This window comes from Ideonella sp., assembly GCF_036277275.1.
Taxonomy (GTDB): Bacteria; Pseudomonadota; Gammaproteobacteria; order Burkholderiales; family Burkholderiaceae_C; genus Ideonella.
On sequence record NZ_DASUNH010000125.1, the window covers coordinates 1 to 113,201 of the forward strand.

Consider the following 113,201-nt stretch of genomic DNA (forward strand, 5'->3'; position numbering starts at 1 on the left):
CCGCAGCAGCTTGACCTGCAGTTCCTGCGGCATCTCGGTGATCTCGTCCAGGAACAGCGTGCCGCCATTCGCGCGCTCGAAGAAGCCCAGATGCTGTCGGTCGGCGCCGGTGAAGCTGCCCTTCTCGTGGCCGAAGATCTCGCTCTCGATCAGGTTGGGCGAGATCGCGCCGCAGTTCACCGCCAGGAACGGCTGCTTGCGCCGCCGGCTGAGGTCATGCACGGTTTGCGCGACCACCTCCTTGCCGCTGCCGCTCTCGCCGGTGATGAATACCGTCACCGCGGTGCCGGCCACGCGCGAGATCTGCTCGTACACGCGCAGCATCGGCGGCGCCTGCCCCCACAAGTGGCCGAAGTGGCCCTTGCTGACCAGGCCGGCATTCATGCGCGCGACATCGGCCTTCAACGCGGCCGGCTTCATGAAGCGCGACAGCACGCCTTGCAGCTGGCGCATCACGATCGGCTTGACCAGGTAGTCGGCCGCACCGAGGCGCAGCGCCTCGATCGAGGTTTCGAGGCTCGCGTGGCCGGTGATCAGCACCAGCTCGGAGCTGGCGACGAGGTCGGGGTCGGAAAACAGGTCCAGGCCGCTGCCATCGGGCAGCTGCAGGTCCAGCAACACCAGATCGGGCGGCTGCAAGGCGATTTGCCGCCGCGCATCGCGCAGCGTGTGGGCCAGTGCGACGGAGAAGTTCTCGGTGGCAACGAGGTCGCGCAACGAGGTTGCGGAATCGACGTCGTCGTCAACAATGAGCACGTGGTTCAGAGCGGTCCTCCCGCGAAGCTGCAGTTCTGGCCGATTATGAAACCGGCGCGCGTCGCCAGATCATTCGATCGGCGTCGTCATGTTTGTATCGCCCTGTGTCAGCCACTGGGGAGGAACTATCCCTAATGGAACGAACCGGGGGGCGACGCGGCGTTTTTGTCAGGGCCGCGCCGCAGAGGCCGGCACGCCGTCTGGCGCCTTGGTGTCGGGCATCGTTATGGGTTTGGGCAGGTTGCGGTCGGGGTCGGACGGCCGCGGCACGTCCTTGGGCCGGGGGTCACAGCCGGCCAAGGGCACGACGGCGAGCAGGCAGGCCAGCAGCGCCAGCCACGCGCTGGCGGGCTGCGGAGGGGAGTGCTTGATCATCACCATGCTCCGTGAGGTGCCATTACGCGGCACAGCATCACGGGATGGCAAACCGCGTGCCTGCCCCGTCGCGTGGCGGGTCATCCAAACAGCGCCGTGAGTCGCTGAGGGTCCACCGGCTTCGTCAGGTGGTGGTTGAAGCCGGCCTGCAAAGCCAGGTGGCGATCGCTCTCCTGGCCCCAGCCGGTGATCGCGATCAGCACCGGCCGGTGGCCCCCCGGCAGGCCGCGGATGGCGCGCGCCAGTTCGTAGCCGTTGCGCCCGGGCATGCCGATGTCGAACAGGCACACATCGGGGTCGAAGCGCTGCCAGGTCGACAAGGCCTCGTTGCCGTCGAACGACAGGCGGGTCTCGTGGCCTTCGAGCTGCAACAGCGCGGCCAGGCTGTCGGCGGCATCGCGGTTGTCGTCGGCGATCAACACCTTGCGCGGCGCGGCTGCTGTCGACGCCGATGAACCGGCCGGCTGTCGAGCATCGGCCGCCGCATCGCCCGCCGGCAACCGCACGGTGAAGGTGCTGCCGGCACCTGGCCCGGCGCTGTGCACCGCGATGCTGCCGCCATGCAGCTCGACCAGGCCCTTGGACAGCGCGAGGCCGATGCCCAGCCCGGCGCTCGATCGCTCGCCGGTCGACTGCAGCTGCGAGAACATGCGGAACACCTCGGGCATCGAACCGGGCGCGATCCCGATGCCATCGTCGCTGACTTCGATCTGAATGTCGCCACCCTGCCGCTGTGCGGACAGCCGGATATGGCCGCCGCGGTCGGTGTACTTGGCGGCGTTCGTCAACAGGTTGGCCACCACCTGCGCCAGGCGCAGCGGGTCAGCCTCGAAATGCACCGGATCCGGCGGCAGCTCGATCACCAGTTGGTGGGCCATGCCGTCGATGGCCGGCCGCGCGGTCTCGACGGCACTCGCCACCACCGCCGACAGCTCGGTGCCTGTCTTGCGCAGCGGCAACACGCCGCGGGTGATACGCGAGACGTCCAGCAGATCGTCCAGCAGCAGCGCCATGTGCTGCACCTGGCGTTCGATGACCTCCTGGCTCCAGCGCTTCTGGGCATCGGTTGCGTTCGACGCTGTGGACAGCTGCGCCGCCTGGCGGATCGGCGCCAGCGGGTTGCGCAGCTCATGGGCCAGCGTGGCGAGAAACTCGTCCTTGCGCCGGTCGGCCTCACGCAGCAGTTGCTCGTTCTTCTTGCGGTCGGTGATGTCGTTGAACCAGACGGCCACCGACTCACGCATCGGCGAAGCAATGCAGTGCACCCAGCCTTCCCCGCCTCGCAACCGGGTGCGGGCTTCGAACTCGCGTGTCTGCCGGTCGCGCGCGACGGCCACGTACTGCTGAAAGGCATCGCTGTCGGCCCAGCTCTTCGGCAACACCTCCGCCAGCGGCCGGCCCAACAACTCGGTCGGCGTGCGTTGCAGCGACTGCGCGGCGGCACCGTTCATGTAGTTCCAGCTGAAGTCGACGATCTCGCCGGCTTCATTGCGCAGCGGCGTCAGCACGATGAAGGGCACCGCCGAGGTCTCGAGCACCGCGCGAAAGCGCCCTTGCGACTCCTCCAGCGCGGCTTGCGCGCGGGCCCGTTCGCTGAACACCGCCGCCTTGCGGGCGCAGATGTCGGCCAGCGCGCACTCGCGCTCGGTCGGCTCGCGCGGCTGGTCCAGGTAGACCGACAGCACGCCCAGCACGTTGCCCTGCAGACTCAGCAGCGGCGTGCTGTGGACCGCGCGGAAACCTTCTTGCCGCGCCATGTCGCGCAGGCCCGCGAACCGTTGGTCGACCTCGGTATCGGGCACCACCACACGCTCGCGCTGCGCGCCGACCACACCGCTCACGCCCTCGCCCAGCGCCACGCTGGCCAGGCGGGCCCGGGTCTCGGCGCTGAAGCCGATGCTCGCCTCCAGGCACAGGCGCCGGCCCTGCGGCTCGAGCAGGAACACCAAGCCACGGCCGCAGCCGTGGAAGCGCGCCAGCGTCACCAGCACCATCTGCAGTTGCTCGCGCAGCGTGCCGGCATCCGGCAGGTTGCTGCTCAGCTCGTGCAGCTGGTCCAGGTCGTCGACCTGCTGGCTCAGCTCGGCCTTCGCGCGGCTGAGTTGTGAATCGACCGCCTTGCGCTCCGTGATGTCGACACAAGCCCCGCGCAAGCGCACGGCACGGTCTTCGACCCAGGTCAGGTGCACGCGCAGCAACAACCACAGCGGCGAGCCGTCGGACTGGAGCACGCGAATCTCGCGCTCGTAGCCGCGCGAGCGTGCGCGGAACTTCTCGGTCAGGTAGCGTCGGCTCTCGGCCAGCAGCTCGGGGGGCGTGCGGGCCAGCCATTCAGGCAACGGCACGGCGCTGGACGACACCGGCAGGTTGACCAGCCGCGCCAGCGCAGGCGACACGTAGGCAGTCTCCGCGACAAGGTCGATGTCGAAGACGCCGATGCCGGTGCCCTGGATCGCCATGACGAGCCGCTCTTCGGCCGCCAACGCGCGCTCTCCGGTGCGGCGCATGATGGAGCCCAACTCGGCCAACAAGGCCCCAAGTGCGCAGAACAGCAGCAGCGACAGCCAATCCGCGGGGTCGTCGCTGGCCCCGTTCGGCCCCACCAGCGGCAACCACAACGCGGCGCTGGCAATGCCTGTACCCAGCGGCAACAGGCCAGGGCCGCGCCCGCCGATCGCCGCGGCCAGCGCGATTGCCGGCAGGAACACGATGAACGGTTCCCGGTGGCCAAGCCAGGGCCGCAGCACCCATTGCAGGCCGAACGCCAGCAACGTGATCAGCACGGCCAGCAGATAACCACGCAGCAAGGACAGCGAAGAACGGCGAGCAGGCATGGAAGGCGGGGCCCCGCGGTGGCGAGAAGCCTGCAAGCGTATCGCAGGCACGGGGCCCGCCGCAGGCTCAGCCCTTGCTCGCGCGCCCGGATGACGAAGAAGGCGCGGTGCGCCCGCTGCCGGGCGCGGGTTCAGGCGACGTCAGGCAGCGGCCAGTTCGGGTGCCGCATCGGCGGCCGGATCACCGCGCCGCGCCGCGGCCCAGCCGCGGGCCCACGGGCAACCGGCAGTCGCATGCGTTTCCGGGTCCTCCTGGCCCATGTCGCCCAAGGGGGGCGTGCCGCCGTAGAACCACAGTCGCACGCCTTCAAGATCGTTGTCGTCGCACATGCCGAGTCCCTCTCGTGATGTCGCGCAGCCCCCCGGCTACGCCCGGCTTCGCGATCGCGGGGCAAATTTCAGGCCCAGGGTCTTGGCAGCGACACCGAGCGACTGCCGACTGCCGGCGTAGTCGGCCCAGGGATCGACTTTCTCGACCGCCAAGTGATCACCCGCCGTCTGCACCGTCCAGTGCGCGCCACTGGTCAGCTCGGGAAGTTGCTCCCAGGCCACCGGAATCGAGACGCCCAGCCCTGGCCGCGCGCGCGCCGAAAAGGCAGCGACGGTGGTCGCTGCGCTGCCATTGCGGAGGTAGTCGATGAAGATCTTGCCGACACGATTGCGCGGGCCGCTCTTGGCAACAAAGCGCTGCGGCAGGGTCTTCGCGAGGTGGTCGACGACGGCTTTGGAGAACGCCCGCAACGAGTCGGCCGGCCAACGGCTGGCGATCGGCACCACCACGTGCAGCCCCTTGCCGCCGCTGGTCTTGAGCCAGGCCTGCAGGCCCAACTCCTGCAGCATCGAGCGTACGAGCCGCGCGCCCTCCTGCATCTGCGACCAGGCCGCGCCTTCGCCAGGATCCAGATCGAAGACGATGCGATCGGGCTTGTCGGCAGTCCTGAAGCGGGCATTGCCGGTATGGAACTCGATCACGTTGAGCTGCGCGGCGGCGAGCAACGCATCGGCGGAGCTGATCTTGAGCGGCGCCTCTTCGTCGTCCGCATGGGCATCGTGACGCTGGAAGAACAAGGGCCCGCGCACACCCTGCGGCCCCCGCACCTGGGCCACCGGGCGGCCTTGCAGGTGCGGCAGCATGAGTTCGGCAACGCTTTCGTAATAGCGCACCAAGTCCAGCTTGGTCAGGCCGGTGCTGGGGTCGATCACCCGGTCCGGGTGCGACACGCGCTGGCTGCCAACGCGCACGCTGGCTGGGTGCGCGTCGGGTGAAGCGACGGCTTGATGGTGATGGCTCATTCGGACCTCCTGCTCTTGGCCGCCGGGCGCGGCGTCGCGGTACGGGTGGGCGTGACCCGATGCCGGTCGATGACGAAGAAAAGCAGCGTTGCCGCGACCAGCGGCAGCAGGTAGAAGATGACCCGGTAGCCCAGCATCGCAGCCAGCAGGTCGGCCTGGTCGGCACGGTCTTTCAGCAAGGCCAGAAAGATGGCTTCGAGCACGCCCAAGCCGCCGGGCACGTGGGTGATGAGGCCGGCCACCGCCGACACCAGCAACGCGTTGAGCACGCTGGCGTAATCCACACGCTGTTCGAGCAGCGCCCAGCAGACGGCCGCGGTCAGGGTCCAGTGCAGCACCGACAAGCCCAACTGCGCCAGGGCCATCCGCGACGACGGCAAGGTCACCACATGCCGGCGCCAGCGCCACTGGTGGCCTTCGGCCCAGTGACAGGCCGCGGCATACCCCACGGCCAACAGCAGCAGGCACACGCCGAGCACCTGCAGCGCGACGTCGCCCAAGGCCCAGCCGGGCGGTAGCTCGGGGGGGCGCCACAGCAGCAGCAGCCCGGCCAGGCCCGCGTAGCCCAGCCAGTTGGTCAGCACGCTGGCGGCCAGGATGCGGGTGACCTCGTCCACCGTCATGCCCAGGCGGGTGTAGAGGCGGTAGCGCAAGGCGACCCCGCCGAGCAGGGTACCGAGGTTGAGCTTGAAGGCGAATGAGACAAAACCGACCGCCAGCACCCAGCGCGAAGGCACGGCGGCGCCGGCGCCGGCCACCTTGGGATCAGGCTCCCGCCCGAGCACGTCGTAGCTGGCATAGAGCAGGTGCCCGAGCACGGCGAAGACCACGCCCGCCAGCAGCGCCGTCAACGGCAGGCTGCGCAACGCCCCCATGGCGTTGGTCCAGTCCCAGTGGCGGCCGATCTCGACCAGCAGCACGGCCGTGACCAGCAGGCACAGCGTCCAGAACGCGCGCTGCGCCGCCGGCCACCAGGGCTTGGCTGTCAGGCCCGTGGGCGCCTCCGGCGGCGGCACGGGCGGAGGGCTCACGACCGCGTCAGCGCGCATGCGAGCTCCCGGTCGCATGTGCATGAGGGCGTGCAGGCGAGTGCGCATGAGGCTGCGCCAGCAATTCCAGCTTGGGCGCATGGGCCGGCAGATGCGAAGCCCAGACCGGGAAGCGGCGCAGGAAGTGGAAAACGACGAAGCCCCGCACCTGCGCCCACCAGACCCAGCCCTTGTGGGCAGGCACCTCGATCTGCTTGCAACTGCGCTCGATCAGATGCTCGAGCCGCGTGCGCAGGTGTTGTGCAAACGGCTTGTCGCGCAGCACGACGTTGGCCTCGAGGTTGAGCGACAGGCTCAGCGGGTCGAGGTTGCTGGAGCCGACCGTCGACCATTCGTCGTCGATCACCGCCACCTTGCCGTGCAGCGGCCGCTCGCAGTATTCGTAGATCTTCACGCCACCTCCGTGCAGGTAGTCGTACAACGTCGACGCCGCAGTGCGGGCGATCGGCACGTCCGGCTCGCCCTGCAGGACCAGCTTGACCTCGACCCCACGCCCGGCCGCGCGGCGCAACTCGCGCAGCAAGCGGTAGCCCGGGAAGAAGTAAGCGTTGGCGATCAGCACCTGCTTGCGCGCGCGGCGCACGGCAATGCAGTAGTAGCGCTCGATGTCGTTGCGGTGGTGCAGGTTGTCGCGTCTGACGAAAAGTGCGTCGGCGCTGCCGGCATTTACCGCGGCTCGCTCGGCGCTTTGCTGTGGGCCATGCGGATGCCAACGACCCCAGGCGGCGCGCAGGCCATGACCCGCGTTGATGACATCGCCCACCGGGTCGTGGATCGCCGTGCGCACGAAACGATGGATCTCGCCGACGATCGGCCCGACCAGCTCGACCGAGTAGTCTTGCTTGGCCTGCGGGCCGAAGTCGGCCAGGTGATCGGCCGAATAGTTGATACCTCCGACGAACGCGCGCTCGCCGTCGATCACCACGATCTTGCGGTGCATGCGGCGCAGCACGTTGAAGCGAAAGCCCAGCACGCGCACGGCGGGATCGAAGGTGCGCACACGCACGCCGACGGCGGTGAGGCTCTGGACGTAGGCCGGCGACAGGTCGGCCGAGCCGAAACCGTCGACCAGCACATCGACCTGCACACCACGGCGCGCGGCCGCCAGCAGGACCTCATGGAGCTCCTGGCCGACCTTGTCTTCGAAGACGATGAAGGTCTCGAGGATGACTTCGCGGCGCGCATGACGAATGGCGTCGAACACGGCCGGAAAGAAGGCTTCGCCGTTTTCCAGCAGGTCGACTCGGTTGCCGCTGAACCAACGAGTTTTCACAACATGATCTCCGCAGCCAAGGGGGCGTGGTCGGACAGGTGCGACCACGGAAAGCGTGGCAACGCAATCGGCCGGTGGGCACGGGCGCTGCGCACGTAGATGCGGTCCAGTGGCAGCAGCGGAAAGCGCGCCGGAAAGGTCCTCGCTGCGCGCCCGTGGGCCTGCACGAACACTTCCTGCAGACCGGCGCAACGGTCGAGTACGTGGTGCGCCTTGTTGCGCCAGTCATTGAAGTCGCCGGCCACCAACAACGGGGCCTCGTCCCGGATCTGCTCGGTGACGATGCCGCACAGCAACTCCAGCTGGTGGCGCCGGTGCGACTCGGCCAGCCCGAGGTGCACGCTGATCGCATGCACTTCGCCGCGATCTGGCAGCTCGAGCACGCAGTGCAGCAAGCCGCGCGCCTCGTGCTTGGGCAACGACACGTCATGGTTGATCTGGCGCAGGATCGGGTACTTGGACAGCACGGCGTTGCCGTGGTCGCCGCCTTGATACACGGCGTTGCGACCGTAGGCAAACTGGGGCCAGATCTCGTCGGCCAGGAATTCGTAGTGCGGCGCCTGCGGCCAGCTGGCGCCCACGGCCGCATGGTTGTACTCGCCCTGCACCTCCTGCAGGAACACCACGTCGGCATTGACCGCGCGCACCGCGTCCCGCAACTCGGGCAGCACGAAGCGGCGGTTGAGCAATGTGAAGCCCTTGTGCGTGTTGACCGTCAACACACGAAGCAAAAAGGGCTGTGGGAGCGTCGCCGAGGACATGCGACTTTTTTAGCCGCAGACCCTGGCTGCGCTTGTAGGAAAGCGCCCTCATGACATGCAGGCGCCGGCCGCGAAGGCCGGCGCCTGCGTGCACCAGCCTTCAGTGCGAGCGCGGCGGCGTCTCCGGATGAACGCCCCGGTCGGCAGCCGGCGGCACCACGGCGCCCCGGCGCGCACCGTGGATCATTTCCTTCAGCCAGGCCACCAGCACCTTGGTGTAGGCCCGCTGGTCGACCTCGTTGGTCAGGCCATGGTCGGCGCCATCGAGACAGCGGTAGGTCAGCGAGCGGGCATGGGTGGCCGCCTCACGGTAGCTGGTCAGCACGGTCTTCGGGATGATGTTGTCCTGCTCGGACTCGATCAGCATCACATCGCCCTCGAAGGCCTGAACGGCCTGCAACGCGCGGTTCTCGCTCGCCAGCACCAGGCGCTGGCGATATGTCCGCAAGTCCTGGTCCTTGTGCAGCTGCAGCTTCGGGCTCTCCCAGCCCGAATCGATGTAGAGCGCCGGTGCGCGCAAGGCCAGCCACTTGACCGGCCGCATCGAGCTCAGGATGGTCGCGAGATAGCCACCATAGCTGCTGCCCACCACCGCGATGGCAGCGGGATCGACATGGCGGCGCTTGACCAGGGTGTCGTAGGCGGTCAGCACGTCCTGCAGGTTGTTGGCACGTGAGACGGTTTCGAAGTGGCGTTTGGTCTGCGCGTGCCCGCGCAGGTCGAAGGTGAGGCAGACACAGCCCAATGCCGCCACGTCTCGCGCACGCGACAGGTACTGTGCCTGGCTGCCACCCCAGCCGTGCACGAACAACACGCCGGGAATCAGCGTGCCCGGCGTGACGAAAGTGCCGGCGATGTCGACCCCGTCGACAGCGATCTGTGTGGTTTCCTCAAGCGTCGACATCCGGCGTCACCTGTGCGTACTTGATCAATCGGCCCCCATGGTTGTCCGGCCCATCGTAGAGCAGCCAGGCGCCGCGCGGCAGGTTGAACTCGTCGGCATAGACCTCGCAGGTCGACGCTCGAATACGGCGCAACGAGGGATCGGCCGCGAAGGCATGCAGCGCGGCCGCTTCGGCACCGCTTGCACCGCCGATGCGCCACGACTGCTCGAGCACGCCGGACAACGCACGGCCCTGCCCGTCGACGCCTTGCGCGACGTCGTAGTTGCAGCGCGAAGCGAAAAAGCCCGGGAAGCAGGCGGATGCAGCGCGGTGGAAGGTCAGCGCCTGTTCGACCGCCGTGCGCACGTCTGGCGCGAGCGTCTGCTTCAGCAGCACCTCGAAGCCACCACGGCAGACGGTGAGTTGCGAGCCGCCGTAGACCTCGTGGTCACGGTGATTGCGCGTCAACGACTGCGTGCCAAAGTAGCTGGCCACGTGCGAGCCCACCGAGACCAGGCCGACACTGTGCGTGATCACCTGGCTGAGGTTGCGTTCGAGCACCAGCCCATGGCGGCTCAGGTTGTCCAGGCCGAACGCGGCCAGCCTCGCGTCGAGCTCGTCGAGGTTGTCGATCACCCATTGGCCCACGCCCCCCACGCCGGCGGGGTCCTTCAGGCGCACGCTGCCGTCCTCGAACAAGCACCGCGCCGCCAGGCGCGCATCGTCGGCGCTGAAGACCGAGTAGCCGGGCAAGACGGCGTCGCGCACCTGCTCGCCGTAGGCAGCCGACCAGCCGGGGACCGAGCAGGCGCCCGGCGCCACCAGCGGGTGCGAGATGACCTTGGTGGCGACGAAGGGTTGGGGCACCACGCCGCCGAAGAGTTGGTCCGGGCGGCTGATGCCCAGGCGCTGCGCTTCGACCAGTGACGGCAGCGTGTCGGTCGGCACCAGGTAGAGGCTGCCGGTCGGCGGATGGGCCAAGTCAAGCTCGCCAACGAATTCGTGGCCCAGCAGCAGGGCCAGCGACTCGGCGACCCGGCATTTAGAGCTGGCGTCGTGGTCCAGCGGACCGGTCTGGCCGTTGCTGCGGAAGAACGCGACCGCCGGCGCCGCGGACTTGACGGGGCGCGGGCGGTTTCGAGGCCTGCTGCGGGTGGCGGACGGCGTGCGCGGAGCGGCGAGGGCGGTGATCATGGTGTCTCCTTCGTGGTGGACAGGATGCAGGAACACGGGGTCAGGTCCCTCAGCGGACCATTCCGGCGACAGCAAACGGTCGGGGTTCGACCAGGGCTTTCGCCGCTTCAGGTATGGCCAGCACCGTCTTGGGCGCAGCGAACTCGATGGACAGGGCCTGCAGTCTTTCGATCAGCGACAGACAGATCTCTTGTTGCAGGTCCATGTAGTACTTGTAGTCGGCGCGCTGGACGATGTAGACGACTTCGTACTCCAGCGCCCCATCGCCAATGCGTTGCAGGTGAGCGCGATCGAACGTCACATCCTCGCGCGTTTCGATGACCTCACGCACGATGTCCGGTATTGCCCTCGCCTGCTCGGCGCTGGTCTCCAGCGAGACGGAGAACTTGAAGACGACGCGACGCCGCTCTTGCCGCTTGTAGTTGCTGACCGCGCTCTTGAGCAAGTCCGCGTTCGACATCACGATCTGCTCGCCGCCGTGGGCCCGGATGCGCGTTGTCTTCAGGCCCACCCGCTCGACGGTCCCGGACACACCGCCGACGGCGATCGCATCACCCACTTCGAAAGGCTTGTCGAGTGCGATCGCCAGCGAGGCGAACAGGTCGCCCAGGATGTTCTGCACCGCCAGCGCGACGGCAATGCCGCCGACGCCCAGGCTGGCCACCAGCGCGGTGATGTTCACGCCCAGGTTGGCCAGCACCGCGAGCACGACAGTCGTCCACAGCGCCGTTTGCAGGCCCCAACTGAGCAAGGTCGCACTGGCGCCCTCCTGCGACAGCTGGCCGTGACGCAACAGGTGCCGGTTCAGCAGCAGCCCCACGCCCCGGCTGACCCACAACGCGAGCTGCACCACCATGACCACGAACCAGAGTTGGCTCACCCGGCCTTGCCAGCGTGGCGACAGCTCGAGCATCTCGCAGAAGACCAGCACGGCCACCGCGAACAGCACCCACATGCGCGTCGCGGCCAGCACTTCGACGACAACGTCGTCGACACGGGTCGCGCTGCGCTCGGCCAGGCGCTTGAAGCGCTGCAGCACGATGCGCAGCGTGACGCGCAACAGCAGGTAGGCCACGATACCTGCGCCAGCGGCCATCAGCCAACGGTCGAGCGAGTTGCCGAGGAAATCGACGTCCGCCGCGGCAGACCACAGTTCGGCCGGCGTCATGGTGGCCCCCTTCGGCCGGCAGCCGGTTGCGTTCGGCTTGCGGCCAGACGTGCGAAGCGGTGATGAGGGGTGCTCATGCCGTCTCGGCAAGGCCCTGTGCGGCGCACTGGCGCGGCAGGATCGGCCAAAGATGTCGGGGTCCGCGCATGGCATCGCTCCAGGCTGTTGGATGTCAGACGCAGCGTAGGAACTGGTCGATGCCGTGGCTGTCGGCTGCCGTCGCGACGGCGTGTAGGAACTGTCCAGCAGATGGCCCGACACTGCACGCCCGTCTGCCCGACGGCAACCGCACACTGATATATAGTCCGGCCACTGACACGACGTGCGCGACGCGGCCATCAGGCCCGCCGACGCCCGCGTTGTTCTTCCAGAGGTCGAAACCGCGGTTTCGGCCTTTTTCGTTTCTGGCCCGCCGTAACCGCGCTGTACCTTCCCGCCTCCCCCAGATTTCGAAGCCGCCGACCGGTCTGCCAGCCTTTGGAGCCCGAAGCGTCGGCGTGGCTTCGCCATGGCTTTGCAACACTCGGTCACGGCCGCCAACCGGAACATTCCATGCGGCGAACATCCAGTTTCAGGCGTGAATCATTAGGGTGAAGCCTATATCGATCGTGATTAACTCCGCGCTATAGTCGTTGATCCTGTGGCCCTAGCGGCTGCCTGTTGATGACGAAAACAGCGCCTCACTTCGGCGACTGGAGGAAACGAGTGGACTACGCAGAAGCGCAGCGCAACCCCGGCAAACATTCTGTCGGGCTCGGCGTTGTCATCGTGCTGCACGTGCTACTGGGCTACGCGCTCGTCAGTGGCTTGGCACGCCGAGTGGTCGAGGTGGCGATGAAGCCCGTCGAGACCAAGATCATCGAGGAGATCAAGCCGCCGCCGCCGCCGCCGCCGGAAAATCTGCCTCCGCCGCCCAAGACCATGCCGCCTCCGCCGGTGTGGATGCCGCCGCCGGAGGTCCAGGTCCAGCAGCCGCAGATCCAGACGCCCGCGATCACCCCCACCACCACCGTCGCTCCGCCGCCGACCGCGCCCGCGCCCCCGGTGCCGATTGCGCCGGCTGCACCGCCCGCGCCGCCTCGTGTCGCCAGGGCTGCGCAGATCGACTTCTCCAACTGCGAGAAGCCCGAATACCCGGCTGCTGCTCGCCGCTCAGAGGCCACCGGTGTCACCCGCGTTCGTTTCAGCATCGACGAAACGGGCCACGTGGTGAAGGCAGAAGTCACTGGCTCGTCGGGCTCGTCCCGCGAACACCGACAACTCGACAAGGTCGCCGTCGAAGCGCTGAGCCAATGCCGCTTCAAGCCCGGCACCGACGAGAACGGCAAGCCCGTGGGCGCCTTCTCGAACGTCGAGTACGTCTGGAAGCTTGACTGATCCAGTCAAGCCTCTTCTCCCGAACTTTTCTTTTCACTAAGGCGCAGATCGTTGCACCAACGGCACGACGTTGCGCCACTGACCCCTTGCCCCCTGGAGGAAACATGTCCTTGATGAAAATCGTGCGCGCCCCCTTCCTGGCCGCCTGCATCGCCCTGTTGGGCGCCGTCGCGATCACCCCGGTTGACGCACTGGCTCAAGAAGCCGCTTCAGCCCCTGTCGCCGCCCCGGCCGACACCGCTGCCCCCGCCCCCACCGGCGTGGCCACGCCCGAACTGAAGAAGGAAACGATCGACAACCCCTACGGCCTGGAAGCGCTGTGGACGCAGGGTGACTTCGTGGCCCGCGGCACGCTGATCATCATGATCATCATGTCGATGGGCAGCTGGTACATCATCTTCACGAAGCTGTGGGAACAGTCCAAGCTGATGAAGAGCGCCAAGGCCGCAGCAGAAACCTTCTGGACCGCCGGTTCGGTCAAGAAGGGTGCCGAGACGCTGGACGAAGCCAGCGCCTTCCGCTACATGGCCGAGCAAGGCTTGAAGGCCGCCGACCACCATGAGGGCAGCCTGGTCGAGCAGATCGACCGCCACACCTGGATCGGCATGAGCGTTCAGCGCTCGGTCGACAACATCAACAGCCGCCTGCAAGACGGCCTGGCGTTCCTGGCCACCGTCGGTTCCACCTCGCCGTTCGTCGGCCTGTTCGGTACCGTCTGGGGCATCTACCACGCCCTGACGCAGATCGGCATCTCCGGCCAGGCTTCGATCGACAAGGTCGCCGGCCCGGTGGGTGAAGCGCTGATCATGACCGCCTTCGGCCTGGCCGTCGCGGTGCCCGCGGTGATGGGCTACAACTGGCTGATCCGCCGCAACAAGGGTGCGATGGAGCGTGTCCGCGCCTTCTCGGGCGACCTGCACAACGTGCTGCTGGCCGGCAAGCGCTGATGGGGGCCACGCCGTCCAGGGGGAAGCACCTTCCCCCTGGCGGCGGGCAGATCAACTGCCACCCCAGACTTGCGATAGAGCGAAGGATCTCGAGATGGCCATGACCGTAGGCGCTGCTGACGGCAGCGAAGAGGAGCAGATGAACTCCACCATCAACACCACGCCCCTTGTGGACGTGATGTTGGTGCTGCTGATCATCTTCATCATCACGATTCCCGTGGTGACGCAGTCGGTGCAACTGACGCTGCCCAAGGAAATCAACGTCCCGACCCAAACCAAGCCGGAGAACATCCTGCTGGCCGTGTCGAAGGACGGTGACGTCTACTGGAACACCAAGAAGATGCCCGACATGGAGGTCCTTGTCGAAGCGCTGAAAAAAGAGTCGATCAAGGAACCCCAGCCCGAAGTGCACATCCGAGGTGATGAGAACGTGCGCTATGAATCGGTGGGCCGCCTGATCGTCGCCGCTCAGCGCGCGGGTATCGCGAAGGTCGGGTTCATCACTGAACCACCGGCCAAGAACTGAAAGGAATCCCACCATGGCAATGAGCGTTGGCTCCGCCGGTGAAGACGACATGATGGTGGAGATGAACACCACGCCGTTGATCGACGTGATGTTGGTTCTGCTGATCATGTTCATCATCACCATCCCCGTGCAGACGCACGCGGTGAAGATGAACATGCCGGTCAACCAGCCCAGCACGCCCACCAAGCCGCCCGAGGTCGTCCGCATCGATGTCGACTTCGACGGCACGATCAACTGGAACGGTGAACAGGTTCCGAACCGCGCCGACTTGCAGGCCCGTCTGTACCGCACGGCTCAGATTCCCGATCAGCCCGAGGTGCACCTGAAGCCCAACAAGCTGGTCACCTACAAGTACGTGGCCATGGTGATGGCCGAAGCCCAGCGCCTGGGCGTCACCAAGATCGGTATCGTCGGCAACGAACAGTTCGCGAACTGAACGTCGCTCGATCATCCAGCCGGGGATCGGCCGTCAGCGGTTCGGTCCCCGTTTGCGTTTGAAGGCGACACCTTTTCACATCCGGACCCATGTCTATGAAATCCCTGCGTGCCCTGACCCTGGCCCTGATTGCCGCCGGCTGCGTGAGCGTGGCCCAAGCCCAGGCCGTTCGTCCTGAAGTGGGCAAGCCGCTTCAAGCGGCCGGCGAATTGTTGAAAGCCGGCAAGGCTCGCGAGGCCTTGGCCAAAGTTCGAGAAGCCGACGCCGTCGGCGGCAAGAATGCCCAGGAACAGCTGATGATCGATCGCATGCGCGGCGCTGCCGCGCAGCGTGCCGGCGACAACGGCACCGCCATCCAGGCGTTCGAATCGGTCTTCAACTCCGGCAAGCTCAGCGGCGGTGAACAGGCCCAGGTCGCCGAGACACTGGCCTTCGCCTACTCGCAGCAGCGCGACAACGCCAAGGCCACCCAGTGGGCCAACCGGGCCCAGCAGCTGGGGGCCAACAGCGCCCAGCTGAAGCAGCTGCAAAGCTACCTGCAGTCGCAAAGCGGCGACTACAACGCGATCGCCAAGGACTCCGCCGCAGCGGTCTCTGCCGCTGAACAGGCGGGCCGCCGCCCGGCCGAAGACGATCTGCTGCGCCTGGCCGACGCCTACCAGCGCACCAACGCCAACGCCGCGCAAAGTGCCACGCTGGAGAAGCTGGTCGCCTACTACCCGAAGAAGGACTACTGGAACGCGCTGCTCGGCCGCTTGCCCCGCAAGCCCGGCTTCGCCGACCGCTTCGCGCTCGACGTGCTGCGCCTGAAGCTGGCCACCGGCAACCTGACCAAGACCGAAGAGTTCATGGAGATGGCCCAGTTGTCGCTGCAAAGCGGCTATGCCGCCGAAGCCAAGGTCGTTGTCGACAAGGGCTTCGCGTCGGGCGCGCTCGGCACCGGCGCCGAAGCCGAGCGCCACAAGCGCCTGCGCGACCTCGCGATCAAGCAAGACGCCGAGATCCGCGCGAACCTCGAAAAGAGCATCGCAGCCGCCACCGCCGCCAAGGACGGCAACGACCTGGTCCAGGTGGGCACCGTGCTGACCAGCATGGGACAGGCCGAGCAAGGCGCATCGCTGATCCAGCAAGGCATCGCGAAGGATGCCCTGAAACGCCCCGAAGACGCCAAGCTGCGCCTGGGTCAGGCGCTGGCGCAGAACCCGAAGACCCGTGCGAAGGGCCAGCAAATGCTGCGCAGCGTGCAGGGCACCGACGGCGCCGCCGACCTCGGCCGCCTGTACGCGGTGTTGTTGGCACAGTAACGCCGCACCGTCGGCGGCGAGAATCAGCGATGAGCTCTCCCGCCGCCGATTTCCTTCAAGCGCTGGGTCATGGCGTCCATGCCATCGACACCGGCTTCCACAGGCCGCGCTTCGACGCGGCCTATTTGCTCGTCGATGAAGGTCGCGCCGCGTTCATCGACACCGGTACGCGGCACGCGCTGCCACGCCTGCTGGGCGCGCTGTCCTCGCTGGGCCTGCCGCTCGATGCCGTCGACTGGGTCATCCCGACCCACGTCCACCTCGACCATGCCGGCGGCGTCGGGCCGCTGATGCAGGCGCTGCCGCAAGCGCGCCTGCTGGTCCATCCGCGTGGTGCGCGCCACATGATCGACCCGAGCGCGCTGTACCAAGGCGCCCTCGCCGTCTACGGCCAGGCCGAGATGGACCGCTCTTACGGCGAGCTGGTCGGCGTCGACGCCGACCGCGTGCAGACCAGCACCGATGGCATGTCACTGGTGCTCGGTGGCCGCACGCTGCAGTTGATCGACACCCCCGGCCATGCGCTGCACCACCACTGCATCTGGGATCCGGTTTCGCGCGGCTGGTTCACCGGCGACACCTTCGGCATTTCGTACCGCGAGCTGGACAACGCGGCCGGTCAACCCTGGATCTTTCCTGCCTCGACGCCGGTGCAGTTCCAGCCCGACGCGCTGCGTGTCTCCATCGGCCGCCTGCTGGCCCCCGCGCCCGCAGCGGTCTACCTGACGCATTACGGCTGCCTGGGCCAGGTGCAGGCACTCGGCAGCCAGCTCCTGCAGGTACTGGACGAAGTGGTCACGCTTGGCCGCGCGCTGCGGGACGATCCGCAGCGCTACCAGGCATTGCGCCAGGGCCTGCGCGCGCTGTACCTGCGCAGCGTTCGCCAGCATGGCTCCGCGCTGACCGACGCGGCGATCGCCGAGGTGCTGGCGGTCGACATCGAGCTCAACGCGCAGGGCATGGCGGTCTGGCTGGACCGCGAAAAACGCTGACCTTTTCGCCCCAGGGACAAGCCATCCCGCCGGCCAAACCCGGCCGCTACACTGACCGGCCTCGTTTTGCCAATGCACCGCCACCGGCGGTGTTCCTGCCATGCAGACCAGCCTCGCTCCGACCCGCCCCAGCTTCGGCCTGGCCGACCGCGTGATCGTGATCACGGGAGGCGGTCAAGGCATCGGCGCCGCCTGCGCGGAACGCTTCGTGGCCGAAGGCGCCAGAGTTGCCTTGTGGGACGTGAACACCACCGCCGCCGAGGCGCTTGCGCAGCGCCTGCGTGGCGCTGGCGCCAGCGTCGAAGCGATGCCCTGCAACGTCGCCCGCAAGAGCGAGGTCGACGCGGCGTTGGCGGCCACCGTGCTGGCCTTCGGCCGTGTCGATGGCCTAGTCAACAACGCCGGCATCTTTCGCGCCGCCGACTTCCTCGAAATCACCGAGGAAGACTGGGACGCCGTGCTCAACGTCAACCTCAAGGGTGCCTTCCTGGTCGGCCAGGCGGTCGCACAGCAGATGGTGCGCCAAGGCCAGGGCGGCGCGATCGTCAACATGTCGTCGGTCAACGGCTCGATGGCCATTGCCAGCATCGCCAGCTACAACGCCAGCAAAGGCGGCATCAACCAGCTGACCCGCGCGATGGCACTGGCTCTGGCCGACCACCAGATTCGCGTCAACGCCGCTGCCCCCGGCACCATCGCCACGGAACTGGCACGCGAAGCGGTGCTGACCAGCGAAGAAGCGAAGCAACGCATCCTCGGCCGCACGCCGATGAAGCGGCTCGGCGAACCCGGAGAAGTAGCCGACGTGGTCGGCTTCCTGCTCAGCGATGCAGCGCGCTACATGACGGGCGAGATCGTGCACATCGACGGCGGCCGCATGGCGCTGAACTACACCGTGCCGGTTTGAGCCGGCGCGGCCGGCCGCGCCGAAAACTAACGCCGCAGTGCCGCGGCTTCTGCCGCCAGCCGGGTGATCCGGCCCCAGTCGCCGCCCTTCACCGCATCGGCCGGTGTCAGCCACGAACCGCCGCAGACCTTGACGTTCGGCAGCGATAGGAATTCAGGCGCGCTCTGCAGCGTGATACCGCCGGTCGGGCAGAAGGCCACGTCGGGGAACGGGCCGGCCAGCGCCTTCAGCATCGGGATGCCGCCCGCCGCAGTCGCCGGGAAGAACTTCAGGAACGACAGGCCGTCGGCCTGCGCCGCCATCACCTCGCTCGCGGTGGCCACGCCCGGCAGCAGCGGCAAGCCGATGTCGCGACATGCGGCGCCCACGTCAGCCGTGTAGCCCGGGCTGACACCGAAGACCGCACCCGCCTGTCGCGCCGCGCGGGCATCGGCCGCCGAACGGATCGTGCCAGCACCGACGATCGCACCCGGCACCTCGCGCACCATCGCCTCGATCGCCCCCAGCGCCACCGGCGTACGCAAGGTCACCTCGAGCACCTTCACGCCACCCTCGACCAGGGCACGCGCCAACGGCACGGCATCTTCGAGCCGGTCAATGACGATGACGGGGATGACAGGACCGTGGCCGGCCAACTCAAGTGTGTTCAGCATATTCAGTGATCAAAAGTTCGAGCTAAGAGCCGCCGTTGACCCCGGCGCTCCGCAGGAGCCGCCGCCTTCAAGCGGCGTGCGCGGAGCCGGCTTTGCCGGTCCGCTGCGCGAGCCCCCTTGGGGGGCAGCGACCAGAGGCAGCGTGGGGGCTTCATAACCACGTGCAGGCGCCTTCTTCGGCTGTGTTGACGTTGCGGCGCATGCCGGCGAAAAGCTCGCGGCCCAGGCCATGGGCATGTTCGCCGGCCATGGCATCACTTCGCTGGGCCGGCGTGCGGGCGGCCCACTCTTCAGCCGACACCAACGCCGACAGGCTGCCCGTCGTCGCATCCAGGCGGATCATGTCGCCATCACGCACCTTGCCCAGTGGCCCACCAGCCAGCGCCTCGGGGCTGACGTGAATCGCTGCCGGCACCTTGCCCGAGGCGCCGCTCATGCGGCCATCGGTCACGAGCGCCACGCGGTGGCCCCTGCCTTGCAACACGGCCAGGGGCGGCGTCAGCTTGTGCAGCTCGGGCATGCCGTTCGCATGCGGGCCCTGGAAGCGCACGACAACCACCACGTCACGCTCCAGTTCGCCGGCCTTGAAGGCGGCGTGCAGGTCTTCCTGGCTGTCGAAGACGCGCGCCGGTGCCTCGATGACATGGCGATCGGCCGGCACTGCAGACACCTTGATGACGGCGCGACCAAGGTTGCCCTGCAGCAGCGCCAGGCCGCCGGTGGGCGAGAAAGGGTCGTCCGCCGTGCGCAACACGCTCGCGTCGCCGCTTTCGGCCGGCAGCGCAGACCACCGCACCCGCTCGCCTTCCAGCCGGGGCTCTTCGGCATAGCGCGCCAGGCCACCCTCGGCCACGGCGCCGGCGTCGGCGTGCATCAGGCCCGCGCGCATCAGCTCGCGCAGCACGAAGGCCGGCCCGCCGGCCGCCTGGAACTGGTTCACATCGGCACTGCCATTCGGGTAGACGCGTGCCAGCAGCGGCACCACCGACGACAGCTCGGAAAAATCGTTCCAGTCGATCAGGATGCCGGCTGCGCGAGCCACCGCCACCCAGTGGATCAGGTGGTTGGTGGAGCCACCCGTGGCCAGCAGGGCCACCATGGCGTTGACGATGCTGCGCTCGTCGACCAGGTGACCGATCGGCAGATCGCGTCGGCCGGCGCGCAAGCTCAGCACCGTGGCGACGGCCTCGTCGGTCAACGCGTGGCGCAACGGCGCGTGCGGGTGGACGAAGGCGGCGCCTGGCACGTGCAGGCCCATCGCCTCCAGCAGCATCTGGTTGGAGTTGGCAGTGCCGTAAAAGGTGCAGGTACCCGCCGAGTGGTACGCCGCCTGCTCGGCCTGCAGCAGTTCGCCACGGCCCACCAGGCCTTGTGCGGCCTGCTCGCGCACCTTGGCCTTGTCGTTGTTCGACAAGCCCGACCCCATCGGCCCGGCCGGCACGAACACGCAAGGCAGGTGGCCGAAGTGCAGCGCGCCGATCAGCAGGCCCGGCACGATCTTGTCGCAGATGCCCAGCAGCAGCGCCGCGTCGAACACGTCATGCGACAGCGCGATCGCGGTGCCCATCGCGATGGTGTCGCGCGAGAACAGGCTCAGTTCCATGCCGGCGTACCCTTGCGTCACGCCGTCGCACATCGCCGGCACGCCACCGGCCACTTGCGCGGTGGCGCCCAGGCGATGCGCCGTTGCGCGAATCTGCGCCGGGTAGCCTTCGTACGGCTGGTGCGCCGAAAGCATGTCGTTGTACGCGGTGACGATGCCGATGTGCGGTGCCTTCTCGGCAACGATGCGAAGCTTGTCTTCGCCGGGCATCGCGGCGAACGCGTGTGCCACGTTGGCACAGCCCATGCGGTCGGCGCCACGTGGTCTTTGGCGCAGCGCGTCGACGCGTTTGAGGTAGGCGCTGCGCGACGTGGCGCTGCGCTCGCGGATGCGTTTGGTGACCTGGGCCAGAACGGGATTCAGAGTGTTCATGGCAGACGACGGAGGTGGAAACGTTCGATGTAACCCATGGGCAGATTATCAGGTAACTTGGTTACATGGTCAAACCAACATGGAAACCTGAGTCGATGGCGCGGTAGATTGCAGGCATGGAGCATGAAGCGCTGACGCTGCGTGACCCAGCCCCGTTGCTTGAACGCACCCTGCACGAGTGGGGCGGCGGCGAGGCGCTGTGGATCTTTGGCTATGGCTCGCTGCTGTGGCGGCGAGAGTTCGAAACCGACGCCGAGGTGCCGGCCCAAGTGCATGGCTGGCACCGCGCGTTCCGCATGCGCTCGCGGGTCAACCGCGGCACGCCGGCGCAGCCAGGCCTGGTGTTCGCGCTGATGGCCGGCGGCTCGTGCCACGGCGCGGTGTTTCGCGTGCCGGCCGAGCGGGCTGAAGCCGAGCTGCGGCAACTGTGGTTGCGCGAAATGCCCACCGGCGTCTACGACCCGCGTTGGCTGGCCTGCCGCACACCCCACGGCACCGTCCATGCATTGGCCTTCACCCTGCACCGCAGCAGCCCCGGCCATACCGGCCGACTCGGTGACAGCCAGATGCAGCAAATCCTGGCCCATGCGCGTGGCCGGTATGGCACGACGCTGGAGTATTTGCGTGAAACCGCGTTGGAACTTCGCCGCCGCGGCATACGAGATCGCGAGGTCGAGCGCCTGATGCGCCTGGCCGGCGATTGATGGAAAGGCGCTATGGCCCGGCCGGTGACGCGTTTTCGCTCGCCAGACGGGCCCGCAGGCTGGCGAGATCAGCTTCGGTGTCCATGTCCAGCAGCACGCCGGGGTCGTCGACCTCCACCGCCTGCCCCGGGAAGCGCGCCAGGATGCGTCGCGCACCTTCTTCGCCGCTGAGCCGAACCAGCTCGGAGAACAGCTCGCTGCCAAACGCCACCGGATGGCCCCGCCGCCCCTGGTACTGCGCATAGGCCACCGGGTGCGGCCCCAGGCCGGCCGCCACCGCGAACATGGTCGCCGGGCGCACGAGCGGCATGTCGGCCGGCATCACCAACCAACCGCCAGCGCCGGGGCGGGCCGCGACGCCGGCAGCGATCGAATCACCCATGCCGCCCAGCGGCACTCCGCTCTCGCCCAGCACAACGATGTCGCGCTTGGCCACCAGACCGGCCACGTCGTCGGCAAAGCGGGCAGTCGTCACGACGAGCACCGGCAGGCCGCTGCCCAAGGCATTGCGCACGGTGCGACCGAGCACGCTGTCGCCGCTGCTGTCACCGTTGCCCAGCGGCTCGGCCAGCTTGTGGCGCGCGCCGGTGTAGCGGCTGCCCCGCCCGGCGCCCAGCACGATGATGGTGGGTGGCGTCTTCATTCTTTGGACCGTCCCTTCGGAGTCCGTCTCGGCTCCGCCCAAACGCAAGTTGTTGTGGTGACCCTAGGATGGGAGCGATGGGTCGGCGGTTCCAGTGGGACGATCACCTAAGGCCTAGCCCCTACACTGCAGGCATGGATGACCTGGCCGCCCTGAGAAAAAGCTACGAGCGCGCCGAGCTCGACGAATCGGCTTCGGCCGCCGAGCCCTGGCAGCAGTTTTCGAACTGGCTGAATGAAGCCATCGCCGCCGAAGTCCCCGAACCGAACGCGATGACATTGGCAACGGTGAACGCCGAGGGCAGGCCGTCGACCCGGATCGTGCTGATCAAGGGTTTCGATGCGCAGGGCGTCGTCTGGTACACCAACTACAACAGCCGCAAAGGCCGCGAACTGGCCGCCAACCCGTTCGCCGCCGTGCAGTTCCATTGGGTGGAACTGGAGCGCGTCGTGCGTATCGAAGGCAGGGTCGACAAGGTCAGCGAACAGGAATCAGACGCCTATTACCGCTCTCGCCCGCTGGATTCCCGCCTGGGGGCCTGGGCCTCGCCGCAGAGCCAGGTGATCGGCTCACGCGCGGTGCTGGTGGCCAACGCCGCCAAGGCCGCGGCACAACACGGCCTGAGCCCACCGCGGCCACCGCATTGGGGCGGCTATCGCCTGCAGCCGGACCGCTGGGAGTTCTGGCAGGGCCGCAAATCACGCCTGCACGACCGGCTGAGCTATCGGCTGGTCGACGGGGCGTGGCTGCGCGAGCGGCTGGCCCCATAGCCCACCGGTCAGGCGCGCCCCAGCCGCTTGGTCAGTGCATCCATGTCGGCCAGGAACTGCTGCAGGTTCAGCGGCTTGGTCCAGTACTCGTTGAACCCTGCGGCCAGGGCCTGCGACACATCTTCAGGCATGGCGTTGGCCGACAAGGCGACGAAACGGCAGCTCGACAGTGACGGTTCGTGCCGCAGGCGTTTCATCACCTCGATGCCGTTCATGTCCGGCAACTGCAGGTCGAGCAGGATCAGGTCCGGTGCGCCGGCCAAGGCCTGGCGTATACCGCTGCCGCCATCGGGGGCGCTGTCCAGCACGATGCCGGGCCGCAAGCCGAGCATTTCGCGCACCAGCATCTCGTTGACCGGGTTGTCTTCGATGTAGAGCACGCGCAAGGTCGGCGCGGCATCCGAAGGCGCGCTCGTCGTGGCCGCGCGGGCCGCGGAAGGTGCCTCGTCCGGTGCTGCCGCGATGGCGGCCACGGGCAATGCCTGCGTGACAGCAGCCGCAAGCCGCACCGCGAAACGGCTGCCCTCGCCCAAGCGGCTGTCGACCAACAGCTCACCGCCCATGCCGGCGACCAGTTGCTGCACGATGCTCAGCCCGATGCCGGTGCCGGGAATGCCCTCACGCTCGGCGCCCAGGCGGTTGAAAGGCTCGAACAGACGCTGCAGCTGCTCGGGCGACAGGCCACGGCCATCGTCATGCACCGTCAGCTCCCACGCCGGCTGTCCGGACAGCTGCGTTGGTCGCAGATCGAGCCAGACGCGGCCGCCCGGCTGGTTGTACTTGATGCCGTTGGTCAACAGGTTGATCAACACTTGGCCGAGCCGGCGCCGATCGGCCAGGACGGCCGCATCGGAAGCCACGCCGTCCGCCACCACCTGGACGCCCGATTGGGCGGCCAATGTTGCGACCCAGGGCAGGGCGTCCTGCAGCACCTCGGCCAGCGACACCGCCTGCACATCCATCGCACGGCCCCCCTGGTCGGCGCGCGACAGCTCCAACAGGTCGTCGATCAACCCCAGCAGATGAGTGCCGGCCGAACGGATGCGCGCCAGGCGCTCGGCCTGCGCAGCCGGCAGTGCCACGTCGTGCGCCATCAGGTCGGCAAAGCCCAGCACGGCATTCATCGGCGTGCGCAGTTCGTGGCTGACGCGCGCCATCAGCTCGGACTTGGCCGCGCTCGCCTGCTGCGCCCGGTCCCGCTCGCGGGCGAGTTGCTCCATGCGGCGGCGCTCGGTGATGTCGACGTTGACGCCGGCCACCACCACCGCATGGCCCTGTGCGTCACGCACCGCCCGTCCATTGGACGAGAGCCAACGCACCGTACCGTCCGGCCAGGTCACCTCGAACTCGAACGCGAAACGCTCGCCGGTGGCGACGCAGTGCTGGAGCCGCCGCACGGCCTCGGCATCGACCTCCGGCTTCATCGTCGAGTCGACGATGTCCTGCAGCGGGCGCGGGTCGTCGACATCCAGGCCGCGCAGGCGGTACATCGTCGGGCTCCAGTAGACCGGCATGCCGTCCGACGCACGGCGCTCCCACACCCCGATGCCGGCAGCTTCGATCGCAAACTGGTCGCGCTGGCGCTCCAGCTCGGCACGCTGCTCGGCGCGCCGGCGCTCAGTGATGTCGACATGGATGCCGAGCGACACGCGGTGGCCATGGCGCATCAGCCGGCGCGTCCACGACTGGATCCAGCGTTCACTGCCGTCGGGCGCCAGGGTCCGGAAAGTGACGTCCGACGCCGGCGTCCACTGGTGGTGGTGCACCTCCTGGCGCGCCGCCATCCAGCCGCGGTCGGCCGGGTGCACGTGGCGACTGATCCACTCGTCCAGGCTGGGTGGGCCTTCGGCCGGCTGGCGGTGGTGCATGCGGTACATCTGTTCGTCCCACTCGAAGATGCCGGCGTCGAGATCACGCCACCAGAAACCGACGCCGATGGTCTCTGCCACCATCTGCATGCGTTCGAGCAGCGACAGCGACCGCTCGCGCTCGCGCACCAGCTCGCTCACGTCCAGAGACATGCCGCGCAACGCCACCGTGCGGCCATGGTCGTCGCATACGCGATAGCGTCGGGTCAGCAGGTGCTTGTACTCACCGGCCGCGTCGCGGTAGCGCGCCACCGCGTCGACCGGGCGGTCGGTTCGGATCGCCTCTTCAGCGGCCTGCTCGATCAGCACACGATCTTCGGGGTGGATGGCGGCGCGTACCTCGGCCAGGCGCACGCCCTGCGGCTGCCTGTCGACGCCGAGGATGCGAAACCCCTGCTGGCTGTAGAAGACTCGCTGGGCCGCCAGGTCGATGTCCCACAGCGAGATGCCCGCCATCGTCAAGGCTCGGCCGGTCACGCTTTCGATGTCCCATTGCTCGCGATACGCATCGACCGCATCGGTGTCGTCGATGACCAGCGTCCAGCGCAACAACGTCGAAGGCGCCTCTTCAGTGGCCGGGGTTGCATCCAGCAGCTGCAGGTGGCGGACCACGCCGTCGGGCCGCAGAATGCGGCAGCGCACGGTGGCGGGTGAAGCGATGTGCGACAGCGAAGGTATCGGGCCGGGCCAAGCCCCCTGCACCCGCTTGGCATCCTGGGGGTGCAGACGACTGAACAGGCCGCCGACGGGCACGCCATGCGCCGGGTCGAGCCCGAGCATGCGGAACGTGGCGTCGTCCCAACCCTCTGCGCCGGTGGCCGGCTCCTGCCAAATCCGGCCCAGGCGCCCGGCGGCACACAGCAGCGCCTGCGCGTCAGGTTCGGTGGCCGAAGGGACTTCGATCATGAACAACGGGGCAGCCGGTTCGTGGCGGGCGCAGCACCCCGCAGGCAGTGTAGCGGCGATGCCGCTACCGACACGCCCGGCGCTAAGCCGCCTTCATCAGCCGGGTGAAGCTGTGGCGAAACTTCTCGACCTTGGGCGCCACGACAACCGCGCAGTAGCCTTGCCCCGGATGCTGCTCGAAATAGTGCTGGTGGTACGCCTCGGCGCGCCAGTAATTGGCCACCGGCTCGAGTTCGGTGACTGCACGGTTGCCGGTGGCGGCGTTGACCTCGGCCAGCACCTCGCGCGCCACTTCGGCCTGAGCATCGTCGTGGGTGTAGATGCCCGAGCGGTACTGCGGCCCCACGTCGTTGCCCTGCCGATCGCGGGTCGTCGGGTCATGGATGCTGAAGAACACTTCCAGCAGCTCGCGCAGGCTCACCAACGCCGGGTCGAATTCGATCCTCACCACCTCGGCATGGCCGGTGTCGCCCTGGCAGACCTGCTCGTAGCTCGGGTTCAGCACCTGCCCGTTGCTGTAGCCCGATTCGACGCCAATGACGCCGCGCACTTGCTCGTACACCGCCTCGAGGCACCAGAAGCAGCCGCCGGCCAGGGTGATTGTTTCAGTGCTCATCGTGATGCATCCTTTGCCGTGGTGGCCAGTCGCCATGGTGATCAGAGCGCGAAGTCTTCAGTGCGTTCCCAGGCCCAGCTGCACATGCGGGGTCCCGTGCCGATCGTCTTCGCCGGCCGGCTGCAGCTTCGGCGCCGCGAGGAACAAGCGCTCATCGGGCAAGCCCTTGGCGATCAACGCGTCGCGCACTGCCAAGCCCCGCTGCATGGCCAGCTGGCGGGCATTGTCGGCGCTGACGACATGCGATGCGCGCAGCAGGGCCTCCATCTCCGGCACCGGGATGTCTTTCGCCAGCCCGACCAGATTGCGCGGCTTGTTCGGCAGCTTGGCGTCGCTGTAAAGGCGACGAACCAGACGCTCACGTTCGCCGGGTGGCAGCACGGCGGGCAACGCAGCGTCCGCCGTGTGCGGCTCGCCGGCACGTGGCTTGTCCTTGTGCAGTTCGGCAGTCAGTCGTTCGTCCAGCCACGCTGCCTGCATCGCCTCGCGCTCCCCCTGCAGATCGGCCGATGCCGTCACGGTCAGCCGCAAGCCCGGCCGCTCGGTCAGTGCCTTCGCCACCTTGTCGAGCACTGGCGCAGCCGTATCGGCCAGGCGTGTGCCGCCGGGCTGGAACTCGACAACGCTGAGATCCTCGCCGCCGCCGCCTGACAGCAGCGCGAATGGCGCCGTGACCGCCTTGGCCAGCAGATTGCCGACCAGCTTCAGCACCACGCCGCCGATGCTGAACTCCGGGTCGTTGAGCGAGCCGCCGATCGGCAGGTTCAGGTTGATCACGCCATCGCGGTCTTTCAGCAGCGCCACCGCCAGTTGCACCGGCAGCTTCGTCGCATCGGGGCTGTCGATGCGTTCACCGAAAGTGAGCTGGTTCAGCACGATCTGGTTCGCCGCATCGAGCCGGCCATCGGCACCGATCTGGTAGCTCACATCCATCGTCAACTTGCCGCGCTCGATCGCGTAGCCCGCATATTTGCCGGCATAGGGCGATAGCGGCACGAGCTCGAGGTCGCTGGCGCGAGCCTGCACATCCATCGCCGGCGGACGGGCTGTCGGGTTCAGGGCACCGTGCACTTCCAGCGGAGCCGTGCCGGCGACGCGGCCGCTCAGATCGAGCGTCGCCATCTCGCGGCTGCCGCTGCGAAACCCGCCCAGCTTGCCCTGCAGATCGGACAAGGCTGCGCTGTAGTTGGGCCGCACGAAGTGATCCGAGAAATCGACGCGGCCGTTCTTCAGCTGCACGCCTGCGACGATCAGGTCGATGGGGAATTCGGGCTGCTCGGCGGCGCTGGCAGGAGCGGCCGGGGCCGCGGTCGGCAGCGCCTGCGCGCGAGCGGGCGCTGCGTTCAGGTCAGTCAGGTTGAACCGCCCGGCCTCGTTGACCATCAGTTGCGCATAGAAATCGGTCAACCGTGCTTCGCCCAACTCGACACGAGGCCGCTTGCCAGGGCTCAAGGCCACCTGCATCCCCGGCAGCTCCAGCGATTGCCAGCTGAGAAGCTCGTCGGCCCCCACGCCGGCAGCGCCGCGCGGGTACAGCCGCAGATCCGTCAACCGCCCTTCCCCCTTGAGCGCCAGGCTCAAGCCATCGGGCGCCCAACCACCGGACACCTGGCCAGCCCAGCCTGCATCGGCCCGCCCCACGGCGACAGGCAGCGAGGCCCCCGCGAAGGGGGCCACCGCTTGCAATGGGAAGCGCACCAGGCTGGCAGTGCCCCGCCATGTCACAGGCGCGAAGCCGATGTCCCCCTGAAAGCTGAGGGTGCCCGCGGGCGCCCCGCTGCCCGCGACGGGCACCTGGACGCTGAGTTGCCAGCGCGAGGTCGAGCCGGCCGTGGCGGGCCATTGCAAGGCCTGGGCATTCAGCTTCAAGCGCTGCAGGTCCAAAGCCACCGGCTCAGTGTTGGGCATGGCCGCGTCTTGCCAGCTGAGCTTGCCACCGTCGACAGCGGCCTCCTGCAAACGCACTTGCCAGGGCACTGACGCAGGAGCGTCGGCGGGTGCCTCTGACGATGTGGCCGCCCACCATTGCGCCAGGTCGATCTCGCCGGCAGCGTCGCGGCGGGCGCGCAAGACGGGCTGGTCCCAGGCCAGTCGACCAAGCGCAACGCGGTGTTGCGCAGGGTCGATCACCATGTCGGTCAGGCGCAATTGCTTCCAAGCCGCCGAGGCTTCCCGCTCACCCGGCTCGGTGGCCGCAAAGTCGTCGACCTGCAGGCCTGACACCTGAAGCACCGGCGGCTGGGCGCCCGGTTCACCTTGCCACTTGGCAGTCGCTTCGAAGCCGAGACGGCCATCCAACCGCGGCTTCAAGCGCTGGTTGATGTATGGCGCCGCCCAGGCCAATGGCCACGCGTGGCCCCGCGCCCGCAACTGGCCACCCGTAGCCGTCCATTCGCCGTCCAGCTGCCATTGCGGCGCCGACGCCGCGGCAGATGGCGCTGCGGCAGCGTTCGACAGCGTGGCACTTGCGCTCAGCCGAGCGGGTGGTGCACCTTCCGTTGGCGGCCAGCGCAGGTTGTCAAGCTGCAGCTGCAACGATTCGGCGGCCCACTGCGCTTTCGGCTGGACCGACACGTCATGCCATCGGACCTCGGAGTTGCGCACGACCAACTTGGCCAGTGCCACTTGCCAGGGGGGCGCTGCCGCCGCTTCGACGCCGGCAGCAGGCGCGCCGGAGGAAGGCAGGCTGAGGCGGCCACGCCCATCACGCCCCGCATGCAGCACCAGCCCGTCGACGTCCACGGCGCTGAGCGACGCCTGGCGACGAAGCGGTTGAACGTCGGCGATCTGCAGCGCCAACTCGCCCAGTTCCGCCAATGGTGCGTGGGCAGCATCCTCCAGCCGGATCGACTTCGCGCGAACGCCACCGCGAAGGGACACATCGAGGCTGCCACCGGCCGGTGCCTTGAACTGCAACGTCAGGTCCAGCGCCACCGCCCCTGCAACGGGGCGCAGCGGGAGACCGGCGGGCAGGTACGGCAACCAATCGCCCAGGTCGATGTCACCCGTCTTCAGCATGAACACGCCTGCACGCTCGGGCGCAAAGAGTGTTGCCTGCGCACCGGTGTCGAAGTTCGTGTCGTCGGCGCGGAACGACAAGTGCGGCTCGACCTTGACGTCGACGGCGTCTTCGAGGTTCGACAGGAAGGGCACCCCCAGCTCGATCTGCGTGACCTCATGCACTCGCGCCTTGGGTCGGTCATCGAAGCGGATGTGGCCGTCGCTGATGCGCAGGTTGTAAAGCGCAAAGCGTTGCGGCTCCTTGTCGGGCCCGGTTGGCGGGTTGAAGCGAGTCAACAGATCGTCGATGTCATAGCGGCCGTCGGCCAGGCGGGCGACATTCAGCTCGGGCGATTGCAGCTCAATGGCCCCGACCACCGGCGCGCGTCGCCACAGGCTGCGCAACTCGACATTCAGCTCACCGTGCGCGAGGCGAAACAGCGGACTGGCGGGTGCAGTTGAAGCCTTAGGTGGCCCGCCGATCACCAGCCCGTCGACACTCACCGTCAACGTCAGCGGGTTGATGTGCAGCGCTTCGATGATCACGCTGCGCCCCAATAACAGCGAGGCTCGTTCCTGCGCGAAACCGCGCAGCCACAGCGGCAAGATCAGCCACGCCAACAACAGGGTCAGTGCCACCGCCGCGCCCCAACCCACCAGCCAACGCCGACCGCGTGTCAGCAGAGCCATTCGCATCAGAGCAGGCATCGACAGCAAGGGCATCGGCAAACACAGCGCGAAATTCAGGGGGCCCTGATTGTGGCCGAGCACTGCGTGAGCACATGAAACAGAGGCCCCAAAGACGAAGCCCCTCCTGACCCTTTCGGGCGGAGGGGCCTGTGAGTGGCAATGCCACTCAGTGGGGCTCCGGCAGGGAAGTAAGCCGGGGCTCCGTAGGCGCGGGAATTGCGCTTACAGGGTGTTGCCTCATGGAGGCGGGGTCAGTGTGCGACAGCCCCACGGCATGGGCAAGCATCTTTACACGCTCATCCAGTGGGGCTGTACGGCGTCCACGCCCGGTGGATCAGAGACTGATCACTGCTTCAGCAGCCCTTCGACGATGCCGGCCATGCGGGCTTGAACCGCCGCATCCATCGTGATGGTGCGCCCCCATTCGCGGTTGGTTTCACCCGGCCACTTGTTCGTCGCATCCAGACCCATCTTGCCGCCAAGCCCGCTGACGGGCGATGCGAAGTCGAGGTAATCGATCGGCGTTTCGCCAACCAGGGTCGTGTCGCGCAAAGGGTCCATCCGGGTCGTGATCGCCCAGATCACTTCCTTCCAGTCGCGGATGTCCACGTCGTCATCCGTCACGACGATGAACTTGGTGTACATGAACTGGCGCAGAAAGCTCCACAGGCCGAACATCAGGCGCTTGGCGTGGCCGGGATAGCTCTTCTTGATGGCGATCACGGCCAAGCGGTAGCTGCAGCCCTCGGGCGGCAGATAGAAGTCGGTGATCTCCGGAAACTGCTTTTGCAGGATCGGGACGAAGACCTCGTTCAAGGCCACGCCCAGCACCGCCGGTTCGTCAGGCGGCTTGCCGGTGTAGGTGGAGTGGAAGATCGGATCACGCCGGTGAGTGAGCCGGCTCAGCTCGAACACCGGGAACCAGTCCTTCTCGTTGTAATAACCGGTGTGGTCACCAAACGGGCCTTCGAGGGCGTGCAGGTAGCCGCCGATCTCTCGCAACGGCACGCCTTGTTCGCTGTGCCCCTGGTAACCGGCTTCGGCCGGCGGGATGTGCCCTTCGAGAACCAACTCGGCGCGCGCGGGCACCTGCAACTTCAAGTCGCCCTCACCCACCGCGCTGTCGGCCAACTCGGTGCGGCCACCCCGCAACAGACCGGCGAACTGGTATTCGGACAGGCTGTCGGGCACCGGCGTGACGGCGCCCAATGTCGTCGCCGGGTCAGCACCGAGCGCCACGGCGATGGGGAATGGCTGGCCCGGGTTCACGCGCGCGAAGTCTCGAAAGTCGAGCGCTCCGCCGCGGTGGGCGAGCCAGCGCATGATGACCTGGCGCTTGCCTATCACCTGTTGGCGATAGATGCCCAGGTTCTGCCGCAATCGCGGCCGCGGCACCTGCCGCGGCCCGCGGGTGATGACCAGCCCCCAGGTGATCAGCGGGCCGGCGTCCCCCGGCCAACAGAACTGGATCGGCCAGCGTCCGAGATCGATGTCTGGCCCGGCGACCACCACTTCTTGACATGGCGGGGAACTGACTCGGGCCGGTTTCATGTCCCAAACCGCCTTGGCCATGTCCCAAAGCTTGCCGGCCTCCCTCAACGAATTAGGGGGTTCCGGTTCTTTGAGCGCCGCCAGCAGCCGTCCCACGTCACGCAATTCGGTGACAGCGTCGGCTCCCATTCCCAACGCCACCCGCCGGGGTGTCCCGAAGAGGTTGACCAACGCCGGCATCTCGTATCCAGGGACGTTTTCCAGCAGCAATGCCGGGCCAGCAGCTCGCAGCACCTGGTCCGCCAGGGCTGTCATCTCGAGGTGCGGTGACACGGCTGCGGACACCCGGCGCAGCTCGCCCAGGCGCTCCAGCCCGTCCATGAAGCCCCGCAAATCCCTGTATTTCATATCAATTAGTAATTAGACAAAGCATTCATATACTTGACTGGTTATTAGTCGACTTCCTAAAATCCGCCGCAACAACCGTAACCAGGGTTTACCCGCGCCACCCGTTGGGGCGCCGAGTCAAGGTAAACGCCCCGCTCTGCCGCCGGCGCGCTCAACACAGCGCACCTTTGCGAGGTGGCAGCCGATTATCACCAGCGCCTTCGGCGCGGGGCCGGGCCCAGCCCGCCGCGCCGCCAGCTTGGTGGGAGAGAGGAAGGATGGACATGAACGAGCCCCAGTGGTGGCTGCGCATGGCCCAGGCCGCCTGTCGATCGAGCAGCATCTTTCTGCGCGACGTCGGCAACGGCCTGCTGGAGGTCAGCCACAACATGCTCGCTTTGGTCGGCCTGCTGGTCGTCGCACTGAGCATCTTCGCCGCCGGCCGCGCCGATCTGCGCGCCAGCGTCGAACAGCAAGCCCTGGATTGGCTGCAGCAGCGCCACAGCGCCCGCGCCGAAGACGGCGACTACATCGCGGAACCGGATGACGCCGACAGTGCGGCCTTGGCCAAAGCCCTGGCCGCGGACCCTGCGGGATTGAACCGCCAGCAGGCGGCGGTGGCCACGTGGCTGTCTCGCCGCTACCGGGTGGCGCCAGAGCCGGTGGCGCGCCTGGTGCAAGAAGCCTGGCAAGTGGGCCAGCGTGCGAGCCTGGAGCCGACGCTGATCCTGGCCATTGTCGCCATCGAATCCAGCTTCAACCCGTTTGCCCAAAGCCCGGTGGGCGCACAAGGGCTGATGCAGGTGATGACGCGCGTTCACAACCAGAAGTACGAGGCTTTTGGTGGCGCGTTGACCGCCTTTGATCCAGTAACCAACTTGCGCGTGGGCGTCCAGGTGCTGAAGGAATGCATTTCGCGCGCCGGCAGCCTGGAAGCCGGGCTGAAGTTCTATGTCGGCAGCGGCAACATGGACGACGATGGCGGCTATGCCGCGAAGGTGCTGGCTGAGCAGCGTCACATGATGCGCGTGGCCGCCGGGCAGCAAGTGCCCGTGACGATACCCACCGTCGTGACGCCCGCCGTGGCGGCCACGGCACCCAATGCGGGTGCAGCTTCCGCCGCTGCTGCGACGAATGGCACCGAAGAAGCACCGAGCCCCAAACCCAAGCCTGACCATGAGCAGGTCGCCCTGGCCCGCTGATGATGCACAGCGGCCCGCCAGTGCCGCAAGTCACGGCCCGTCGCGGGATACACTAGGCTCGACGCGCAACTGGCGATAGGGGCGCCGCCGACCGAATCCTCGGCTCTGGTGGTCGCCGCGAGGTGGATCACCACCGGGAAGCGCGGGGCGGCAACCCTGCTGCCTTGAACAGCCGTTCGCCTGGGCAACCTCTGGTTTGTTTCGCGATGCCGAAACAGCCTGCGCAGGTGCAACCGCCCCGACTTGAAGGAAGCCTCCCATGTTCGACCGCTCGCAATCGACGATCGCCAACGTCGACCCCGATATTTGGGCCGCCATCCAGGCCGAAAACCGCCGGCAAGAAGAGCACATCGAGCTCATCGCCTCGGAAAACTACACCTCGCCGGCCGTGATGGCCGCCCAAGGCTCCCAGCTGACCAACAAGTACGCCGAGGGCTACCCCGGCAAGCGGTACTACGGCGGCTGTGAATATGTCGATGTCGTCGAGCAGCTGGCGATCGAACGCCTGAAGCAGCTTTACGGCGCCCAGTTCGCCAACGTGCAGGCGAACTCCGGTTCACAAGCCAACCAGGCCGTCTTTTTCGGCCTGCTGCAGCCCGGCGACACCATCATGGGCATGAGCCTCGCGGAAGGCGGCCACCTGACCCACGGCATGGCGCTCAACATGAGCGGCAAGTGGTTCAAGGTCGTCAGCTACGGGCTGGATGCCAACGAAGCCATCGACTACGACGCGATGGAGCGCCTGGCGCACGAGCACAAGCCGAAGCTGATCATCGCCGGCGCCTCGGCCTACAGTTTGCGCATCGACTTCGAACGCTTTGCCAAGGTGGCCAAAGCGATCGGCGCCTACTTCATGGTCGACATGGCCCACTACGCCGGCCTGATTGCCGCCGGCGTCTACCCGAACCCGGTCCCGCATGCCGACGTGGTGACCTCCACCACCCACAAGAGCCTGCGTGGCCCGCGTGGTGGCATCGTGCTGATGAACGATGAGGCGATTGCCAAGAAGATCAACAGCGCCATCTTCCCGGGGATCCAGGGGGGTCCACTGATGCACGTGATCGCCGGCAAGGCGGTGGCATTCAAGGAAGCCCTCAACCCCGATTTCAAGGTCTATCAGCAGCAGGTGCTGGCCAACGCCAAGGTGCTGGCCGACACGCTGACCGAGCGTGGCCTGCGCATCGTCAGCGGCCGCACCGAAAGCCACGTGATGCTGGTCGACCTGCGTCCCAAGAACCTGACAGGCAAGGAAGCCGAGGCGATCCTGGGTGCCGCGCACATGACCTGCAACAAGAATGGCATCCCGAACGACCCACAGAAGCCGATGGTGACCAGCGGCATCCGCCTGGGCAGCCCGGCGATGACCACGCGCGGCTTCAAGGAAGAGCAGGCGCGCGACACTGCCAACTTGATCGCCGACGTGCTGGACAACCCGCACGACGAAGCCAACATCGCCCGCGTGCGCGACAAGGTCGCCGCACTGACACGCGATTTCCCGGTCTACCGTTGACCGCAATCATTCGCGGCCGAGTCTTGTCGCACTGATCACGCACTGCCACCATGCGCTGCCCCTACTGCGCCCACGTCGAAACCCAGGTCGTCGAGACCCGGGAGTCCGACGAGGGCGACGTGGTGCGGCGTCGGCGCAAGTGCACCAAGTGCGACAAACGCTTCACGACCTACGAGCGCGCCGAGATCGCCCTGCCGGCGATCGTCAAGCGCAGTGGCGCACGGGTCGAGTTCGACCCGGCCAAGCTGCGCGCTTCGATGACCTTGGCGCTGCGCAAGCGCCAAGTCAGCATCGAGCAAGTCGATGCGGCCATCGAACGCATCCAGGACAAACTCCTCGCCAGCGGCCAACGCGAAATCGCATCCACCCGCATCGGCGAGCTGGTGATGCGCGAACTCAAGCGCCTGGACAAGGTCGCTTACGTCCGCTTTGCTTCGGTCTATCGAAGCTTTGAAGATGTGGATGAGTTCAGCCGCCTGATCAAGGAGATATGAACGGAAAACGGCTGCCCTTGGCAGCCGTTTGTTCGTCAGCGGAATGGGCGGCCCGCGGCTACTTCCAGCAGTCGGCGGTGTCGCCGACTGAGGAGTCCTTGGCACCTGTATGGGTCAGCGTCAAGTCGCCGCAACCACCGTCAGCAATTTCCGGACTGGCCGTCAGCGTGAATGTCCGTGCGGTGTCCTCGTCGACCTCGACGCTGATTGAATAGGTCTTTGTTGCCGCCCCCTTCGGCGCCTGGAGCAGGCCTGCCCCCCGAAGCAGCTCGGTCGCCGTCTCTGTGTCGACAAATGAACTGCGCGCCACGTACAGACGCTGCATGGCCTGTGCCGCCTCCAGCAGCACCGTCTGCGCATCAGAGCGTCGGCTGCGGCGCACCTGCTCGGTATAGGCTGGGTAAGCGATTGCGGCAAGGATGCCGATGATCGCCACCACGATCATCAATTCGATGAGCGTGAAACCTGCTGTGCGCTTCTGGCGCCGCCGAATGAAGGGAGGTGTATTCATGGTCATCATGCGATGGCAGGTCATTCAGGTGTGGGCGGCGTCAGGATCTGCTTCCACACGCGATCCACCACCGTACTGCTGGTGCACGACGCAGGCGGAAGATTGACCTTCATGCATTGCGGCCCTGTGTTGCAAACCCAATAGCCAATGATGTTGCCCTTGCAGTCCTTTTCAATCGTGTCACAAGTCTCACCATCCGGGCATTTGCCCCCACCGACGATGATCGCGTCCCGCCCGTCGCTGCGGGTAAGGAACCCGCTCGCAATCTTGTCTTCGTCGTTGACTATCCCATCCCCATTCGTGTCCAACACCGGAACGGTTGGCGCTTCTCCACTCGCGGCTTCCAGCAGGAAGTTGTAGCCGACACCTGTCGTGGGGTCGCAGCGACCTGCCGGTGCCGCAGGCACCATGGTGCTGAAGAACACGTACGCGTTGGACAGGATGACGGACGGGTAGATCACGCGTTGACGAGCCCATGGCAGATCGATCAGCCAGCCCAGGTGAGTGTCCCAGTTGAGGTCGCTGGTGATCACTTCGTAGAAGGTACCACCGTCGTCCGTCTTGGGTTCCTGGTTGATGCTGTGGGCTAGCAATCGGCTGCGATCCTCCGTCACTGTCTCAAACAGACTCTCAGCGTCGGCTGACGGGTCACCGATCTTGACATTGTCCCAAACGCCATAGTAGGTCTGACGTTGTGCCGACTCAGAGTCTGCTTCATCAATCAGCTTGCCGCTGCCGAAGAGCACGACACGGCCTTGTTTCGGGTGATCGACAAAGACCGGCGGCACGGTGATCGGCTGGGCGACGCCTCCAGGGTCGGTCGCGCTGAACAGCGGGTTGCCCTTGAAACCGACGCTCCACTTCTCAGCCTCCATGCCTTCAAAGTCAAACCGCCACACGTTGCCTTTCATGTCGCCAGCGTAGGCACCGACAACCTCCTGGTTCGCATCCTTGATCAGGGTGACGCCCATCAAACCCGTATCGCCCGTGGCAGCAACCGTCATGTGCTTGTCGATTACGCCGGTGGCCATGTCGACCACCAGCAGCACCGCATTGCCATTGGTGCTGTAGGCGCCGTTACCTACAAACGCCTTCCAGCCGCCATTCTTGATCTTGCCCACGGCGAAGTCGGCGAATATGTAGCCGATGTCAGGATCGGACGACCCCGACTTTTCCCACAGTAGGGTGTTCGCACCGAAGTCGGCGGCCTCCAGCGTGCTGCCGAAGTCGGTCGGAATGTGCATGGCGAAGAAGGCCTTGCCGCCCGCCCCCATCGAGCCGATCACCAGGTTTGCCCACTCGGGGCTCGCGTTGCGACGGGTCGCGATCTTGGCATCGGTCTCGTTCATCGGACCATCGACGAAGAATCGGTGGAAATTTTCCTTCGTGCCGTAGTCCTTGGCCGCGATGTGCTGAAGGTTCGGCAGCCCCTCACGAGGCAGATAACCGTAGACCTCCGTGCCATCGACACCTCGGAACGCATGCACCGCACCGGCGTTGCCACCTACCACGATCACAGAGTCACTGCGAGTTTTTTTCCGGGCAACGAAATCGGCGTAAGTCGCATCGAACGCCGAGTAACCAAGGTCCAGCTTGCCACGCACGACGACCGGCGGCGAATTGACGAAGTCGCCGAGGTACTTGCCGTCACGCGACCGGAAGGTCTTGTCCAACCCTTCGTTGCTCGATTCGCCGCGAATGTAGTTGGCCAACTCCTTGGTACCGACACGGCCCTGATTCGCCAGGCCCATGCCGTCCCAGGTAAACGCCACGGGTTCGCCATGCTCGCCCATGCTCGGGTCCCAAGTGAACAAGCTGCGATCCGCATGCGCCGGGAGGTGCGCGCTGGCGCTCCAGATCAGCGTGCCTTCGCGGCCGTCGGTGCCAAGCTTGAGCGCTTCGAGGTCGCCATACCACGACACCGACTTGTATTTCGGCACGTACTTGACGTTGTCGGTCACCACCGAAGCCGAAGCCGTGGCCACGCCCGCCTCCTTGGCCTCGTTGCCGGCAGCCTTGCCAAAGGCCTCGCTCAGCGCCGTCGTCAGCTCGGTCACGTTAGACACGGAGTAGAAATCGCCGCCGGTGTTGACCGCGGCATGCCACATGTCATCGATTTTCTGCGGGCTGCCGGAAGTCGGATTGGGCCACTTCAGCGTGCCCGCCGTCAGCTTGGCCAATGTGTCGGCCTTCTTTTCCTTGGTGGAGTCGAGCGTGCCATAAACACCCAGGCCCACCATGAACTGCGTCAAATGCTGCCAATACGCGATGTCACCCGCGATCGGCCAGACCTTGTTGGCGATCGAGTTGTCCAAGTCTTTGACGTAATACTTCGATGCCACGTCCGCCAGCGTATTGGACACCGATGGCGGGCCGTCAACATATGGCCGCGTGGCGACGTACTGTGTCGGGCTGTAGTTGTTCGGATTCTGAGCCCCGCTGTAGATCGGGCCGTTGACACCGTCCACGTCGCCCGAGCCGGAATAGCTGTCGTTGTAGTAGCCGTCGGTCATCAGCAAGTTCACCGAACGCCGGCAGGCCAATTTGGCCGAATTGGCATTGGCAGGATCCTCCAACCAGGGGCTGCCAGTTCCACGGCCGTCGAAGTAGCGGCCCACCTCGTCCAACGCCGTCCGCAACGGCGTGGTTTGCCAGGACTTCATCTTCTGAACGCCATCGAGAACCGTCGCCATGCGTGCAGAATCGAACTTCCGGATCGGGCCACCATTGCTCGCCGCTTCGATGACCCTGAAGTTCACGCCGTCGATGGGCTCGGCATTTGTCTTATTGATGCGTCCCCAGCCGACCCGCAATTTGTCCTTGAAGGTCGCCAGCGACTCAGACACGGCCCCCTTCGTCAGCGACTCACGCATACGGTAGTAAGTGAACCAGTTAGCGAAGTTCTGCCGTTCTTCGTCCCTTGAACACTGCTTATTGACACAATCCGTGCGGTTGGCGTGCTTCTCAGGCGCTGCGTGCTGGCCGTCAACGTTCACGTCATAACGGGTGAAGTCCCCGGCCGTGTCGGGATTTCCGCCTGACTTGAGCCGGTAGACGAGACCGGGATAGAAGTCATACGTCGAGTCAGTGCGTTCACTGCTACCAGGCCCGGTGTACCAGCGTGTCCTGCCGGTGTGCTTGATTGTCAGGTTGAAGGTGGACGTGTTGATCGTCGGATCCAACCGCGCGGCGGATGGCGTGGCATTGGGCATGCGCCCGGTGCCATCGGGCTTCTGCCAAGGGAGATACAGCACGTCGGGGTTGTAGTAGATCTTGTTGACGTCAGGCGAACGGAAGCGACGCTGATAGTTGTTCTCAGTGCCCTTCAACGCGGTCGCAGTGCCGGCTGCATAGGTGCCAATCGGCCACGCCCAACCCGATGGTGGCGACGTGCAATTGCTTGCACCGCTACTGCAAATCTTGCGCCAGTCACCAGGGAAGGCCGCCACCCACGGATCGGAGAGCCGCCCCGTCCAACCGTTGAGTGTGATCGTCCCCTCGGGCATGAAGTCCGCCAACATCGAACCGGAATCGTCGAGAGTCACCATCGCGTTCGGCGTAGGCGGTTCGGCGACCCGACTGGTCAACGGGACTTGCGCTGGTTCTGCGGCCTGCAATGGAACCGAACCCAGTGCGGCGCTGGCGATAGCCGCCAGAAGCAGAGAGCGAAACAGGGGGTGCGTGGAACGCGCCAGAAGATGCGACATGATGGCTTTCTCGGCGTGAAAAATGTTTAGAGGCGCAGCATGGACTGCAACCAGACGACAGAACCGCTCTCGGTATTCCCGTCGCCGTCGGCGCTGTAGTCAGGGCTGAAGCCACGTGCAGTGATCTGGAAGACTTCCGTGCTACCGAAAGTCTGGGAGTCAACGATGCACTGCGGCATCGTGGACGGGACGAAGGTGCTGTCGTCTGACTTCATGTACGTATCCGGCACGGTGTTGACAATGGCGCTGTCTTTCCAATTGGCAAACTCATCCCACTTGTGCGCGCCAGCGGGCTGGATGATGATCGTCGGGGGGCCACCGCCACGCACCTTGACGACTTCGTCTTCGCAGTAGCGCATCGCGATCTGCGCGGCCTGCATTGCCAACGACTGCACACGGGTGTTGTTGGCAATCAGATCGGAACTCAGCGCTCCCCGCATGATGGAAACCGAGGCGATACCGATGATCACCAGCATCACCAGCGCCACCATCAGCGCAACGCCACGCTCGTCACGGCGATGGTGTCTTCGCGCGTGAAATCTTCGAGTCGAACTCATCGCATGCCCTTCAGACGATTTTGCAGAACGATGGTGGAGGTGAACGCCCGGTACATCCGCCGGTCGTCGGCCTCGGGCTCTTGTTCCTCTCCATCGCAATCGCGGTAAGCCGTGGCGCTGTCCATCACCTGGTCTTCACTGCGGACCAACACGCACACCCGCACCGACACCGCATCCTTGAAATCGTCCGCCGACATCGTCGCGGCCTCTTCGTAGCGCACCACCTGGTTCGCACGGGAGACGGAGCGGTCACCCACGCCGTATCGAATCTGCAGCGTCTCGATGTTGTCGACCAAGGCTTGGCCGGCAGCATTGCCTGGGCCGCGGCAGGTCAGCGAACCACCCGAGACATAGAACTGCTGATAGGCGAGCCAAATACCTGACGCATCCTTGTCGAACTTATTGCCCAGGCAATCGAGCGGCTCGTTGTCGGCGTTCACCACGCTGTTGGCGGCATCCGCCTCGTAAGCCACGGCAATGGCGTCGGAGGTGGCATCGCCGCCGCAGGTCAACGCGCCGATGTCCAGGTCGTGATCCGAAAAATCCGAGTCGCAACCCCGCAGCGTGGCGCCGGGGTAGCTAAAGGTGAACATGCCATCGCCCGGATTAATGCCGGTCGGGGTGCCGTAACCGGTCATGCCAATGGTGGTGCGCAGCACATTCAGCGCCACGCTGGCATCTTCGGTGATCTGCGCCAGCGCCCGGGTGTTGCGGCTGCTCGCGCCGGTGCCAAGGTAGGCGGCCATCATCGCTCCGATGACGACCAGGCCGATGACCATCGAAATCAGCAGTTCGATGAGCGAGAAGCCATGCTGACGGCGCATCATCACAGCCCCACGCGAAAGTAGGCGCAGCGGGGCTGCGGGGTGAGCTCTCGAAACCCTTGCGGGCATTCGCTTCGACCATCGACGTCCGCCGTGGCCTCATCGGAGGAGGCATCCGGGTCAAGCCAGGCGATCCATACATCGGCGGTCGGGTTGGCCTTCGGATCGGCGGGGAGCTGCACGTACGCAGCACCGCCGGGCAATGAATTGAACACGGCCTGCCCCCATTCCGCCCGATCCTGCGCCACGATCTCCGAGGCGAGACAAATCTCAGAGTTCGCACAATCGGCGGCGTCTCCAGGCTCGGTGGCCCAGCTGTCGTAGCCTCCGGTCATGTTGTAGGCCGCCACATCCCCCGCGAGTGCAGGATCGATCGCCGGTTTGTTGGCGCGAATACGGTCGACGATGTCAGAAGCAAGCAGTGTTGCGACGGCCCGGAATTCGCTGGTCTTGCCGTAGCGCGAGGCCGTCGCCATCAGGCCCGCGACCGCCAGCACGCCCATCGAGACCACCAGCATCGCCACCAGAACCTCGATCAGCGACACCCCATGCTGCCGCGAGGTATGCCGCCGGCCCGCGCCTCCCAGGGTTGATCGTTTCGTCATCACTCGCAATCCCCTTCACCCTTGCACACGCGAACCCGTCCTGTGGACAACACACGCACCACGCGTTGCTTGGTGACATCTCCACCAACAGGTACGAAGGTGTATTTGCCCGCGCCGACGGTAGCCAGTCCGTTCGCTGCGAACGTGAGCGAAGTGGCGTCTGCAGTGCTGGTGCCGTCCATCGCGCGCAGCGCGTTCTGTACCCGAAGCACTGTGCTGTTCGGCGGTACGGTGATGACCCAACCGGTCACCCAGCTGCCATCTTCGTCACATTCAGGTGCATCTGCGCCTGGGTCGGCGGAGGCGCACATCGTCACCACCCGCCCGCGCTTGATCGCCTCGGTCCGCGAATACCGCACGGCCGCCGCAAATTCGTCAGCATTCCCGGCAGCGGCCTGATCCGCAAGAAAGGAAGTCAGGGACGGCGCCGCGATGGCCAGCAGAATCGCCGCAATGGCGATGGTGATGAGCAACTCGACCAGCGTGAAGCCGGCCTGCGCCCCTCTGACGGTCTGGTGGGAAGGATCCATGCAGACATGATGCTCTCGGCAGTCACCGGCACCGGTTGCAGCCCGACGAGCGGCCGGCGGTCGACGACAAGCGGCAGCTGACGCCGAGCCGGGTTAGCCCTCGCAATCCTGGGAACGCGCCACCCGCGGCCGGCCTGGCTTGTTGATGCACACCAGGACGGAGCCCGGCAAGGCCGCATCCTCCAGCGGCTGACCCGGCGGGAGAAAGCGAAAGTGCGAGGCCAGGCTCAGCATCTCGCCGCCGGCACGGTAGGTGACGTAGCGCTGGGTGCTCAGGGCACCACCCTTGTTGTCGCCGGACTGGTGCACTGTGATCACGCGGTCGCTCGACCCGATTTCGCCCCGGCGACCACGATCGACGAAGACGATCCAGCCGGCGCTCCAGTTCTTGCCGCTCGCCAGGCAATCCGGCTCGGTCGACTCCGCCGTGGCAGGGTCCATCGCGCAGACGGTGACCAGCTCACCCCGGGTGATTGCCTCTTGTCGCGCCCGACGCATCGCCGACGACAGGCTCTGCACCTGAGCATCCACCACCGCCTTGCCGTGGAACGAGCCCATGGCCGGCACCCCGACGGCAGCCAGGACACCGGCGACAGAGAGCGCAGTCAACAATTCGAACAACGTGAAGCCTCGCTGCGAGGCACGGGTGGAACGACGGAACATGTTTTCTCCTCCTGTTTCGGCAAACTTCTTGTGAACTCCCGACATGAATTCTTCGAGTTGCAGCGGTCGACGTCTCTCCCCCCGAAGGGCTCCACAACGTGATGAGGGCACCCTCTTTCGGGGGAGTTCGGCGACGCGCCCGTAAACTTCCCCGGCCATGCCTGCCGAGATCACTGCACCAGAGAATTCCGCACCGATGCAGCGCGCCCTCGCGCTGGCAGGCGCCGCTGTTGGCCTGACCGAACCCAACCCGCGGGTGGGCTGTGTCCTGGTCGCACCGGACGGTCGGTGGATCGGTGAGGGCCACACCCAGGCCGCCGGCTCGGCCCATGCCGAGGTGATGGCGATGCGGGACGCGCAAGCCCAGGGTCATCCAGTCAGCGGCGCAACGGCCTACGTCACCTTGGAACCGTGCTCCCACCATGGCCGCACGCCCCCCTGCTGCGACGCGCTGGTGGCTGCAGGAGTGGCTCGTGTCGTCGTGGCGCTGGTCGATCCCAACCCCGCGGTGAGCGGCCGCGGCATCGCGCGGCTGCGCGCAGCGGGAATTCAGGTGGACTTTGCCGACGTCGCTGCGGCCGAAGCCTCCCGCGAGCTGAACATTGGCTTTCTCTCGCGCATGCAGCGCGGCCGGCCTTGGGTGCGGATGAAGATCGCCGCCTCGCTGGATGGCCGCACCGCGCTGGACAACGGCGCCAGCCAATGGATCACCGGCGAAGCGGCGCGCCATGATGGCCACGCCTGGCGCAAACGCGCTTCGGCCCTGTTGACCGGCTCCGGCACCGTGCTGGCCGACGATCCGCGGCTGGACGTACGCGGGCACACTATTGCCCGCCAACCATGGCGGATCGTGCTCGATTCGCACCTCGCGACGCCCGCCCGAGCCCGCCTGTTTGAGGCCACAGCGCCACTCCTGTTTGTCACGGCCGAACCGGACGCCGAGCGCAGGCAAGCGCTACAGGACCGCGGCGCTGAGATCCTGACCTGCCCCAATGCCGACAAGCAGGTCAACCTGGACGCGTTGATGGTCGAGTTGACACGGCGCGAGATGAACGAAATACACGTCGAGGCGGGCGCCCGGCTGAACGCGGCGTTGCTGCAGGCCGGTTGGGTCGACGAGCTGCTGATCTACCAGGCGCCCATGCTGGTGGGTGCCGGCCGGGGCATGGCAGCACTAGGGCCATCGACCGCCTTGGCGCAAGCGCAGCGCTTCGCCTTTCACCGCGTCGACCGCATCGGCGACGACCTGCGCCTGCTGCTGCGCCGCCCGGCGACCACGCCCGCTGTTTGAGCCTGGCGCGGCGGTGCGGCGAGGACCCCGCCGCCTACAATGCCCGGATGCCCATTTCCCCCATTCCCGAGCTGGTGGCCGAGCTGGCCGCCGGCCGCATGGTGATCCTCGTCGACGAGGAGGACCGCGAGAACGAAGGCGACCTGGTCCTGGCCGCCGACCACGTCAGCCCTGAGGCCATCAACTTCATGGCCAAGCATGGCCGGGGGCTGATCTGCCTGACGCTGACGCGCGAGCGCTGCGAGCGGCTGCACCTGACGCCGATGGCCGCTCGCAACGGCACGGTACACGGGACCGCCTTCACCGTTTCGATCGAAGCCGCCACCGGCGTGACCACCGGCATCTCGGCCGCCGACCGCGCACGCACCGTGCAAGCTGCAGTGGCGCGCGACGCCAAGGCTTCGGACCTTGTCCAGCCTGGTCACATCTTTCCGCTGCAGGCCCAGGACGGCGGCGTGCTGATGCGCGCCGGGCACACCGAAGCCGGTTGTGACATGGCGGCAATGGCCGGTCTGTCACCCGCCGCGGTGATCTGCGAAATCATGAACGACGACGGCACGATGGCCCGCCTGCCGGACCTGGAGGTCTTCGCTCGCGAGCATGGCCTGAAGATCGGCACCATCGCCGACCTGATCCACTACCGCAGTCGCAATGAGTCGCTGGTCACGCGTGCCGGGGAAAGGCCCTTGCAGACCGCTCAAGGCAGCTTCAACGCCCATGTGTTTCGCGACCGCTCCGGCGGCGTGCACCTGGCACTGGTCAAAGGCCAATGGACGGCCGACGAAGAGGTGCTGGTGCGCGTGCACGAGCCGCTGTCGGTGCTGGATCTGTTGGATGCCGGCACCTGCGGCCATTCCTGGCCACTGCCCAAGGCCCTGGCCACACTGCAAGCCAGTGAGCGCGGTGTGGCCGTGCTGCTGAACTGCGGCGCGGCCGAGGCCGACCGCCTGGTGGCCGGCCTGCTGCCGGATGCCGAATCCGCCGTCTCCGCTTCTTCGATGATGGACCTTCGCACCTACGGCGTCGGTGCGCAGATCCTGCGCGAACTCGGCATCGCCCGCATGCGCCTGTTGGGTAGCCCGCGCCGCATGCCCAGCATGACCGGCTACGGTCTCGAGGTCACCGGTTTCATGGCCGCCGAATGAGCACCCCCACCTCTTCCATCCACCAAGGAAACTCCCATGCAAGGTGCTGACCAGGGTCAGAGCGCGCCGATCGACGGCGACGGGCTGTCGATCGGCATCGTGCGCGCCCGCTTCAACGACGCGATCACCCGCGCGCTGGCCGATGCTTGCCTGGCGGAACTCGCGGCGCTCGGCGTCGCCGACAAGCACATCGTGCAGGTCACCGTGCCTGGCGCGCTCGAGGTGCCGGTCGCGCTGAAAGCGATGGCCGACAGCGAAGACTTCGATGCGCTGATCGCGCTCGGCTGCATCATCCGCGGCGAAACCTACCATTTCGAGTTGGTGGCCAACGAAAGCGGCGCCGGCGTCACCCGCGTCGCGCTGGACCATCAGATTCCGGTGGCCAACGCCATCCTGACGGTCGAGAACGAAGAGCAGGCCTGGGCCCGCGCTGCCGACAAGGGCCGCGACGCCGCCCGCGTTGCCGTCGAAATGGCCAATCTGCTGGACGAGTTGTTGTGAATACGCCTGCCACCAGCGCGCCGAAGAAGCGCGCCGCCCCCAAGTCCGCCCGTCGTCGGTCGCGCGAGATTGCCTTGCAGGGCCTGTACGAGTGGCTGATCGCCGGCAGCGATGCAGGCGTCATCGACGCCCACATGCGTGAGCAGGACGGTTTCGACAAGTGCGACGCCGTGCATTTCGATGCGCTGCTGCACGGCTGCATCCGCGATGCGGCCACGCTGGACGCCGTGCTGTCGCGTCATGTCGACCGGCCGACCACCGAGCTGTCGCCGATCGAGCACGGTGTGCTGCTCATCGGTGCCTACGAGTTGAAGAACTGTGTGGATGTGCCCTACAAGGTCGCGATCAACGAAGCAGTCGAACTGGCCAAGAGCTTCGGCGGCACCGACGGCCACAAGTACGTGAACGGCGTGCTGGACAAGGCGGCCGCCGAGTTGCGCCCCGCCGAGGTGGGCGCCGCGCGCTCGGCGCGACGCTGAGAGCGGCATGAAGCTCAGCGCCCGGCTCGACCACATCGAGCCGTTCTACGTGATGGAGTTCGCCAAGGCAGCGCGCGAGCTGGCATCGTCGCCTGCTTGCGACCCAGCGCAGGGCGGGCGGTCGATGATCTTTCTGAACATCGGCGAGCCCGATTTCACCGCGCCACCGCTGGTGCAAGCCGCCGCCAAGGCGGCCGTGGCCGCGGGCCGCAGCCAATATACCGAGGCCACCGGCCTGCGGGAGTTGCGTGAGCGCATTGCCCGCTGGTACGCCGAACACCATGGCCTGGCGATCGACCCCGGCCGCATCATCGTCACCGCGGGCGCCTCGGCTGCACTGCAACTGGCCAGCCTCGCCCTCTTCGAGCCTGGTGACGAGGTGCTGATGCCGGACCCTTGCTACCCGTGCAACCGCCATTTCGTGGCGGCCACCGGTGCCCGGGCGAGGCTGGTCGCTTCAGGTCCCGAGGCGCGCTTCCAGCTCAGCGCCGATGGTGTCACCTCAAACTGGACCGAGGCGACGCGCGGCGTGCTGCTGGCCTCGCCGTCCAACCCCACGGGCACGTCGATCGCTCCGGTGGAGCTGGCCCGTATCGTCAACGCCGTGCGCCAGCGCGGCGGGGTCAGCATCGTCGACGAGATCTACCTCGGTTTGAGCTATGACAGCGCCTTCAGTCACAGCGCGCTGGCATTGGGCGATGACATCATTTCGGTCAACAGCTTCTCGAAGTACTTCTCGATGACGGGCTGGCGGCTCGGCTGGCTGGTCGTGCCACAACAGCTGGTGGCACCGATCGAAAAGCTCGCGCAGAACCTGTACATCTGCCCTTCGACCATCGCGCAGCATGCGGCATTGGCCTGTTTCGAGCCCGAATCGCTCGCCGAGTACGAACGCCGGCGCGAATCTTTCCGCGCCCGGCGTGACTTTGTCGTGCCTGCGCTGAACGCCCTCGGGCTTAAAGTGCCCGTGCTGCCGGACGGGGCGTTTTACGCCTGGGCCGATTGCAGCGCCCACGCCGATAGCAGTTGGGCCTTGTGCGAGCAGCTGATGCGACGAGCTCACGTCGCATTGACCCCTGGGCGGGATTTCGGCCCCGCCGCTGCTGAACGTTATTTGCGCCTGTCCTTTGCGACCAGCTTGCCGCTGTTGCAAGAAGCCGTCACTCGCATCGAACAAGCACTGATTCAGTGACAAGCCGTTAACCGCCCCGCTTGAACCCGATCATTTCCCCCGTTGCCGGCTGACCGCCTTGGCTATGCTTGCGCCCATGCGTTGGAACCCGTTCCGGCGAGCCTCGTCTTCGGAGTCGAGCGCCGCCGCCTTCGAAGCCACCGTGGCTGACGATCTGTTGGCCACCGCAGGGCTCTTGGCGGAGGCTCCATCCAATGGCGCCAGCCCCGAGACGGTCGAAAACCCGGAAGTCGGCGCCTCCACCCTGCCCGTCAAGCGGCCGGTGATCGGCCATGTCGGGCGTTATGCCTTGAAGGCCGTGCTGGGCGAAGGCGGCCTGGGGACGGTCTATGCGGCGTGGGACCCGCTGCTGTCCCGCGCGGTGGCGGTCAAGACCCTGCGCCTGCACCTCGAAACCCAGGCGCTCGGCGCGCTGGACGACCTGATCCTCAATGAGGCCCGCGCAGCGGCGCGCCTGTCGCACCCGCACATCGTGACGGTGTTCGATGCCGGTCCGTCGGACCAGGGCATCTACATCGCCATGGAACCGCTGCGTGGCCGCGACCTGCGCCACATGCTGCACGAGGGCTGGCGGCCGACGCCGGTCGAGGCGGTGCAGATCGTGCGCCGGGTCGCCGATGCCCTGGCCTACGCGCACGGCAAGGGCGTGGTGCACTGCGACATCAAACCCGCCAACATCTTCATGGTCGGGCGTCGCCAGCCCAAGGTGCTCGACTTCGGCATCGCCCGCGTCGCCCATCGCGAGACGCCCTCTGTCGAAGGACCGGTCGCCGGCTCGCCCTACTACCTGGCACCGGAGCAATTGCGCGCCGAAGCTGTCGACCGCCGCTGCGATGTCTATTCCCTCGGCGTCGTGCTGTTCGAGTTGCTGACAGGCCAGCGTCCTTACACCGGCCCGACCATCGACGACATCAACCGCGCGGTGTTGAACGCACCAACCCCCCTTGCGCGCCAGGTCAACCCGAAGGTGCCGGCATCGCTGTCGACGATCGTCGCCCGCGCCATGGCCCGCAACCCGGGCGATCGATACCCGTCGGCGCGTCACCTGTCGATGGAACTGCGCCATTGGCTGGACCAGCCGGACGCCCGGGCGTTGATCGAAAGTCCGGACACCGTTCGTCGCCGCCGGCTGTCACTGATCGCCCTGGGTGCAGGGGCTGCGGCCATCGCCGCGGCACTTCAAAGCTGGCAACCTTGGGCGGACGACCCGGCGCCGGTCGACGAGGCGCCGGCCGCGGCCGTCCCGGTGACGATCCCCGCCGAAACAACGCCGCCCGACATGGCCGCTTCGGCCGCAGCCGAAACGGCAACGGCAGCCGATGCCGCCTCGGCGGCAATCGAAACACCGGCCGCTGTGGCACCCGCTGTCGAAGAAGCGCCGAAACCCAAGCCGACCGCCACCGCGAAGGACCGCAAGCCGCGGCCGACTGTCACCACGCCGGTGGTGGCCGAGCCCGAGCCGGTCGTTCCGCTGCCGCCCGGCACCGTTCAGCTGGCGATCAGCCCGTGGGGTCAGATCGAGGTGGACGGCAACTTTGTGGGCCTCGCGCCACCGATGAATCGCCTCAGTTTGCCCGGGGGCACACACACGATCACAATTCGAAACGGCGACTTTCCGCCGCTGGTTCGTCAGGTCACTGTCTCGGCCGATCAACCGGTGGTCATCAAGCATCGTTTCGAACAATGACCGTTCCCATCCGATACGCTGCATGGATGTCAGCAGGCCTGTTGGCGCTGCTGACAGGATGCGCTGCGCCCGGCGACCAAAAGAGCGTCAGCGACGCCTTCGACCGCCCGGCCGAGCGCAACCTGCTGCTCGGCCTGCGCGCCTATGACGAAGGCCAGTACCCCGAGGCCGAGCGGGCGCTGAACGAGGCGTTGCGCCTGAAGCTGAACACGCCCAAGGACCGCGCCACCGCGTACAAGACGCTGGCCTTCATCTACTGCACCAGCGGCCGCACCGGCGAATGTGGTGCGGCCTTCAAGTCTGCCCGCTCGGCCGACCCAAGCTTCACGCTGAGCAAGGCGGAGGCCGGGCACCCCGTCTGGGGCCCGATCTACGAACACTCCAAGTTCTAGCCCCGGCGCCTGACCAGATCAGGCGGTCAGAAAGCGCTCGCCAGCCGTCGCGTATCATCGCCGGCTGTTGTCATGAGCCTGCCTCGCGCCGTGCGCTTTTCTCTCCCGCTGCGCGTCTACTGGGAAGACACCGACGCTGGCGGCGTCGTCTTCTACGCCAACTATCTGAAGTTTTTCGAGCGCGCGCGCACCGAATGGCTGCGCGGCGCCGGCCATGGCCAGCAGGCGATGGTGGAGACCAGCGGCGCAATGTTCGTCGTCACCGACGCGCGCCTGCGTTATGTGCGCCCGGCACGGCTGGATGACCTGTTGACCATCACGGTGGACCCGGCCCAGATCGGCCGTGCCCGCATGGTCGTCGCTCAGCAAGCGCTGTGCGGCGACAAGCTGTTGTGCGAAGGCGAGATCAACATCGCCTGCGTCGACCGAGGAACCTTCCGCCCCTGCCGCATTCCGAACGACATTCTCGACACCCTCACCGCATGAACCAGGATCTTTCCATCATTTCCCTCGTCATGGGCGCCAGCTGGGTGGTGCAACTGGTGATCGCCGGCTTGCTGCTGGTGTCGCTGGCCAGCTGGTCGGTGATCTTTGCCAAGCTCGCCGGCCTGGCCCGTGTGCGCAGCCGCAACGATCAGTTCGAGCAGGAGTTCTGGTCGGGCAAGAATCTGAACGACCTGTATCAGAGCGCCAGCAACAGTGCCGACACGGCGCCGATGGAACGCCTGTTCGCCAGCGGCATGCGCGAGTTCCTGAAGCTGCGCGAACGCCGTCTGGACACCGGTGCGCAACTCGATGGCGCCCGCCGCGCCATGCGCGCCAGCCTGCACCGCGAGCTCGACACCATCGAGGGCAACCTGGGCTTTCTCGGCACCGTCGGCTCGGTCAGCCCGTATGTGGGTCTGTTCGGCACCGTGTGGGGGATCATGCATGCCTTCGTCGGCCTGTCGAACCTGCAGCAGGTGACACTGGCCACCGTGGCGCCGGGCATCGCTGAATCGCTGGTGGCCACCGCGATCGGCCTGTTCGCGGCGATCCCCGCTGTGATCGGCTACAACCGCTTCGCCCGCGACATCGACCGCATCGCGATCCAGCTCGAGAGCTTCACCGAAGAGTTCTCGAACATCCTGCAGCGCAACGTCGGCACGCCCGCAGCGGCACCGTCGACGCGCTGAGACGCCTGGAGCAGGACAAATGGCTGGAGTGATGGCCCGCGGTGGCCCGGTGGTTCGGCGGCGTCGCTCGATGAACGAGATCAACATGGTGCCGTTCATCGACGTGATGCTGGTGCTGCTGATCATCTTCATGGTCAGTGCGCCATTGATCACCACCGGCGTGGTGGACCTGCCCAGTGTTGGCCGCGCGAAGCAGCGCCCACAGAGCGTGATCGAGATCGTCGTTGGGCTGGACGAGAAGCTGAAGCTCAAGGTCGACAAGGGCGAGCCCGCCGCGGTGACGCTGCCGCAGCTGGTGGCACGGGTGCGTGAGGCGCAAAAGGGCCAGGCCGATGTGCCTGTCGTCATCTCGGCCGATCGCCAGGTGAAGTACGAAAGCGTGGTCAAGGTGATGGACATGCTGCAGCGCGCCGGCGTGCAGCGCGTGGGCCTGTCGGTCAAGCAGGGGGCCTGAAGAATGATGACGGCCGTCGCGTCGCTGTGCTTGCGCCCACCAAGGCGGCCCTGGATCGGCTGAAGACCCCATGAGCGCGACCTCGTCGTTCGACCCTCGCCACCCGCTGAAGTCGCTGACGATTCCGCGCGACGCGCTGCGCCCGCCCAGTGCCGACAACCCGCGCCTGGGCATCGGGCTGTCGATGATCGCGCACGCAGGCTTGATCATCGCGCTGGCTCTCGGCGTGAGCTGGCACACCGAAGACCCGGCCGGCGTCGCGGCCGAGCTGTGGGCTGCGGTGCCGGAGATCGCCGCACCGCGCGCCCAACCTGAGCCCGAGCCCGAGGTCGCACCACCGCCCCCACCCAAAGCCGCGACGCCGCCGGAGCCGACAGCGGCAGAGCGGGACGCCGAGATCGCCATCGAAAAGGCCAAGCAGGACAAGCTCGAAAAGGAACGCAAGGAAGCGCTCGACCAGAAAGCCCGCGAGAAGCGCCTGCGCGACGAGAAGGAGCGCAAGGAACAGGCGCAGAAGGATGCAGAGAAAGAGAAACTGGAGCGTGAGAAGGCCGACGCCAAGGAGCGCGAGAGGGACAAGCTGGAGCAGCAGCGCAAGGATCAGGCCTCCGCAGCCGCGCGCGAGAAGGCGCGCCAGGACCAGTTGCGTCGCATGAACGAGCAGCTGGGCGGCAGCGGTGCACCCACCAGCACCGGCACCGCAGCGCGTGACGCCGGGCCCAGCGCCAACTACGCCGGCCGCATCAAGGCCCGCATCCAGCCGAACATCCAGCTTTTGTTCGAAGTGCCTGGCAACCCGCAGGCCGAGGTCAAGATCACCGTGATGCCCGACGGCACGATCACCCGTTGGGAGATCACCAAGTCCAGCGGTGTCAAGGAATGGGACGACGCCGTCCTGCGCGCGGTCGAAAAAACAGGTGTGCTGCCACGCGACGAGAACGGCCGCGTGCCGTCCCCGATGGTGATCACCTTCTCACCGCGCCCAAGAACCTAGGCGCGATGTAGTGGTCGACCGACCACCTGCCCGGCCCCCACAGGATCAGCCCGGCCAGCAGGCTGCCCCAGAAGATGTGCTGCTGCAGCGCGGCGTCGGCCACCTCCTGCAGACTCAGCACGGCGACGATGTTCAGCACGAACAGGCCCATCGCGCCGAAGCGCCCGGCCAGGCCGACGGCCACCAGCACCGGCAGGACGAGTTCACCGGTGGTCCCCGCCACCGCGGCCAGTTCGGGTGACAGCACGGGCACATGGTATTCGTCGGCAAACAGTGCCAGCGTCGTGTCCCAGTCGCGGATCTTGGTCAGGCCGGACCAGAAGAAGACCTTGGCCACATAGAGGCGTGCTGCCAGCAAAGCGAGCGGTTGCAGGGCGTCGAGTCCACCGATCGCGCGCAGCCAGGCGCGCGCCAGCACAGGGGGCGCAGTCAACATGGAGTTCTTTCCTTCAGGTTTTTGGATTCAGGGGTTGCAGCCCGGCCAGCCAGCCTTCGCGCAATGCGCGCAGCAACCAGTGTTCGAAGCTGAATTCAGGGTGTCGGGTCGACACACTCGCCAACGCCGGCCCGAGCGCCCGGCCGGCCAGCAGCTCATGATTGAATGCACATTCAGCCGGCGTCAGCGCGACCACGTCGACGCGGTGGCCACGCCGCCCGATCCAGGCAACTTCGCCCTGCCCCGCGGCCAGCGCCTCACGGGCGGGGCCAAGGTCTGGCTCGTTGCCTGCGGGCGCCTGGTGCACCCGCCAGATGGTGAGCACCGGCCAGGCAGACGTGATGTAGGCGCAGCCGTCGACGAAGCGCACGCCCAGCGCCTCCGCGTCGCCGCTGGCCAGCGCTTGAAGATCGGGGGCGCCGTCTGGCGGATCGGCCGCGGTGTGGGCACGGTGCACGGCCCACTCCAGCCGCGCCACGTCGGCCAGGTAAGGCACATCGGTCAGTTCGGGCGTTGCCGTCAACTGAGCAGGCAGTTCCGCGCCGAACCAGGCCAGGTCACCGCGGGTCGGCGGATGTTCGCGCCAGAGGTCGCGCGCCAATGCGGCCATCGCTTCTTCGCCAACCAATTGCGTCAACACCGGGTACGCCGCGCACAAGGCCCGCTCGGCGATGGCCTGGGCATTGGCACGGTAGGCCCGCAGGCCGGCTGCCCGGTCTGCTGGCTGCCCGGCACCGTGCCCGCGCAGAGCCACCGCAGCCACCGGCAGGCCGGGCGACGACCCAGCCGAACGGATGGCCGTCAGCAACGCCTGCTGGCGCGCCCACTCGGCGGCAGCACTCATGCGCCCCACCCCTGCGCCCGCCGAGCCTCGCCCAGCAAAACATCGAGCGATGGCAGCTTCGTGTCCCACTCGATCAGCGTCGGCCTCGGGCCCAGCCGTTGCATCGCGTGGCGGTACACCTGCCAGACCGGCGGATGCACCGTCGAGCCATGGTCGTCGATCACCAGCGGGCCGTCGTCGTTGTAGCCAGCCAGGTGCACCTCGCCGACGATACCCGGGTCCAGCGCGTCGACCCAGGCGCAAGCATCGGCCACCGGATCGGCCACACCGCGGTTCAGGCTGTTGACGACGAGGTTGTTCACGTCCAGCAGCAAGCCGCAACCGCTGCGTCTTGCCAGTGCATTGAAGAACTCGGGCTCGGCCAGGTGATCGTCTTCCCAGCGCAAGTAGGCCGAGATGTTCTCCACCAGCAAGGGGCGCCTCAGACGCTCTTGCACCTGCTGCACGTGGGTGACCATCAGGTCGAGTGACGCGTCTGTGAAGGCGATCGGCAACAAGTCGCTGCCATGCAGCACCGGGCCATTGCCGGGCAGGGCCACCCGCGCGAAGCTGGCGTGGTCTGATACACGCGCCGGCTGCATGCGCTCGACCAGGGCCGAGAGCTGGTCCAGGTGCCATGGGTCCAGCCCCGCGGCCGAGCCCAGCGCCAGGCCAACGCCGTGCAGGCTCACGGGGTACTGCGCTCGCGCTGCACCGAGCAGGGCGAGCGCAGCGCCACCTGCGGCGAAAAAGTTCTCCGAGTGGACTTCGATGAAGTCCAGCTCGGGTCGACGCTCCAGCAGCTCCCCGTAGTGCGGCTGGCGCCAACCGATGCCCACCGGGGTCGGCACGGAATGAGGATCGGTGGTCATTGGCGGTCGGGACACAGGCAGGGGCGGCGTGCGGGGCTTACTTCTTGGCCTTCGCCTTGGCCTCGTCGGCCGTCAGGCCCTTCAGGTCCTTGCAGGTGCCCTTGGCGACGTACTTCCATTCATTGGCGTCCATGTCGGTCTTGGACTGACCGGCGCACGAGTGGCTGCCGTTCAGATTCGAGCAATCGTTCTGGCCAGCCTTGGCGATGCCGTAGCACTTCTCCTTGGCCTTGTCTTCGGCGTGTGCGCTCCCGCTGCCCAGGCCCAGGGCAAGTGCAGTGGCGAGGGCGGAAGCGACGATCTGGCGTTGCTGGTTCATGGTTCGGAACTCCTTGAGAGGTTGATGAACGGGACAGGCATGGGTCGACGGCAGCCCAAGTTCCTTACACTGCCGGCCAACGCATTTCAGAAAGCGCCCGCATGACGGATTTTGCGCAGCAGGTCGAGTCTTTGCGACCCCAGTTGTTGCGATACGCGCGCAGTCAGCTGCGCAATGACGCCTGGGCCGAGGACGCCGTGTCCGACACCTTGCTCGCGGCACTGGAGAAACCGCAAGGCTTCGGCGGCGCCTCGGCCTTGAAGACCTGGTTGGTCGGAATCCTGAAACACAAGCTGATCGATCAGCTGCGCCGCCACGCCCGCGAGGCCACGGTGCTGGACCGGGAAGACAGCGAGGACCTCGACGCCCTGATGTTCGACGAAACCGGCCACTGGCGAGAAACACCGGTGGATTGGGCCGACCAGCCCGAGGCCCTGTGCGGCCAGCGCCAGTTCCTCGCGGTGCTGGACGCCTGCGTTGAAAAACTGCCGCCCACCCAGGGCCGAGTCTTCATGATGCGCGAATGGCTGGAGCTCGACACCGACGAGATTTGTAAGGAACTGGCGATCACGTCGACCAACTTGTGGGTGCTGCTGCACCGAGCCCGGCTGCGCTTGCGAGACTGTCTGCAAGCCAGTTGGTTCAACGCCGTGGGCAGTGCGGGAGGCCGGGCATGACGTGGAAGATCGACTGCAGGGAAGCGACGCACCTGGTGCTGCAGGGCGAAGACCAGCCCCTGGGCTGGGCCGACCGCCTGCGCCTGCGCATGCACCTGGCCATTTGTGCCGCCTGCCCCCGCTTCGTGCGCCAGGTCAGCCTGATGCGCCATGCCATCGACGGCTGGCGAGCCTACAAAGACGGTGGCGATGGGCCGGGGGAGCCGCCGCCGGCATGAAAAAAGGGCCTCGAGGGCCCTTTTGTGTCTTGCTTCCCAGGCTTGCGTTCAGCGCGCAACCTTCGGCTTGTCGCTCATCGAAACGAAGCCTTGGCTGGCCTTCAGGCCGCTCGCCGGCGGAACGGCCTTGCCGGTGTCCAGGTAGTAGTTGACGCGCGGCTTGATCAGGACGATGGCGCCACTGCCGTCGTCAGCCGTTTCGCTTTCCATCACCCAGTGGTTCTTGCCGACGTTGCTCAGCGGCACCCAGGTGCGGTCGCGCGTACCGGGGCCGAAGGGGCGCTGTTGCACCAGGTTCAGGCCGTCGAGATGCCAAGAGGGGATGGGCGTGCGGCTTTCGGTGCCCAGGTCGAGGTCCTTCAGCACTCGCTCGCCGGTACCGTTCTTGTAGAGGTAGAAGAAGAACGGCGTACGGCTTTCGATGAACAGGCCCGACTCCCACATGCGGGACGCTTGCGTCACCGTACCGAAGCCTGCCCCAGTCGCCGGCTTGACGACCAGCGTTTCTTCCACGCGCTGGGCCTTGCCGCCGACCCAATCGGCCATCAGCCAGGTTTCACCGCCGGTCTTGTTGTCCACTGCCAGGCGGGTGTAGGCACGCTGCCCGGTGGGCAGGTTGATCACCAGCCACTGGTTGGCGTCGAACGCGGCGCTGACGACATGGCCGCTGGTCTGGAACTGCACCGTGCCAGCCTGGGCGCCAAGGCCCTTTCTGGGCCGTTGAACGCCGCCGCTCGGGGGAAGACAGCGTCAAGTCAGGGAGTCACGCCATGGACCGGGCGGGACCAACCTTCCGGCCAGGCCTGCGCGGCAGGCCGCGCAGCCGTTGGAGGCACTGCTTTGCCTGTGTCGAAGTAGTAGTTCACCCGCGGCTTGATCGAGACGACATCCACGCCATCCTGCACGCGCACCTCGCTCTCCAGCACCCACCGGGTCTTCGTGCCCTCGTTGCGAAGCGGTTGCCAGCGCCGCGTCGCGACGTAGGCGCCACCGCTGATCCGACGCTCTTGCCACAGCGTCAGGCCCTGGAAGCCCCACGAGTCGATCGGCGTGCGCGTCTCGGTGCCGGCGTCCAGGTCCTTCAGCACCCGTTCGCCAGTGGCATCCTGGTAGAGGTAGATGAAGAACGGCTGCTGCGTGCCACGGAACAGGCCGGACTCCCACTTGCGCGAAGCCTGGGCCACCGTGCCGAAGCCGGCGCCTTCCTGCGTCTTGACGACCTGCTGCTTGACGACCCAGGAGGCCTGGTCGTTGACCCAACCGGCCATCAGCCAGGTCTCGCCCTGGGTCGTGTTGTTGACAGCCAGGCGGGTGAACGCCCGCTGGTCGCCAGGGGGCAGTGTCATCACCAACCACTGCTTCGCATTGATGGCCGCAGGCACCGCATCGCCGGTTTTGCGGAACCGCGCACGCCCGTTGAAATCCAGCCAGACCACATCCTGCGCGTAGTACAAGTCTGCGAAAGCCAAGTGATCTTCGCTGAAGCCGGCGATCTCCAGCCCAGGCTGCACATCCGACATGGACGGGCGTGCGCTCATGGACAGCCGCTTCATGCTCGTGCCCTCGTCGGTCAGCGCACCATAGGGCGTGACCTCACCGTCTTGGCAACCGCCAATCTGGGTGCGCTCACCGATCTCGACAGTCTGGGTGACGCCGTCGGGCAGATCGCGCACCACGACTTGATGCGTGGCCGACCTGGCGTACACCGTCCCGCAATCGTCGTAGGAATAGAGCCAGGTCTCGCTCAGCGGCTGCGCCAGGGTGATGACCTTTTGCGTGCCGTCGTCGACGTAGGTACCGCTCGATGCGCCACCGTTGCCTGCCACCCTCGCCTTCTTCTGCGTACTGTTCCAGTCGATGAGGTAGGCGGATTGACTGCCTTCGCTGAGCGCGTAGTAGGCGATCGATTTGGTGCCGGCGGCTGAGGCCGGCAACGTGAAGCAAGCGGAAATCATCAGCGCGGCCATCCCCGCGCCTCGCCAATGGCGGCGAACCAGAACCATGGACACTCCTCCCAGTGCGAATCCCGCCCAGCGGGCTGCCGGGCGCCGATCTGCGGCGAGATTATTGAGTGCCCTGTCGACGCCGACGCGTCAGCCCCCTAATTGTGCAGCCCTCACGCAATCTGGCCTTCGGCCTGCACGGTGTCGCCGCCACGGTGCGTGGCGGCGATGCGCAGTGCCTGGCGCACGCCTTCAACCATCAACGGCAAGGGCAGGCAGGGCGAGCCGGGGTGGCGCGCAGCCTGCGCCGGCAGCAGCGGCAGGTGCATGAAGCCGGCGCGCACGTTGGGGTGCTGGCGCAGGCTGTGCATCAGTGAATAGAAGACGTGGTTGCAGACAAAGGTGCCGGCGCTTTGGGAGACCGACGCGGGCAGCCCCGCGGCGCGCAGGCCGGCCACCATCGCCTTGATCGGCAGCGTCGAGAAGTAGCCCGCCGGGCCTTCGGCCACCACGGGCTCGTCGATCGGTTGCGCCCCTTCGTTGTCGGGGATGCGGGCATCGTCGATGTTGATCGCGATCCGCTCGATCGAGAAGTCGGCGCGGCCGCTGGCCTGGCCCAGTGCCAACACGCAGACGGGCCGCAGCTCGGTCACGAGCCGATGGACCGCCTCGCCGGCTGCGCCGAAACGGCAAGGCAGCAGATGCGCCACCACCCGCGCGCCGGCGATCGGCGCGCCGTCCAGCGCGCGCGCCACGTCCCAGCTCGGGTTGATCGACTCGCCGCCAAAGGGCTCGAAGCCGGTCAGCAGGATCACGCGCTCGCCAGCCATCACGCCACACCATAGCCGCCGCCACCCGGCGTATCGATCACGAACACATCGTCGACGCCCATCTCGACCGATGCGATGTGGGGCAACTGCTCGACCTGCCCGTTGGCTCGCTCGACGCGGTTGGCGCCCAACGCTCCGGGCTGCCCGCCAGCCATGCCGAAGGCAGGGTGCACACGGCCATTGCTCAAGATGGACGCCGTCATCGGCGCCAGGAAGCGCACGCGGCGCGTTCCACCGTCACCGCCGTTCCAGCGGCCGGCGCCGCCCGAGCCCGTGCGAATGGCGTAGCTGTCCAAGCGCACCGGGAAGCGGAACTCCAGCACCTCGGGATCGGTGAGGTACGAATTGGTCATGTGCGTCTGCACGACCGCCGTCCCCGGAAATCCGTCACCGGCGCCGGAGCCACCCGAGATCGTTTCGTAGTACTGGTGCTTCGCGTCGCCGAAGGTGAAGTTGTTCATCGTGCACGGCCCCGACGCCATGACACCGAGCGCGCCATAAAGCGCATTGGTCACGCACTGCGAGGTCTCGACATTGCCGGCCACCACGGCCGCCGGCGAGCGCGGGTTCAGCAACGAGCCCTCCGGCACGATCACCTTCAGCGGCTTCAGGCAACCGGCGTTCAGCGGGATGTCGTCGTCGACCAGCGTGCGGAAAACATACAGCACGGCCGCCATCGTGACCGACTTCGGCGCGTTGAAGTTGTTGTCGGTCTGCGGGCTGGTACCGGTGAAGTCGATCGTCGCACTGCGCGCCACTGTGTCGACAGTGACCTTGACCTGGATTTGCGCGCCGTTGTCCAGCGGGAGCGTGAACGCGCCGTCCTTCAGCGCCGTGATGACGCGCCGCACCGACTCTTCGGCATTCGCCTGCACGTGCCCCATGTAGGCGGCCACCGTCTCGCGGCCGAACTGGGTGACCATCGCGCGCAGCTCCTGCACGCCCTTCTCGTTGGCGGCAATCTGCGCACGCAGGTCAGCCAGCGTCTGCTCGGGGTTGCGTGCCGGGTAGCGCCCCGAGCGCAACAGCGCCATGAACTCGGCCTCGCGCAGGCGCCCGTCGCGCACCAGCAGGAAGTTGTCGATCAGCACGCCCTCTTCGTCGATGGTCTTCGACAACGGCGGCATCGAGCCCGGCGTCAGGCCGCCGATGTCCGCGTGGTGGCCGCGCGCCGCGACGTAGAACGAAGGTTTCGTGTCACCGGGCTCGAGGTATACCGGCGTCACCACCGTCACGTCCGGCAAGTGGGTGCCACCGTGGTACGGGTCGTTCAGCACGTACACATCGCCCGGCAGCATCTGTGGGTTGCCGGCAATCACGGTCTGGATCGATTCGCTCATCGAGCCCAGGTGCACCGGCATGTGCGGCGCGTTGGCGATCAACTGGCCGGCCGCATCGAACAACGCGCAAGAGAAGTCCAGCCGCTCCTTGATGTTGACCGACACCGCGGTGTTCTGCAGCCGCAGGCCCATCTGCTCGGCGATGTTCATGAACAGGTTGTTGAACACCTCCAGCATCACTGGGTCGACCCGTGTGCCCAGCGCGTGGCGCGTGGCCCGCGCCTGCACACGCTGGAGCTCCAACGAGCCGCTGGCCGCCAGCACGGATTGCCAGCCGGGCTCGACGACTGTCGTCGCATTTGCCTCGGCGATCACCGCCGGGCCGGTGATGGTCGCGCCGGATTGCAGGCTGTCGCGCAGGAACAGCCCCGCGTCGTGCCATGCCTCGGCACCATCGGCCCCCTCGGCGTACATCCGAACTGTGTCGACGGGCTGCGGCGAATAGGCTTCCGCCCTCGCCGCGGCAACGACCTCAAGCTGCTCGTCGCTGGCCCCCGTCGCTTCGACCGAGACCGCCTCGATCACCAGCGGCCGCCCTTCCATCAAGAACGCAAAGCGCTGGCGATACGCTGATTCGAAGCCAGCCTGCAGCGTGGCAACGTCGCGCGCCGGGCCGCCAGTGTCCGGCAAGTCCACGCGCAGCGCCGTGTCGGTGCCTTCGTAGCGCAACAGCAGGCCAATCCTGGCCGCGATGCGCGTGGCCGGCAGCCCCTGACCCAGCAGTTCGGTGGTGGCCGACTCGGCGAGCATGGCGCCCTTGGCCCGCGCCGCTTCCAGCCCCTGCGCATCGAGCGGATGCTCGACCGAGGCTTCGCGCATCGCGATCTGGTCGGCCAGACCCATGCCGTAGGCCGACAGCACACCTGCCAACGGGTGCACCAGCACACGCGTCATGCCCAGCGCATCGGCCACCAGGCAGGCGTGCTGGCCACCGGCACCGCCGAAGCATTGCAGTGTGTAACGCGTCACGTCGTAGCCACGCGCCACCGAGATGCGCTTGATCGCGTTGGCCATGCTCTGCACCGCGATGCGCAGCGCACCATTGGCGGCCTGCTCGGCGCTGACCGGGCGGCCCGAAGCCTGACTCATCTGCCCGGCCAGCTCGGTGAAGCGGCGCACGACCACCGCACGGTCCAGCGGCTCGTTCGCGGCGGGGCCGAAGACCTTGGGGAACCAGTCCGGCTGCACCTTGCCCAGCATCACGTTCGCGTCCGTGGTCGCCAGCGGGCCGCCGCGCCGGTAGCTGGCCGGGCCGGGATTGGCGCCGGCCGACTCGGGGCCGACACGCAGCCGGGCCCCGTCGAAGCGGATCACCGAGCCGCCACCGGCCGCCACGGTGTGGATGCTCATCATCGGCGCCCTCACCCGCACGCCGGCCACCTGGGTGTCGAACGCGCGCTCGAATTCGCCGGCGAAGTGCGAGACGTCGGTCGACGTGCCGCCCATGTCGAAGCCAATGACCTTGTCGTGCCCCGCCGCCACGGCGGTGCGCACCATGCCGACGATGCCGCCTGCCGGGCCGGAGAGGATCGCGTCCTTGCCCTGGAAGCGGTTCGCCTCGGTCAGGCCACCCGAGCTTTGCATGAAGTACAGCGGCACACCCGGCATCTGGCTCGCCACCTGCTCGACATAGCGACGCAGGATGGGTGACAGATAAGCATCGACCACCGCAGTGTCGCCCCGCGCCACCAGCTTCATCAGCGGGCTGACCTCGTGCGAGGCACTGACCTGCGTGAAGCCGGCCTCGCGTGCCAGCCGCGCCGCGACCTGCTCGTGCGCGGTATGCCGGTAGCCATGCATGAAGACGATCGCGCAGGCGCGGACGCCGCTGGCGTGTGCCTCCGCCAACTCGCGCCGCAGCGCCGCTTCGTCCAGGGCCTGCACCAGCTCGCCGTCGGCACCGACGCGTTCGTCGGCCTCGATCACGCGCTCGTACAGCAATTCGGGCAGCACGATGTTTCGGTCGAACAGCCGCGGCCTTGCCTGGTAGGCGATGCACAGCGCATCGCGGAAGCCGCGCGTGGTGACCAGCAGCGTGCGGTCGCCCTTGCGCTCGAGCAGCGCGTTGGTGGCCACCGTGGTGCCCATCTTCACGCATTCGACCCGCTCGGGCGTGATCGCCTCGCCGGCCTTCAGGCCCAGCAAGCGGCGGATGCCTTCGATCGCGGCGTCGCGGTATTGCTCGGGGTTCTCGCTCAGCAGCTTGGCGGTCGCCAGCGTGCCATCGGGCCGGCGGGCGACGATGTCGGTGAAGGTGCCGCCACGGTCGATCCAGAACTGCCAACGGGACGGGGTGTTGTCTTGCATGGTCATCTGTGAAGTGAAGTCAGTGTAGGCAGGTCGGCGGCGGCGCGCGAACCGCGAATCAGGCCTGGGTGTAATAGGGAATGAAGATCTGGTTGGCCTGCGGCCCGACCTCGCGCAGCCATTCGAGCGAGCAGCGTTCGCCCAGACGCCGCAGCTCGGCCAGCGCGGCCGGCGGCAGCGGGTCCACCTTCATGCCCTGGCGCTTCAGCTCGGCCACGGATTCGGTGGCTGCCGTCTCGCTCGCCGCCCAGCCGCGGGCCTCGGCAGCGCCGGTCGCGTTCTGCAAGGCGCGGCGTGTCGACGCGTCGAGCTGGCCATAGGCCTGGGCATTGGCGAACACGATGTTCTTCGGGAACCACGCGTTGATCTCGTGGTAGTGCTTCAGCTGGCGCCAGACCTGGTTCTCGACCCCGGTGACGGCCGAGGTGATCATGCAGTCGATGCGGCCCTCGGCGAGCGCCTGGCCAACTTCAGCCATCGGCACGTCGACGGGTGTGCAACCCAGCAGCTCGGCAATCCGCGCAGTGCTGCGGTTGTAGCTGCGCATGCGGCCGCCACGCAGCTCGGACAGGCTGCCCAATGGGCGCATCGTGTACAGCCCTTGCGGCGGCCAAGGCACCGCGTACAACGCGACCAGGCCAGCATCGGCAAACGCCCGCTCGATCATCGGACGCTGGTAACGCCACAGGCGCTTGGCGTCGGCATAACCGCGCACGACGAAGGGCACGCTGTCGGCGCCGGCCACCGGCATCTCGCCGATCAGGCTGCTCATGATGGTCTCGCCCAGCTCCACGCTGCCGGCCCGAACCTGCCCGGCGATCGCGGCAAGTGGGACCAGGCTGTTGTTGGCATGCAGTTCCACCCGCGGCGCACCGGGCGCCGCCGCGGCCCACTCGCCCAACCACTGGTTCAGGTTGCGGCCGTGAAACGAGTCGGCGCGGTAGCCGGTGGCGCAGCGCCAAGGTGCAGCCTCGGCGACCGCGGGCACGCTGGCCAGCAACCCAGCCAATCCGAACAGGCCGAGTACATCCCTGCGATTGTTCATCGCATGCTCCTTTCTGTGCCCAGGGTGGGAGGGGTGGCGCCGAACTACATCACGCTCGGGCCGTACAGCACGATCGCCGGAAACCGGTAGATCAACCAGACGGCCAGGACCAGCAGCAGGAAGAACGGCATCGCCATGCGCGCCAGCTCCGGCAGTTCACGCTTGGTCAGGCCTTGCAGCACGAACAGGTTGAAGCCCACGGGCGGCGTGATCTGCGCCATCTCGACCACCAGTACCACGAAGACACCGAACCAGATCAGATCGATGCCGGCCGCCTGGACCGTCGGCAGCAGCACGGCCATCGTCAGCACGACCATCGAAATGCCGTCGAGAAAGCAGCCGAGCAAGATGAAGAACAACATCAACATCAACAGCAGCCAGCCGGGCGACAGATGCAGCCCGCCGATGAACTGCGCGACTTCTCGCGGCAGGCCGATGAAGCCCATCGCCAGTGTCAGAAAGGAGGCGCCAGCAAGGATCAGGCCGATCATGCAATAGACACGGCAGGCGGCGTACAGGCCATCGACGAAGCGAGCCCAGGTAAGCGAGCCATCGATCTGGCTGAGCACCAGCGCCCCGGCGACTCCGAGCGCCGCCGACTCTGTCGCCGTGGCCAGCCCGCTGTAGATGGCGCCGATCACGAGGACGATCAGTGAAGTGATCGGGAACAGGTGCCGTCCGGCGCGCAGCTTGTCGCCCAGGCTCATGCCGGGGTCGGCACTCGGCACCTGCTCCGGGTGGCGCCATGCCCAGAGCATCAGGTACGCCGAAAAGATGGCCATCAGCATCAGGCCCGGGATCACGCCGGCGACGAACAGCTTGGCGATCGACACGTCGGCGGCGACCGCATAGACGATCATGATGATCGAAGGCGGGATCAGCAGGCCAAAGGTGCCTGCGCCTGCCAGCGAGCCCATCGAGATCGCGTCCGGATAGCCGCGGCGCTTGAGCTCGGGCAAGGTGATCTTGCCGATCGTGGCGCAGGTGGCGGCGCTGGAGCCCGACACCGCCGCAAAGATGCCGCACCCCAGCACATTGGTGTGCAACAGCCGGCCCGGCACGCGGTTCAGCCAGGGCGCCAGCCCCCTGAACATGTCCTCGGTCAAGCGCGAGCGGAACAGGATCTCGCCCATCCATAGAAACAGGGGCAGTGCGGTCAGCGTCCAGTTGGAAGTCGACCCCCAGATCGTCAGCACCATGCTGTCACCGGCCGGGCGGGCCGAAAAGGCCTGCATCGCAAACAGGGCCACACCCAGCAAGGCGAGACCGATCCATAGGCCAGAGGCCAGGATGGCGATGAGCAGCGCAATCAGCAGCGCAGCAGTCAGGATGTCCATGAATTCACTCGCCTCGTACTCATTCGATGTGGGCCGCTTCAGCCGCCGCTGCGGCGAAGAACGACCGCCCCTGCCAGCGCGCCACCAGGCCATCGGCAAACGCGACGGCCAAGCCGACACAGCCGACCGCCATCGCGATCTGGGGCAGCCACAACGGCGTGGCGTCGGCCCCCTGGGACACGTCGTGCGTCTCCCACGACACCCAGACCAGCCGCACGGCGAACCAGGCCATGTAGAGCGACAAGCCCAACGCCGCCGACAGCGACCACCACTCCAGTGCAGATTTCAGCCTCGACGGCACCTTCTGCAGCAACAGCGTCACCCGGATGTGGTCGCCCCGGCGCAGCGTTTCCGGCAACGCCAGAAACAACGCCGCGGCGATGCAGTAGCCGGCATAGGCGTCGAGCCCCCGGAGGTTCAGGTTGAACTGCCGGTCGGCAATCCCCAGCAGCACCGAGACCAGCGAGCCAACCATGGCCAACGCAGCCAGGAAGCCAAGCCCTCTGTAGAACCGTTCAAGCAGCGCGCTCATGTCGGCTCCGCCAGTCTCAACGCGGGACGGCCGCGCGGTACGCGTCGATGATGGCTCGCCCATCGTCGCCGGCGGTCTTGAGCCACTCGATGGTCATGCGTCCGCCGATGACCTTGAGCTCGCGCTTGAGCGTGTCGCTGCCGCGATCCACCTGCATGCCTTTCGCGCTCAGCTCCTTCAGGTACTCGTCGTCCTTCTGGTCACTCATCTTCCATCCGCGCTCGCCGGCCGCCTGCGCCACCTTGAGCACCGCCGCCTGCGTCGCCTTGTCCAGCGCGTCGAACGTCTTCAGGTTGACCACCACCGCGTTGCGCGGGAGCCAGGCATTCACGTCGTAAAAGTACTTGACGTGCTCGTAGAGCTTGCTGTCCACACCGCTCGCGCTGGAGGTGAGGAAGTTGTCGACGCTGCCGGTGGCCAGGGCCTGCGGCAGCTCGGCGAGCTGGATGGTCACCGGCTGCGCGCCCACGTATTCGGCGACTCGGGTCGTCGCCGGGTTGTAGGCCCTCATCTTGCTGCCCTTCAGGTCCTGCATGGACGCCAAGGGCTTCTTCGAGTACAGCGACTGCCCCGGCCAGGGCACGGTATAGAGCAGCTTCAGGTTCTGGCCCGCAAGCAGCTTCTCCAGGTATGGGTTCGCGATGTCGTTGAGCTTCCTGGCCTCGGCATACGTGGTGGCCAGAAACGGGATCGAATCTATGCCGAACAAGGGGTTCTCATTGGCGGCGCCGGACAGGATGAACTCGCCCGCCTGCGTCTGCCCGGTTTGCACCGCCCGTTTGATCTCGTTGGCCTTGTACAGCGACGCTCCAGGGTGCAGCGTGATCTTCAGCTTGCCCGCGCTGGCCTTGTCGACCTCGTCGGCGAACCACTGCAGGTTCTGCACCTGGAAGGTGTTGACGGCGTAGCCCGACGGCAGGTCCCACTTGGTCTGGGCCTGGGCGAACGGGGTGATGGCGACAGCCAGGGTGGCGGCGATCCAGGTCTTCATGAATGTCTCCTCGTTGAACGGCAGAAAAAGAGTTCAGTGCCCGGCTCAGTGCCCGGCCATCTGGTGGTTGAGCCAATCGGTGATCAGCATCGCGCCCGGTGCATGGGTGATGCAGAACTCAGGGCGCGCGGCGGCCAGCGCGGCCTGCGGCGTCACGCCGCAGGCCCAGAACACCGGCACCTCGCCATCGCGGATCTCGACGGCGTCACCGTAGTCTGGGTGGTGGATGTCGGCAATGCCAATCTCGGCCGGGTCGCCGATGTGCACCGGCGCGCCGTGCACACGGGGGTAGCGGGCGGTGATCTCCGCCGCGCGGTTCGCGTCGTCGGGCCGCAGCGGCCGCATCGTCACGACCATTGGCCCGGCGAAGCGGCCAGCCGGCACGGTGGCGATCGACGTGCGGAACATCGCCACGTTCAGGCCCTGCTCCACGTGGCGCAGCGGAATGCCCTCGTCGGCCAGCGCCTGCTCGAACGAGAACGAGCACCCAAGCACGAAGCTCACCAAATCGTCGCGCCAATGCGTGCGGATGTCTGTCGGCTCGTCGACCAGTTCGCCATGGCGCCAGACGCGGTAGCGCGGCACGTCGGTGCGGATGTCGATGTCCTCGCCCAGCGTCGGCATCGCAGGGTCGCCGGCTTCTGTCACCGCCAGCAGCGGGCAGGGCTTGGGGTTGGCCTGGCAATACTGCAGGAATTCGGCCGCCCAGGCCTTGGGCAGGATCACCAGATTGCCCTGCACATGGCGGCCCGCCAACCCGCTGGTATGGCCGCTGACCTGGCCCGCGCGGATGGCCGCCCGGGCCACCGCCGCGCTGCTTGAAAACACCGTCGCTGTGCTCATCGAATCACCCCGCCATCGCTGTGGTTTCAACAATGAGGCGCATTGTGTGAGCCACCTGCGGCGCCTTCAAACGGAAAATTTCTCTATGACCTCATCGATTTTTTAGATGACCCGGCCTGGAGCGCCTTGAAGCCCAAAAGCGCGTCCACCACAGTGCGGGTTAATGCGGATCCCGGGTCGTCGCGGTAGCTCAAAAAGATCGGCAACGGCGGCATCTCTGCCTCGCAGGGCAGCACCCGCAACGGCTGCCGTTCGGCCAGGCGGCGCACCACGGCCAGCGGCAAGGTGGCCACCCCGAGGCCGCCTTCGATCAGCTCGACCATCGCCGAGACCGACGAGATCGCGTGCACCTTCAGCCTCGTGTGCCCGGCCTGACGCATCAGATCCACCAGCGCCACATGCGGCTGTGAGCCACGCTGAAACGTCAGCAGCTCCAGCGTGGCCAGGTCGGCCAGCGAATAGCGCCGCTTCTTGTGCAGTTGTGCATGGCCGACAAAGCACATCGGCATCGGCGGCAACGCCTGCTGGCGCAAGCCGTCCCCCGACGACGGCAGGGCCGCCATCGCCAGGTCCAGCCGGCCGCGGCGCATCTGGTCGACCAGCACCGGCGTGGTTTCAACCGTCAGCTCCAGCTCCAGCCCGGGCTGCGCGGCGCGCATCTCGCGCACCCAATCGATCAGCCACGAGTGCAGCACCGACTCGATCGCGCCGATACGCAGGTTCAGGCCCGATTCGGCGCTGCGCCCCATCTCGTCGCGGATCTCGCGCTGCAGCGACAACAGGCGCTCGGCCATCACCAGGAAGCGGCCGCCGGCAGCGGTCAGCCGCACCTGCTTGTCGCGCCGGTCCAGCAGCAGCACGCCCAGCTCGTCTTCCAGCGCCGCGATGCGGCTGGACATCGCCGACTGGGTGATGAAGAGTTTCTCGGCCGCGCGGGACACGCTCTTCAGCGTGGCCACCCAGTAGAAAGCCTCGACGAAACGAAGGTTCATGCGGTGTGTGCCCGATTGCCGTTGCGGGTGATTGTGACCGCCGCCGCCGCCCGGCCATAAGCCCCGAACTGGCCGGCGCCAGCGGCACTTTTCCAGCCACCGCGACAGCGCTACCACCCTAGCATCGGGGCCAGGCCGAAGCCACGCCTGTTGCGTGCGCATGGCCCATCGATTGCTCGATAGCAAGGCCATGTCCGACCTCTCAGCCCAGCTGTCCCTGGTCCCGAACGACCTCGACGCGCTCGCACCCCGCGCGCAGCGCGAGCGCGCCGCTGCGGACACTGCCTTCGCCTGGCCTACGCCGCCCTACGCCGTCTACCCGAACCCCGAGCCGATGCCCGAGCACGCCCCCTGCGAGGTGCAGGGCCTGAACGGCAAGGCGATGAACGCGCGGCTGGTCTCGTTCGACCCGGTGCAGGGCGTGGCGCAGGTCCAGGTGCCGCCCTCGCGCACCAACATGCCACTGCGGCTGTCGCAGTTCCGCAGCCTGACGCTGACCGCGCCGCTGCGCCCGGGCTTGAGCGCTGCCACCGGCGCGCCCGGTGCGCTGATGGACTTTCACCCCAGCACCACCTACACGGTGCACCTGACCGGCGGCGGCGAGCTGCAGGGCAAGACCGTGGGCCATGTGGAAACCCCGCAAGGCGTTTATTTCTTCCCACCGGTGGACGAGCGGGGCGACAAAGGCGCGGTGCTGCGCCTGTTCTGCCCGCGCAGCGCCTACGACTCGTTCGAATTCGGCCCGCGCCTGGGCGAGCAGCTGGTGGCCGACCACACTGCCACGCCGACGCAGATTGCCGCGGCGCTGGCCGAGCAGGCCCGCCTGCGCGAGCAGCGCATCGGCGACGTGCTGCTGGGCGGCCGCGTGGTCAGCCCTGAGCAACTGCTGCAGGCGTTGGAAGCCCAGTCGCGCATGCCAATGGTGCGTGTCGGCGAAGCGCTGATCGCGCTCGGTTTCATCACCGCGACCCAGCTCGGCGACGCGCTGGCCCAGCAGCGCGGCGACCGCTCGGTGCCGCTGGGCGAGCTGCTGGTGCGCAGCGGCGCGGTGCAACGGCAAGACCTGCGCACGGCGCTGGCCCGCAAGATGGGCTACCCGGTGGTCGACACCGACGCCTACCCGATCGAGGCCGAGGCCGTGCGCAAGCTGCCGATCAGCGCCGCCAAGCGGCTGCAGGTGCTGCCGCTGCAGCTGCTGCCGGGCCGGCTGGTGATCGCGATCGAAGATCCGTCGCGACGCGACGTGCTGGACGAGATCGAGTTCATCGCCCAATGCAAGATCGTGCCGGTGCTGCCGGTCGCCGACCACCTGAGCCGCAGCATCAGCCAGATCTACCAGAAGCACGGGCTGGACGAAGGCATCGGCGGCCCGAGCCCGCTCGATCCCAATGGCGCGATCAACTTCGACGAAGGCGGCACCGACCAACTGCTGGCCGCGCTGGAACAGTCGTACGACAGCGCACCAACGCACAACGAAGACGAGAAGCCGATCGAGCAGAGCGACAACTCGCTGGTGCGACTGATCAACACGATGATCGTCGAGGCGCACAGTCAGAACGTCTCGGATATCCACATCGAGACCCATCCAGGCCGCGAGAAGGTACGCATCCGCTTTCGCCGCGACGGCGCGCTCAAGCCCTACCTCGAACTGCCGCACACCTACCGCAGCGCACTGATCGCGCGGCTGAAGATCATGTGCGACCTGGACATCTCCGAGCGCCGCCGCCCGCAGGACGGCAAGATCACCTTCAGCCGCTTCGTCGCCAGCTGCCAGATCGAGTTGCGCGTGGCCACCATCCCCACCGCCAACGGTCTCGAAGACGCGGTGCTGCGCATCCTGTCGTCGGCCAGGCCGATCCCGCTGGACAAGCTGGGCATGTCGCCGGCCAACCTGGCGGCGTTGAAGCACGCGATCGAGCGGCCCTACGGCATGGTGCTGTGCGTCGGCCCGACCGGCTCGGGCAAGACCACGACGCTGCACTCGGCGCTCAACCACATCAACACGCCCGACCGCAAGATCTGGACGGCCGAAGACCCTGTCGAAATCACCCAGGCCGGGCTGCGCCAGGTGCAGGTGAACCCGAAGATCGACTGGACCTTTGCCAAGGCCCTGCGCGCCTTCCTGCGTGCCGATCCGGACGTGATCATGGTCGGCGAAATCCGCGACCAGGAGACGGCGCAGATCGCCGTCGAGTCGTCATTGACCGGCCACCTGGTGCTGTCGACGCTGCACACCAACAGCGCCGCCGAGACGATCACGCGTCTGCTCGACATGGGGATGGACCCGTTCAACTTCGCCGACTCGCTGCTGGGTGTACTGGCGCAGCGCCTGGTGCGCCGCATGTGCCCGCACTGCCGTCAGAGCCGCCCGGCCCATGCCGAAGAAGTGGACGAGTGGGTGCACGACCACTTGCATGCCTGGAACGGCCACGAGGCCGCGCCGAGCCGCGACGCGGTGATCGCCGACTGGACCCAGCGGTTCGGTGGCGCTGACGGCCGGCTGCTGGTCTGGCGCGCGACCGGCTGCGACAAGTGCGACCACAGCGGCCTGCGCGGCCGAGCCGGCCTCCATGAGCTGCTGACCGTCTCGCGCGGCGTGCGCCACCTGATCCAGACCGGCGCCCGCGCCGAACAGATCCAGCGCCTGGCGATGGGCGAGGGCCTGCGCACCTTGCGCCAGGACGGGCTGGAAAAGGTGCTGGCCGGCGTGACGACGATCGAGGAAGTGCGCGCGACCAGCAACAACTGACCGCGAGTGCTCGACTTCGAGCGCATCACCGTGCCGTGGGAGATGCCATCGGCCCGGGTGGTGGCTCATGGCAAGGTGATGTCGAGCACGCCGTGCGCGCCGGCCAGTTGCGTGCCGCCGTCACTGACATGCAGCGTGCGGGCGCCCTGCCCGTCGACGCTGACGCTGACCGTGTAAGCCGCGTTGGCCACGGTGCCCGCCAGAAGCAGCCGGTGGGCAGCGGCCGGCAACGGCACGGTGAAGCTGGTGATCGCACGCGACAGGTCGTCGACGAACAAGGTCGCGGTGCTGCCCACCAGCGCACCGGTCATCGGCGTGCCCGAGCTGCTGCGCAACAGCTGCGTGGCGGCCGGGTTGGCCTTGGCATCGTAGCCCTGCAGCACATGCAGGAAGTTGACCGACGCGGGTTGGCTCGGGTTCTCGACCCGCAGGCGGTAGCCGCCGGTCCAGTTCGACTTGTTGGCCGACATCGGGTCCAGCGTGGCCTTCCACATGCTGTCGGGCAGGTTCAGTGTCGGGCCTTCGACATCGATCGTGCGGCTGCCGGCGGCCGGCAACAAGGTGCGCACCTCCATCCGCTGGCCGCCAGGCGTGCTGGCCACCACCCCGTCACCGTTGATCGTCGGTGCCCTGCCACTGCTCGGCAGCATCAGGTTGAAGCGCTTGAAGCGGCCGCTCACGGTTGTTTTGGTGCGGTCCATCAGCACCAGCGCATCGGGCTTCAACCACAGCAGGCTGCGGCTCACGTGCGACACATCGCGCGCCGAGACCCAGCCGTTGTTGAAGTTGTAGAGGTTGGTCGCGTCGCCGGTCACGCTGACGAAATCCTTGCCCTGCCCTTGCAGCAGCACCTTCGGGTCACCATCGTGGTTGCCGAGCAGGAACTGGCTGCCGCGCGCCAGGTGCGGGGCCTGGTAGTCACCTACCGGCGCCCCCGGATTGTTCTGCACGGTCAGCGTGTTCTTGAACTCGCTCATCGCCGCCCCGGCGCCATAGGCGGTGAACTCTTTGGTCAGCCACTCGCCCTTGCGCCAGAAGTCGAAGGTGTTACCGTCGCCGTGCTGGTGGTCGATGGTGTTGTAGCCGAGCTTGTAGTCGAAGATGCGGGTCGCGTTGCTGTCGGCCCAGCCTGTGCGCGCCTGGATGCGCCCGATGCCTGGCGCGTAGTTGTAGTGCTTGAGCCCGGCGCGCGGGTCGGTCGGCGGGGGCGAGGCCGGATCGAACAGCAGGAAGTAGTAGATCGAGTCGACGATCGCGTCGTCGTTGTTCGCCCGGCGTGACAGACGGCCCGGGTTGTCCGGCGGCGAGACATACTCCATCCAGCGCGCGCCGTTCAGCGTCGCCGCATCGGCGGCATAGCGTGCACCCAGCGCCTTCGGGCCCATCACCCGCATCGGGTCCTGCATGTACAGCTGTTCGCCGTCGCCGAACCACGACGGTTGATAGACGCTGCCGTAGTCGGTGGCCACCTTCTTGGTCGTCAGGCTGTGGTAGTAGCCGGGCAGCAAGGTCTTGTAGACGGGGTTGCCGACCAGGCTGACCTTCTTGCCGTCGCGCACCGTGTCGTCGCGGCCCGAGGTGTTCAGCGCCAGCAGCAGGCCATAGTAGAAGCCGATCGACTCGCCGTACTCGGCGCCCTCGGGGCTGATGCCCCCCTTGCCGTCGTTGCGGAAGGCGTAGTCGGTCATGTAGAGGTAGGTGCCGATCGCTTCGTCCATGAAGTCGCCCAGTGCGCCGTCGCGGTCGTTCGGCACGCGCGGGTCGGTCACGTCATCCACCGCATCGATCGAGTTGGCCATCATGAAGATGTTGCGCGCATGGGCCATGAAGTAGTTGTTCATCGCGTAGCGCACGGCACTTCGCTTCGGGTCCTTCAGGTCCAGCAGCGCCGGGTTGTTGCGGCGCGAGGCATCCTTCGGCACCTCGTTGGCGTGGGTGTTGTAGTAGGTGACCGAGGGATAGCCGTCGCGGTCTTCGGCGCACCAGCGCAGGAAGACGCGGCGGATGCGCTGGCGCTCGGTAACGCTCAGTTGCGGGTACAGCCAGTCCACCGCCAGCGGAAACGACTCGCCGTGCCAACGGCCGCGGTCCGAGCTTGCGAACGAGGCGCTGCGGAACTTGCCGGGCCCGATGCCCTTGTCGGCTTCGTCGATCACCGCGAACAGCGCAGTGCGCGCGGTGCGGATCCAGCGCGCGCGGCGGCTCGCATCGCTGTCGACCAGCGACATGAACGCCAGCAGCGCGGCGTAAGACTCGGTCGGGTACGGCGTGTAGGTCGACCCACCGTTGTCCTGGCCGGGCACGGTGCCGTCTTCCACCCGCTGCGCGGCAGTCAACGCCAGCTGCAGCAGCCCCCCGCCGTTGGCGCGGTCGTCGAACATCGGGTTGGACGCGGTCGCCCAGGCCTGAAGCGCGGGCAGGTCCTGTGCGCGGATCCACAGCCGTGGGTGTTGGGTCACTGGTACGCGTGCCACCAGCGTGTTGGTCGTCACCGCGACGGAGGCGTCTTCCACCGCGGTGGCCGCGTGCGGCGCGACACTCATCACCAAGGCAAGCGCCAGGGGCGCGGCCCACGCGCGCCAGGCACTGCCGCTCGTTCGTGTGTTGTTGTTCATGACTGCTGGGTTGTGGAACGGAGCCCCTCATCTCGCAAACCGCGTGCCACCGGGCTGCCGGCTCCGGCGCCCCTCGGCCAGCCCCGAGCTCGGCATTGCAGCCACCGACAAATCGTGTCAGCCGGCCGTGAAATGTCGACACATCGTGGCGCTCGGGCCTGCAACCACGGCCCGAAATGTCCGATTTCTTCGCCCCAGTCATGTTCAACCCATGGTCCGTCGATTGCATGACATGCACACACCCGCCATCTGCTTGTCGTCCCGATGTCTGAGCCACGTTACCGAGTCCTGTTCCTGCACCCGTCGCCGGCCTTGGCGAAGCACGTGGTCGGCTATGTCGTGCGACGCCGAGCCGGCTCGGGCCCGGCCCCCGTCGGGCCTGCCCAGACAGTGAGCTTCCCGGCCAACGTCTATTCGGCCTTGTCGATCGTTCACCGCGGCGCCCTGCGCGACCCGGTGAGCGGCAGCCTGGTCACGTCGGCCACCTTTTCCGGCGCGATGACCCTGCCGGTGCGGCGTGAACTGGTCGACGAGCCCGAGATCACCACGGCGCTGCTCAAGCCGGGCGCCGCGGCGCGCATCAGCCGCGTGCCCAGCCACGAGCTGACCAACGCGTGGGTTGACGCGCAGGACATCCTGACGCCCGACGAGTACCTGGAGATCAGCGAGCACCTGGCCGAGCAACCCACCGTGGCGCGCCAGATCATGGTGCTCGAGCAGATGCTGCGCCAGCGCATCGAGCGCCATGCCCTGGGGACCGGCGCCGACCCACTGGCGGCGGTGCTGGAGCGGGGCTCGTTCGGCCTGGGGCGCCTGAAGGTGGCCGAGCTGGCGCGGCACGCCGGCCTCAGCGAGCGTCAGCTGAACCGGCGGGTGATGGACGCGCTCGGCATCGGCCCGAAGATGCTGCTGCGCCTGGCCCGCGTGCAGGAATCGGTGCGCCTCGCGCGCGAGCTGTCGGGCCAGCGCGGCCATCGAGCGCTGGCTCAACTGGCCCGCGACGCCGGCTTTGCCGACGTGTCGCACATGACGAAGGAGTTGAGGCTGTTCACCAGCCAGCCGCCGCCACAGCTGCGCGAACGGCTGCGCCAGTCGAACCTCAACGAGTGGGCATACGAGCTGCCGCAGGATTGGTGACCTGGCAGGCGGTTCCGCCTCAACGGCGGATCCCGAAGCGAACCCGGTACTCTCCCAACGGCACGCCGGCCAGCTTCCTGAACACCCGCTGCAGGGTGGCGACATCCTGGTAGCCGCACCGGGTGGCCACGTCCTCGAGCGAGATCAACGTCGACTCCAGCAGGCGCTTGGCGCGATCGACGCGCAGCTGCTGCATGTACTTCACGGGCGAGCAACCCAGCACCTCGTTGAACCGCCGAAGCAGGGTCCGCTCGCTGGTATGGCAGTGCTGGGCCAGGGCCGCGACCGTCCAGGGCTTGTCCACGTGCGCGACGAGCCAACGCTGCGCGCGCTCCATCACCACCGGCCCATGCCCCGGCAGCGCGGCCGTTGTCGCATAAGGCGTCTGGCCGATCGAACGCTGCTCCAGCAGCAGCATGCGAGCGATCAGCTGGCGCAGGTCGGCCCCTGCACGCCGGCCGACCAGCCAGAGCGCGAGATCGAAGTAGGAGGTCAGCCCGGCGGCAGAGACGAACGGCCCGTCCTGCAGCAGGATCTCTTCGGGCTGCAGCGCGACCAAGGGGAAATGGCTGCGGCAGAAACCCGCCAGCCACCAGCTGGTCGTGGCTCTGCGGCCATCGAGCAGGCCCGACTGGGCGACGAGGCAGGTTGCCGAACAACCGGCGAGGATGTGCAACCCGTTGCGTGCGGCCTTGCGCAGCAGCGATTGCTCCGGGGCCAAGGCGGCCAACACCGTCGACAGACTCTGGGCGTCCGCGTGCTCGACCCCGGGGACGATCAGCGCGTCGAGCTGGGCAACGTTGGCTGGCGAGACCGCAAATCGGAGCCCGTCAATCTCGATCGATCGCCCCGGGCGGGCGCTGACCCAGACCGCGTCGAAGGCCACGCGTCCGCGCACGGGCCGCGCCGACTGCACCCGGTTGGCCAGTTCGAAGACGTCGTGGGGTACGACCGCTGCGCTTCGAACGCAGCCCGGGAACACAAGAATGCCCACCCGGACGGTGCTGGGGTGATCGGAAGCCATTGGCGGATTTGAACACCAGAGTGTCGAAACAGCCACTGGATGAGCGGCGCCCTGCGCGGCCCAATGACCGCATCGTCAACAGACCCTCCGGCACCATGAGCCTGACCACCACCTCGCTGACCACCACGCTGCCCGCCCTGCCCGCGTTCGCCTGGGCACTCGTCGCGCTGTTTGCCAAGACCAGCTTGACCAGCCTGCTTCAGGTGGTCAGTCGAGCCCGCGCCGGTGTCTTTCCGATCCCGGAGGACGCGCGTCTGATGCGGGGCCGCCACGCAGACGACGAAGCCCCGTTCGTGCGGCGCTGCGCGAACGTCTGGCGCAACGACACGGAGAACCTGCCGTTGTTCCTGGCGCTGGCGCTGGCCTATGTCCTGCTGGGCGCGCCGGTTGCATCCGCGCAGTGGCTGTTCGGCGCGTATGTCCTGATCAGGTACGCCCACACCGCGGTGTTCCTGCTCGGGTTGCAGCCGTGGCGCGCGCTGGTCTACCTGTCAGGCATGGCGGTGTGCTGGGCCATTGCCGCTCGGGTGCTCATGCTGGCTGCCGCTCACGTCGGCGCGTGACTTCAGGGCAGGCGTGGCACGTGGCCGACGCCCAGGTTCATCGCGTTGAGCAGGTCGCCGTTGTCTTGCGACAGCTCCCACGCGAACACGCCGGCCAGGCCTTGGCCGACGGCAAAGCGGCCCTTGCGCAGCACCGCGCGCGGGTCGTCATAGCCGAGGTAGAAGCGGGTCGCGGGGTTCCACAATGCGTAGGCCTCGCCCTGCGGGTCATAGACGACCCGGTAGCCGCTGCGGCCCTGACCCTGTTTGTCGAGGTAACGCGAAGCGATGTCGCGATAGATCACCGAGCCGTCGGCACCGGCGAAGACGCCGTCGCGCTTGCTGCCGTTGAAGCTCGTGGCCTTCGCTGACGGTGGCACCACCCCGGTGAAGCCGCGGCCGTACATCGCGACACCGGCCACCAGCTTGGCTGCCGGCACGCCAGCGGCCAGCATCGTCTTCAAGCCGCCGGACAGGCTGTCTTCCAGGCCGTCACCGGCGGCGCGCAGCGCGGTGTGGTGGCCGGCCTTCGGCGTCCACGGCCCGTAGTAGTCGTAGCTCATCATGAAGACGAGGTCCATCGCCTTCGCCGCATCGCGGTAGTTGATCTTGTCGACCAGCGACTTGGTGGTGTTGATCGCGCTGGTCACCAGGTAGGGACGGCCGGTCTCTGCCGACAGCGTGTCGACCGCCTTGCGCAGGGCCTGCATCAGATCGGCATACCCTTGCCCGTCAGCAGGGGCGCCGAGCGCCACGCCGTTGGCGCTGCCGTTGCTCGTCGGGTGTTCCCAGTCGATGTCGACGCCGTCGAAGCCCGGGTGGCGGCGCAGGAAGTCCGCCACCGAGGCGGTGAAGCGCGCCCGCTTGGCCGGATCGTTGGCGAAGTGGAAGAACGGGTCCGAGCCGCCCCAGCCGCCAACCGAGGCCAGCACCTTGACATGCGAGGCGCGCTTCTTCAGACGCTGGAAGGCGTCGTCGAAGCTCTGGTCGATGGCGCTTTCGGCCAGTTGATGCTCGCCCTTGCCTTCGCAACGCGGCGCGTCTTTCTCCAATTGGCCGGCGCCGCAGACATGCAAGAAGGCATACAGCAGGTGAGTCACGTTCTGGCCGCTCAGGCCGTCGACCAGCGCCACCGGCTCCCAATTCGGCACGTAGACGCCAACCACCTTGGCGCTGCTGCGCTCGAAGTCCATGAAGCGGCCGCTGAACAACGCCGACGCTGGCGGATCTCCGGCCGCCGCGGCGGTCCCCATGCCCACGCCCCACATCGCGCCTGCAACCCACACCGCCTGAAGAGCAACCCGCTTGATCCGCACCGAAACCCCCGCGTCGAATGGCTCGCCCTGGTGGCCGCCGATCGGCAGAATAGCACCAGTTAGCTACCAGTGAGATACCAGTCATCCAGCATCGCTACGAGGACTCGGGGCCGCCCCCACGTAACAAAAGATGTCAATCCGCATTTGATCCAGTCGTCAGAAATACCATTGAATCCTTCACGACCCCGCTGCCGATGTGACAGGGCCCAGCTGCGCGCCAGGCCCAACCAGGCACCGGGTCACTGCCAGTGCCTTTCACCGCGCACCGGCACCCACATCGAACCGAGAAGTCGCCCGCTGGCGCTGGCCGGCTGCGGCGCTGGAGGAGATCTCTGTTGAAGCGCATGAAGTGGATCGCCCCTGTGGCGGCGGCCTCGCAGGCCGCGCTGCTGGCGGGCTGCGCCGGCACGCCGCCGGCACCGGAATCGCTGAAGACCGCCGCGCCGGCGCAGTGGCACGCCCCGCTGCCGCACCAGGGGCAAAGTGCCGACCTGACCCGCTGGTGGCAGCAGTTCGATGACCCGCTGGTGGCCGAACTGGTGACCGCGGCAGAAACCGCCAGCCCGACCTTGGCGGCAGCGCAGTCGCGCCTGGCGCAGGCCCGCGCCGCGCGCGCCGCTGCCGGCGCCGCGCTGTGGCCCACGCTGGACGCCAGCGCCAGCCTGACCCGTGGTCGCGCCGAGATCGGCACGCCGCTGGCCAATACGGCGCTGGTCGGCGCACAGGCCGCCTGGGAGATCGACCTCTTCGGCGCCGGCCGTGCCGGCCGCCAGGCGGCTGCCGCCCGCCTGTCAGGCGCCGAGGCCGACTGGCACGATGCGCGCGTGTTGGTGGCGGCCGAAGCCGCGCTGAGCTACGTGGCGCTGCGGGCCTGCGAAGCGCAATGGGTGCAGACGCAGACCGACGCCGCTTCGCGCATCGAAACCGCACGCCTGACCAGCCTCAGCGCGAAAGCGGGCTTCCAGCCACCGGCCAGCGATGCCCTGGCACGGGCCAGCGCCGCCCAGGCCCGCTCGCAGTTGGCGGCCCAGGCCGCGCAGTGCGACCTGGAGCTGAAGACCCTGGTCGCGCTGACCGCCCAGGACGAACCCACGTTGCGCAGCCGGCTCGAGGCCGCCAAGGCCAAGCTGCCGCAGCCGGCGCAGCTCAACGTCGGCACCGTGCCGGCCGAGCTGCTGGCGCAGCGGCCCGATGTGGCGGCCGCGTCCCATGCCGTGGAGGCCGCCAGCGCCGATGTCGACCAGGCCCAGGCCCAACGCCTGCCGCGCGTCAGCCTGGCTGGCTCGGTCAGCCGCGCCCGCATCGACTTCGCCGGTGGCAGCACCGAAGGCAACCTGTGGAGCCTCGGGCCGCTGAGCGTGTCGCTGCCGATCTTCGATGCTGGCGTGCGAGCAGCCAACGTCGACGCGGCCCGGGCACGCTACGACGAAACGGTGGCCAACTACCGTGGCAAGCTGCGCACCGCCGTGCGCGAGGTCGAAAGTGCGCTGGTGCAGCTCGACAGCAGCGCCGCGCGCAGCGAAGACGCGCGGGTCGCGGTCGACGGCTTCGAGGCCTCGTTCCGCGCCGCCGAGGCACGCTACCGCGGTGGCCTGGCCAGCCTGTTCGAGCTGGAAGACGCACGCCGCAGCGCCGCGCTGGCGCGCAGTCAGCTGATCGATCTGCAGCGCGAACGCGTGACCGCCTGGATCACGCTTTACCGCGCCCTCGGCGGTGGCTGGCAACCGGCCGACACCGCCCCGATGGCCGCTCGCTGAGCGCGCCCGACACCGAGACCCCTGAGGACACGAGATGAAGACGCCACAGCGCCCCACTTGGATTGTTTCCGCCACCCTGGCCGCCGCCGGCCTCGCCGCGCTCGGCACCTGGGTCCACGCTGCCGACAAGCCGGCCGCGCCCGCCGCCGGCGCCTCTGCCGCGCAAGCTGCACTGACCGTCACGACCACCAGCCCGCAGACCACCACGCTGGTCACCAAGCTCAGCGCCAACGGCAGCATCGCCGCCTGGCAGGAGGCCGTCGTCGGCACCGAAGCCAACGGCCTGCGTCTGGCCGAGGTGCGCGCCAATGTCGGTGATGTGGTCAAAAAAGGCCAGGTGCTGGCCACCTTCGCCGCCGACACCGTGCAGGCGGAGCTGAATCAGACCCGCGCCGCGGTAGGCGAAGCCGAAGCCACATTGGCCGAAGCCGAGGCCAACGCGCAGCGCGCGCGCGAGCTGTCGACCACCGGCGCGCTGAGCGCGCAGCAGATCAACCAGTACCTCACCGCCGAGCGCACCGCCAAGGCCCGGCTCGACGCCCAGAAGGCGATGGCCCGCGTGCAGGAGCTGCGCTTGCGCCAGACCCAGGTGCTGGCGCCCGACAACGGCGTGATTTCGTCACGCAGCGCCACCGTCGGCGCGGTGCTGCCGGCCGGCATGGAAATGTTCCGCCTGATCCGCCAGGGCCGGCTCGAATGGCGCGCCGAAGTGCCGTCGAGCGACCTGCCGCGCCTGAAAGCCGGCATGGCTGTCAACGTGGCTCTGCCGACGGGCAGCAGCGTCACCGGCAAGCTGCGCATGGTCGCGCCGACGGTGGACGACAAGACCCGCAATGCGCTGGTCTATGTTGACCTGCCCGCGTCGGCCGAAGCGCGCGCCGGCATGTTCGCGCGCGGCGATTTCGACATCGGCAGCGGCCAGGCGCTGACGCTGCCGCAAAGCGCGGTCGTGCTGCGCGACGGTTTCAGCTATGTGCTGCGCGTGGGTGCCGACAGCAAGGTCGCGCAGACCAAGGTCGCGGTCGGCCGGCGCGTCGGCGACCGGGTCGAGGTGACCAGCGGCGTCGATGCCAATGCGAAGGTCGTCGCCTCGGGCGGGGCCTTCCTGGCCGATGGCGACTTGGTGCGCGTGGTCGACGCGGCCGCCGCGAAGCCGGTCGCCAAGGCCGCGTCGCCGATCGGCGTTGTGCCGGCGGCGACACCGGGCAAGTGAGGGATTCACGATGATGAACGTTTCAACCTGGTCGATCCGCAACCCGATCCCGTCGGTGTTGCTGTTCATCATGCTCACGCTGGTGGGCCTGATGGGCTTTCGCTGGATGAAGATCCAGAACTTCCCGGACATCGACCTGCCAACGGTGATCGTCACCGCGTCGCTGCCCGGCGCTTCGCCGTCGCAGCTGGAGACCGAGGTCGCCCGCAAGATCGAGAACTCGGTCGCCACGGTGCAAGGTGTCAAGCACATCTACACCACGGTGCAGGATGGTGTGGCGACGATCACCGTCGAGTTCCGCCTCGAGAAGCCGACGCAGCAGGCGGTGGACGACGTGCGCGATGCCGTCTCGCGCGTGCGCTCGGACCTGCCGGGCGACCTGCGCGACCCGGTGATCAGCAAGATGGAGCTGGCCGGCACGCCGATCCTGACCTACACCGTCGCGTCGGACCGCATGGACGACGAGGCCCTGTCGTGGTTCGTCGACAACCAGGTCGCGAAATCGATGCTCAGCGTGCGCGGCGTCGGTGCCGTGACGCGTGTGGGCGGCGTCTCGCGCGAGGTGCGCGTTGCCCTCGACCCGCTGAAGCTGCAGGCGCTGAACGCCAGCGCAGCCGACATCTCGCGCCAGTTGCGCCAGACCCAGCAGGAGGCGGCCGGTGGCCGCACCGACGTGGGCGGCGCCGAGCAATCGGTGCGCACGATCGCGACGGTGCAGTCCGCCGATGAACTCGCGGCGATGGACGTCACGTTGAGCGATGGCCGCCACGTCCGCCTCGACCAAGTCGCGACGGTGCAGGACACGGTGGCCGAGCAGCGCTCGGCCGCATTGTTGAACGGCAAACCGGTCGTCGGCTTCGAGATCGTGCGCAGCCGCGGCGCCGGCGAGGTCGAGGTGGCCGACGGCGTGCGCACCGAGCTGGAGAAGCTCAAGGCACTGCATCCGGACATCACGATCACCGAAGCCTTCAACTTCGTCGACCCGGTGATCGAGAACTACGACGGCTCGATGATGCTGCTGTACGAAGGCGCGCTGTTGGCCGTCATCGTCGTCTGGTTCTTCCTGCGGGACTGGCGCGCGACACTGGTCTCGGCCACGGCCCTGCCCTTGTCGGTGATCCCGGCCTTCGCGGTGATGTACTTCATGGGCTTCACGGTGAATATCGTGACGCTGCTGTCGCTGTCGCTGGTGGTCGGCATCCTGGTCGACGATGCGATCGTCGAGATCGAGAACATCATGCGCCACCTGCGCATGGGCAAGACACCACTGGAGGCCGCTCGCGAAGCGGCCGACGAGATCGGCCTGGCAGTCATCGCCACCAGCTTCACGCTGATCGCGGTGTTCCTGCCGACGGCCTTCATGGCCGGCGTGCCGGGCAAGTTTTTCGTGCAGTTCGGCTGGACGGCGGCGATCGCGGTGTTTTTCTCGCTGGTGGTCGCGCGGATGCTGACACCGATGATGGCGGCCTACATGCTGAAGCCGCAGCCCGAGAAGCCGGACCCGAAGTGGATGTCGATGTACATGCGCTGGGCGGCGTGGGCACTGAAGCATCGCATCAAGGTGACGCTGTCGGCGATCGGCTTCACGGCCGCATCGGTCATGCTCCTGGGTTACCTGCCGACCGGCTTCGTGCCACCGGACGACCTGTCGCAAACGCAGGTCACGGTGACGCTGCCGCCGGGCAGTACCTTCCAGCAGACCTACGCGGCGGCCGAGCAGGCGCGCGAGCTGATCACCAAGAACGAACACATCAAGCTCGTCTACACGGCGATCGGCGGCGGCTCGACCGGTGCCGACCCGTTCATGCCCGCGGGCGCGGCCGAAGTGCGCAAAGCCACGCTGACGATCAACATGACGCCACGCGGCGATCGCAGCGGTATCAGCAAGCAGGACATCGAGGCCCAGCTGCGCGAGGCGCTGCAGCCGCTGCCCGGCGCGCGGGTCAAGGTGGGTTTCGGCGGCTCGGCCGAGAAGTTCCTGCTGGTGCTGGCGGGTGAAGACGGCCGCGTGCTGGCCGAGCATGCACGCCTGGTCGAGCGCGACCTGCGCACGATCCCGGGCATCGGCGCGGTGACATCGACGCTGAGTCTGGTACGGCCCGAGGTGGTCGTGCGGCCGGACTTCGCGCGGGCGGCCGACCTGGGCGTCACCTCGTCGGCCATTGCCGACACGCTGCGTATCGCGCTGTCGGGTGACTACGACCAGGCGCTGCCCAAGCTGAACCTGTCGCAGCGCCAGGTGCCGGTGGTCGTCAAGCTGGCCGACGACGCGCGCACCGACCTCGACCTGCTGTCGCGCCTGTCGGTGCCCGGCGCGCGCGGCCCAGTGATGCTGGGCAACGTCGCCACGATCGCGGTGGACAGCGGCGCGGCGCAGATCGACCGCTATGACCGGCTGCGCAACATCAACTTCGAGATCGAGCTGAACGGCCAGCCGCTCGGCGAGGTCGAGCAGCAGGCGCTCGCCAAGCCCAGCCTGGCCAAGCTGCCGCCGGGGGTGATCCAGCGCAGCGTCGGTGATGCCGAGGCGATGGCCGAGCTGTTCGCCAGCTTCGGCCTGGCGATGCTGACCGGCGTGCTGTGCATCTACATCGTGCTGGTGCTGCTGTTCAAGGACTTCGTCCAGCCGATCACGATCCTGGTGGCGCTGGTGCTGTCGCTGCCGGGTGCGTTCATGGCGCTGTTCATCACGCACACCGCGCTGTCGATGCCGTCGATGATCGGCCTGATCATGCTCATGGGCATCGCGACGAAGAACTCGATCCTGCTGGTCGAGTACGCGATCATGGCGCGCCGCGAGCACGGCATGACACGGATGGAGGCGCTGCTGGATGCGTGCCACAAGCGGGCCCGCCCGATCGTGATGACGACGATCGCGATGGGCGCCGGCATGATGCCGATCGCGATCGGCCTGGGCGTCGACCCGAGCTTCCGTTCACCGATGGCCATCGTCGTGATCGGCGGCCTGATCACCTCGACCTTCTTGAGCCTGCTGGTGATCCCGGTGGTCTTCACCTTCGTCGACGACGCGGTGCACAAGATCCAGGGCTTCTTCCATCGCCGCCACCACGCGGCGAACCGGACGTTGCCGCCGGCGGGCGGCACGGTGTCGGCGACGGAGCAGAAGTAGCCGGGATTCGCGAGACCCAAGGCCGGCCATGCGCCGGCCTTTTTTCATGCTGACGTGCACGTCGCCTGCTGTGGCTTGCGTGACAAGGCAAGGGCTTCCACCCCGCCTCTCCACCCAGCCACCGGCACGCCTGGCCTCGCCACCTCGAATGGCGGCGGACGGTGGGGACATGACCGGGTGAGCATCTAACGTGAGCCCGGGCGTGTCCTCACCGTCCGCCGCGCAGGCTTCTACCCGCACCCGCTGAAATGAACAAAGCCGGCACAAGGCCGGCTTTGATGATCATGGAGCGGGTGAAGGGAATCGAACCCTCGTATGAAGCTTGGGAAGCTGCCGTTCTACCATTGAACTACACCCGCAGCGGCGCGAATTCTAACCGGTTGGGTGGGACAGGGCCGGGCCAAAATCGGCACCTCACCTGCCACGCCGGACTTTTCTCTCGATGCGCCCACAACAACTCGCCGTCAGCCACATCCCCGGACTGGACGGCGTGCGGGCCCTTGCCGTGATGGCCGTCGTCTGGCATCACTCGCATCCGGGTGTGGCTTGGCTGCCGGCTTCGGCCAACGGCTTTCTCGGGGTCGACCTGTTCTTTGCACTGAGCGGCCTGCTCATCACCACCTTGCTGCTGCGCGAGCAGGCCATGCACGGCCAGATCTCGCTGACGAACTTCTACGCCCGTCGCGCGCTGCGGATCTTTCCGCTGTATTACGCATTGCTCGCACTGTTGACGCTGTACTTCGTGTGGGCGCCTGAGTCGCCGCAGCGTGGTGCCTTTCTCGCGGCCCTGCCTTTTCATGCGAGCTACCTGAGCAACTGGATCCAGCCCGATTCGCTGATGGCGATCAGCTGGTCGCTGTCGACCGAGGAGCAGTTCTACCTGGTCTGGCCGCCACTGCTGGTGTTGCTGGGCACCTGGGCGCTGCCATGGCTGCTGGCCTTTCTGCTGTTGAACCAGGCCGTCAACTTCGGCTGGCTCGACGGTTGGCTGCGCTCCATGGGCATGCCTTACGAATCGCTGGACATCCTGCAGGCCACGTTCACGCCGATCGTGCTGGGCGTGCTGCTGGCGTTCGCCCTGCAGAACGACCGTGCACACGCATGGTTGCGGCGCCTGCTGACCCCACGTTCGCTGTGGGTGCTGGTGCTGGCCGGCGTGGTCTTGCTGAATTGGCCGGGGAGCCTGCGCGGCTGGCCACGCCTCGGGTTGCATCTGGTCATCACCTTGCTGCTGGGTGCGCTGGTGATGAACCCGGGGCACGTGCTGGTGCGCAGCCTGCAATGGCGCCCGCTGGCCTATGTGGGCACCGTCAGCTATGGCATCTACCTGCTGCACAAGCCGGCGCTCGACGTGGCGCGCCGGCTGCTGCACATGCTGGCTATCGATTCGCCGCTCGGCTTGTTCGGCCTGGGCCTGCTGCTCAGCGTTGGCGTCGCGGCGATCAGCTACCGCTATTTCGAGAGCCCGTTGCTGCGGCTCAAAAATGCATTTCGCGCGCCGCGCCCGAAAACCGTCGACACGGCGTTTGCCGAGTCGCGGACTTGAGCTGAGTCAAGGTGCACTGGCGTCAGTTCGCGCGCACCAGCCACTCGATGAAGGCATCCAGCGCGGGCGTGGCGCGTGCCGCCTCCGGATGGTTCACCAAGGCAGCGACGGCGTACACCTTGCCGCTGCGCGCATTCACGTAGCCGGCCAGCGCGCGGGTATCGAGCAACGTGCCGGTCTTCAGGTGGGCCTGGCCAGCGGCGGCACCGCGGGTCATGCGGTGCTCCAGCGTGCCATCGACGCCTGCCACCGGCAAAGAGTCGATCAGGCTCGATGCCTGGCGTGCCGTCCACGCCTTGCTCAACAAGTCGACGAAGGCACGGGGTTTCGCACGCTCACCACGCGACAGGCCGGAGCCGTTCTCGATCTCGACGTCACCTGGCGCGATGCCCTGGCGCGCCAGCCATTCGCGCATGCGGGCCTGTGCGGCCGGCAACGTAGCCGGCTTGTGCGGAAAGCCGCGCGACAGGGCGAGCATCAGGTTGCGCGCGGCCAGGTTGTCACTGGTCTTGTTGATCTCACGCAGCAACTCGGGCAGCGCCGCCGAGATGTGGGTCGAGAACGGCAGCTGCGGCTCGCCGTCCGGTCCCTCTGGCATCAGTGCGTGGCGATCGGGGCGTGACTTGTCGAGCACACGGCCGTGCAGTTGGCCGCCGGTTTCCCGCCACAACCCGGCGATTGCGCGGGCGGTGAATTCGGCGTGTGGCAACGGCGCCAACACCCACTCACGCCGGCTGCAGCCGGGCCCCAGGCTGCCTTGCACGCTGATGCGCGGCTCGGCATCGGCCGGGTCGCTCCAATGCGCCCAGGCGTTGCAGCCACCGCCGCCGGAGCGGCCTTGCTCGATGCGCACGCCGGCCAGTGGTGGCTCCAGTAGCACACCGGGCCTGCCGTTGCGACTCGGGCTCAGCGTGACCTTGAGCCGGCCTTCGTTCAGCGTCAGCGCGTCGGGCCAGGCGTGGTGCGGCCGGTCGGCGGCCGGCGTCGGCGTGTGCTCGTGGTCGCGCTCGGTCAACTGGAAAGCGAAGCGGTCGAGCACGATGTCGCCGATGATTTCGCGCAGGCCCAGCTTGCGCCATTCGGCCATCCAGCTCTGCAGATCTTGCACGCTGAGGCAGGCGTTGCCGCCGCCGACGATCCACAGATCGCCCAGCAGCCGACCTTGCATCATCGTGCCGCGCACGAAGGCCATCGTGCGCCAGCGGAACTGCGGGCCCAGCAGGTCGAGCGCGGCCATCGAGGTGACGAGCTTGGTCGTCGAGGCCAGCTGGAAGGGCTTCTCGGGATTCAACGCGACCAGCGGCGTGCTGCTGTCGAGTGCCCGTGCATAGGCCCCGAGGCTGGCACCGGGCAAGCCGCAACTGCGCAGCAACGCCTCGCCAATGCCAGGCTTGCGTGCAGCGGCGGCGCCGAGGGGCAGCGACCGCGCGGCGGCATGGGCGCCTTGCCAGGCGCCAGGCAGGCATGCCGAGGCCACCAGCCCTGCGCCCAGGCGCAGGCTGTCGCGCCGCGTCAACGCGACCGCTCGGGCACAATTCCGCTCATACCACCACATCCCACGAGCATCGCCCGGACCGCGTTGTTGCAGCGTCCGGAAAAACGCGATGCCAGCGGGTCAGTTCTAGGGGTTCGTGGCCGATCGCCGCTCCCCAACATTCCAGATGACCAAGCCCCCGCACGCCGGCCCCGAGACCGACGAATCGCCTTCCGACACGCCGCGTCGCACGATCCGCAGCTTCGTGCTGCGCGCCGGCCGCATGGGCACCGGCCAGCAGCGCGCGCTCGAGACATTGGGGCCGCGCTTCGTGCTGCCGTTTGCACGGGCGCCGATCGATCCCGCCGCAGTTTTCGGACGAAAGGCTCCGCTGGTGCTGGAGATCGGCTTCGGCATGGGGGCGGCCACCGCCGAAATCGCGGCAGCGCGGCCCGACACCGACTTCCTCGGCGTCGAGGTGCACACGCCAGGTGTCGGCGCGCTGCTCAAGCTCATCGGCGACACCGGGCTCAGCAACCTGCGCATCGTCCAGCACGACGCGGTTGAGGTGCTCGAGCACATGATCGCCCCCGGCTCGCTGGCCGGCGTGCACATCTTCTTCCCCGACCCCTGGCACAAGAAGAAGCACAACAAGCGCCGGCTGATCCAGCCGGGCTTCGTCAACAAGCTGGTGACGCGCCTGGCGCCCGGCGGCTACCTGCACTGTGCGACCGATTGGCAGCCCTATGCGGAGCAGATGCTGGAAGTGCTGACCGCCGAACCAGCACTGGTCAACACGGCCGAAGGTTATGCGCCCAAGCCCGACTACCGACCGCTGACGAAGTTCGAAAACCGCGGCCTGAAGCTCGGCCATGGGGTGTGGGACCTCGTCTTTATTCGACGCTGACCGTCGCCGGTTCGCTGCGCGAGCCCCCTCGGAGGGCTCAGTCCGTCCACTTGACCCAGCCCATGAAGTGGGTCAGAAGCACCACGCCTCCGAAGGCGATGCGGTACCAGGCAAAGGCGGTGAAGCGGTGGGTGGCGATGTAGCGCAGCAGCCAGTGCACGCAAATCCAGGCGGAGGCGAACGAGACCACGAAGCCGACGGTGAACATCGGCCAGTCGGTGGCTGACAGCAGCGCGCGCTCCTTCCACATGCTGTAGACGCCGGCGCCGACCAGTGTCGGGATCGCGAGGAAGAAGCTGAAGTCGGTGGCGGCGCGGCGCGACAGGCCCAGCAGCATGCCGCCGATGATGGTGGCGCCCGATCGGCTGGTGCCGGGGATCATGCCCAGGCATTGCACCAGGCCGACCTTCAATGCGTCCATCGCGGTCATCGTGTCGGCATGGGCCACGCGCGGTTCATGCCCTTGTTGGCGCTTTTCCGCCCACAGGATCAACAAGCCGCCGACGATGAACGAGGTGGCCACCACCGGTGCATTGAACAGATACACCTTGATCGTCTTGTAGGCCAGCAAGCCGATGATGGCCGCCGGCAGGAAGCCGATCACCACGTTCAACACGAAACGGCGCGCGCCCTCGCTGGTTGGCAGGTGGATCACCGCACCGGCCAGCCGCTGCCAGTACACCAGCACCACGGCAAGAATGGCCCCGCTCTGGATCGCGATCTCGAACACCTTGGCCTTCGCATCGGCAAAGTCCAGCAAGGCACCGGCGAGGATCAAGTGGCCGGTCGACGAGATCGGCAGGAATTCGGTCAGGCCTTCGACCACGCCCATCACGGCGGCTTTGATCAACAACAACGGGTCCAAGTGCGAAGGCTCCGGCGGCAGCAAGCAAAGCGTCGGATGATAGCGGGCCCCTCGGACGCCGCGCGGCGTCCGCTCAGCGGCGTGGCCGGGCGTCGATCTCGACACCCCTGACGGTGACCTTGACCTCGCCCAGCTCGTACCCGGCCTGGGTCAGCCGGTCGATTTGCTCCGGCTTCAGCCGGTGGATCACCGTGTCGGCCAGCATTTGCTCGATCACCAGCGCACCGATGCGCTCGGCCTGCGCGCCGCCCCCCTTGTCAAGCGTCAACCTCGTGACGCGGGCGCCGACAAGCCGCAGGCTGTTGTCGCTGCGCTCGAAACGCAGGCCGTAGTCCAGAGCCAGTTGGCCGCGCCAACTGTGGCCGAACACCCGGTCACGGGCCAGAAGGTCGAACTCGGTCGCCAGGCGAGCGGCCTCCGGCCTCAAGGTCAACCGCGGGTTGGCCAGGCTCAGGTCCAGCGCCTCCAGCACACGCCTTTCAAGCGGGAAGCGACGCCCCAACATCTGGTTCAGCTCGGCTTCGCCGTAGGCCACCCGTGGTGCTCCCATCAAGCCGGTGCAACCGGCCAGGGCGGCGCCAGCCCCGGCGGCCAGGGCTCGAACCAGCGATCGGCGTCGCGAAAGGTTGATATTCATCACTCCAGCGTAACCCGGTGGCTTGACGCGCGTCCCCGGGCTGCTAATATTACTGACCAGTCAGTCATTAACAATCATGTCCCTGTCGTCCTCCATCCGCCAGCGCCGAAAAGACGCCCGCCCCAGCGAATTGCTGGATGCCGCGCTGGCGCTGTTCGTCGAAAAGGGCTTTGCGGCCACGAAGTCGGAAGAGGTGGCTGCACGCGCCGGGGTTTCCAAAGGCACGCTGTACCTGTACTTCCCGAGCAAGGAAGAGTTGCTGAAGGCAGTCATCCGCCACACGTTGCTGGCTGACATCGCCCGCGGCGCCGAGCGGCTGGCGCAGGAAAACGGCCCGACCGGGGAGCTGCTGGTCGAGCTGATGACCGACTGGTGGGTCAACGTCTATGAAAGCCCCAGCTCGGCCATCTTCAAACTGGTGATGACCGAGGTGCGCAACTTTCCCGACATCGGCGAGTTCTACCTGCACGAGGTGATCGAGCCCGGCCACGTGCTGATCGGCGGCCTGATCCAGCGCGGCATCGACCGCGGCGAGTTCCGCCCGGTCGACGTCGACGGCGTCGTGCACTCGATCGTGCTGCCGATGGTCATGCTGTGCCTGCACAAGCATTCGATGGGTGCCTGCGGTTTTGCAGACTCGCACTTGACCAAGCCGGCGGAGTTCATCCGCCAGCACCTGGACCTGATCCTCAACGGCCTGCGCCCAGGCCCAACGGCCCCACCCGTTCTCTAGAATGAAGAGTTGCCCCGAGCCGAGCCGCTCGCGATTCCATCTTTCGAGGCCGTCATGAACATCGAACAAGCCCGCTTCAACATGATCGAACAGCAGATCCGCCCCTGGGAGGTGCTGGATCAGGCCGTGCTGCAGCTGCTGGCGATCGTCAAACGCGAAGACTTCGTGCCGCCGGCGCACCGCGCGCTGGCCTTCATCGACACCGAGGTGCCGCTGCCCGAAGGCCAGGTGATGCTGTCGCCCAAGGTCGAAGCCCGCATGCTGCAAGAGCTGAAGGTGCAGCGCCATGAGTCGGTGCTCGAAGTCGGCACCGGCTCCGGCTTCATGGCCGCGCTGCTCAGCCACCGGGCGCGCGAAGTGATCACGCTGGAAAACCGCCCGGTGCTGGCCAAGATGGCGATCGACAACCTGCGCCGTGCCGGCATCGGCAACGTCGAGGTGCGCGAAGCCGATGGCCGCGACGGCTTGGCCGAGTCCGGCCCGTTCGACGCGATCATGCTCTCGGGCTCGGTCGCCAGCGTGCCGCAAACCTTGCTGGCGCAGCTGAAGCCGGGTGGCCGGTTGATCGCGATCGAAGGCGCCGAGCCCATCATGCAGGCCACGCTGTACACCCGCCAGGCCAGCGGGTCAGTGGCCAAGACGGTGCTGTTCGACACCGTCGCGCCGCGGCTGGACGGCTTTGCCGAGCCGACCCGCTTCCACTTCTGAGCCGCGCATGACCCCGACGCGCCGCCGGACCCATCGCTCGCAGCCCGTCGCCGGTTTTTGTCATCACGGCCTGCGCAGCACGCAAGTCGTCGCATTCCTGCTGCGCCAGGGCCCCGCCCTCGCGTACAAACTCGCCGGCGGCGGCGAAGCCACGCCGACGAGGGTCGGCCGCCTCATGACGTGCCGTTGAACCGCCCCCGCTGACACCACAACTCCATCGACCCAAGAGGACCTCACCATGACGCTGACGCGCCGCCCGACCCTGCCCCGCGCCGCCGGGCTCACGCCCCTGGCCCTGGCATTGGCCCTCGGCTTCGCCGCCAGCGCGGCGCAGGCGCAAAGCCTGAAGGAGCTGTACGAAGCAGCTCGCGGCTATGACGCGACCTACCTGTCGGCGCGTGCGCTGGCCGATTCGGCGCAGTACCGGGCGGACCAGGCTGGGGCGCTGCGGCTGCCGACGGTGGGGTTGCAGGCCTCGTCAACGCTACTGCGGGCCGAGCAGGATGCCGAACAAACATCGCTCAGGGAATTGGATTCGCCCCCCGCGCCGCCGAACACTTTCGTCAAGGTCACGGCCCCCTCCACCACCGAGACCCGCACGACCAACAACCAGGTCGTCCTGTCGGCACAGCAAAGCCTGTTCAACCGCGCCAACAGCGTCACGATCGAACAATCAGAGCGGGCCGTCACCATCGCCCAGGCACAGCTGCGCAGTGCTGAACAGGACCTGATCGTGCGCCTGTCGCAGGCTTACTTCGATGTGCTCGGGGCACAAGACACGCTGAACACGGTGCAAGCCAGCAAGAAGGCGATCTCGGAACAGTTGGCATCGGCCAAGCGCAACTTCGAGGTCGGCACCGCGACCATCACCGACACCCGCGAAGCGCAGGCGCGCTACGACCTGTCGCTGGCACAGGAGCTGGCCGCCGACAACGACCTGCGCGTCAAACGCTTGGCACTGGACCAGTTGGTCGGCCGCAGCAACGCTACGCCACGCCCGCTGGCCTTGCCCGTGGTACTGCCGCCGGTTGCGCCAGCCAATGTAGATGACTGGGTGACCGGCGCCGAGACCCGCAGCCCGACGATTCAGCAGGCCCAGCTGGGCCTCGAAGTCGCCAAGCTTGAGACTGAGAAAGCCCGTGCCGGCCATCTACCGACCCTGGGCCTGGGCGCGAGCTACACCCGGACCTACCCGTCGGGTACCAGCGAAACGACGAGCAACGGCGCGTTCGTCAGCTCCAGCCGCGCCGGCAACAGCAATAGCGCCGCGTTGGCACTGACACTGAACGTCCCGCTGTTCGCCGGCTTCTCGGTCCAGAACCGCATCAAGGAAACCCTGTCGCTCGAAGAGAAGGCCCGCAACGACCTGGACGCCGCCCGCCGCGGGGTGTCCCAAGGCACGCGCACGGCCTTCTACGGCGTGCAGTCGGGCCAGGCACAGGTGAAGGCGCTCGAAGCCGCCGAATCGTCGAGCAAGCTGGCGCTCGAAGCCACGCAGCTGGGCTACAAGGTCGGCGTGCGCGTGAACCTGGACGTGCTGAACGCGCAGACCCAGCTCTACACGACCCAGCGCGATCTCGCCAAGGCCCGCTACGACGTGATCGTCAACAGCCTCAAGCTGCGTCAGGTGTCGGGCCAATTGCAGCCCGAAGACCTGCAGGCCACCGACGCGCTGCTGGCGCCCTGAACGCGCAGCCGGGCTCAGCGATGGCTCGTTGAGCCCTTTTCACGCGTTAGGCATTCGGCAAGCATCGACGCCGGTCGCTTGCAGATGGTCACCAGCGGCCACCCCTAGGACAAGTTTCTTTACCCTCCTGGGCAGTGCAGTCGTACACGCCCTTCATGGGCGGGCGTTATAAAACGGTACACGCTTGAAAGCGCGCGACCGGAGCCCGCCCATGACCACACCCCCTCTCTACGCGGCCATTGCCGCACACCGCTTCGGCCTGGGCGAGCCGAAGCTCGACAACGTCGGCGACGATCCCGCCGGCTGGCTGCGCAAGCAGATCGGCCCGGCCGATGCGGCCGTCGGCGGCCCCTTCCCCACCGCCGTGCAGGCCTTGGCCGCCTACTCCGAGCAGAAGGTGCCAGTCTCTGCTTTGCTCGAGATGCGCCCGGCGTCGGCCCCTGCCAGCACGCCGTCGAGCGCCCCCGCGTTCACTCTGCGTGAGATCGTCAACGAAGACCTGCAGTCACGCATGGCCACGGCGCTCGCGACCAGGCGGCCGTTCGCCGAGCGGCTGACGCTGTTCTGGGCCAATCACTTCTCGGTCTCGATCAACAAGGGTCCCGTGCGTGGCCTGGCCGGCGCGTTGGAGCGTGAGGCGATCCGCCCCAACATCGCCGGCAAGTTCGAGACGCTGCTTCGGCAGGCGTCGATGCACGCGGCGATGCTGCGCTACCTGGACAACAACGGCTCGCTCGGGCCGCACTCGAAGGCCGCCGAGCGCCTGGCCCGCCGGACCGCGGGCGACAAAGACAAGCGCCGCAAGGTATCGACCGGGTTGAACGAGAACCTGGCGCGCGAGATCATGGAGCTGCACAGCCTCGGCGTGGCCGGCGGCGGCGGTGCCTACGGCCCCTGGGGCGGCTACACGCAGGCCGACGTGACCGCGTTCGCCGCGGTGCTGACCGGCTGGCGCGCCTACGACCCGCCGCGCAGCAACCAAGCCACCACCTTCGATCCCCACTGGCACGAGCCCGGCCCCAAGACCATCATGGGCAAGCAGTACCCTGAAGGGCCGCAAGCGCTTGATCTGGTGATCCACGACCTGGCCACCCACCCGAGCACGGCGCGCTTCATCGCCACCAAGCTGGCGCGCCATTTCGTCGCCGACGAGCCGCCGCTGCCGCTGGTCGAGAAGCTCGCCAAGACCTTCAACCAAACCGGAGGCGACCTTGCGGCCGTCTACCGCACGTTGATCGACGCCCCCGAGGCCTGGGAGGCTGGACCGCGCAAGCTGAAGACGCCGGAAGAGTTCGCCATCTCTTCGTTGCGCGTGCTGGGCACCGGTGATCGCCACATGGCCAAGGTCCGCGAGTCGATGGGCAACCTGGGTCAACGCCCGCACACCGCGCCCTCGCCGGCCGGCTGGCCCGACCAGGCGGACGAGTGGCTGGGGCCCGAAGCCATCTGGAAGCGCGTCGAATGGGCACAGCGGCAGGCCGAGCGCTTTGGTGACCAGATCGACGCCCGGGCGCTCGCACGCGCCAGCCTGGGCCCGCTGTTGACCGACACCACGTACCAGCAGATCGAACGCGCAGCCGACGCCCGGCAGGCCCTGGTGCTGCTGCTGATGTCGCCTGAATTCCAACGCCGCTGATCAAGGGTGGCCACGATGAACAATTCTTCCCTCTCCCGCCGCGCCTGGCTGCGCGGTGCCCTGGCCGCCAGCGCGACTACTGCCACCGGGTCCTGGGCCACCCTGGCCATGGGTGGCACGGCCTCGCCGAACGACCCGCGCCTGATCGCCGTGATCCTGCGCGGCGGCATGGACGGCTTGTGGGCCGTGCCCGCCATCGGCGATCCCGACTTCGCCGCCGCGCGTGGTGCGCTGGCCGACTATTCCTCTGCGCCGCTGGCCTTGAGCGGCCCGTTCGCACTGCACCCTGGCTTTGCCAAGCTGCACGCGATGTGGGGTCGCAAGGAGCTGGTGGTCGTGCACGCCGCCGGCCTGCCCTACCGAGACCGTTCGCACTTCGATGCCCAGAACGTGCTCGAAGGCGGCGGCGAGCGCCCGTACCAACTGGCCAGTGGCTGGCTGGGCCGCAGCCTGGCCGTCGGGGAACGGCCGGGCCTCGCGCTGTCGACCGCGGTGCCGTTGCTGATGCGCGGGCCGAAGGGGGTCGACACCTGGGCACCATCGACGCTGCCCGATCCGTCTGCCGATCTGATCGCCCGGCTGGGCCGCGTCTACGCCAATGACCCGGCATTGGCCAACGCGCTGATGCGCGCGCAGAGCCTGCGCAGCGACATGCCTGCCGGTGGCGAGATGATGCAGGCCATGGATGGCGGCAAGGGCGCGACCGGCGCGCTGCCCAACATGGCCCGCAAGGCGGCCGAGTTCCTGCTGCAGCCCAAGGGGCCGCAGATCGTCATGCTCGAGCAGGGCGGCTGGGACAGCCACGCCAACCTCACCAACGAGAAGAGCGTCTTCCTGAACAACCTTCAGCAGTTGGACGACAGCCTGGGGATGCTTCGCGAGATGCTCGATGCTCCGAACGCGAACGGGCTGTGGAACCGCACGGTCATCGTCGTGGCCACCGAGTTCGGCCGCGAGGTGGCGATCAACGGTACCCGCGGCACCGACCACGGCACTGGTGGCGCCGCGTTCGTGCTCGGTGGTGCGGTGCGCGGCGGGCAGGTGCTGGCCGACTGGCCGGGCCTGGCAAAGAAAGACCGCTACGAGGGCCGCGACCTGAAGATCACGACCGACCTGCGGGCCGTGTTCAAGAGCACGTTGTCAGACCACCTGCGCATCGCGCGCGGCCCGCTCGACAAGGTGGTGTTCCCCGGCACCGAAGGCATGAAGCTGCCGGAACTCATGAAGGCCTGAGGCCGGCGCCGTCGAACGCTTGGGGGCCCGCTGCTGCGCGGCCGAGCGCAGTTCGTTGCTCGGGCCTACTGGCGCACCACCGCGACGTCCGGATCTCGCAACATCACCGGCTCGCGCGAGCCGGCGGCGGTGCGGCGGCGCACTGCGTCGTCGATGCATTGGCGATTCGCCTCGTAGGTCGCCACCGCGTCTTCACCGCCGCTCTCGCCGCTGAAGCGGTAGTGCAGCGTCTGCCGGCCAATGGAGGCGCCGATGTAGCGGCCGTCGTCATGCAGAACCCAGAAGCGCAGAACGCCGGTGGCCAGATCAAAGAATGGGGTCGGAGGCATCTTGCTTCGCGGCTCCAGGCCGCGCTCCATGGCAACGGGTTCAGCATCCGGCTGGCGCGTCGCGTCAGGAGGAACGGGTGTTGGGGCCGCTTCGTCCGGCAGCACGACGGCCACCTCGTAGTCGCGCCCGACGAGTGCGCGCGCGAGCAGGTAGTTGGCCGTCTCACGAGCATCGAGGGCATCGATGTGCACACGGCCGGCGACGTCACAGGGGAAAGACAACGAAGGGCCGCCGCGCGCGGCCCGGTAACACAAGCGAAATCCACCAGCGGCAGGATGGGCTGCGACCGCCTCACTCGCGCGGATGGGTGTCGGCAGCATCACGTTGCGCGCCCTCGTTGCGATCGCTCTGCGCATCGTGGCCTTGTTGCCAGGCGTCGTGCCGTTCGAGCCAGCTGCCCTGCGACTCGCCGGTGTGGGCGGGCGCGTTGGGTCGGCGCCGCAGCGGGTTGGCATCGGCAGCCTCGCCGCGGGCCGCGGACTTGGCGCCCTGGCGTTGCAGCTCGGCACGTTCCGCGTCGGCCAAGGGGGGCAGCGTGTCGACGGCGGTGTCGGGAGGCGGCGGTGACACGATGACGGATGGCTTTCTCACTCAGATCCTTGCAAACAGCCCGCTCGGTGTAAGGGGGCCATCTGCTTATACGCCTATTGCCGGGCGGACCCGGCGTTCGCCTCATTGGCCTGCAAAAGAAAAGGCCATTGCCCGGTGACCATGCCGTCGGGCGAGGGCCTTTCAGGCCTCAGGCGCTGCCGCGGGCGATCAGCTCGAAGCCCAGGTCGAGCACCGGCTGCTTGACCGGCTCGCCGCGCATCAGCGCCAGCAACATCGTCGACGCGGCTGCGCCGACTTCGGCGCGCGGGGTGCGCACCGTCGTCAGCGGCGGCACCATCTGGTCGCTGCCGGTCAGGTCGTTGAAGCCGGCGACGGCAACCTCGTCGGGCACCTTGATGCCGCGTCGCAGCGCTGCCAGCAGTGCGCCCTGCGCCAGGTCGTCGTTGCAGAAGAAGATCGCGTCGACGGCGGGCCGCTGGCCGATGATCTGCTCGAACATTCGACCACCCAGCGCGATCGAGGACGGCGCCGGGTTCAGCCACTCGAGCGTCGGGTCGTACAAGCCGGCCGCGGTCAGCTCACGCCGCCAGCCTTGCAGGCGCTGCAGCGTGCGCGGGTCCAGCTGCGCGGCCGCAAAGGCCACGCGGCGCCGGCCGTGGCGCAGCAGGTGCCGTGTCAACGCTGCGCCGGCATCGGCCTGCGACAGGCCCACGCAATGCAGGCCCGCCTTGGCTGGCGCCAGGTCCATCATGTGCACGCAGGGCACGCCGGCCTGGGTGATCAGCGCGCGCGTGGCGGCAGAGCGGTCGATGCCGGTGACCAGCAGCCCGGCGGGCCGATGCAGCAGCTGCTCGCGCAGCAGCGCTGCTTCTTCGACCTCGTCGTAGTGCGTGACGCCGATCAGCGTCTGGAAGCCCGCCGGCCGCAACGTGCGCTGCACCGCCTCGATCAGGTCGACGAACAGCGCGTTCGACAGCATCGGGATCAGCACCGCGACGTGCGTACTGCGCCGCGAGGCCAGCGCACGCGCTGCCGGATCGGGCACGTAGCCCAATCGGTCGGCGGCTTCGCGCACGCGCGCCACGAGCGCCGGGTCGACCGCGCGCTCCCCCCGCAGCGCGCGGGAAACGGTGATCGGGCTGACGTCGGCGGCGCGCGCCACATCGGTCAACGTGACACGGCCACTGGCGCGGCGGCGGGGGATGGGTGGGGTCATCTACGGGTTTGCACGAATGGGCGGCGAAGGTTCGGTGATTAGGATAGCGCTGTCCGGCACATGACTGCAAGCTGGCAAATCCCAGGTTTCATCAAGCGACCACCCCAGGGATTTTGCATCTTGATCAGCGTGCCAATTTTTTGGCTCTCATCGGATAGCGCTATCCAACGCATGAAGCATTCGCTGGTCGTCATGGGTGTATCGGGTTGCGGCAAGTCGAGCTTGGGTGAGGTGCTGGCGCAGGCGCTGGGCGCCCGCTTCGTCGAAGGCGATGCCCACCACAGCCCCGCCAACCGCGCCAAGATGAGCCAGGGTGTCGCGCTGACCGATGCCGACCGCGACGGGTGGCTGAGCACACTGGCGGACGAACTGCGCCAGCCGCCGCTGCCCATCGTGCTGACCTGCTCGTCGCTGAAGCGCGCCTATCGCAACCGGCTGCGGGCCGCCGCACCCGGCTTGCGCTTCGTGTTCATGGACATCGGCCGCGAAGCCGCGCTGAGCCGCGTCGCCAGCCGCGGCGCCGCCCACTTCTTTTCCACCAGCCTGGTCGACAACCAGTTCGCCACGCTCGAGCGCCCGGACGGCGAAGCAGACGTGCTGCGGGTCGACGCCGAGGCACCGTTGAACCAGCTGCAGGACGAGGTCAGCGCCTGGCTGGCCGGACAGGAACACGCATGAACCACACCCCCACTGCCGACGAGACGCCGCTGCCGCAGCGCATTGCCCATGGCGCGATGGCCGCCTGCCTGGGCGTGATGGCGGTCGCCGTGTTCGTCAACGTCGTGCTGCGCTATGGCTTTGGTAGCGGCATCGCCGCGAGCGAAGAACTGTCGCGGCTGCTGTTCGTGTGGATGGTCTTCATCGGCGCCACCGCCGCCTACCCGGCCGGTGAACACATGGCTTTCACGAGCCTGGTCGCCATGCTGCGCGGCAGGCCGGCGGTGATGGCGCTGATCGCCGCAGCCATCCGCTTGCTGGTGATGCTCGGTTGCGGCCTGGTCGCCTGGGGCGCCTGGCAGCAGGTCGTCGTCGGCATGGGCAGCCACTCGGTCGTGCTCGGCTACCCGACGGCACTGCTGCCCTTGCCCGCCTTCCTGTGCGCCGTGGCCATTGGGCTGATGGCGCTGATCGAGCTGGTCCGGCGCACGCCGCTGGACCTGGGCCATGGCGTGGAGCTGGAATGAGCACGAACCATCCGCGGGCCGAGCGCCGGGCCGCTCCCAAGCCGACCCTCATTCCCTTGGGGGCTGAGCTCGGACATGAACAGTCCGTGGGACTGTTTGTGCCTGGCGAAGGCCTGGGCCTGGGCCTGGACCTGGCCCAGCGCGGCGTGCAAGGCCGGCCGATGCATCCGTCGGACGAGGGGCGCCCATGACGCCGGAAGCCCAAGCCTTCATCGTCTTCTCGCTCGGCATGCTGGTGCTGATGGGCATCGGCATGAACATGGGCCTGGCGCTCGTGCTCACCGGCGCCGGCATGGCCTGGGTGCTGGGTTTCTGGGACACGCAACTGCTGGCGCAGAACCTGGTCGCCGGCGTCGACAGCTTCCCGCTGCTGGCCGTGCCCTTCTTCATCCTCGCGGGCGAGCTGATGAACACCGGCGGCATCAGCCGGCGCATCATCGACATGGCGCAGGCCTGGGTCGGCCACATCCGCGGCGGGCTCGGCTTCGTTGCGATCGGGGCGGCGATCCTGCTGTCGGCGATGTCGGGCTCGGCGCTGGCCGATGCGGCCGCGATGTCGTCGATCCTGCTGCCGATGATGCGCAACCACGGCTATCCGGTCGGGCCTTCCGCAGGCCTCATCGCCGCCGGCAGCGTGATCGGGCCAATCATCCCGCCGTCGATGGCCTTCGTGATCTACGGCGTCACGACCAACACCTCGATCTCGGCGCTGTTCGTCTCGGGCATCGCGCCCGGCTTGATGATGGGCGCCGCACTGGTCGTCACCTGGAAGCTCGCGCTGCGCAAGATGGACGTCGCGGGCGACCCACCGGTGTCCATTGCCGACCGGCTGCGTGCGACCGGCCGCGCCTTCTGGGCGCTGCTGATGCCCGTCATCATCATCGGCGGCATGAAGAGCGGCTATTTCACGCCGACCGAAGCGGCCGTCGTCGCCGCCTTCTATGCGCTCGCGGTGTCGCTGTTCATCCACCGCGAGATGAAATTGATCGAGGTCTACGGCGTGCTCGGCCGCGCCGCCAAGACCACCGCGATCGTCATGTTCCTCTGTGCTGGTGCGCAAGTGGCGAGCTACATGATCACGCTGGCCGACCTGCCCGGGGTACTGACCGGCTGGCTGGGGCCCCTGGTCGAGAGCCCGCGCTTGCTGATGGCGGTCATGATGGTGGCACTGGTCGTCATCGGCACTGCGCTCGACCTGACGCCAACCATCCTGATCTTCGCGCCGGTGATGCTGCCGATCGCCGTGAAGGCCGGCATCGACCCGGTCTACTTCGGCCTGATGTTCGTGCTCAACGGCTCGATCGGCCTGATCACGCCACCAGTGGGCACGGTGCTGAACGTCGTTGCCGGCGTCGGCCGCCTGTCGATGCACACGGTGATCAAGGGTGTCAACCCGTTCCTGGTCACGTACGTCGTGATCCTGATCTTGTTCGTCCTGGTTCCGCAACTCGTCACCGCACCGGTGGCCTGGATGCGCTGATTTCCCCGCTCGCCCCAAGGAGACCACCGTGAGCTTCACCCGCCGTACCCTCGCGAACTTTGCCATGTCGGCAACCGCAGCCCTGCTCGCCGCCGCGCCATTGACCTCTGCCCTGGCGCAGGAGATCAAACCGCGCCTGATTCGCTTCGGCTACGGCCTCAACGAGCAAAGCAACCAGGGCCGTGCGGTCAAGGTGTTCGCCGAGGCGGTCGAGAAGGCCTCGGGCGGCAAGATGAAGGTGCGCGCCATCGGTGCCGCTGCGCTCGGCCCCGACACGCAGATGCAGCAGGCGCTGATCGGTGGTGCGCAGGAAATGATGGTCGGCTCGACCGCCACCCTCGTCGGCATCACCAAGGAAATGGCGCTGTGGGACACGCCGTTCCTGATCAACAGCGGCAAGGAGGCGGACGCATTGCTGGACGGCCCGGTGGGCCAGAAGGTGATCGCCAAGCTGCCCGAGAAAGGCCTGGTCGGCTTGGTCTATTGGGAAAACGGCTTTCGCAACCTGACCAACTCGAAGCGCCCGGTCACCAAGCTCGAAGACCTCGAAGGCATCAAGCTGCGGGTGATGCAGAACAACGTGTTCCTCGAAAGCTTCAAGACGCTGGGCGCCAACGCCGTGCCGCTGCCGTTCTCCGAATTGTTCAGCGCGCTCGAGACGAAGACGGTGGATGGCCAGGAAAACCCGTTCAACACCATCTTGTCGAGCAAGTTCTTCGAGGTGCAGAAGTACCTCAGCGTGACCAACCACGTCTACAGCCCGTGGATCGTGCTGGTCAGCAAGAAGTGGTGGGACGGCCTGTCGAAGGCCGAGCAGAAGGTGCTGATGGATGCGGCGATCGCGAGCCGCGACTACGAGCGCAAGGACACGCGTGAAGAAGCCGGCAAGGCGCTGGCCGAGCTGAAGGCCAAGGGCATGCAGATCAACGAGCTGACGCCGGCTGAATCGGCCCGCATGCGCGACAGGCTCACCCGTGTTAACGCCAGCATCGCGGCCAACGTCGGCATGGACTTGTGGAACGAGACGCAGGCCGAGCTGACGAAGATCCGCGCCCGCGCGACCCGATGACGTCGCAGCCGCACGATCCCGACACCAACGCACTGGTGCGCGCCTGCGACGTGCACGACGTGCCCTGTGCGACGAACGTGTCGGGCACGCGCGGCTGCCGTTGCGCGCGCTGCTCGACGCCGCTTGAACCTGCGCTAACCCTCGCGCGGCAGCAGCGCGAGGATGCGCGCCGCCATGCGTGCAGCGGCGCCGCGGTGCAGCGCGGCAAAGGCCCGGGCGGCCTGCACGGCCTGCGCGCGCGCCGCCTCATCGGCAAGCAGCGCCCGCACACGCTGCAATGCCTCGGCCCAGTGGCCGACCTGCCAGGCCGCACCGGCGGCCAGCGCCTGCTGCGCGGCCTCGGCGAAATTGAACACCGAAGGCCCGAGCAGCATCGGGCAACCACAGGCAGCGGCCTCGATGAAGTTGTGGGCTCCGAAGGGACGGAAGCTGCCGCCTTGCAGGCCCAGGTCGGCCAAGCCGTAGTACAGCGCCATCTCGCCGAGCGAATCGCCCAGCCACACATCGGCACGGGCGTCGTCGGCCGCAGGCCCTTCAGCACTCCAGGTGCTGCGGCGCCCGAGGACCAGGCCCTTGGCCGCGACCAGCGCCGCCACCTCGTCGAACCGCTGCGGGTGGCGCGGCACCAGCAGCAGCAGCGGGCGCGTTGCAGGCAACGTGAGCCAGGCGTCCAGCAGCTCGGCCTCTTCGCCCTCACGCGTGTTGGCCGCCACCACGATCGGTCGCCCGAGCCGTGCGCGCCAGGCCTGGCCTTGGGCCAGTTGCTCGGCATCCGGGCGCAGGTCGTATTTCAGGTTGCCGCAGACCTCGACCGACGGCACACCGGCGTTGTGCAGCCGGTGTGCATCGGCCTCGCTCTGGGCCAACGCCAGCGCCAGCTTCTGCCCGGCGGGGTGCAGCAGGGCCGCGAGGCGCTTGCCCTTGACAGCACTGCGCTCGGACAGCCGCGCATTGGCCAGCACCATCGTCACACCGGCGCGCGACGCTTCATGCAACAGGTTGGGCCAGACCTCGGTTTCCATCAGCACGCCCAAGCCCGGCTTGTGGCGCTTCAGGAAGCGCCGGACCGCGCCGGGGGTGTCGTAGGGCAACCAGGCTTGGTGATCACCGGGTCGCAGCATCGATGCGCCAGCGGCACGGCCGGTGGCCGTGCCATGCGTCAGCAGCAGCCGCAGCCCAGGCTCGGCCACACGCAGCGCGTCGACCAAAGCAGCCGCGGCACGCGTCTCGCCCAGCGACACCGCGTGGATCCACAGCCCGGCCGGATGTGCCCGGCCTTTGCCGCTGCCCAGGCGCTCGCCGATGGCCACGCGGTAGCCGGGTTCGCGCCGGCCGCGCCACCACAGCCGCGCCAGGTACAGCGGCGTGGCCAGGCGCAGCAGGCTGGAATAGGCGGCGCGGGCCAGCGCCTTTTTCATGTCAGGCCGATCAGGGCCGCGTCCCGCGGCCCTTGGTCTCGATCAATGTGCCGCCGCGGCGAACTGGGCATCGGGCTTCACTTCGCGCAGCGCGGTCATGAAGTCCTTCTCGATGCGGTGCATTGCGTCCTGCGTGTGGCCCTCGAAGCGCATCACCAGCACCGGCGTGGTGTTGGACGCACGGACGAGACCGAAGCCGTCCGGGTAGTCGGCGCGCAGGCCATCGATGGTGCCGATCTCGGCGCCGGGGAACTTCGCGGTTTCGCGCAGCTTCTCGATCACCTCGTGCGGTTCACCTTCGGCGCAGGGCACGTTCAGCTCGGGCGTGCTGAAGCTGGTCGGCAGGCCGTTCAGCACTGCACTCGGGTCGTCTGAACGCGAGAGGATCTCGAGCAGGCGGCCGGCCGTGTACATCGCGTCGTCGAAACCGTACCAGCGCTCGCTGAAGAAGATGTGGCCGCTCATTTCGCCAGCGATGGGGGCGCCAGTTTCCTTTAGCTTGGCCTTCACCAGCGAGTGGCCCGTCTTGTACATCATCGGCACGCCGCCATGGGCTCGCACGTCCGGCGCCAGGCGCTGGCTGCACTTGACGTCGAAGATGATCGTGCCGCCCTTGACGCGGCTCAGGATGTCGCGCGCGAACAGGATCAGCTGGCGGTCCGGGTAGATGATCTGACCGTCCTTGGTGACCACGCCCAGGCGGTCGCCGTCGCCGTCGAAGGCCAGGCCGAGTTCGGCGTCGGTCGCGTGCACGACCTTGATCAGGTCGGCCAGGTTCTCGGGCTTCGACGGATCGGGGTGGTGGTTCGGGAAGTCGCCGTCGACCTTGGAGTACAGGTCGATCACCTCGCAGCCCAGGGCCTTCAGGATCGCCGGTGCGGTAGCGCCCGGAATGCCGTTGCCCGAATCCACAACAATCTTCATCGGCCGCGACAGCTTGCAGTCGCTGACGATGCGGTGCGCGTACTCGGGGACCACGTCCATCGACGCGATGCGGCCCTTGCCACTGGTGTAGTCCTCGGCTTCCATCCTGCGGCGCAGGCCCTGGATCTCTTCGCCGTAGATGGCGCGGCCGGCCAGCACCATCTTGAAACCGTTGTAGTTCTTGGGGTTGTGGCTGCCGGTCACCTGGATGCCGCTGGAGCAGCCGTTCTTCTTGCGCGTGGCCGCCACGTAGTAAACGATCGGTGTCGTCACCGCGCCCAGATCGACCACGTCCAGCCCGGTGGAGGCCAGACCGCGCATCAGCGCTGCTGCCAGGCCCGGGCCGGACATGCGGCCATCGCGGCCAACGGCCACGGCCTTCTCACCGGCCTTGAGCGCCTCGGTGCCGAAAGCTCGGCCCAGATGCTCGGCAAACTGCTCGTCGAGCGCTTGGCCGACGATGCCTCGAATGTCGTAAGCCTTGAATGCGGATGCTGCAACCTTCATGACGTCTTTTCTCCTTGGCGGCGGATTGTAGGCAGGCGGGGTTTCTTCGTTGTTACACGTCCGCGATGAACGAACCGATATGGCCCTGTCGATCCATCGCGCGCGCTGTCGATCCGTCGTTGCCCGGGCTGCATCGGCCAACCGCCTGTCTACACTGCGCCGCCATGAAGCTCACCCGCGAACTGCTGAAGCAGTCATGGCGCTCGTGGATCTCCAACGACATGCAGCGCGTCGGCCCGTACTGGCTGACGCTGTGCTGGACGGGCCTGTTCGCCATCGCCGTCGGCTTTTTGTTCACCTTCGCCGGCTTCGCGATGTACTCGCGTTCGCTGGCCGACTGGATGAACTGGGCCAGCTGGCGCCACTGGCTGGGGCTGAACCTGTTCATCTCGTTCTTCAGTGCCTACGCGGTCCACGGCATGTTCGAGCTGCTGCTGTTCGCGATCAGCCGAAAGCGAATCCGCAGCTGGGGCCCCTGGGGGCGAGGCGTGTTCTTCAGCGCCGTGCCTCTGGTCGGCGTGCTGATCGCATGGCCGCTGGCCGTGCGCCTGGCCGGCCACACCTTCAGTGTCGGCAACTACACGTCGTCCACCAGTTGGTCGGCCGGCATGCTGCTGTTCGTGCTGATGTTCTCGATGCTGTTGAACATCTACTACAACGCCAATGCCCGCACGCAAGCGGCCGAGCGCCGCGCCGCGGAGGCCCAGTTGCGCCTGCTGCAGGGCCAGATCGAGCCGCACTTCCTGTTCAACACGCTCGCCAACGTGGTCGGGCTGATCGACGCAGACCCCGCACGTGCCCGGCAGATGCTGGAATCGTTCATCGACTACCTGCGCGCCTCGCTCGGCGGCCTGCGCAACCAGGCGCACACGCTGGGCCAGGAGATCGCGCTGATCGACGCCTACCTGCGCGTGCTGGCGCTGCGCATGGAAGACCGGCTGCGAGTGCGGCTGGAAGTGCCCCCGGAGCTGTTCGCGGTGCACCTGCCGGCGTTGCTGGTGCAGCCGCTGGTCGAGAACGCGATTCACCACGGGATCGAGCCGAAGGTCGAAGGCGGCGAGGTACAGGTCCGCGCCGAATTGCACGGCGACAGACTGCGCATCGACGTGATCGATGACGGCCTGGGCCTGGACGCCTCGTCGCAGCCCGGCCGCCGCGGCGGCGCAGGCGCTGCGCTGGCCAACATCCGCGAACGGCTGCGCGCTGCCTTCGGCGACGAAGCTCAGCTGACACTCGACAACCGACCCGAAGGCGGCGTGCGCGCCACGCTGCTGCTGCCCTGGCCCCCTCACTGATTGACGATGACGACTGCCCTGATCGCTGACGACGAGCCGCACCTGGCCCGCTACCTGCAAGAACAGCTCGCCACCTTGTGGCCGGAGCTGAAGATCGTCGCCACTGCACGCAATGGGCTCGAAGCCGCGGCCGGCATCGAGCAGCATGAGCCCGATATCGCCTTCCTCGACATCCGCATGCCCGGGCTGACCGGGCTCGAGGTGGCCCAGGGCATCGAGGGCCGCACCCGCGTGGTCTTCGTCACGGCCTACGACGAATTTGCGGTGCAGGCATTCGACCAGGCTGCGCTCGACTACCTGCTCAAGCCGGTCACCGCCGAGCGGCTGTCCCGCTCGGTGCAGCGGCTGCGCGAGGCGCTCGAGGCTTCGCCCGCAGCCGAGCCCGACGCGCGAATGGCCACGACTTTGAAGCAATTGCTGCCGGCGCAGGCCACGTCGCCGGCACTGCGCTGGATACGCGCCAGCGCCGGCGAGGTGACGCACCAGGTGCCGATCGGCGAGGTCGTCTTCTTTCGCGCCGACGACAAGTACACCTGCGTCCACACCGCGGCGCGTGAGCACCTGATCCGCACGCCGATCACCGAGCTGGCGGCGCAGCTCGATCCGAACCAGTTCTGGCAGGTGCACCGCTCGACGCTGATCAACCTCGACTTCCTCGAAAGCACCCGCCGCGACGAGGGCAGCCGGCTGTGGCTGCGGCTGCGCGGGTACGCGCACGAGCTGCCCGTCAGCCGGGCGTACGTGCACCTGTTCAAGGCGATGTAGCGCGCCGCCTGGCTGGGTAAAAAGCGGTCCGAGAACTCGTACAGCCACAGGTCCGAAAACGGCGAGCCGAGATCCCCTCGCGGCCTATGATGGCCGCCATGGACAGCATTTCGACCCTCAAGCCACGAAGGGCCGCTCCCGAGAGGCTTGAACCCCCTCGGGGGGCGAGCCTGACGATGTCAGGCCCTGGGGGCCCATTGAACGACGCCGCGGCCTACCAGGTGCTGCAGACGCACGACGCACGCTTCGATGGACGCCTGTTTGTCGGCGTCACCTCCACCGGCGTCTATTGCCGACCGGTGTGCCGCGTGCGGCTGCCGCGGCGCGAAAACTGCCGCTTCTTCGGCAACGCCGCGAGCGCCGAATGCGCCGGCTTCCGGCCCTGCCTGCGCTGCCGGCCCGAGCTGGCGCCGGGGCTGGCCACCACCGATTCTTCGCAGACGCTGGCCCGCGCCGGTGCCCGTCTGATCGAACACGCGGTGGCGCAAGGCCACGACATCGCGCTGCCGCGGGTCGCTGAGCGCCTGGGCGTGACCGATCGGCATTTCCGCCGAGTCTTCCAGGCGTCGCATGGCGTGAGCCCGATGGACTGGCTGGCCACGCAGCGCCTGCTGCTGGCCAAGCGCCTGTTGACCGACACCGACCTGCCGGTGACCCGCGTCGCACTCGCCAGCGGCTTCGCCAGCCTGCGCCGTTTCAACGCCGCCTTTGCCGAACGCTACCGGCTGTCGCCCAGTGCGCTGCGCCGCTCGTCCGGTGCGGCCGGCAGCGAGCCGGTGGCCGTGCGGCTCGCCTGGCGCCCGCCCTACGACGCACCGGCGATGCTCGGCTTTCTGGCGGCGCGGCCATTGACCGGCGTCGAAGCCGTCGCCAACGGCATCTGGCGCCGCACGCTGGCATTGATCGACGCACGTGGCGAGCGCCACAGCGGCTGGCTCGCATTGCGCTTCGAGCCGGACGCCCATCAAGTGCAGGCCACCGTCAGCCCCAGTCTCGCCCCGGTCCTGGGCGCGGTGATCGAGCGCCTGCGCCACCTGCTGGACCTGGACGCCGAAGCCACCGCCATCGACGCCGCACTCGGCGAACTGCCGGTCGCGCTGCGGCCCGGCCTGCGCCTGCCCGGCTGCATCGACGGCTTCGAGACCACGGTGCGCGTGATCCTGGGCCAGCAGGTCACCGTCGCCGCGGCCTGCACGCTGGCCGCCCGGCTCGTCGCCCGCTTCGGCGAGCCGATCGCCACCCCGTTCGACGGTCTGACGCAGCTCTTTCCCAGCGCCGAATCGCTGGCCCATGCGACGCCCGACTCGATCGGCACGCTGGGCATCGTGCGCAGCCGCGTCGGCGCGATCCAGGCCCTGGCGCGCGCCGTGGTCGAGGGCCGCATCGACCTGTCACCCGCCGCACCGATGGCCGAAACGTTGGCGGCGCTGGGCGAACTGCCCGGTGTCGGCGCGTGGACCACCGAGCTGGTCGCGCTGCGTGTGCTGGCCTGGCCCGATGCCTTCCCGGCCAGCGACATCGGTGTGATGCGCGCGTTGGGCGCCGCCACCCCTGCAGCAGCGTCGGCCGCGGCCGAGGCCTGGCGCCCCTGGCGCTCATATGCCGTGATGCAACTATGGCAATCGCTGGCCGACAACACCCCGCCGCCCGCACCGAAGCGCCCCTCGCGCAAGGCGCGCAAGGAAGAAGTCCCCGCATGAACGCCATCCGCTCCCCCCTGCTCGCCCAAACCACAATCGACAGTCCGCTCGGCCCGCTGCTGCTGGCCGCCACCGCGCAGGGCCTGGCCGGCGCCTGGTTCACCGACCAGGCCCATCACCCGGGCGCGCTCGATGCCCCCGAGGATCCGGACAACGCCTTCATCCAGCAGGCCGCCGAGGAGTTGTGCGCCTACTGGCGAGACGCCACCGGCAGCCGCTTCGGCGTGAAGATGGATCCACAGGGCACCGACTTCCAGCGCGCCGTCTGGCAGGCACTGCTGGAGATCCCGGCCGGCCGCTCCAGCACCTACGCGACGCTCGCCACGCAGATCCACAAGCCGCTGGCCGTGCGCGCCGTCGGCGCCGCGGTGGGCCGCAACCCGCTGAGCGTCATCATCCCGTGCCACCGCGTGCTCGGCAGCGACGGCTCCTTGACCGGGTATGCCGGCGGGCTCGAACGCAAGGTCGACCTGCTGCAGCGTGAGGGCCGCTGGCCAATACAGCCGCGTACCGCGGCGCCGACCCGATCCACCAAACCCCATCCACAGGAAGCGATCGCCGCATGAAACCCCGCGACACGATCGAACTGCTGCTGCTCGCCGCCATCTGGGGCGCTTCGTTCCTGTTTCTTCGCATGGGGGCCGCCGAGTTCGGCCCGTTCGCGCTGGCCGGCCTGCGCGTGCTTGGGGCGTCGCTGTTCCTGCTGCCGCTGCTGTGGCGGCGTGGTGAATGGGCTGCACTACGCCAACACTGGCGTGCCATCGCCGTCGTGGGCATCGTCAACTCAGCGATCCCGTTCCTGTGCTTCAGTTACGCCGCGCTGGCCATCACCGGCGGCCTGTCGTCGATCTTCAACGCCACCACGCCGTTGTGGGGCGTCGTGTTTGCCTGGTGGTGGCTGCGCGACCGGCCGGACGTCAACAAACTCGCCGGCCTGGCGATCGGCTTTGCCGGCGTGCTGTGGCTGGCCTGGGACAAGGCCAGCTTCAAACCCGATGCGAGCGGCGCCAGCAGCGGCCTGGCGGTGTTGGCCTGCCTGGTCGCAACGATGATGTACGGCCTGGCCGCCAGCATGACCAAGCGCTGGTTGACCGGCGTGCCGGCGATGGCGCTGGCCACCGGCAGCCAGCTTTCGGCCGCGGTCGTGCTGATGCCCTTGATGCTGTGGCACTGGCCGGCGACGATGCCCGGTGCCAGGTCCTGGGGCGCCGTGGCGGCCCTGGCGCTGGTGTGCACCGGCGTGGCCTACGTGCTGTTCTTCCGCCTCATCGCGAACATCGGCGCCGGCAATGCGCTGAGCGTGACTTTCCTGATCCCGGGCTTCGCGATCGCCTGGGGCGGGCTGTTCCTTGGCGAAACGGTCAACGCCACGATGATCGGCGCCTGCGTGGTGGTGCTGGTCGGCACTTCGCTGGTCACCGGGGTGTGGAAGCCGACGCCGTGGTGGGGGGCGAATCGCAAGCCAAGCTGACTGACGATCCGACGGGGCGCAGATCGTTGCGCCCAACGCAAAGGCCCGGCATTGCGCCGGGCCCCTTGCTGACGCGGGCGCGGCAGAGGCGCGCCCGGCACCGTGCTTACTTCGGCTGCTTGACGACGCGCAGGTAGGGCTTGACGGTCGTCCAGCCCTGCGGGAACAGCGTCTTCGCGTCTTCGTCGGACACCGAGGCGGCAATGATGACGTCGTCGCCGTTTTTCCAGTTGGCCGGCGTGGCGACCTTGTGCTGGGCGGTCAGCTGCATCGAGTCGATGACGCGCAACACTTCGTCGAAGTTGCGGCCGGTGGTCATCGGGTAGGTCAGCATCAGCTTGATCTTCTTGTCCGGGCCGATGATGAAGACCGAGCGCACGGTGGCGTTGGTGGCCGCGGTGCGGCCCGCCGAGGTGCCCGCCTCTTCGGCCGGCAGCATGTTGTACAGCTTGGCCACTTTCAGGTCGGTGTCGCCGATCATCGGGTACTTGACCGCCGCCCCTTGAGTCTCCTCGATGTCGTGGGCCCAGCGCTCGTGATCGTCGACCGGGTCGATCGACAAGCCGATCAGCTTGACGTTGCGCTTCTTGAACTCCGGCTCGATCTTGGCCATGTAGCCGAGTTCGGTGGTGCAGACCGGAGTGAAATCCTTCGGGTGCGAGAACAGCACCGCCCACTGGTCACCGATCCATTCATGGAAATCGATCTGGCCGTGGGTGGTTTGCGCCGTGAAGTTCGGCGCGACGTCGTTGATGCGCAGGGACATAGGTGATGCCTCCGAGTCAAAAGGGCCAAGGGAAGGTCTGGCGAGCCGAAGATCGTAGCGCTTATGCGGCCGTTAAGGTTATGCATTCGGCGGCTGTGGATGTGCACTTGACAGCCGCCCCTGGCCGCCACGGCACGCTGCGGGCAACGGCCGGTGTTGTGGGGCTCGCCTCAGGATACTGGCTGCGGCGTGTACCCCGCCTCGCGGATGGCCTGCGCCAGCGCCTGCTCGCCGGCTAGCGCGGGCTGGATCGTCACCCGGTGGTTGGCCAAGTCGACCTCCACCTGCGCCCCCGGGTCGGCCGCTGTCACGGCCTGGGTGATCGCACCCACGCAATGGCCGCAGCTCATGTCATTCACATCAAAGGCAATCATCACCTGGCTCCTTTTGCCGGATATCGAAGGTTGTCACATCACCAGTGTCCGCCTTGCCACCGTGGGAAGCTCAATCCCCTGGCTTGATTCACCTCAAAGGCAGGATGGACTTTGAGACTTGCCGATTGACCCTGCCATCATGGGAAGCTTGATGATGACCTCATCGTCTGACTCAACGCATCCACACCCCATGAGCACCCTCTCCCCTGCATCAGCCTGGCACCTGCCCATCGCCGGCATGACCTGCGCGTCCTGCGTCGGCCGTGTCGAGAAGGCACTCAAAGCAGTGCCGGGCGTCGACAAGGTCAGCGTGAACCTGGCCACCGAAGAGGCCTCAGTCGACGCGGCAGCCGGCACCGACCCGGCCATGCTGACCGCAGCCGTGCAGCGCGCCGGCTACGAGGTACGGCAGCAGACGCTGAACCTGAAGATCGAGGGCATGACCTGCGCCTCTTGCGTCGGCCGTGTCGAAAAGGCGCTGGCCAAGGTGCCCGGCGTCTTGCGGGTGTCGGTCAACCTGGCCACCGAACAGGCCAGTGTGCAGGCCGTGGCCAACGTGCCCGTCGCCGCCCTGCAGGCGGCTGTCGCCAAGGCCGGCTATTCCGCGGTCGAGCCGACCGCCATCGAGCCGAAGGCGATTCGTCGCCTGCCCGAATGGTGGGCTGTCGCGCTGAGCGCGCTGCTGACCCTGCCGCTGGTCGCCCCGATGGCGCTGCAGGCGGTCGGCCTGTCGTGGATGCCTGGCGGCTGGCTGCAGCTGCTGCTGGCGACGCCGGTGCAGTTCGGGCTCGGCGCTCGCTTCTACCGCGCCGGCTGGAAGGCGCTGCGTGCCGGCACCGGCAACATGGACCTGCTGGTCGCGCTGGGCACGTCGGCGGCCTACGGGCTGTCGTTGTTCCAGCTCCTGCGCCACGGCGACCACGGGATGGCGCATCTGTACTTCGAAGCCAGCGCCGCGGTCATCACGCTGGTGCTGCTGGGCAAGTGGCTCGAGGCCCGCGCCAAGCGGCAGACCACCGACGCCATCCGCGCGCTGAATGCGTTGCGGCCGACCACGGCACACGTGCGGCGCGACGTCATCGAGCTGGAGTTGCCGGTGGCTCAGGTGATCGTCGGCGATCTGGTGGTGATCCGGCCCGGAGAGCGCATCCCGGTCGATGGCGACGTCATCGAAGGTGCCAGCCATGTGGACGAGTCGCTGATCACCGGCGAAAGCCTGCCGGTGACCAAAGGCGCCGGCGACCGCGTCACCGGCGGCGCGATCAACAGCGAAGGCCTGTTGCTGGTCAAGGCGACCGCCGTCGGTGCCGAGACCACCTTGGCGCGGATCATCCGGCTGGTCGAATCGGCGCAGGCCGACAAGGCGCCGATCCAGCGCATCGTCGACCGCGTCAGCGCGGTCTTCGTGCCGGTCGTGCTGGGGGTGGCGTTGCTGACATTCCTGGGCTGGTGGGGCACCACCGGCGAGGTCGAACGCGCGTTGATCAACGCGGTGGCCGTGCTGGTCATCGCCTGCCCTTGCGCGCTGGGCCTGGCCACGCCCACAGCCATCATGGCCGGCACCGGCGTGGCGGCTCGCCATGGCGTGCTGATCAAGGACGCCCAGGCGCTGGAGCTGGCGCATTCGATCCGCGCCGTGGCGCTGGACAAGACCGGCACGCTGACCGAAGGGCGGCCCGCGCTGGTCGCCGTGCTGCCGGCAGCCCCCGCATCGCGCAGCGAGGTGCTGGGCCTGGCCGCTGGCCTGCAGCAAACGAGCGAACACCCATTGGCACGTGCGGTGATGGCCATGGCGCGCGACGAGGCGATGACAGTGCCCGACGCCCAGTTGGCCCAGGCATTGCCGGGCCGGGGTGTGCAGGCCACCATCCAAGGCCGGTCGCTGGCGCTGGGCAGCAGCCGGCTGCTGGATGAACTGGGCGCCCCTCGCGGCGCGCTTGCAGCCGAGGCCGACCGCCTCGAGCGTGAAGGTCGCACCGTGTCCTGGTTGATCGAGCGCGCGCCCACCGGCGTCCGCCTGCTCGGCCTGCTGGCCTTCGGCGACACGATCAAGCCGACAGCCAGGCAAGCGGTCAGTCGCCTGCATGCGCTGGGCATCCACACCGTGATGCTGACCGGCGACAACGAAGGCAGCGCCCAAGCGGTCGCGCGCGAGTTGGGCATCGACGAGGTGCGCGCCAACGTACTGCCCGGCGACAAGGCCGCAGCGGTGCAGGCCCTGCGTGCATCCGCAGGCCGCGTCGCGATGGTCGGTGACGGCATCAACGACGCGCCGGCCCTGGCTGCTGCCGACGTGGGCATCGCGATGGCCACCGGCACCGACGTGGCCATGGAAACTGCCGGCATCACGCTGATGCGCGGCGACCCCCGGCTGGTGGCCGATGCGATCGACATCTCACGTCGAACCTACGCCAAGATCAAGCAGAACCTGTGGTGGGCCTTTGGCTACAACGTGCTTGGCATTCCGCTCGCCGCTTTCGGCCTGCTGAACCCGGTGATCGCCGGCGCGGCGATGGCGTTCAGCAGCGTCAGCGTGGTGACCAATGCCTTGACGTTGCGCCGCTGGCGGCCCAGCGCTGGACATCGCCAGGCCGACACCACGGCGCCGACCGGCGACCACTCCCCCCACATCGAAGGAGCCCGTTGATGACGGTCATGAACATCGGCGACGCTGCCAAGGCGTCCGGCGTGTCGGCGAAGATGATTCGCCACTACGAAAGCGTGGGGCTCTTTCCTGAAGCGCAGCGCACGGAGGCCGGCTACCGGCAGTACGGCGAGAAGGAATTGAGCACGCTGCGATTCATCCGCCACTCACGCGACCTCGGCTTCTCGATCGAGCAGATCCGCGAACTGCTGGGCCTGTGGCAGAACCGCCGGCGGCCCAGTCGCCATGTCAAGGCGCTCGCCCAGGCCCACATTCAGGAGCTGGAGGAAAAGCTGCAGGAATTGCAGGCGATGAAGGCCACGCTGGAGCACCTGGTGCATTGCTGCCACGGCGACGACCGGCCGGATTGCCCGATCATCGACACGCTGGCCCAGCCGCACACCACCGCGGCAACGGCAGTCCCACCCAAAACCGGCGGGCTGCGCACGGTGCGCCATGGCGCTCAGCGAGCCGGCGGCTGAACGTTGGTCAGGCGCGGCGCCGGGGCGTTGCGCTGCGGGCTGCAGGCCCGTCTTCAAGCCTCAGGACATGCGCGGCAAGCTCAGCAGCGCCTTGGTGCGTGCGCCGTCGATGTTGCAGCTCTCCAACTCGTGGCGAGGACCCGACGTGCGAACCTCGTCGCCGATTTCGAAAGCGCCGCTGCCGTCGTGGCGTCCGCCCACGTAGACACTGTCGCCGGCCTCGATCCAGCCGGCCAGAATGGCCGATGTCGTTTGTTCCTCGGGCCCGACGCCAATGGCGGACAAGCCTTGCGGATCGGGTGTGAGCTTGCGGACCGCGACATCGGTGATCTGACCGTTCGTGGTCAAGCGCAACTTGGTCAGCAGGTAGTGGCTCATCACCGCCTCCTTTCGTGGAAGGGTCCACTGAACGTTGCCACCAACATGCTGCGCCTGCAGCGCACCGGCGACAAGCCCACTGTTCCAGGAAGCAAATGCCCAAAGCAAATAAGCCCTGCGAGCCTTGGGCTCGCAGGGCCTTTCGCGGCGAGTTCAGTACGAAACGGTGTCCAGGCCGGGCGGCGTCGTGACAACCTCATACCACGCGCTCGTGGTTTCGCCATAGGCGATGCCCTGGACATGTGCGGCCACGCCGAAGAAGTGGCCGGCGCCGCCGACCCACGTCCAGGAGACGGTTTCGTCGTCGACCAGGCGATCCTTGTTCTTGCCGATGAAACTGAAGCGGAATGCCCAGCCGCCGCCGGGACCACCGCCGTTGACCATCTTGACCGAGGCGCCACCGCTGACATCGGCGATCGTGCCGACGCCATCGCCATCGATAGCCAGCGCGCCGAGGAACGGCTGGGTGCCGTCAAACAAGTCTAGGCCGTGGGCGTCGAGCGTGAACATCACGTCGTCGCCCGATACGGTGGCACTCAG

At 67.4% G+C, this 113,201-nt stretch carries 105 protein-coding genes, 1 tRNA gene, 1 pseudogene and 1 riboswitch (1 of these 108 running past the window's edge); of the genes and pseudogenes, 52 read left to right on the top strand and 55 right to left on the bottom strand.

Annotated features, from left to right (window positions below; translation table 11 throughout):
* From VFY73_RS20550 to VFY73_RS20600, 11 genes are all read right to left on the bottom strand, one after another.
* Nucleotides 1-765, bottom strand: a 765-nt coding sequence (locus tag VFY73_RS20550) for a sigma-54-dependent transcriptional regulator (RefSeq protein ID WP_329722562.1), incomplete at its 3' end; no start/stop codon positions are given.
* A gap of 159 nt (nt 766-924) precedes the next feature.
* Complete coding sequence (locus VFY73_RS20555) at nt 925-1,131, bottom strand: hypothetical protein (RefSeq protein ID WP_329722279.1); 207 nt, start codon at nt 1,129-1,131, stop codon at nt 925-927.
* Nucleotides 1,132-1,211: 80 nt separating this feature from the next.
* Complete coding sequence (locus tag VFY73_RS20560) at nt 1,212-3,965, bottom strand: ATP-binding protein (protein WP_329722281.1); 2,754 nt, start codon at nt 3,963-3,965, stop codon at nt 1,212-1,214.
* 141 nt (nt 3,966-4,106) lie between these two features.
* Entirely contained in the window at nt 4,107-4,295 is a 189-nt protein-coding gene (locus VFY73_RS20565; protein WP_329722283.1) for a hypothetical protein, read from the bottom strand.
* A 36-nt stretch (nt 4,296-4,331) separates the two neighbouring features.
* Nucleotides 4,332-5,258, bottom strand: a complete 927-nt coding sequence (ligD, locus tag VFY73_RS20570) for a non-homologous end-joining DNA ligase (protein WP_329722285.1) — start codon at nt 5,256-5,258, stop codon at nt 4,332-4,334.
* Nucleotides 5,255-6,289 carry a lysylphosphatidylglycerol synthase domain-containing protein gene (locus VFY73_RS20575; protein ID WP_329722287.1) on the bottom strand — a complete coding sequence of 345 codons (1,035 nt, stop codon included), beginning with the start codon at nt 6,287-6,289 and terminating at the stop codon, nt 5,255-5,257. The genes ligD and VFY73_RS20575 overlap by 4 nt, the downstream gene beginning before the upstream one ends.
* Nucleotides 6,290-6,296: 7 nt before the next feature.
* The gene (clsB, locus tag VFY73_RS20580) at nt 6,297-7,580 is read right to left on the bottom strand and encodes a cardiolipin synthase ClsB (RefSeq protein WP_329722289.1); all 1,284 of its coding nucleotides are present in this window, start codon (nt 7,578-7,580) and stop codon (nt 6,297-6,299) included.
* Complete coding sequence (locus VFY73_RS20585; RefSeq protein WP_329722291.1) at nt 7,577-8,341, bottom strand: endonuclease/exonuclease/phosphatase family protein; 765 nt, start codon at nt 8,339-8,341, stop codon at nt 7,577-7,579. The genes clsB and VFY73_RS20585 overlap by 4 nt, the downstream gene beginning before the upstream one ends.
* Before the next feature lie 100 nt (nt 8,342-8,441).
* Complete coding sequence (locus VFY73_RS20590; protein WP_329722293.1) at nt 8,442-9,245, bottom strand: alpha/beta hydrolase family protein; 804 nt, start codon at nt 9,243-9,245, stop codon at nt 8,442-8,444.
* Nucleotides 9,232-10,419 (bottom strand): DUF3182 family protein, encoded by a 1,188-nt coding sequence (locus VFY73_RS20595; RefSeq protein WP_329722295.1) that lies wholly within the window; start codon nt 10,417-10,419, stop codon nt 9,232-9,234. Before VFY73_RS20595 ends, VFY73_RS20590 begins: the two co-directional genes overlap by 14 nt.
* A gap of 49 nt (nt 10,420-10,468) precedes the next feature.
* Nucleotides 10,469-11,587, bottom strand: coding sequence for a mechanosensitive ion channel family protein (locus tag VFY73_RS20600; RefSeq protein WP_329722297.1), 1,119 nt, complete (start codon nt 11,585-11,587; stop codon nt 10,469-10,471).
* A gap of 705 nt (nt 11,588-12,292) precedes the next feature.
* Here VFY73_RS20600 and VFY73_RS20605 point away from each other — a divergent pair.
* From VFY73_RS20605 to VFY73_RS20635, 7 genes are all read left to right on the top strand, one after another.
* The gene (locus tag VFY73_RS20605; protein WP_329722299.1) at nt 12,293-12,964 is read left to right on the top strand and encodes an energy transducer TonB; all 672 of its coding nucleotides are present in this window, start codon (nt 12,293-12,295) and stop codon (nt 12,962-12,964) included.
* A gap of 104 nt (nt 12,965-13,068) precedes the next feature.
* Nucleotides 13,069-13,911, top strand: a complete 843-nt coding sequence (locus tag VFY73_RS20610) for a MotA/TolQ/ExbB proton channel family protein (RefSeq protein ID WP_329722301.1) — start codon at nt 13,069-13,071, stop codon at nt 13,909-13,911.
* Nucleotides 13,912-14,005: 94 nt separating this feature from the next.
* Nucleotides 14,006-14,437, top strand: a complete 432-nt coding sequence (locus VFY73_RS20615) for a biopolymer transporter ExbD (protein ID WP_329722303.1) — start codon at nt 14,006-14,008, stop codon at nt 14,435-14,437.
* A 13-nt stretch (nt 14,438-14,450) separates the two neighbouring features.
* Nucleotides 14,451-14,873 carry a biopolymer transporter ExbD gene (locus VFY73_RS20620; RefSeq protein ID WP_329722305.1) on the top strand — a complete coding sequence of 141 codons (423 nt, stop codon included), beginning with the start codon at nt 14,451-14,453 and terminating at the stop codon, nt 14,871-14,873.
* Between the two features lie 89 nt (nt 14,874-14,962).
* Nucleotides 14,963-16,177 (top strand): hypothetical protein, encoded by a 1,215-nt coding sequence (locus tag VFY73_RS20625; protein WP_329722307.1) that lies wholly within the window; start codon nt 14,963-14,965, stop codon nt 16,175-16,177.
* Between the two features lie 29 nt (nt 16,178-16,206).
* A complete protein-coding gene (locus tag VFY73_RS20630; RefSeq protein ID WP_329722309.1) occupies nt 16,207-17,169 on the top strand; it encodes an MBL fold metallo-hydrolase in 963 nt (320 codons plus the stop codon).
* 100 nt (nt 17,170-17,269) lie between these two features.
* Nucleotides 17,270-18,076 carry an SDR family NAD(P)-dependent oxidoreductase gene (locus tag VFY73_RS20635; RefSeq protein ID WP_329722311.1) on the top strand — a complete coding sequence of 269 codons (807 nt, stop codon included), beginning with the start codon at nt 17,270-17,272 and terminating at the stop codon, nt 18,074-18,076.
* Nucleotides 18,077-18,102: 26 nt separating this feature from the next.
* On the opposite strand, the gene eda is transcribed toward VFY73_RS20635, so the two are convergent.
* Nucleotides 18,103-18,729, bottom strand: coding sequence for a bifunctional 4-hydroxy-2-oxoglutarate aldolase/2-dehydro-3-deoxy-phosphogluconate aldolase (gene eda / locus VFY73_RS20640; RefSeq protein ID WP_329722313.1), 627 nt, complete (start codon nt 18,727-18,729; stop codon nt 18,103-18,105).
* Between the two features lie 151 nt (nt 18,730-18,880).
* Nucleotides 18,881-20,704 carry a phosphogluconate dehydratase gene (gene edd / locus VFY73_RS20645; protein ID WP_329722315.1) on the bottom strand — a complete coding sequence of 608 codons (1,824 nt, stop codon included), beginning with the start codon at nt 20,702-20,704 and terminating at the stop codon, nt 18,881-18,883.
* Nucleotides 20,705-20,820: 116 nt separating this feature from the next.
* Here edd and VFY73_RS20650 point away from each other — a divergent pair, with 116 nt between their 5' ends.
* Nucleotides 20,821-21,408 carry a gamma-glutamylcyclotransferase gene (locus VFY73_RS20650; protein WP_329722317.1) on the top strand — a complete coding sequence of 196 codons (588 nt, stop codon included), beginning with the start codon at nt 20,821-20,823 and terminating at the stop codon, nt 21,406-21,408.
* Between the two features lie 10 nt (nt 21,409-21,418).
* Here the strand turns inward: VFY73_RS20650 and VFY73_RS20655 are convergent, their stop codons facing one another.
* Complete coding sequence (locus VFY73_RS20655; RefSeq protein ID WP_329722319.1) at nt 21,419-22,051, bottom strand: nucleotidyltransferase family protein; 633 nt, start codon at nt 22,049-22,051, stop codon at nt 21,419-21,421.
* Nucleotides 22,052-22,185: 134 nt separating this feature from the next.
* On the opposite strand from VFY73_RS20655, the gene pdxH reads away from it, so the two are divergent.
* A complete protein-coding gene (gene pdxH / locus VFY73_RS20660; protein WP_329722321.1) occupies nt 22,186-22,821 on the top strand; it encodes a pyridoxamine 5'-phosphate oxidase in 636 nt (211 codons plus the stop codon).
* Nucleotides 22,822-22,829: 8 nt separating this feature from the next.
* Here pdxH and VFY73_RS20665 read toward each other — a convergent pair whose 3' ends face one another.
* The 4 genes from VFY73_RS20665 to VFY73_RS20680 form a co-directional block, all read right to left on the bottom strand.
* Nucleotides 22,830-25,595, bottom strand: a complete 2,766-nt coding sequence (locus tag VFY73_RS20665; protein WP_329722323.1) for a PAS domain-containing protein — start codon at nt 25,593-25,595, stop codon at nt 22,830-22,832.
* A gap of 82 nt (nt 25,596-25,677) precedes the next feature.
* A complete protein-coding gene (gene msrA, locus VFY73_RS20670; protein ID WP_329722325.1) occupies nt 25,678-26,211 on the bottom strand; it encodes a peptide-methionine (S)-S-oxide reductase MsrA in 534 nt (177 codons plus the stop codon).
* 57 nt (nt 26,212-26,268) lie between these two features.
* Nucleotides 26,269-29,901, bottom strand: a complete 3,633-nt coding sequence (locus VFY73_RS20675) for a DUF748 domain-containing protein (protein WP_329722327.1) — start codon at nt 29,899-29,901, stop codon at nt 26,269-26,271.
* 345 nt (nt 29,902-30,246) lie between these two features.
* The gene (locus VFY73_RS20680) at nt 30,247-31,800 is read right to left on the bottom strand and encodes a UbiD family decarboxylase domain-containing protein (protein ID WP_329722329.1); all 1,554 of its coding nucleotides are present in this window, start codon (nt 31,798-31,800) and stop codon (nt 30,247-30,249) included.
* A 263-nt stretch (nt 31,801-32,063) separates the two neighbouring features.
* On the opposite strand from VFY73_RS20680, the gene VFY73_RS20685 reads away from it, so the two are divergent.
* The 3 genes from VFY73_RS20685 (at nt 32,064) to nrdR (ending at nt 34,985) form a co-directional block, all read left to right on the top strand.
* Nucleotides 32,064-32,981, top strand: coding sequence for a transglycosylase SLT domain-containing protein (locus VFY73_RS20685; protein WP_414654503.1), 918 nt, complete (start codon nt 32,064-32,066; stop codon nt 32,979-32,981).
* Nucleotides 32,982-33,036: 55 nt separating this feature from the next.
* Nucleotides 33,037-33,174: riboswitch (ZMP/ZTP riboswitch) on the top strand.
* Nucleotides 33,175-33,240: 66 nt separating this feature from the next.
* A complete protein-coding gene (gene glyA / locus VFY73_RS20690; RefSeq protein WP_329722331.1) occupies nt 33,241-34,491 on the top strand; it encodes a serine hydroxymethyltransferase in 1,251 nt (416 codons plus the stop codon).
* A gap of 50 nt (nt 34,492-34,541) precedes the next feature.
* Nucleotides 34,542-34,985, top strand: a complete 444-nt coding sequence (gene nrdR / locus VFY73_RS20695) for a transcriptional regulator NrdR (protein ID WP_329722333.1) — start codon at nt 34,542-34,544, stop codon at nt 34,983-34,985.
* A gap of 58 nt (nt 34,986-35,043) precedes the next feature.
* On the opposite strand, the gene VFY73_RS20700 is transcribed toward nrdR, so the two are convergent.
* The 7 genes from VFY73_RS20700 to VFY73_RS20730 all read right to left on the bottom strand — a co-directional run bounded on the left by VFY73_RS20700 (nt 35,044) and on the right by VFY73_RS20730 (nt 42,382).
* Nucleotides 35,044-35,496: a type IV pilin protein gene (locus VFY73_RS20700; RefSeq protein ID WP_329722335.1), complete on the bottom strand. Its 453-nt coding sequence runs from the start codon at nt 35,494-35,496 to the stop codon at nt 35,044-35,046.
* A gap of 20 nt (nt 35,497-35,516) precedes the next feature.
* Nucleotides 35,517-39,203: a pilus assembly protein gene (locus tag VFY73_RS20705; RefSeq protein WP_329722337.1), complete on the bottom strand. Its 3,687-nt coding sequence runs from the start codon at nt 39,201-39,203 to the stop codon at nt 35,517-35,519.
* A 26-nt stretch (nt 39,204-39,229) separates the two neighbouring features.
* Nucleotides 39,230-39,760, bottom strand: a complete 531-nt coding sequence (locus tag VFY73_RS20710; RefSeq protein ID WP_329722339.1) for a hypothetical protein — start codon at nt 39,758-39,760, stop codon at nt 39,230-39,232.
* A complete protein-coding gene (locus VFY73_RS20715) occupies nt 39,757-40,587 on the bottom strand; it encodes a PilW family protein (RefSeq protein ID WP_329722341.1) in 831 nt (276 codons plus the stop codon). The genes VFY73_RS20710 and VFY73_RS20715 overlap by 4 nt, the downstream gene beginning before the upstream one ends.
* Nucleotides 40,587-41,189, bottom strand: coding sequence for a type IV pilus modification protein PilV (pilV, locus tag VFY73_RS20720; protein ID WP_349257112.1), 603 nt, complete (start codon nt 41,187-41,189; stop codon nt 40,587-40,589). Before pilV ends, VFY73_RS20715 begins: the two co-directional genes overlap by 1 nt.
* Entirely contained in the window at nt 41,189-41,719 is a 531-nt protein-coding gene (locus tag VFY73_RS20725) for a GspH/FimT family pseudopilin (protein ID WP_329722345.1), read from the bottom strand. The genes pilV and VFY73_RS20725 overlap by 1 nt, the downstream gene beginning before the upstream one ends.
* 93 nt (nt 41,720-41,812) lie before the next feature.
* On the bottom strand, nt 41,813-42,382 hold the full coding sequence (locus VFY73_RS20730; protein WP_329722347.1) for a GspH/FimT family pseudopilin: 570 nt from the start codon (nt 42,380-42,382) through the stop codon (nt 41,813-41,815).
* Nucleotides 42,383-42,578: 196 nt separating this feature from the next.
* Between VFY73_RS20730 and ribD the strand changes: the two genes are divergently transcribed.
* From ribD to VFY73_RS20785, 11 genes are all read left to right on the top strand, one after another.
* The gene (gene ribD, locus VFY73_RS20735) at nt 42,579-43,673 is read left to right on the top strand and encodes a bifunctional diaminohydroxyphosphoribosylaminopyrimidine deaminase/5-amino-6-(5-phosphoribosylamino)uracil reductase RibD (RefSeq protein WP_329722349.1); all 1,095 of its coding nucleotides are present in this window, start codon (nt 42,579-42,581) and stop codon (nt 43,671-43,673) included.
* A 47-nt stretch (nt 43,674-43,720) separates the two neighbouring features.
* Nucleotides 43,721-44,818, top strand: a complete 1,098-nt coding sequence (gene ribBA / locus VFY73_RS20740; protein ID WP_329722351.1) for a bifunctional 3,4-dihydroxy-2-butanone-4-phosphate synthase/GTP cyclohydrolase II — start codon at nt 43,721-43,723, stop codon at nt 44,816-44,818.
* A gap of 36 nt (nt 44,819-44,854) precedes the next feature.
* Complete coding sequence (gene ribH / locus VFY73_RS20745) at nt 44,855-45,319, top strand: 6,7-dimethyl-8-ribityllumazine synthase (protein ID WP_329722353.1); 465 nt, start codon at nt 44,855-44,857, stop codon at nt 45,317-45,319.
* A complete protein-coding gene (gene nusB, locus VFY73_RS20750; protein WP_329722355.1) occupies nt 45,316-45,798 on the top strand; it encodes a transcription antitermination factor NusB in 483 nt (160 codons plus the stop codon). Before ribH ends, nusB begins: the two co-directional genes overlap by 4 nt.
* 7 nt (nt 45,799-45,805) lie before the next feature.
* Entirely contained in the window at nt 45,806-46,990 is a 1,185-nt protein-coding gene (locus tag VFY73_RS20755) for a pyridoxal phosphate-dependent aminotransferase (RefSeq protein ID WP_329722357.1), read from the top strand.
* A gap of 76 nt (nt 46,991-47,066) precedes the next feature.
* The gene (locus VFY73_RS20760; RefSeq protein WP_329722359.1) at nt 47,067-48,677 is read left to right on the top strand and encodes a serine/threonine-protein kinase; all 1,611 of its coding nucleotides are present in this window, start codon (nt 47,067-47,069) and stop codon (nt 48,675-48,677) included.
* A gap of 26 nt (nt 48,678-48,703) precedes the next feature.
* Nucleotides 48,704-49,069, top strand: coding sequence for a TssQ family T6SS-associated lipoprotein (locus VFY73_RS20765; RefSeq protein WP_329722361.1), 366 nt, complete (start codon nt 48,704-48,706; stop codon nt 49,067-49,069).
* Nucleotides 49,070-49,159: 90 nt separating this feature from the next.
* The gene (ybgC, locus tag VFY73_RS20770; protein ID WP_329722566.1) at nt 49,160-49,555 is read left to right on the top strand and encodes a tol-pal system-associated acyl-CoA thioesterase; all 396 of its coding nucleotides are present in this window, start codon (nt 49,160-49,162) and stop codon (nt 49,553-49,555) included.
* Nucleotides 49,552-50,244, top strand: a complete 693-nt coding sequence (gene tolQ / locus VFY73_RS20775; protein ID WP_329722363.1) for a protein TolQ — start codon at nt 49,552-49,554, stop codon at nt 50,242-50,244. The genes ybgC and tolQ overlap by 4 nt, the downstream gene beginning before the upstream one ends.
* 19 nt (nt 50,245-50,263) lie before the next feature.
* Nucleotides 50,264-50,698: a biopolymer transporter ExbD gene (locus VFY73_RS20780; protein ID WP_329722365.1), complete on the top strand. Its 435-nt coding sequence runs from the start codon at nt 50,264-50,266 to the stop codon at nt 50,696-50,698.
* A gap of 70 nt (nt 50,699-50,768) precedes the next feature.
* Entirely contained in the window at nt 50,769-51,692 is a 924-nt protein-coding gene (locus tag VFY73_RS20785; RefSeq protein ID WP_329722367.1) for a cell envelope integrity protein TolA, read from the top strand.
* Here VFY73_RS20785 and VFY73_RS20790 read toward each other — a convergent pair.
* From VFY73_RS20790 to VFY73_RS20805, 4 genes are read right to left on the bottom strand one after another with little or no spacing between them, the layout of a single operon-like run.
* A complete protein-coding gene (locus VFY73_RS20790) occupies nt 51,664-52,128 on the bottom strand; it encodes a DoxX family protein (RefSeq protein WP_329722369.1) in 465 nt (154 codons plus the stop codon). The two genes, VFY73_RS20785 and VFY73_RS20790, sit on opposite strands and share 29 nt — an antisense overlap.
* 13 nt (nt 52,129-52,141) lie before the next feature.
* A complete protein-coding gene (locus VFY73_RS20795; RefSeq protein ID WP_329722371.1) occupies nt 52,142-52,972 on the bottom strand; it encodes a DNA-binding domain-containing protein in 831 nt (276 codons plus the stop codon).
* Nucleotides 52,969-53,823: a DUF692 domain-containing protein gene (locus VFY73_RS20800; RefSeq protein ID WP_329722373.1), complete on the bottom strand. Its 855-nt coding sequence runs from the start codon at nt 53,821-53,823 to the stop codon at nt 52,969-52,971. Before VFY73_RS20800 ends, VFY73_RS20795 begins: the two co-directional genes overlap by 4 nt.
* Nucleotides 53,824-53,860: 37 nt before the next feature.
* Nucleotides 53,861-54,142 (bottom strand): DUF2282 domain-containing protein, encoded by a 282-nt coding sequence (locus VFY73_RS20805; protein ID WP_329722376.1) that lies wholly within the window; start codon nt 54,140-54,142, stop codon nt 53,861-53,863.
* 101 nt (nt 54,143-54,243) lie between these two features.
* On the opposite strand from VFY73_RS20805, the gene VFY73_RS20810 reads away from it, so the two are divergent.
* The gene (locus tag VFY73_RS20810; RefSeq protein ID WP_329722378.1) at nt 54,244-54,819 is read left to right on the top strand and encodes a sigma-70 family RNA polymerase sigma factor; all 576 of its coding nucleotides are present in this window, start codon (nt 54,244-54,246) and stop codon (nt 54,817-54,819) included.
* Nucleotides 54,816-55,037, top strand: a complete 222-nt coding sequence (locus VFY73_RS20815; RefSeq protein ID WP_329722380.1) for a zf-HC2 domain-containing protein — start codon at nt 54,816-54,818, stop codon at nt 55,035-55,037. Before VFY73_RS20810 ends, VFY73_RS20815 begins: the two co-directional genes overlap by 4 nt.
* Nucleotides 55,038-55,085: 48 nt before the next feature.
* On the opposite strand, the gene VFY73_RS20820 is transcribed toward VFY73_RS20815, so the two are convergent.
* From VFY73_RS20820 to VFY73_RS20865, 10 genes are all read right to left on the bottom strand, one after another.
* On the bottom strand, nt 55,086-55,721 hold the full coding sequence (locus VFY73_RS20820) for a hypothetical protein (RefSeq protein ID WP_329722382.1): 636 nt from the start codon (nt 55,719-55,721) through the stop codon (nt 55,086-55,088).
* Between the two features lie 71 nt (nt 55,722-55,792).
* On the bottom strand, nt 55,793-57,040 hold the full coding sequence (locus VFY73_RS20825) for a hypothetical protein (protein WP_329722384.1): 1,248 nt from the start codon (nt 57,038-57,040) through the stop codon (nt 55,793-55,795).
* Between the two features lie 113 nt (nt 57,041-57,153).
* Nucleotides 57,154-57,810 (bottom strand): pyroglutamyl-peptidase I, encoded by a 657-nt coding sequence (gene pcp, locus VFY73_RS20830; protein ID WP_329722386.1) that lies wholly within the window; start codon nt 57,808-57,810, stop codon nt 57,154-57,156.
* Complete coding sequence (locus VFY73_RS20835; RefSeq protein ID WP_329722388.1) at nt 57,810-61,463, bottom strand: hydantoinase B/oxoprolinase family protein; 3,654 nt, start codon at nt 61,461-61,463, stop codon at nt 57,810-57,812. Before VFY73_RS20835 ends, pcp begins: the two co-directional genes overlap by 1 nt.
* 52 nt (nt 61,464-61,515) lie before the next feature.
* On the bottom strand, nt 61,516-62,502 hold the full coding sequence (locus VFY73_RS20840; protein WP_329722390.1) for a TRAP transporter substrate-binding protein: 987 nt from the start codon (nt 62,500-62,502) through the stop codon (nt 61,516-61,518).
* Between the two features lie 44 nt (nt 62,503-62,546).
* Nucleotides 62,547-63,839 (bottom strand): TRAP transporter large permease subunit, encoded by a 1,293-nt coding sequence (locus VFY73_RS20845; RefSeq protein WP_329722392.1) that lies wholly within the window; start codon nt 63,837-63,839, stop codon nt 62,547-62,549.
* A 19-nt stretch (nt 63,840-63,858) separates the two neighbouring features.
* A complete protein-coding gene (locus VFY73_RS20850; RefSeq protein ID WP_329722393.1) occupies nt 63,859-64,371 on the bottom strand; it encodes a TRAP transporter small permease in 513 nt (170 codons plus the stop codon).
* Nucleotides 64,372-64,387: 16 nt separating this feature from the next.
* On the bottom strand, nt 64,388-65,362 hold the full coding sequence (locus VFY73_RS20855) for a TRAP transporter substrate-binding protein (RefSeq protein ID WP_329722395.1): 975 nt from the start codon (nt 65,360-65,362) through the stop codon (nt 64,388-64,390).
* Nucleotides 65,363-65,407: 45 nt separating this feature from the next.
* Nucleotides 65,408-66,205: a putative hydro-lyase gene (locus VFY73_RS20860; RefSeq protein WP_329722397.1), complete on the bottom strand. Its 798-nt coding sequence runs from the start codon at nt 66,203-66,205 to the stop codon at nt 65,408-65,410.
* Nucleotides 66,206-66,288: 83 nt separating this feature from the next.
* Nucleotides 66,289-67,197: a LysR family transcriptional regulator gene (locus VFY73_RS20865; protein ID WP_329722399.1), complete on the bottom strand. Its 909-nt coding sequence runs from the start codon at nt 67,195-67,197 to the stop codon at nt 66,289-66,291.
* Nucleotides 67,198-67,387: 190 nt separating this feature from the next.
* Between VFY73_RS20865 and VFY73_RS20870 the strand changes: the two genes are divergently transcribed.
* Nucleotides 67,388-69,946 (top strand): GspE/PulE family protein, encoded by a 2,559-nt coding sequence (locus VFY73_RS20870; protein ID WP_329722401.1) that lies wholly within the window; start codon nt 67,388-67,390, stop codon nt 69,944-69,946.
* A 65-nt stretch (nt 69,947-70,011) separates the two neighbouring features.
* Here VFY73_RS20870 and VFY73_RS20875 read toward each other — a convergent pair whose 3' ends face one another.
* On the bottom strand, nt 70,012-72,561 hold the full coding sequence (locus tag VFY73_RS20875; protein ID WP_329722403.1) for a hypothetical protein: 2,550 nt from the start codon (nt 72,559-72,561) through the stop codon (nt 70,012-70,014).
* 264 nt (nt 72,562-72,825) lie between these two features.
* Here VFY73_RS20875 and VFY73_RS20880 point away from each other — a divergent pair, with 264 nt between their 5' ends.
* Nucleotides 72,826-73,698: a helix-turn-helix domain-containing protein gene (locus VFY73_RS20880; RefSeq protein WP_329722405.1), complete on the top strand. Its 873-nt coding sequence runs from the start codon at nt 72,826-72,828 to the stop codon at nt 73,696-73,698.
* Nucleotides 73,699-73,717: 19 nt separating this feature from the next.
* Here the strand turns inward: VFY73_RS20880 and VFY73_RS20885 are convergent, their stop codons facing one another.
* Nucleotides 73,718-74,722: a GlxA family transcriptional regulator gene (locus VFY73_RS20885; RefSeq protein ID WP_329722407.1), complete on the bottom strand. Its 1,005-nt coding sequence runs from the start codon at nt 74,720-74,722 to the stop codon at nt 73,718-73,720.
* A 95-nt stretch (nt 74,723-74,817) separates the two neighbouring features.
* On the opposite strand from VFY73_RS20885, the gene VFY73_RS20890 reads away from it, so the two are divergent.
* The gene (locus VFY73_RS20890) at nt 74,818-75,285 is read left to right on the top strand and encodes an MAPEG family protein (RefSeq protein WP_329722409.1); all 468 of its coding nucleotides are present in this window, start codon (nt 74,818-74,820) and stop codon (nt 75,283-75,285) included.
* A 2-nt stretch (nt 75,286-75,287) separates the two neighbouring features.
* On the opposite strand, the gene VFY73_RS20895 is transcribed toward VFY73_RS20890, so the two are convergent.
* Nucleotides 75,288-76,517 (bottom strand): glycoside hydrolase family 18 protein, encoded by a 1,230-nt coding sequence (locus VFY73_RS20895; protein WP_329722411.1) that lies wholly within the window; start codon nt 76,515-76,517, stop codon nt 75,288-75,290.
* Between the two features lie 407 nt (nt 76,518-76,924).
* Here VFY73_RS20895 and VFY73_RS20900 point away from each other — a divergent pair, with 407 nt between their 5' ends.
* From VFY73_RS20900 to VFY73_RS20910, 3 genes are read left to right on the top strand one after another with little or no spacing between them, the layout of a single operon-like run.
* On the top strand, nt 76,925-78,337 hold the full coding sequence (locus VFY73_RS20900; RefSeq protein ID WP_329722568.1) for an efflux transporter outer membrane subunit: 1,413 nt from the start codon (nt 76,925-76,927) through the stop codon (nt 78,335-78,337).
* Nucleotides 78,338-78,371: 34 nt separating this feature from the next.
* Nucleotides 78,372-79,550, top strand: a complete 1,179-nt coding sequence (locus tag VFY73_RS20905) for an efflux RND transporter periplasmic adaptor subunit (RefSeq protein WP_329722413.1) — start codon at nt 78,372-78,374, stop codon at nt 79,548-79,550.
* Nucleotides 79,551-79,563: 13 nt separating this feature from the next.
* On the top strand, nt 79,564-82,680 hold the full coding sequence (locus VFY73_RS20910) for an efflux RND transporter permease subunit (protein ID WP_329722570.1): 3,117 nt from the start codon (nt 79,564-79,566) through the stop codon (nt 82,678-82,680).
* Nucleotides 82,681-82,965: 285 nt separating this feature from the next.
* Here VFY73_RS20910 and VFY73_RS20915 read toward each other — a convergent pair.
* Nucleotides 82,966-83,039 (bottom strand) — tRNA-Gly (locus VFY73_RS20915).
* An 83-nt stretch (nt 83,040-83,122) separates the two neighbouring features.
* Between VFY73_RS20915 and VFY73_RS20920 the strand changes: the two genes are divergently transcribed.
* Entirely contained in the window at nt 83,123-84,226 is a 1,104-nt protein-coding gene (locus VFY73_RS20920) for an acyltransferase (RefSeq protein WP_329722415.1), read from the top strand.
* A 22-nt stretch (nt 84,227-84,248) separates the two neighbouring features.
* Here the strand turns inward: VFY73_RS20920 and dacB are convergent, their stop codons facing one another.
* A complete protein-coding gene (gene dacB, locus VFY73_RS20925) occupies nt 84,249-85,742 on the bottom strand; it encodes a D-alanyl-D-alanine carboxypeptidase/D-alanyl-D-alanine endopeptidase (protein WP_329722417.1) in 1,494 nt (497 codons plus the stop codon).
* A 145-nt stretch (nt 85,743-85,887) separates the two neighbouring features.
* On the opposite strand from dacB, the gene trmB reads away from it, so the two are divergent.
* The gene (trmB, locus tag VFY73_RS20930) at nt 85,888-86,607 is read left to right on the top strand and encodes a tRNA (guanosine(46)-N7)-methyltransferase TrmB (protein WP_329722419.1); all 720 of its coding nucleotides are present in this window, start codon (nt 85,888-85,890) and stop codon (nt 86,605-86,607) included.
* Between the two features lie 37 nt (nt 86,608-86,644).
* Here trmB and VFY73_RS20935 read toward each other — a convergent pair whose 3' ends face one another.
* On the bottom strand, nt 86,645-87,472 hold the full coding sequence (locus VFY73_RS20935) for an undecaprenyl-diphosphate phosphatase (RefSeq protein WP_329722421.1): 828 nt from the start codon (nt 87,470-87,472) through the stop codon (nt 86,645-86,647).
* A 73-nt stretch (nt 87,473-87,545) separates the two neighbouring features.
* A complete protein-coding gene (locus tag VFY73_RS20940) occupies nt 87,546-88,109 on the bottom strand; it encodes a hypothetical protein (protein WP_329722423.1) in 564 nt (187 codons plus the stop codon).
* Between the two features lie 76 nt (nt 88,110-88,185).
* Between VFY73_RS20940 and VFY73_RS20945 the strand changes: the two genes are divergently transcribed.
* The 6 genes from VFY73_RS20945 to VFY73_RS20970 all read left to right on the top strand — a co-directional run bounded on the left by VFY73_RS20945 (nt 88,186) and on the right by VFY73_RS20970 (nt 94,106).
* The gene (locus VFY73_RS20945) at nt 88,186-88,842 is read left to right on the top strand and encodes a TetR/AcrR family transcriptional regulator (protein ID WP_329722425.1); all 657 of its coding nucleotides are present in this window, start codon (nt 88,186-88,188) and stop codon (nt 88,840-88,842) included.
* 54 nt (nt 88,843-88,896) lie between these two features.
* Nucleotides 88,897-89,550, top strand: a complete 654-nt coding sequence (locus VFY73_RS20950) for a protein-L-isoaspartate O-methyltransferase (RefSeq protein ID WP_329722427.1) — start codon at nt 88,897-88,899, stop codon at nt 89,548-89,550.
* Nucleotides 89,551-89,557: 7 nt separating this feature from the next.
* Entirely contained in the window at nt 89,558-89,740 is a 183-nt protein-coding gene (locus VFY73_RS20955; protein ID WP_329722429.1) for a hypothetical protein, read from the top strand.
* A gap of 48 nt (nt 89,741-89,788) precedes the next feature.
* On the top strand, nt 89,789-91,237 hold the full coding sequence (locus VFY73_RS20960; protein WP_329722431.1) for a TolC family outer membrane protein: 1,449 nt from the start codon (nt 89,789-89,791) through the stop codon (nt 91,235-91,237).
* A gap of 211 nt (nt 91,238-91,448) precedes the next feature.
* Nucleotides 91,449-92,873, top strand: a complete 1,425-nt coding sequence (locus tag VFY73_RS20965; protein ID WP_329722433.1) for a DUF1800 domain-containing protein — start codon at nt 91,449-91,451, stop codon at nt 92,871-92,873.
* A 15-nt stretch (nt 92,874-92,888) separates the two neighbouring features.
* Nucleotides 92,889-94,106, top strand: coding sequence for a DUF1501 domain-containing protein (locus VFY73_RS20970; RefSeq protein ID WP_329722435.1), 1,218 nt, complete (start codon nt 92,889-92,891; stop codon nt 94,104-94,106).
* Between the two features lie 65 nt (nt 94,107-94,171).
* Here VFY73_RS20970 and VFY73_RS20975 read toward each other — a convergent pair whose 3' ends face one another.
* The 3 genes from VFY73_RS20975 to VFY73_RS20985 form a co-directional block, all read right to left on the bottom strand.
* Nucleotides 94,172-94,657: a DUF1488 family protein gene (locus VFY73_RS20975; protein WP_329722437.1), complete on the bottom strand. Its 486-nt coding sequence runs from the start codon at nt 94,655-94,657 to the stop codon at nt 94,172-94,174.
* Between the two features lie 70 nt (nt 94,658-94,727).
* Nucleotides 94,728-95,027 carry a CrpP-related protein gene (locus tag VFY73_RS20980; RefSeq protein WP_329722439.1) on the bottom strand — a complete coding sequence of 100 codons (300 nt, stop codon included), beginning with the start codon at nt 95,025-95,027 and terminating at the stop codon, nt 94,728-94,730.
* A 148-nt stretch (nt 95,028-95,175) separates the two neighbouring features.
* A complete protein-coding gene (locus VFY73_RS20985; RefSeq protein WP_329722441.1) occupies nt 95,176-96,204 on the bottom strand; it encodes a LacI family DNA-binding transcriptional regulator in 1,029 nt (342 codons plus the stop codon).
* 171 nt (nt 96,205-96,375) lie between these two features.
* Between VFY73_RS20985 and VFY73_RS20990 the strand changes: the two genes are divergently transcribed.
* The 6 genes and pseudogenes from VFY73_RS20990 to VFY73_RS21015 form a co-directional block, all read left to right on the top strand.
* Nucleotides 96,376-96,882 carry a gluconokinase gene (locus tag VFY73_RS20990; RefSeq protein ID WP_329722443.1) on the top strand — a complete coding sequence of 169 codons (507 nt, stop codon included), beginning with the start codon at nt 96,376-96,378 and terminating at the stop codon, nt 96,880-96,882.
* Nucleotides 96,879-97,388 (top strand): TRAP transporter small permease subunit, encoded by a 510-nt coding sequence (locus VFY73_RS20995; protein WP_329722445.1) that lies wholly within the window; start codon nt 96,879-96,881, stop codon nt 97,386-97,388. The genes VFY73_RS20990 and VFY73_RS20995 overlap by 4 nt, the downstream gene beginning before the upstream one ends.
* On the top strand, nt 97,385-97,579 hold the full coding sequence (locus tag VFY73_RS21000) for a hypothetical protein (protein WP_329722447.1): 195 nt from the start codon (nt 97,385-97,387) through the stop codon (nt 97,577-97,579). Before VFY73_RS20995 ends, VFY73_RS21000 begins: the two co-directional genes overlap by 4 nt.
* On the top strand, nt 97,576-98,868 hold the full coding sequence (locus VFY73_RS21005; RefSeq protein WP_329722449.1) for a TRAP transporter large permease subunit: 1,293 nt from the start codon (nt 97,576-97,578) through the stop codon (nt 98,866-98,868). The genes VFY73_RS21000 and VFY73_RS21005 overlap by 4 nt, the downstream gene beginning before the upstream one ends.
* 64 nt (nt 98,869-98,932) lie before the next feature.
* Nucleotides 98,933-99,937, top strand: coding sequence for a TRAP transporter substrate-binding protein (locus tag VFY73_RS21010; protein WP_329722571.1), 1,005 nt, complete (start codon nt 98,933-98,935; stop codon nt 99,935-99,937).
* Nucleotides 99,922-100,029: pseudogene (locus VFY73_RS21015) on the top strand (methylglyoxal synthase); the annotation flags it as partial. The gene VFY73_RS21010 and the pseudogene VFY73_RS21015, both read left to right, overlap by 16 nt.
* A gap of 42 nt (nt 100,030-100,071) precedes the next feature.
* Here the strand turns inward: VFY73_RS21015 and VFY73_RS21020 are convergent.
* Both VFY73_RS21020 and VFY73_RS21025 read right to left on the bottom strand, forming a co-directional pair.
* On the bottom strand, nt 100,072-101,355 hold the full coding sequence (locus VFY73_RS21020; RefSeq protein ID WP_329722451.1) for a 3-deoxy-D-manno-octulosonic acid transferase: 1,284 nt from the start codon (nt 101,353-101,355) through the stop codon (nt 100,072-100,074).
* A 42-nt stretch (nt 101,356-101,397) separates the two neighbouring features.
* On the bottom strand, nt 101,398-102,786 hold the full coding sequence (locus VFY73_RS21025; RefSeq protein WP_329722453.1) for a phosphomannomutase/phosphoglucomutase: 1,389 nt from the start codon (nt 102,784-102,786) through the stop codon (nt 101,398-101,400).
* A gap of 164 nt (nt 102,787-102,950) precedes the next feature.
* Here VFY73_RS21025 and VFY73_RS21030 point away from each other — a divergent pair, with 164 nt between their 5' ends.
* The 5 genes from VFY73_RS21030 (at nt 102,951) to VFY73_RS21050 (ending at nt 108,017) form a co-directional block, all read left to right on the top strand.
* Nucleotides 102,951-104,081: a sensor histidine kinase gene (locus VFY73_RS21030; protein ID WP_329722455.1), complete on the top strand. Its 1,131-nt coding sequence runs from the start codon at nt 102,951-102,953 to the stop codon at nt 104,079-104,081.
* A 6-nt stretch (nt 104,082-104,087) separates the two neighbouring features.
* Nucleotides 104,088-104,846: a LytTR family DNA-binding domain-containing protein gene (locus VFY73_RS21035; protein WP_329722457.1), complete on the top strand. Its 759-nt coding sequence runs from the start codon at nt 104,088-104,090 to the stop codon at nt 104,844-104,846.
* A 176-nt stretch (nt 104,847-105,022) separates the two neighbouring features.
* Nucleotides 105,023-106,546 (top strand): AlkA N-terminal domain-containing protein, encoded by a 1,524-nt coding sequence (locus tag VFY73_RS21040; RefSeq protein ID WP_329722459.1) that lies wholly within the window; start codon nt 105,023-105,025, stop codon nt 106,544-106,546.
* Nucleotides 106,543-107,112, top strand: coding sequence for a methylated-DNA--[protein]-cysteine S-methyltransferase (locus tag VFY73_RS21045; RefSeq protein WP_329722461.1), 570 nt, complete (start codon nt 106,543-106,545; stop codon nt 107,110-107,112). The genes VFY73_RS21040 and VFY73_RS21045 overlap by 4 nt, the downstream gene beginning before the upstream one ends.
* A complete protein-coding gene (locus VFY73_RS21050) occupies nt 107,109-108,017 on the top strand; it encodes a DMT family transporter (protein ID WP_329722463.1) in 909 nt (302 codons plus the stop codon). The genes VFY73_RS21045 and VFY73_RS21050 overlap by 4 nt, the downstream gene beginning before the upstream one ends.
* A 106-nt stretch (nt 108,018-108,123) precedes the next feature.
* Here VFY73_RS21050 and VFY73_RS21055 read toward each other — a convergent pair whose 3' ends face one another.
* Together VFY73_RS21055 and VFY73_RS21060 are read right to left on the bottom strand one after the other, a co-directional pair.
* Nucleotides 108,124-108,783 carry a peroxiredoxin gene (locus VFY73_RS21055; RefSeq protein WP_329722465.1) on the bottom strand — a complete coding sequence of 220 codons (660 nt, stop codon included), beginning with the start codon at nt 108,781-108,783 and terminating at the stop codon, nt 108,124-108,126.
* A 170-nt stretch (nt 108,784-108,953) separates the two neighbouring features.
* Nucleotides 108,954-109,157: a heavy-metal-associated domain-containing protein gene (locus VFY73_RS21060; protein WP_329722467.1), complete on the bottom strand. Its 204-nt coding sequence runs from the start codon at nt 109,155-109,157 to the stop codon at nt 108,954-108,956.
* 190 nt (nt 109,158-109,347) lie between these two features.
* On the opposite strand from VFY73_RS21060, the gene VFY73_RS21065 reads away from it, so the two are divergent.
* Both VFY73_RS21065 and cueR read left to right on the top strand, forming a co-directional pair.
* Nucleotides 109,348-111,804: a heavy metal translocating P-type ATPase gene (locus VFY73_RS21065; protein WP_329722468.1), complete on the top strand. Its 2,457-nt coding sequence runs from the start codon at nt 109,348-109,350 to the stop codon at nt 111,802-111,804.
* An 8-nt stretch (nt 111,805-111,812) separates the two neighbouring features.
* Nucleotides 111,813-112,283 carry a Cu(I)-responsive transcriptional regulator gene (gene cueR, locus VFY73_RS21070; protein ID WP_329722573.1) on the top strand — a complete coding sequence of 157 codons (471 nt, stop codon included), beginning with the start codon at nt 111,813-111,815 and terminating at the stop codon, nt 112,281-112,283.
* A gap of 60 nt (nt 112,284-112,343) precedes the next feature.
* Here the strand turns inward: cueR and VFY73_RS21075 are convergent, their stop codons facing one another.
* Nucleotides 112,344-112,661 carry a hypothetical protein gene (locus VFY73_RS21075; RefSeq protein WP_329722470.1) on the bottom strand — a complete coding sequence of 106 codons (318 nt, stop codon included), beginning with the start codon at nt 112,659-112,661 and terminating at the stop codon, nt 112,344-112,346.
* Nucleotides 112,662-112,814: 153 nt separating this feature from the next.
* Nucleotides 112,815-113,201: the 3' portion of a hypothetical protein gene (locus VFY73_RS21080; protein ID WP_329722472.1), read on the bottom strand. It continues 150 nt past the right edge of the window; the window shows 387 of its 537 coding nt (coding positions 151-537); its start codon lies off the right edge, out of view — the gene reads right to left on this strand; it ends in the stop codon at nt 112,815-112,817.

Coding starts and splice junctions, on each gene's coding strand:
- VFY73_RS20555 (WP_329722279.1), bottom strand. CDS start 1,131: ATGATCAAGCACTCCCCTCCGCAGCCCGCCAGCGCGTGGCTGGCGCTG.
- VFY73_RS20560 (WP_329722281.1), bottom strand. CDS start 3,965: ATGCCTGCTCGCCGTTCTTCGCTGTCCTTGCTGCGTGGTTATCTGCTG.
- VFY73_RS20565 (WP_329722283.1), bottom strand. CDS start 4,295: ATGTGCGACGACAACGATCTTGAAGGCGTGCGACTGTGGTTCTACGGC.
- ligD (WP_329722285.1), bottom strand. CDS start 5,258: ATGAGCCATCACCATCAAGCCGTCGCTTCACCCGACGCGCACCCAGCC.
- VFY73_RS20585 (WP_329722291.1), bottom strand. CDS start 8,341: ATGTCCTCGGCGACGCTCCCACAGCCCTTTTTGCTTCGTGTGTTGACG.
- VFY73_RS20590 (WP_329722293.1), bottom strand. CDS start 9,245: ATGTCGACGCTTGAGGAAACCACACAGATCGCTGTCGACGGGGTCGAC.
- VFY73_RS20595 (WP_329722295.1), bottom strand. CDS start 10,419: ATGATCACCGCCCTCGCCGCTCCGCGCACGCCGTCCGCCACCCGCAGC.
- VFY73_RS20600 (WP_329722297.1), bottom strand. CDS start 11,587: ATGACGCCGGCCGAACTGTGGTCTGCCGCGGCGGACGTCGATTTCCTC.
- VFY73_RS20610 (WP_329722301.1), top strand. CDS start 13,069: ATGTCCTTGATGAAAATCGTGCGCGCCCCCTTCCTGGCCGCCTGCATC.
- VFY73_RS20615 (WP_329722303.1), top strand. CDS start 14,006: ATGGCCATGACCGTAGGCGCTGCTGACGGCAGCGAAGAGGAGCAGATG.
- VFY73_RS20620 (WP_329722305.1), top strand. CDS start 14,451: ATGGCAATGAGCGTTGGCTCCGCCGGTGAAGACGACATGATGGTGGAG.
- VFY73_RS20625 (WP_329722307.1), top strand. CDS start 14,963: ATGTCTATGAAATCCCTGCGTGCCCTGACCCTGGCCCTGATTGCCGCC.
- VFY73_RS20630 (WP_329722309.1), top strand. CDS start 16,207: ATGAGCTCTCCCGCCGCCGATTTCCTTCAAGCGCTGGGTCATGGCGTC.
- VFY73_RS20635 (WP_329722311.1), top strand. CDS start 17,270: ATGCAGACCAGCCTCGCTCCGACCCGCCCCAGCTTCGGCCTGGCCGAC.
- eda (WP_329722313.1), bottom strand. CDS start 18,729: ATGCTGAACACACTTGAGTTGGCCGGCCACGGTCCTGTCATCCCCGTC.
- edd (WP_329722315.1), bottom strand. CDS start 20,704: ATGAACACTCTGAATCCCGTTCTGGCCCAGGTCACCAAACGCATCCGC.
- VFY73_RS20650 (WP_329722317.1), top strand. CDS start 20,821: ATGGAGCATGAAGCGCTGACGCTGCGTGACCCAGCCCCGTTGCTTGAA.
- VFY73_RS20655 (WP_329722319.1), bottom strand. CDS start 22,051: ATGAAGACGCCACCCACCATCATCGTGCTGGGCGCCGGGCGGGGCAGC.
- pdxH (WP_329722321.1), top strand. CDS start 22,186: ATGGATGACCTGGCCGCCCTGAGAAAAAGCTACGAGCGCGCCGAGCTC.
- VFY73_RS20665 (WP_329722323.1), bottom strand. CDS start 25,595: ATGATCGAAGTCCCTTCGGCCACCGAACCTGACGCGCAGGCGCTGCTG.
- msrA (WP_329722325.1), bottom strand. CDS start 26,211: ATGAGCACTGAAACAATCACCCTGGCCGGCGGCTGCTTCTGGTGCCTC.
- VFY73_RS20675 (WP_329722327.1), bottom strand. CDS start 29,901: ATGGCTCTGCTGACACGCGGTCGGCGTTGGCTGGTGGGTTGGGGCGCG.
- VFY73_RS20680 (WP_329722329.1), bottom strand. CDS start 31,800: ATGAAATACAGGGATTTGCGGGGCTTCATGGACGGGCTGGAGCGCCTG.
- VFY73_RS20685 (WP_414654503.1), top strand. CDS start 32,064: ATGAACGAGCCCCAGTGGTGGCTGCGCATGGCCCAGGCCGCCTGTCGA.
- glyA (WP_329722331.1), top strand. CDS start 33,241: ATGTTCGACCGCTCGCAATCGACGATCGCCAACGTCGACCCCGATATT.
- nrdR (WP_329722333.1), top strand. CDS start 34,542: ATGCGCTGCCCCTACTGCGCCCACGTCGAAACCCAGGTCGTCGAGACC.
- VFY73_RS20700 (WP_329722335.1), bottom strand. CDS start 35,496: ATGAATACACCTCCCTTCATTCGGCGGCGCCAGAAGCGCACAGCAGGT.
- VFY73_RS20705 (WP_329722337.1), bottom strand. CDS start 39,203: ATGTCGCATCTTCTGGCGCGTTCCACGCACCCCCTGTTTCGCTCTCTG.
- VFY73_RS20710 (WP_329722339.1), bottom strand. CDS start 39,760: ATGAGTTCGACTCGAAGATTTCACGCGCGAAGACACCATCGCCGTGAC.
- VFY73_RS20715 (WP_329722341.1), bottom strand. CDS start 40,587: ATGATGCGCCGTCAGCATGGCTTCTCGCTCATCGAACTGCTGATTTCG.
- pilV (WP_349257112.1), bottom strand. CDS start 41,189: ATGACGAAACGATCAACCCTGGGAGGCGCGGGCCGGCGGCATACCTCG.
- VFY73_RS20725 (WP_329722345.1), bottom strand. CDS start 41,719: ATGGATCCTTCCCACCAGACCGTCAGAGGGGCGCAGGCCGGCTTCACG.
- VFY73_RS20730 (WP_329722347.1), bottom strand. CDS start 42,382: ATGTTCCGTCGTTCCACCCGTGCCTCGCAGCGAGGCTTCACGTTGTTC.
- ribD (WP_329722349.1), top strand. CDS start 42,579: ATGCAGCGCGCCCTCGCGCTGGCAGGCGCCGCTGTTGGCCTGACCGAA.
- ribBA (WP_329722351.1), top strand. CDS start 43,721: ATGCCCATTTCCCCCATTCCCGAGCTGGTGGCCGAGCTGGCCGCCGGC.
- ribH (WP_329722353.1), top strand. CDS start 44,855: ATGCAAGGTGCTGACCAGGGTCAGAGCGCGCCGATCGACGGCGACGGG.
- VFY73_RS20755 (WP_329722357.1), top strand. CDS start 45,806: ATGAAGCTCAGCGCCCGGCTCGACCACATCGAGCCGTTCTACGTGATG.
- VFY73_RS20760 (WP_329722359.1), top strand. CDS start 47,067: ATGCGTTGGAACCCGTTCCGGCGAGCCTCGTCTTCGGAGTCGAGCGCC.
- VFY73_RS20765 (WP_329722361.1), top strand. CDS start 48,704: ATGTCAGCAGGCCTGTTGGCGCTGCTGACAGGATGCGCTGCGCCCGGC.
- tolQ (WP_329722363.1), top strand. CDS start 49,552: ATGAACCAGGATCTTTCCATCATTTCCCTCGTCATGGGCGCCAGCTGG.
- VFY73_RS20780 (WP_329722365.1), top strand. CDS start 50,264: ATGGCTGGAGTGATGGCCCGCGGTGGCCCGGTGGTTCGGCGGCGTCGC.
- VFY73_RS20785 (WP_329722367.1), top strand. CDS start 50,769: ATGAGCGCGACCTCGTCGTTCGACCCTCGCCACCCGCTGAAGTCGCTG.
- VFY73_RS20790 (WP_329722369.1), bottom strand. CDS start 52,128: ATGTTGACTGCGCCCCCTGTGCTGGCGCGCGCCTGGCTGCGCGCGATC.
- VFY73_RS20795 (WP_329722371.1), bottom strand. CDS start 52,972: ATGAGTGCTGCCGCCGAGTGGGCGCGCCAGCAGGCGTTGCTGACGGCC.
- VFY73_RS20800 (WP_329722373.1), bottom strand. CDS start 53,823: ATGACCACCGATCCTCATTCCGTGCCGACCCCGGTGGGCATCGGTTGG.
- VFY73_RS20805 (WP_329722376.1), bottom strand. CDS start 54,142: ATGAACCAGCAACGCCAGATCGTCGCTTCCGCCCTCGCCACTGCACTT.
- VFY73_RS20810 (WP_329722378.1), top strand. CDS start 54,244: ATGACGGATTTTGCGCAGCAGGTCGAGTCTTTGCGACCCCAGTTGTTG.
- VFY73_RS20815 (WP_329722380.1), top strand. CDS start 54,816: ATGACGTGGAAGATCGACTGCAGGGAAGCGACGCACCTGGTGCTGCAG.
- VFY73_RS20825 (WP_329722384.1), bottom strand. CDS start 57,040: ATGGTTCTGGTTCGCCGCCATTGGCGAGGCGCGGGGATGGCCGCGCTG.
- pcp (WP_329722386.1), bottom strand. CDS start 57,810: ATGGCTGGCGAGCGCGTGATCCTGCTGACCGGCTTCGAGCCCTTTGGC.
- VFY73_RS20835 (WP_329722388.1), bottom strand. CDS start 61,463: ATGACCATGCAAGACAACACCCCGTCCCGTTGGCAGTTCTGGATCGAC.
- VFY73_RS20840 (WP_329722390.1), bottom strand. CDS start 62,502: ATGAACAATCGCAGGGATGTACTCGGCCTGTTCGGATTGGCTGGGTTG.
- VFY73_RS20845 (WP_329722392.1), bottom strand. CDS start 63,839: ATGGACATCCTGACTGCTGCGCTGCTGATTGCGCTGCTCATCGCCATC.
- VFY73_RS20850 (WP_329722393.1), bottom strand. CDS start 64,371: ATGAGCGCGCTGCTTGAACGGTTCTACAGAGGGCTTGGCTTCCTGGCT.
- VFY73_RS20855 (WP_329722395.1), bottom strand. CDS start 65,362: ATGAAGACCTGGATCGCCGCCACCCTGGCTGTCGCCATCACCCCGTTC.
- VFY73_RS20860 (WP_329722397.1), bottom strand. CDS start 66,205: ATGAGCACAGCGACGGTGTTTTCAAGCAGCGCGGCGGTGGCCCGGGCG.
- VFY73_RS20865 (WP_329722399.1), bottom strand. CDS start 67,197: ATGAACCTTCGTTTCGTCGAGGCTTTCTACTGGGTGGCCACGCTGAAG.
- VFY73_RS20870 (WP_329722401.1), top strand. CDS start 67,388: ATGTCCGACCTCTCAGCCCAGCTGTCCCTGGTCCCGAACGACCTCGAC.
- VFY73_RS20875 (WP_329722403.1), bottom strand. CDS start 72,561: ATGAACAACAACACACGAACGAGCGGCAGTGCCTGGCGCGCGTGGGCC.
- VFY73_RS20880 (WP_329722405.1), top strand. CDS start 72,826: ATGTCTGAGCCACGTTACCGAGTCCTGTTCCTGCACCCGTCGCCGGCC.
- VFY73_RS20885 (WP_329722407.1), bottom strand. CDS start 74,722: ATGGCTTCCGATCACCCCAGCACCGTCCGGGTGGGCATTCTTGTGTTC.
- VFY73_RS20890 (WP_329722409.1), top strand. CDS start 74,818: ATGAGCCTGACCACCACCTCGCTGACCACCACGCTGCCCGCCCTGCCC.
- VFY73_RS20895 (WP_329722411.1), bottom strand. CDS start 76,517: ATGGGGACCGCCGCGGCGGCCGGAGATCCGCCAGCGTCGGCGTTGTTC.
- VFY73_RS20900 (WP_329722568.1), top strand. CDS start 76,925: ATGAAGTGGATCGCCCCTGTGGCGGCGGCCTCGCAGGCCGCGCTGCTG.
- VFY73_RS20905 (WP_329722413.1), top strand. CDS start 78,372: ATGAAGACGCCACAGCGCCCCACTTGGATTGTTTCCGCCACCCTGGCC.
- VFY73_RS20910 (WP_329722570.1), top strand. CDS start 79,564: ATGAACGTTTCAACCTGGTCGATCCGCAACCCGATCCCGTCGGTGTTG.
- VFY73_RS20920 (WP_329722415.1), top strand. CDS start 83,123: ATGCGCCCACAACAACTCGCCGTCAGCCACATCCCCGGACTGGACGGC.
- trmB (WP_329722419.1), top strand. CDS start 85,888: ATGACCAAGCCCCCGCACGCCGGCCCCGAGACCGACGAATCGCCTTCC.
- VFY73_RS20940 (WP_329722423.1), bottom strand. CDS start 88,109: ATGAATATCAACCTTTCGCGACGCCGATCGCTGGTTCGAGCCCTGGCC.
- VFY73_RS20945 (WP_329722425.1), top strand. CDS start 88,186: ATGTCCCTGTCGTCCTCCATCCGCCAGCGCCGAAAAGACGCCCGCCCC.
- VFY73_RS20950 (WP_329722427.1), top strand. CDS start 88,897: ATGAACATCGAACAAGCCCGCTTCAACATGATCGAACAGCAGATCCGC.
- VFY73_RS20955 (WP_329722429.1), top strand. CDS start 89,558: ATGACCCCGACGCGCCGCCGGACCCATCGCTCGCAGCCCGTCGCCGGT.
- VFY73_RS20960 (WP_329722431.1), top strand. CDS start 89,789: ATGACGCTGACGCGCCGCCCGACCCTGCCCCGCGCCGCCGGGCTCACG.
- VFY73_RS20965 (WP_329722433.1), top strand. CDS start 91,449: ATGACCACACCCCCTCTCTACGCGGCCATTGCCGCACACCGCTTCGGC.
- VFY73_RS20970 (WP_329722435.1), top strand. CDS start 92,889: ATGAACAATTCTTCCCTCTCCCGCCGCGCCTGGCTGCGCGGTGCCCTG.
- VFY73_RS20985 (WP_329722441.1), bottom strand. CDS start 96,204: ATGACCCCACCCATCCCCCGCCGCCGCGCCAGTGGCCGTGTCACGTTG.
- VFY73_RS20990 (WP_329722443.1), top strand. CDS start 96,376: ATGAAGCATTCGCTGGTCGTCATGGGTGTATCGGGTTGCGGCAAGTCG.
- VFY73_RS20995 (WP_329722445.1), top strand. CDS start 96,879: ATGAACCACACCCCCACTGCCGACGAGACGCCGCTGCCGCAGCGCATT.
- VFY73_RS21000 (WP_329722447.1), top strand. CDS start 97,385: ATGAGCACGAACCATCCGCGGGCCGAGCGCCGGGCCGCTCCCAAGCCG.
- VFY73_RS21005 (WP_329722449.1), top strand. CDS start 97,576: ATGACGCCGGAAGCCCAAGCCTTCATCGTCTTCTCGCTCGGCATGCTG.
- VFY73_RS21010 (WP_329722571.1), top strand. CDS start 98,933: ATGTCGGCAACCGCAGCCCTGCTCGCCGCCGCGCCATTGACCTCTGCC.
- VFY73_RS21020 (WP_329722451.1), bottom strand. CDS start 101,355: ATGAAAAAGGCGCTGGCCCGCGCCGCCTATTCCAGCCTGCTGCGCCTG.
- VFY73_RS21025 (WP_329722453.1), bottom strand. CDS start 102,786: ATGAAGGTTGCAGCATCCGCATTCAAGGCTTACGACATTCGAGGCATC.
- VFY73_RS21030 (WP_329722455.1), top strand. CDS start 102,951: ATGAAGCTCACCCGCGAACTGCTGAAGCAGTCATGGCGCTCGTGGATC.
- VFY73_RS21035 (WP_329722457.1), top strand. CDS start 104,088: ATGACGACTGCCCTGATCGCTGACGACGAGCCGCACCTGGCCCGCTAC.
- VFY73_RS21040 (WP_329722459.1), top strand. CDS start 105,023: ATGTCAGGCCCTGGGGGCCCATTGAACGACGCCGCGGCCTACCAGGTG.
- VFY73_RS21045 (WP_329722461.1), top strand. CDS start 106,543: ATGAACGCCATCCGCTCCCCCCTGCTCGCCCAAACCACAATCGACAGT.
- VFY73_RS21050 (WP_329722463.1), top strand. CDS start 107,109: ATGAAACCCCGCGACACGATCGAACTGCTGCTGCTCGCCGCCATCTGG.
- VFY73_RS21055 (WP_329722465.1), bottom strand. CDS start 108,783: ATGTCCCTGCGCATCAACGACGTCGCGCCGAACTTCACGGCGCAAACC.
- VFY73_RS21060 (WP_329722467.1), bottom strand. CDS start 109,157: ATGATTGCCTTTGATGTGAATGACATGAGCTGCGGCCATTGCGTGGGT.
- VFY73_RS21065 (WP_329722468.1), top strand. CDS start 109,348: ATGAGCACCCTCTCCCCTGCATCAGCCTGGCACCTGCCCATCGCCGGC.
- cueR (WP_329722573.1), top strand. CDS start 111,813: ATGAACATCGGCGACGCTGCCAAGGCGTCCGGCGTGTCGGCGAAGATG.
- VFY73_RS21075 (WP_329722470.1), bottom strand. CDS start 112,661: ATGAGCCACTACCTGCTGACCAAGTTGCGCTTGACCACGAACGGTCAG.